We start from the raw sequence: 112,808 nt of genomic DNA on the forward strand, positions 1-112,808 counted from the left end.
GCTTGAAATTGGCCGCGCCATTGCGCGTGGCCAGGCGCCGGCCATGCGCATCCATGCGCGCATAGCCGAGTCCCAGCTCCAGCTGCGCCGTGCGGTCGCCGCCATGCGCGGCCAGCTCGCAGCACTGCCAGCCCTCGGCATCGCCGCCAGGCGCCAATGCCTGGGCGCAACGCGACAGCAACAGCACCTGCTGCGCGTCGAGGGCAATCGTGCGCGCCCCGGCGGCGGCCTGGCGCTGCAGCAGCTCGCGCGCCAGCGGCAAGCCTTGCGACAGGAAACCGGCATGGTTGCCCTGGCGCCAAGCCTGCTCCAGCCAGGCGTGCAGCGGCGCGTCGCCATCGAAAGCCCGCTCGCCAGCCACGCTGGTGGCCAGCGCGGGTGTTGCCGATGATTTTTCTTGTAGCGACAACAACCATTGCGCATCGGGCAAGCCGGCGCGTACGGCAGCGTCCAGCGCCACGCGCGCCTTGGCCCGCAAGGCTTCACCGTGACTGGCGGCGTTGCCCAGCACCAGTTGCGCCAGGACCAGGCCCGCCTGCACCAGGCCCGCATCGAACGCTTGCGCGTAATACGGGATCAGCGCCTTGGCTGCCGGTTGCGCCACTTCGAAAGGCACGTGGGTGCCAATCAGCCGGCACGCTTCCTCGCTATCCTCCTGAGCCGCCCGCGCCAGCCAGTGCAAGGCCGTCGGCAGGCTTTGCGGCACACCCTGTCCAAACAGATACACCCGTCCCAACGCCAGTTGGCAAGCCACATCGCCAGCACGTGCGCCCTTGATCAATCCTAATGTTTCGCGATTTGCCATCGATTCTCGATATTGAGTCAATGATTCTAATAATAGTGAGTCGTCTCCAGGCCCATCAATGCAGGCCGCCCCTTAGTGTAACGTCCTTGTGTCGTAAATCCGCCAAAGCGACCGCAAGAACTTGATTCAACGCAACAATCCCTCGGCCTGGACATGCCAAGATTGCAAGGCGCCGCTACGGTGGCGATGGGAGAACGTTGTCCATCGGCACAGGACTGGCAGAAATCGCGCGTTACAAAAATACAACAGGGGCATGCAGTTATGCCGCTTTTCACCAATCTTTTCACGCATATTTGACCAATCCCGCACGTCTTGCGCGCCGACGAATTAAGGTTCATTCATCGAAACGCGACAGTCAGCGCATTTCAATCTGCTCGGATCTCGGACGGAACTCACTTTTAAATAGGGAAGAAGACATGAAAAAATCACTCGTTGCCCTCGCACTCTTCGGCGCCTTTGCCGCAACCGCACAAGCGCAGTCGTCCGTCCAAATCTACGGCACGATCGATGCAGGCCTGGGCAAAGCGACTGGTTCGACCACCGCTGTCACGAAGCGCGACAACAACAAACTGGGCTTCAAGGGTACGGAAGATCTGGGCAATGGCTTGAAAGCTATTTTCCAACTGGAAATTCGCTATGAGTCCGACACGGGCACCATTGAAAACACGTCGGGCAACAACTCGCGTCCACTCTTCCAGGGTCAAAGCCGCGTCGGCCTGCAAGGCGACTTCGGTACCGTACGCCTGGGCCGTGGCCTGACCGCATACCAGGAAGTGAGCACCTCGTTCGAACCATGGTCGGGCATGCCTACGCAAGCCGGTTTTCAGACCGATCTGACCGTCGCCGGCTACACCAGCGATCCGCTGAGCCCTACAGGCAACTCGCGTAACCGCTTCTCGAACGCCGTGTTCTACAACTCACCAGTGTTCAATGGCTTCCAGCTCAACGCCACCGTTGCTGCCAAGGAAGCTAATAACAACAGCGCCGTGCCAGCGCGTGCGCCGGGCAACTCGGTAACATTTGCTTCGGGCAATCGTGCCGTGGCAGCCAACGTGGCGCCGACATCGACCCCGTACTCGATCTCCGCAACGTACACCTCGACTGGATTTGCCGCCATGGCTGCCTACGAGCGCAATGGCTTGCAAGCCAAGCTGTGGTCGGTTGCCGCCTCGGTCAATCCTATTCCTGAGCTGAAAGTCATGCTGTCGATCCAGCACCAGAAAGATGATGACTTCAAAATCATCAATACCGGCACCAAATCGTGGGTACTGGGCGCCAACTACGACGTTGGCCCAGGCAAGATCCGCGCCGGTTATGGCCAGAAAACGCCCGATGGCGTCGTCAAAACCAAGCAAGCATCGCTGGGCTATGACTACAATCTGTCGAAGCGCACCTACGTATATGCAGATATCTCGAACAAAAAAGCCGCTGTTGCTGACAGCATCAACTACAACGTTGCGAAAAGCATCAACTACGTCGGCATCGGCGTACATCACAACTTCTAATGGCATCGCGCGTCTCCCGCTACGGGTGACGTGACTCGCCAGACGGAGCAAGGCGGCATGGGCAACCATGCCGCTTTTTTCATGGGCGCGCGCTTTTGCTCCATATTGCGGCGCACTCTCGGTTAGAATCAAGTGTTCATCCTTCTCTCTTCTGACACTATCAATGACCGCCACACTCGATTCCAGCACCGTCGCCCAGTACTTGAGCGAGCATCCGACCTTCTTCGAAGAGCATACCGCGCTGCTCGGCGAGGTCAAGCTGAGCAGCCCGCTGACGGGACGCACCATCTCGCTGCAGGAGCGGCAGATGGAAGTGATGCGCGACAAGTACAAGGCGCTCGAGCTGCGCATGTCCAAGCTGAGCCGTGTGGCCGAGGAAAATGGCGATATCGCCAGCAAGTTCCACGGCTGGAACCAGGCCATGCTGCAAGTGCGCAACGATGCGGACATGCCGCGCGTGCTGGTCGATGCCTTGCAAAGCAATTTCGACGTGCCCTACGTCAGCCTGCGCCTGTGGCAAGTGCTGCCGGAACACGCTGACGGCTGGTTCACGGAAGATGTGACGGCCGACGTGCGCATGTTCGCCAACAGCCTGCAAACGCCGTACTGCGGCAGCAACCGCGATTTCGAAGCCGTGCACTGGTTACAAGCTGACAAGATCGAATCGACCGTCATGATCGCCGTGCGCGCCCCGAACACCACGGGCACCTTCGGCTTGCTGGTGCTGGGCTCGCCCGACAGCGAACGGTTTACCTCGAGCATGGGCACGGATTTTCTCGTGCATATCGGCGCCACGGCCGGCGCCGCCCTGGCCGCGCTGCGCGCCGGCACGCCTGCCTGAACCAGCCATGCATGAGGCGCGCGACAAGGCCGAGTGGCTGGGCGCCTACCTGGCGCAGCTGGCCACGCAACGCAAGCTGTCGCCGCATACGCTGGACGCCTACGGGCGCGACTTGCGCGCCCTGCTGGAACTGAGCGGCAATACGCCTTGGACGGCGCTGGCCCACAATGAAGTGCGCCGCTACACGGCCAAGCTGCATGCCGGCGGCCTGGACCCGCGCTCGATCGCCCGCAAGCTGTCGTCGTGGCGCGGCTTTTTCAACTGGCTCAGCGGCGAGACCAAGCTCGACGCCAATCCCGTCGACGGCATCCGCGCCCCCAAACGGGCCAAGACCTTGCCCAAAGCCTTGTCGGTGGACGACGCCGTGCGCCTCGTGGCGCCCGCGCAACACCAGCAAGGCGCCGCCGAGCCGGAGCAACTGTGCAACCGCGCCATGTTCGAGCTGCTGTATTCAAGCGGCTTGCGCGTGTCCGAACTGACCAGCCTGGACACCCATTACTGCAAGGCCGAGAACGGCCGGGAGGCCTCGCTGGGCTGGCTCGACATGGCCAGCTTCGAAGTCATCGTCACAGGCAAGGGCAACAAGATGCGCAAGGTGCCGGTCGGCAAGGCGGCCCTCGTGGCCCTGACGGCCTGGCTGGCCGTGCGCCCGCCGGCAAGCGATGGCAGCGCTGCCTTGTTTTTAAGCACGCGCGGCACGCGCATCTCGCCGCGCGTGCTGCAGCTGCGCCTGAAGGCGCACGCGCTGGCGACCGACATTCCCGCGAATGTGCACCCGCACGTGCTGCGCCACTCGTTCGCTTCGCATGTGCTGCAATCGTCGGGCGACTTGCGTGCCGTGCAGGAAATGCTGGGCCATTCCAGCATCACCTCGACCCAGGTCTACACGGCCCTCGATTTTCAGCATCTCGCGCACGTATACGACCAGGCGCACCCGCGCGCCAAGGTCAAGTAGGCCGCGCCCCTTGGCCAGCCTGATCCATATCAAGCGGATCGGCGCGCATTTGCAAGCTTTTGCAAAATTCCGGCATAATCGTCCGCATTCTTCCGCTTGCGCGGCGGCACCACCGATTACAGCATAGGCATCCTTCATGGCACTGATTCCAACCACCATCCTCACCGGCTTCCTGGGCGCAGGCAAAACCACCTTGCTCAACCGCATACTGCAGGAAGACCACGGCATGCGCATCGCCGTGATCGAAAACGAGTTTGGCCAGGAAAACATCGACAATGAAATCCTGGTGCAGGATAGCAACGAGCACATCATCGAGATGAACAACGGCTGCATCTGCTGCACCGTGCGCGGCGACCTGATCGTGGGCTTGACGGAACTGGCGCGCAAGCGCGACGCCGGCCTGCTGGCGTTCGACCGCGTCGTCATTGAAACGACGGGCCTGGCCAATCCGGGCCCCGTGGCGCAGACCTTCTTTGTCGACGAAGAAGTGGGTAGCCACTACATGCTCGACGCCATCATCACGGTGGTCGATGCGCGTCATGCGATGAAGCAACTCGATGAATACGAGGAAGCCCAGCGGCAAGTGGGCTTTGCCGACAAGCTGCTGCTGTCGAAAACCGATCTCGTCAGTGAAGAAGACGTGGCCGCCCTGACGCGCCGCCTGAAACGCATCAATCCGCGCGCGCCCGTCGCCAAGGTCGATTTCGGCCGCGCGCCGCTGGCCGAAGTGCTCGACATCCGCGGTTTCAACCTGAATGAAAAACTGGAACTGGACCCGGATTTCCTGGAGACAGAGACGGCGCACGTACATGACCATGACAAGGCGCATGAGCACGCGCATGAGCACAGCGACGCCTGCGCCACCGATTGCGGCCATGCCGACCACCACCATGCGCAGCACAGTGACGACATCGCCGCCTTTGTTTTCAAGAGCACGCAACCGTTCGACAGCGCCAAGCTCGACGAGTTCCTTGGCGGCCTGGTGCAAGTGTATGGCCCGCGCATGCTGCGCTACAAGGGCGTACTGCTGATGCAGGGCGCCGAACGCAAGGTGGTCTTCCAGGGCGTGCACCAGCTGATGGGCAGCGACCTGGGCGCCAAATGGGGAGAAAACGAAGTGCGCGGCAGCAAAATGGTATTTATTGGCAAGAATCTACCAAAAGACATTTTTATTCGCGGACTCGAACAATGTTTGGTATAAACTAGCCGGGTTTTGCAAAGTATCCTTTGCAAAGCAGAAACATAAGGGAAAGTTAAGCACGCTTTCCCGCTGCCCGACACCCATCTTGCTGGCATAAACCAACAAGTAGCCGTCCCTGATCGGCTAGTCAACAAATCGGGATGGCAATATAAGGCAAAGCGTGCCAAAATCAGCGACGAAAACGGCCCATGTCGTTCGCCTGTCATAAAATGCTGGCAAACTGCCGCTGGCCGCATGCCAGGCATGCAACCGATCCACCCAACACGCCTGTTGACGCGCGCATAGCGCGACTGGCATAGAGCGGTAAAAAGTTATCAACATGGCACCATGGCCGGCCGGTAGTCCTGGCTTTCGCCGGCAAGCCAAGGTCGCACGCAGTACAGCGGGACAGCAATGCCAAGCGGAACCTGTACAGTTGCTCGGTATCGCCGCATCAACTGATCAATTTGAAAACTCTGTCGTATCGAAGGTAAGCGAAGTTATGACCAAAACTAATAAATCGACCCCGGCCGCCAACCAAGACATCCCTCTCATCAGCGAAGACCAAATTCGCGCCATGAGCGAAGATGACTACATGAATCCGGCACAACTGGCATTCTTCAAGGCGCGCCTGCAGCAGCTCGAAAAAGACCTGCTGAAAAACGCCGGCGAAACCACGGAACACTTGCGTGAAACCGTGCTCGTACCGGACCCTGCCGACCGCGCCACCATCGAGGAAGAGCATGCGCTGGAACTGCGCACGCGCGACCGCGAGCGCAAATTGCTGAAGAAAGTGCAGCAATCGATCGCCAGCATCGACGCCGGCGACTATGGCTGGTGCGAAGAAACGGGCGAGCCTATCGGCATCCCGCGCCTGATCGCCCGTCCGACCGCCACGCTGTCGCTGGAAGCCCAGCAACGGCGCGAACTGAAGCAAAAACTCTACGGCGACTGATCGCCCTCCCCTGACGCGGCCGCCCCGGCAGCCGCGTGACAGCGATAAAAAAGCATGTAACCTTCGGTTGCGTGCTTTTTTTTCGTCCCGCGCCGACTACACTGAAGCAGGCACTGCCGCTTGCAATTGCCTTTTCCATCCCCACTTTTGAGCCATGGGCGCGCAATCGCATGGCCTTGCACGCATCGGCACGAATTTTTTGAGGTCACTATGGAACAATTTCACGGCACCACCATCCTCTGCGTCCGGCGCGGCAAGCAAGTCGCCCTGGGCGGCGACGGCCAGGTCACGCTCGGCAACATCGTCATGAAGGGCACGGCCCGCAAAGTGCGTAAGTTGTATCAGGGCAAGGTCCTGGTCGGCTTTGCCGGCGGCACCGCCGACGCTTTTACCCTGCTCGACCGATTTGAAGGCAAACTGGAAAAACACCAGGGCAATCTGCTGCGCGCCTCCGTCGAACTGGCCAAGGACTGGCGCACCGACCGCGTGCTGCGCCGCCTGGAAGCGATGCTGCTGGTGGCCGACAGCGAGTCGACCATGGTCATCACGGGCAATGGCGACGTGCTGGAACCGGAAGACGGCATCGGCGCCATCGGCTCGGGCGGCACCTACGCCCAGTCGGCCGCCAAGGCGCTGCAGGAAAACACGGATTTGTCGCCGGCCGACGTGGTCAGGAAATCGCTGACCATCGCCGCGGAACTCTGCATCTACACGAATATGTCCCACATCATCGAAACCCTCGACTAAGCGTCCCCGAGAAAACGCCCATGGCTGCGTTGCCTGGCCTGGGCGTACAAAAAGGTACTGCCTGCGGCCAAGCGCCTTGCCCTGAACGTTTTTCGGGCACTCTACGCAAAAGAAAGATAGAAAGCCAACTATGATCATGAACATGACCCCGTCGGAAATCGTCACCGAACTCGACAAGCACGTGGTGGGCCAGGCCAAGGCCAAGCGCGCCGTCGCCATCGCCCTGCGCAACCGCTGGCGCCGCCAGCAGGTGGCCGAGCCCCTGCGCCATGAAATCACGCCAAAAAATATCCTCATGATCGGCCCCACGGGCGTCGGCAAGACGGAAATCGCGCGCCGCCTGGCCAAGCTGGCCGAGGCGCCGTTCATCAAGATCGAGGCGACCAAATTTACCGAAGTCGGTTATGTGGGCCGCGACGTCGACACCATCATCCGCGACCTGATCGACATCGGCATCAAGCAGACGCGCGCGCTGGAAATGAAGAAGGTGCGCGCCCGCGCCGAAGATGCGGCCGAAGACCGCGTGATCGACATTCTCGTGCCGCCGGCGCGCGACTTCGGCTTCACGCCGAATACGCCAGCGGCCGTGGACAGCGGCAGCGGCGACAGCACGCGCCAGACCTTCCGCAAGCGACTGCGCCAGGGCGAGCTCGATGACAAGGAAATCGAGATCGAACTGGCCGAGGCAGGCCCGCAGATGGAAATCATGGCGCCGCCGGGCATGGAGGAAATGACGGAGCAGATCAAGTCCATGTTCTCGGGCGTGGGCGGGCAGCGCAAGAAGGCGCGCAAGGTCAAGATCAAGGAAGCCTTGAAACTGCTGGTCGAGGAAGAAGCGGCCAAGCTGCTCAACGAAGATGAGCTGAAGCAGAAGGCCATCCAGAACGTCGAGCAAAACGGCATCGTTTTCCTCGACGAAATCGACAAGATCGCCTCGCGCTCGGAATCGGGCGGCGCCGACGTCTCGCGCGCGGGCGTGCAGCGCGACCTGCTGCCGCTGGTCGAGGGCACGACCGTCAACACCAAGTACGGCATGATCCGCACGGACCACATCCTGTTCATCGCTTCGGGCGCGTTCCACCTGTCGAAGCCGTCGGACCTGATCCCGGAACTGCAGGGGCGCTTCCCCATCCGCGTGGAACTGGAATCGCTGTCGATTGCGGACTTCGAGCGCATTCTCACCAGCACCGACGCCTGTCTGACGATGCAGTACGAAGCCTTGCTGGCGACGGAAAACCTGACCTTGAAATTCGCGCCGGAAGGCATCACGCGCCTGGCGGAAATCGCCTATTCGGTCAATGAGCGCACGGAAAACATCGGCGCGCGCCGGCTGCACACGGTGATGGAAAAACTGCTGGAAGAAGTGTCGTTTACGGCCAGCGAAGGCAGCAGCAGCACGGAAAACCTGCTGGTGATCGATGCGGCCTACGTCAACGAACGCCTGGAAGCGCTGTCGGTCAACGAGGACCTGTCGCGCTACGTGCTGTAATCAAGGAGGGACCGATGGCAAACAAGGCCTTGGCGACGCGGCAGAAAATGCAGTTCCGCGTCGAACCCTCGCAGAAACCGCGCAACCCCGTCACCACGGCCGCCCTGCAGCGCACCGCCGGCGCGCACGTGAAGACCGTGTCAGGCCAGCGCCAGCAGGAAAAACGCCTGCTGGCGAAATTGCTGTTGAAAGTTGACGTCAAAGACTGATCTGGAAAGGTCCATGGCAAGGCGCATGGACGAAGACAGTATGAGTAATACGGCGAGGCCGTGCAACGCCGCCATGGGCATTTCAGGCCGCCCGCGGACACCCCGTTCCGGGGCGTCCGCCATCAGGCCACTGTGTGCCGCAGCATCATCCCCTTAGAAACGATAGGACGCGCCCAGCGAAAACATGTCGACCTTGGTCGTTTGCTTGCTGCTGTATTTGACCGGCACGCGGTCCCAGTCGAGGTGCAGCGACCAGTTCTTGTTCAGCGCATACGCCGCGCCGATGCCGTAAGTCAGGCCGATCTTGTCCTTCTTGTCCGAACCGCCGCCCAGATAATCGACCTTGCCCTGCGTGTACGCCGCGCCGGCGCGCCCGCTCAGGGTAAAGGCGTCGAACTGGTAGCCGAGCACGCCCTGGATGCCAAGGCCCGTGAACTTGCCGCGGCCAGCGCGCTTGCCGGCGTCCGTATCGAAGCCGGACTTGACCTCGCCACCCATGTACCCCACCAGTTCAATCGAAGGCACGGCCACGCCGCCCTGAAACGGCAACGCGTCGAAACTGTAACCCACGTAGGCCTTGCCATTGCGCTTGCTGCTTTTGTCGCAATCGCTTTGCCCGGCGATGCAATCGAGGCCTGTGCTGGCGCGAAAGCCATAGCTGGCACCCGCATAGAAGGGACCCGGTGCAGGTTCGGCGGCGGCGGCGTGCAAGGGAGCGATGGTGGCCAGCGCCAGCAGCGCTGCGGGGAAACGGAAGGATGGGAACATGGATAACCTCTACAAGTGAATGGATTGCCTGGTTGTAGCGCGCTGCGCGAGCCACAAGCGGGAGTGTCATCTTTTTTGCCGTAAAGTACTATCTCCTTGTGCAAAGTGCCATTCAAGGCTACATTCGGTACCGCCACCCGCTACCAAACTTACCAAAAAGGATATTCCGTGAGTTCACCTGAACTGGTTTTGCGCGTGCTGCGCACGCAACTGCGCGCCGCCGGCATCACATACAAGGTATTGGCCGAACGCATCGGCATGAGCGAGTCGAGCGTCAAGCGCATGTTTGGCCAACACGACATGTCGCTGTCGCGCCTGGCCCTGATCTGCAAAGCATCGGGCATCGCCATGGAAGACGTGCTGCGCGGCGCGGCCGACATCACGCCGCATGCCGACACGCTCACCCTGGTGCAGGAAAAGTCGCTGGTGGCGCATCCGCGCCTGCTGCTGGTGGCGATCTGCTGCCTCGGCCACTGGAGCCTGGAGCAGGTGGTAGAAACGTATGCGCTGACGCAGGCCGAATGCATCGGCTGCCTGGCCGAACTGGACCGGTTGGGTTTGATCGAACTTAAGCCGCTGAACCGTTACAGCCTGCGCGTCTCGAACGCCTTCCACTGGCTGGCCGACGGGCCGGTGCAGCAGTACTTCCGCGAATATGTGGTGGCCGATTATTTCAGCGGGCATTTCGACGGCGCCGGCGAGACCCTGATGTGCATCCCGGCGCGCCTGTCGCTGTCGAGCGCGCAGGAGCTGGTACAGAAGATCCGCCAGCTGGCCGAGGAACTGGCGCGCCTGCACCAGAACGACCGGCGCCTGGCTCCAGTCGAGCGCGATGGCTTTACCCTGCTGCTGGGCTTTCGCTCATGGGAATTTGCCGCCTTCACGGCCCTGCGCCGCAGCACGGCCCCCGCCGCGCCGGGCACTCCTTACCAGACCGGTCCCAGGAACAGGTAGAACGTACTCTCGCCGCCCTTCGATGCGCCCGAGGCCACGTACACGGGACCGAAGCGCGTATCGACGGAGATGAAGGCGCTGCTGGCCTGCGTGAACTTGCTGGCCTTCCAGCGCTCGCTTGGATCGAAGCCGCCGCCCATCTCCAGCGAAAAGCCGGCCCGCACGGCGCCGCCCAGGGTGCTGGGCAGCGAACCGATGCGACGCGCCATCACGAAGCGCGCCAGGGCGATGCTGCGCCCGCTCACGGATTCGAAATCGGTGCCGGACAGGCGCAGGAAACCGCCCAGGCTGAGCGGCGCCTCGCCGCGCTGCGCGCGCGCCCATTCGCCATACACGTGGCCGGCCCAGTTGCCACGCCCAAACGCCTTCAATGCCGACAGCGAGGAACGGCCCAGCGCCGCTTCGCCCGAACCCGTGGTCGAGGCGCGCGTCCAGGTGGCGTCGAGCAGCGCGCCGCGCGTGGGGAAGCCGGGCGAATCGAGCGTATCGACGCGGAACTGGACGAACTGGGTGGTGCCCAGCGCACGCGACTCGGGCTGCGTGGGATCGGCCGGTATCGCCAGCTTGCCCCTGATCTCCGTGCGCGTGACGCCGAACTGCAGATCGCCCCAGGTGCCGAACTCGCGCCCCAGCACCAGCGCCGCCGTCTGGCCGTTGTACGTCAGGCGGGCGCTGCGCCGGCCCTTGTCGAAGACGTCCATCGCCGACGAGGTGTACTGCAGCTGCGGCGCGATGTACCACGGATTGCCGGCGCCCAGCGGCTGCCAGAACTGCACGCCATAGCCGCGCGCATTGCCGATCTGCGCCGTACTGCGCAATTCGCCGCCCCAGCTGTTCAGGTTCGAGCGCACGTGCAGCAGCTTCAGGGCGAAGCTGTTGCTGTCCCTGAAATCGCTGGACAGCTCCAGGCCCACGCGCAGGCGGTTGCTGGCCCACGGCGCCTCGACCGCCTTGATGCTCACGGCGCGCTGCTCGCCCGCATCGACCACTTCCGTCTCCACGCGCGCCACGTCGCCGCGGCCATACAGCCTGGCCGCCGCCTTGAGCACATCTTCCTGGCTGACCGACTGTCCTTCGACCAGGCCCGATTGCGCCTGCAGGATGCGCGGGTTGATGTCGCCTTCGCTCTCCACGGCCAGGCGCGTGAGCGGCAGGGCCACGTCCAGCAGGGCCGGCGCGGCCAGGCGCAGCTGTTCGCGCGCCGCATACTGTTCCGGCGACAGCGCCAGCGGCGCCAGGCGGGCGGCCAGCGCCTGCGCCGCCTGTTCGCCGGCGCGCATGGCGCGCGCATAGTTTTCAAAGTCAAGGAAACTCACGCCCGTCAAATCCGGCGCCACCAGGATATCCTGCGGCTGCAGCTCCTTGAGCGAGCGCTGCACGTTCTGCTCCGTGAGGATCTGCAGCATCTGCTGCGCCACGCCGATGGCGCTGCCCAGCTCTTTTTCCGGCGCCAGCGGCGTGCCCACGTTGACGGCGATGATGATGTCGGCGCCCATGGCGCGCGCCATGTCGACGGGCAGGTTGCGCACCAGCCCCCCATCGACCACCAGGCGGTTGTTCACGCGCACGGGAGCAAACACGCCAGGCACGGCCAGCGAGGCGCGCATCGACAGGAACAGGGGCGTATCGACCAGTTCCACCAGCTCGCCATTGACCAGGTCCGACGCCACCGAGCGGAAGGGCAGCGGCAGCTGGCTGGCGGGACGGTCGCGCATGCCGGCCGGCAGCAGCCGGTTCAAGGCCATTTCCAGGGCTGCATTGCTGGCCGCCGCCGGCGGCGTGGAAATACCGTTGCGGCTGGTGCCGAACTCGATGCGCGACGGCAGCAATAAATCTTCCTCGCGGCGGCGGAACGCCAGTTCGTCGCGCGGCGGCCGGTCGGCCACCACGCGCGCCCAGTTGGTCTCGCGCGCCATCTTTTCCAGGTCCGCCACGGAAGCGCCGGCCGCATACGCGCCGCCCACCACGCCGCCCATGCTGGTGCCCACGACCATGTCGATCGGCACGTGCAGCTCCTGCAGCACTTTCAGTACGCCGATATGCGCGAGGCCGCGCGCGCCGCCGCCCGACAGCACGAGGGCGATGCGCGGACGCGCCGGCGCGGCAACGGCCAGGGCGGGAGCGGAGGAAGCGGCGGCAGCGGGAACATCAGCGGCGGCGCCGGCTTGCGGCAAGACGCACAGCGCCGCCACGCAGCCCGCCAGGACGGCACGGATCGAGAACATGAAGACTCCTGTCGCGATGGCGGCATGACGCCATCGGCAAAATACGATAAGAACAGCGTGAATTAGCGTTAATTCGACGGCGGCGTACTGGTGGTCACCTGCGGCGGTGCGGGCATGACGGTCGCCGGACGCTGCTGTTCCATCGGCAGCGGCGGCGGCACCAGGTTCGTTGCCGGGGCCGGGGCCGGGGCCGGGGCCGGCGCGGGGGCGGCGGACACGGGGGCCGGCAAGGCCAGCGCCTTGTCGTCGGCCACCAGGTCGATGCGTTTGCTTACGCCGCCATCGCGCAGCAGCACGTGGCGCGCATGCACTTCCAGCACCGTCACGCCGGGCACCACCTCGGCGCCTTCCGGCAAGGCCACGGACGGCTTGCCATCGGTCGAGATGATGGCCACGCTGCCGCGGCCATTGCCGGCGGCGACCACGCCTTTGAGCTGATAATTGCTGGCCGTGGCCACGCTGACCTGGCCGCCGAACAGCGAGGCGCCCGCCTCCACGCTGGCATCCTGCACCACCGGCACGGCCGGCGGATTGATGGGGCGCTGCGGCGCCTTGAACAGCTGCATGGCCCAGTAGGCCAGCGACACCGACAGCGCCACGACGGCGAGCAAACTTGTAACTTGAGGCAAACGCTTCATGGCTTCCTTGGTTTTCTTATCTGACGAGCTGATTGATTTCGATAATCGGCATCAGCACGGCCAGCACGATCAGCAGCACCACCACGCCCATGGCCAGGATCAGGGCCGGTTCCAGCAGGCCGGCAATGGTGAGCGTGCGGCGTTCCAGGTCCTGCTCCTGCGCGCTGGCCGCGCGTTCCAGCATGGCCGGCAGCTCGCCCGTGATTTCGCCCGCGCGTATCATGTGGATCAGCATGGGCGGAAAATGCTTTTGCGCCGACAGCGCGCGCGCCAGGCTCACGCCTTCGCGCACGGCGCCGCTGGCGTCAGCCACCAGTTCCTGCATCGCCACGTTGGTCAAGGTGTCGCGGCTGGTGTCGAGCGCGCGCAGGATCGGCACGCCGGACCCCGTGGTGATGGCCAGCGTGCTGGCAAAGCGCGCCGTATTCAGGCTGCGTTCGAACTTGCCGTACAAAGGCGCCGTCAGCAGCCAGGTATGCCAGCGCCGCTTCAATGCCGGCTGCTGCAGCGCGCGGCGCCAGGCGAACCAGGCGCCGGCGAGGGCAATCGCCACGACGATGCCGTAGTTGCGCACAAAGTCCGACAGCGCCAGCATGATCACGGTGAGCATGGGCAGCTTTTGCTTGGTGTTGGCGAACACGGAGACGATCTGCGGCACCACGTAGGTGAGCAGGAAAATGACGATGGAAAACGCCACCACCGTGACGATGGCGGGATAGGTAAACGCCAGCTTGACCTTCTGCACCAGCGCATTGCGCCGTTCGATGTAGTCGGCCAGGCGCGAGAGCACGCGCGACAAATGGCCGATCTGCTCGCCCGACGCCACCAGCGCCCGGTAAATTTCCGCGAAGTCGCGCGGATGGCGCGCCAGCACGTCGGAAAACGCGGCCCCGCCGATGACTTCGGAGCGGATCGAGGCGATCAGGTCGCGCAGATACGGCCGCTCGGCCTGTTCCAGCAGCGCGGAAAAGGCCTGCTCCAGCGGCAGGCCCGCTTCGAGCAAACTGGCCAGCTGGCGCGTAAACAGGGCCAGTTCGGTGCTGGACAGGCGCTCGCCGAAGCCGCGCCGCCTGGTCACGCCGGCGGCGTCGACCTGCGCGGCGATCGGTTCGACGGCCAGCGGCACCAGGCCTTGCACGCGCAGCTCGGCGCGCGCGGAACGGGGACTGTCGGCATTGAGCACGCCCTTGCGGGTGGCGCCTTGCGCGTCGACGGCTTCATAGCGGAATGCGGGCATGGTGGCGGGCCTAGTCTTTGGTCACGCGCAGCAATTCGGCCTGCGTGGTGGTGCCGTCGCGCAGCCAGCGTTCGCCATCCTCGCGCATGCTCGTCATGCCGTCCTGCAGGGCCACGGCGCGCACTTCCGCTTCCGAAGCGCGGTTGTGGATCTGCGCGCGGATCTGCTCCGTCGTGCGCAGCAATTCATACACGCCCACGCGGCCCTGGTAGCCCGTCTGGCCGCAATGTTCGCAGCCAACCGCCTGCCAGTATTGACCATCGAAGGTCTTGCACGAACCGCACAACTTGCGCACCAGCCGCTGCGCCAGCACGCCGAGCAAAGACGAGGACAGCAGGAACGGTTCGATGCCCATGTCGAGCAAACGCGTGACGGCCGCCGACGCGTCGTTCGTGTGCAGGGTCGCCAGCACCAGGTGGCCCGTGAGCGACGCCTGCACGGCGATCTGCGCCGTTTCCAGGTCGCGGATCTCGCCGATCATGATCACGTCGGGATCCTGCCGCAAAATCGCCCGCAGCGCCTTGGCAAAGGTCATGTCGATGCGCGGATTGACTTGCGTCTGGCCCACGCCGGCCAGGTCGTACTCGATCGGGTCTTCCACCGTCAGGATATTCGTCGTCGTGGCGTTGAGCATCGACAGCGCCGCATACAAGGTCGTCGTCTTGCCCGAGCCGGTGGGGCCCGTGACGAGCACGATGCCGTGCGGCTGCGTGATCAGGCCATCGAACTGCGCCAGCATGGGCGCGCTCATGCCCAGGTGCTGCAGATCGAGGCGGCCCGCTTCCTTGTCCAGCAAGCGCAATACGGCCCGTTCGCCATGCCCCGTGGGCAGGGTCGAGACGCGCACGTCGACGGGCTTGCCGCCCACGCGCAGGGTGATGCGGCCGTCCTGCGGCAGGCGTTTTTCCGCGATGTCGAGCTGCGCCATGATCTTGATGCGCGAGATCAGCGAACCGTGGATGGCTTTGCGGGGACGCACCACGTCGCGCAGGCTGCCGTCGATGCGAAAGCGCACGACGGAGGTCTGCTCGAACGGCTCGATATGGATATCGGACGCGCCTTCGCGCAGCGCCTGCGTGAGCAAAGCATTGATCATGCGGATGACTGGCGCGTCGTCGGACGATTCGAGCAAATCCTCGATGGCCGGCACGTCCTGCAGCAGCTTGGTCAGATCGAGGTCGGCGTCGAATTCATCGGCCATCTGCGAGGCGTCGCCGCCGCCGCCCGCGTAGGCGCCGGCAATGGCCGCATCAAGCTCGCCGCGCGGCAGCACCGTCAATTGAATCTGGCCGAAACGGCGCGACACTTCGGCAATGGCCGCCGGCGCCGTCGATGCGGCCACCAGTACCTCGACGGGAGCGCCGTCCTGCGCGCCGGGCCGGGCCAGCAGGCCGAAATCGCGCGCGTAGGCGTAGGGAAGCAGATTGCTCATGACTGCCCCATCACTTCTGCTGCTGCGGCTGCGGCTGCTGCTGGTATTGCTGCAGCAGCGGCTGCGGCGGCGTGGCCGCGTTGGCCGGTGCGCCTGGCGGCGGCGTCGGCGCTGGCGGCACGGGACGCGTCACCATGTTGCCGCCCACAGGCTGGCCATTCTGCAGGGCCGGCAGCACCGGCGTACCGAGGTCTTTCAGCATCAGGTTGCCCGTGGCCGGCACGGCGGCCGTCTCGGCCGAGCGCATGTAGTCGTAGCGGTCGGCCGCCAGGCTGCCGCTCTGCTCCTTGTTGCGCACGATGACGGGGCGCAGGAAGATCATCAGATTGGTTTTCTTGCGCTCGCGCGTCTGGTACTTGAACAGGTTGCCCAGCACGGGAATGTCGCCCAGGCCGCGCACCTTCTCGGCATTGTCGCCCGTGCTGTCCTCGATCAGGCCGCCCAAGACGATGATCTGGCCATCGTCGGCCAGCACATTGTTTTCGATCACGCGGTTGTTGATGGTGATGCCGCTGACGGCCGTCGACGTGGACTTGTCCACGCTCGACGTCTCGTGATAGATGCCCAGCTTGATCGTGCCGCCTTCGGAAATCTGCGGACGCACCTTCAGGGTCAGGCCCACTTCCTTGCGGTCGATGGTCTGGAAGGGATTCGTGTTGGTGCCGGCCGTGCTCGTGTACTGGCCCGTCAGAATAGGCACGTTCTGGCCCACCTTGATGGTCGCCAGCTCGTTGTCCAGGGTAATCAAGTTCGGCGTCGACAGGATGTTGGCGTTGCCGTCCGATTCCAGCGCATGCGCCACGGCGCCCAGGCCCAGCGCGCCGTTGATCTGCTTGAAGATGCCCAGGGTCAGGCCGCCCGTCGGCAAGACCTTGCCGCCGCCCGTGGCGATGGCGCCGATGTTGTTGGTGGTGCCCGAAGCGAACGACTGCAGCGCGCCCACGCGGTAGTTGCTGGTGCTGTCGCCGGAAAGCCCCAGCCACTGCACGCCGAATTCGGAGGCCTTGGCCGACGTCACTTCGACGATCAGCGCCTCGATGTAGACCTGGGCGCGGCGCACGTCGAGCTGGTCGATCACCGCGCGCAGGTTGCGGTAGACGGCTTCGTTGCAGGTCAGGATCAGGGTGTTGGTGGAAGCGTCGGCCTGGATGAAACCGGCCGCCCCGCCCGAGGACAGCTGCTGCGGCCCGTTGCTCAGCGATGCGCCGCCCGTGGTGCCGCTTTGCGTATTGCCGCCCAGGCCAGTGCTGTTCATGCCGCTGTTGTTCTGGTTGATCTGATTGTTCGTATTCTGGTTGCCGACGCCCTGCTGCGCCGTGGCGGCCGTGCCGTCCGACGTCACCACCGAGCGCAGGGTCTGCGCCAGCTTGGTGGCGTCCGCATTTTTGAGGTACACCACGTGCACATTGCCCAGTTGCGTGGTGGGCTGGTCCAGCTTCGAGATCAGCGACTTGGCCAGGTTGGCGCGCGCCGCCGACGGCGCGCGCAGCACCAGCGAATTGGTGCGCGGGTCGGCCAGCACGGAGACCTTGCCTGCGTCTGCCCCTGCGGCGGCGCCCGCATTCCCGCCTTCCATCAGTTTATTCACCATCGAGGCCAGGTCGGACGCGATGGCATAGCGCACGGGGATCACGTCCAGATCCGTCGAGGCGGGCACGTCGAGCGCGGCGATGATCTTCGCCAGGCGCTTGAGGTTATCCGCGTAATCGGTGATCACCAGCGAGTTGTTCCCCGGGTTGGCGTTGATCGTGTTGTTCGGCGAAATCAGGGGGCGCAGCACGGCCAGCAGGTTGGCCGACGATTCGTAGTTCAGGTAAAACACCTGGGTGGCGATCTGGTCGCCCTTCACCTGGCTGCTGCCATTGCCCACCTGGGTCGGCACCGATTGCAGCTTGGCGTCCGCTTCCGGCACCACCTTCGCATAGCCGTCGCCGGAGACCACGGCATAGCCCTGCAGGCGCAAGGCGGAGGCCAGCAGCCCGAAGGCCTGCGACTTGCTGATCGACTTTTCCGACACCAGGGTGATCGTGCCCTTGACGCGCGGGTCGATGACGAAATTGATGTTGGTGTAATGGCCCACCGCCTTGATCACCGATTCGATGTCGGCGCCGACGAAATTGAGCGCCGCCTCATCGCCGGGCGCGGCCCAGACGGGCGCCGGCATGCCGGCCACGGAACAGCACAGCAAGGCGGCGGCCGACAGGCGGCGCAGCGAGAAGGTGGAGGTAATTGGGCTCACGGATGGTTTTTTCATTGTCTGAACTCTAAGGCGATGATGTTTTTTTCGCTATTGCTACGGCGCTGTCCCAGCAAATTCAACAAACTCGCCAAGGTCTCTTCATATCCTGCTGCGGCCTGGGCCTGGCCGGAAAACTGCATGCGCCCCTGTTGCAGGCTGCCGCTGCCGTCAAGCAGCAGCGGTCCCTTGATGGAGCGCAGTGTCAACGTCGCCTGCTGCCCCTGCCAATCGAAATCGAGTTCGTAGCTGCCCAGCGGACGCAGGGACGACAGGCGCGACGCCATGTCCGTCATCTGCAGGGTGGTACGGCCGATGGCGGAAAACTGCCGCTGCTCCAGGGCCAGCTGCAAGGTGCTCCACGACAGGCGCATGCTGCCCGTCGGCGCCACGGTATTCAACGGCGCACCGAGACCGCCGAGGCCGTCGGCCGGCAGCAGCAGGGCCGCCGGGCTGACTTGCCAATGCGACCACGAGCCGCGCAGGTTCACCGGCTGCGACAGCGCCTGCGGGTTCTGCAGTTCCACGTCCGCCGATCCCCACAGCACCGAGGGCGAAATGCGCCAGCTGAAACGCCCCGGCAGCAGGGGCGTCACGGCGCCGTTCGCGCTGGCCGCCCCGCCGATAAAGGCCGAGCCGCGCCACAGGGTACCTTGCGCGTCGCCCAAGGTCAAACGTCCGCCCGTCTGCTTTTCCACAATGCCCGCCACCCAGCCGGCCGGGAAAAACACCAGCAGGGTGACGCAGACGCTGACGATGATGGCCAGCAGCCAGCCAAGCAGGCGCATCATCGCGCCGCGCCCGGACTCTGGTGCAGGGTCAGGCTGGCGTCGACCAGGCCCGCCTTGCCCTGCGCCGTGATCTTCGCTTCCTGCACGGCGATGCGGCCTTCGCGGCGCAAGCCGTCGAGCCACAGCATGACGCTGGCGAACGGCACGCCGTTCAACTGCACGCGCGCGTACTCTCCCGTCAGCGACAGCGATTGCGGCGCCAGGCCGCGCGCCTTGAGCGAGGCGTCGAGGCTTTCGCGGCTCATGCTTGCCACCTGCACGGGCGCCTGGCGCGCCAGTTCGCCCGCTTCACGCGCCAGCGCCTGCAGCTGGGCCGCGTTCTGGCGCAGCTCGGGCAAGCTCTTTTGCAAGGCGATGCGGCCGTTCCAGGCCGGCTCGAAAAACACGGCGTAGACGAGGGCCAGCCCCGCCACCACGCCGCCGATGCTCAAGAGCTTGCGCTCCTGCTGCGTGCGCTCGGCCCAGAAGGCCTGCACGGCCTGCTGCCGCCCTATCCACGCGGCGCGCGCCTTGTTCACTGCTGCACTCATGCTTTTGCTCCCGTGGCCGGCGTGATCTTCCACACGCCAGGCGCCGTTTCATTCAAGGCCAGCTTGCGCGCGGCCAGGCCGTCGCGCACCTGTGCCTGGGCGCTGGCGTCGACCATGTCCGGCTTCAGCTTGACGATCAGGCTGCGCTCGCGGTATTCCAGCGAGGCCACCACGCCGCGCCCGGCCAAGCCGCCCAGCGCCTCGCCCAGGGCCGCGCTCATGCTGGTGAAGTCATCCATGCTTGCCTGCCCGCTTTGCAGGCGGGCGGCGGCGATATTGCGCCGCATCTGCTCCGCTTCCAGTCCATACACGGGCGCTTCGTTCGGATACGCGGCCTTGAAGGTTTGCTGCATCGAGGTGCGCACGGTGGCCGCCTCGCGCTTCAAACGCATCCATTCGATATTCATGCCGGCCAGGTTGACGACCACGGCCAGCAGCGCCAGACGGATGGGCCAGCGCCAGCGGCGCCACTCGGTGGCCGATCCCGTCGCCGTGCCCAGCGCGCCGGCCAGGTCCAGCCCCGCGCCCTTGGCGCCGGCGATCCAGTGCGCCCAGTGGTCGGGCGCCACCGTCACGCCATCCATGCCGGCGGCCAACTGTTGATACTGCGCCAGCTCGGCCTGCGCCACGTACACCGTCAGGGGCACATCGCCGGCAAACGCGCGCGTCGTCAGCAGCGCCTGCTGCGGCTGGGCAGGCAAGACCAGGCCCAGCCCCTCTTGCGGCGCCTGGCGCAAGGCCAGTTCCAGACCGTCGCCGCTGGCCTGCAGGGCGGCCGTCACGCTACCCGGCTGCAAGGGCAGGCACAGCTGCGACGGCAGCAGCGCCACCTTGCGCGCACCCTGCGCCAGCAAGGCTTGCACGAGTACCTCGGCCCAGGCGCGCTGCGCCACGGCCACCGTGCGCATGCCGGCAGCGTCGGGCGCACCGGCGGCCAGCAGGCAATCCTGGGCGTCGCCGAGGATGTGTTCTTCCACCAGGCCCGGCAAGGCCGCGCGCAGGCGGGCGCCGGCCAGCGGCGGGGTTTTCAGGCGCAGCAGGGTCACGTCGGCCGCCGCCAGCAGCAGCACCACCTGCTTCGCGCCAGCGATCAGCTGGCCCAGACTGCGCAGCGGCGCGCTGCCCTGCTGCAGCAAGGCGCCGCCGTCGCCGGCCAGCATGAAGGAGCAGGCAGGCGCGCTGTCGGTGGACGCCTTGGCCGGGTGACGGATATACAATATTGTCAAAGTGACTCGCTTTCAGCTGTTAATTTTCCCGCAGCCAGACCAGGCTGGTGGTGCGCTGCGGATCCGTTTTACGATTGACGAGCGCCACGGCATCGAGGGCGGCGCGGTCCAGCCGCACGCGGATGACGGTGAGGAAGTAGCGGCTCTTCACGTCCAGCTCGACGCCCTCAATCACACTGCCATTGATATTATTCTTGAAGTTTGCAAAATCGACAAACTTTTTACGCGGATTGCTCAAGGTCAGCGCGCTGGCTTCGGACAGCGACAGCATCGTCACGGCCGCCAGCACCTCGGCCGGCGCCGTATTCACATTCACGGGCGTGATTTCCGGCAGCACGATGATGAAATCGCGCAGCTTTTCGATGATTTGCGGCGTATAGCCGGGCACGGCCAGCAAGTCCTCGACTTGCGTGAACGCCACCGGTTCGCTGCTGCCGCCCGTGGCGGCGGGGGCGGCGGGCGTTTTGCCATCGCTGCCGGCGGCGCGCGGTTTCGGCCGCGCGCGCAGCACGGCATCGGCCGTCGCCTGCGCCAGGGAACTATCGAGCTGCAGGTTGGACAGCAGCCGCTGGTAGGCCTGCACGTAGGGCTGGCTGACGATGCCCGTGGCGGTGGCCAGGTTGGTGATATTGAAACGCGCCTGCGCATCGAGCGCGCGGCCCGAGACGGTGGCGTCGAATTTTTCCGTGTCGACCTTTTCGCGGTCCACGTAATCGTCGAGCCGCGCTTCCTCGATGGGCGTGGCCCACACGCCATCGAGCGCCGTCAGCATGGGATTGTCCTGGCGCAGCCAGAAGCGCGCGAAGTCGACCATGCCGCGCATGGCCCACTGCGTCTGCAGGCGCAGGCGCTGGTTTTCCATCGAGCGCACCTGCACCTGCTGCTGCCAGAACAGGCTGGCGACGACGGTGATGGCCAGCGCCGTCAGCAGCAGGGCCGTGATGACGGCCACGCCGCGCTGGCGAGCAGGAAAGGAAAAACGCTTCATCCCGGTCCCAGTAAAAAGACTTTGGACAGGCCCGCGTCCTGGCCCGGCATCTGCAAGGTCACTTCCAGGCCCGGCACTTGCGTGGAGATGGTGGCGCCCGCCGTCAGCACGTTCCAGGCGCCGTTGCTCCAGCCGCGCATGACCATGCTGTCGACGCCGCGCATCAGCGTCACGTCGGCGCTGGAGGTATCGGTATCGTCGCGCGCCGCCTGCCACAGGGTGTCGAGCACGGCCAGGTCGCGCGTGCCGTTCGACTCGCGCCGCGTCAGCACGCCGCCGCGCAGGCGATAAGTGACCACTTGCAACTGCTGCGGCTCCTGCTCCGACGCGGCCAGGCGCACCAGGGTCAGGCGGTCGTTTTCCGCTGTCAGGTTGACGCGGCCATTGAGCAGGTTGTTGTTCTGGCCGGCGCCGGCCAGGTGGTCGCAATCGCTCTGCATCTGGGCAAACGCCAGCTGCATGCCACGCGCCTGCTCGAGCTGGCTGGTCAGCACTTCGCGCGAGCGCATGATGCTGTCCAGGCCGCGCCAGCCCAGCACGGCGACCATGGCCAGGATGCCGATCGCCACGAGCAGCTCGATCAGGGTGAAACCACCAGCGGGGACAGGGCGGCGCGCCATCAGTCGTTGAAGGCCAACAAAACCAGGCGCACGATGCGCCGGGCCGGATATTGCACGTCATACACGTTGACGCGCACTTGCCGGATGCGGGGATTCGGCGTGGCCACCACTTCCTCTTCACAGATCAGCTTTAGGTCGCCCTGCGGGCAGTCGACCGTGCGCTTGCCCGTCTGCGGGAAGGTCTTTGCCAGGCGCAAGCGCACCAGGTGGTTTTCCGCCGACCAGGTGGCCATCATGGCGCTGCGCAAGCCGTCGCTGTTCTGCGTCAGGCTGCCGACGGCGCGCAAGGACGCGCCCAGGGCCGTGCCGACGATGACGAGGGCGACGAGGACTTCCAGCAAAGTGAAGCCGCGCTGGCGGCGAAACGAGCGCCGCATCATTGCTCGACCGTGAAGTGGCCGATGCCGTCGGCGCGGATGGCCACGCTGCGCTCGCCGCTGGCCAGGGTCAGCACGAAGGGCTTGTCGACCGGTTCACGGCCGAAAATGATGCGCAGCGGCTGGGCCACGCTGTTCGACGGCTGCACGCTGAGCAGCATGGGCGTGTTGGCAAACGCGCGCTCGCGCAGCAAATCGTCCTGCGTCACGGGTTGCCACAGCTTTTCATTGAGGACCAGGAAACGGTATTGATTGTCGTCCGCCTCGAACGCCACTTGTCGGCTGCGCACGATGGCTTCATCGCGCGCCAGCTGCAGCAGCAGGGCGATGCGCTCGGCTTCCTTTTGCAGCGCCTGCTGGCCATTCGGCATGGCGTTCAGCGACACCAGGCCCAGAGTGACGCCGATGATGACCATCACCACCAGCAGCTCGATCAGCGTGAAGCCGCTGGCGCGTGGCCGGGGCAGTGCGCGACCGGTGCTCATGGCAGGCATGCAATGGAAAACTTACAGTTCCCAGGAACCGATATCGGCATCGTCACCGCTGCCGCCAGGCTGCCCGTCGGCGCCCAGCGAGATCAGGTCGACTTCGCCCTTCACGCCCGGCGACAGATACTGGTATGGGTTGCCCCATGGATCTTTCGGCATCTTTTCCAGGTAGCCGCCCGCCTTCCAGCCGTTCGCGGCCGGTCCCGTGGTCGGTTTTTCGATCAGCGCCTGCAAGCCTTGCTCGGTGGTCGGGTAGCGCTGGTTATCCAGGCGATACAGTTTCAAGGCTTGCATCACGGTGGCGATGTCGACCTTCGCCGCCGCCACTTTCGACTCGCCCGTGCGGGCGATCAGCTTGGGCACCACCAGCGACGCGAGGATGCCCATGATCACCACCACGACCATGATTTCGATCAAAGTAAAGCCGCGCGCGCGGCGCTGGCGTATCGGATGGTTTGCTGCGTTTTGCATAAGAAAGGGAGAAGAAGGTGAGTAATGAGAGCAGAGTATAAAGCGGAAATATGACAAAGCCTGTCATATGGGGAAAAATTTGTGCGGGGGCCTGTCAGGCCGGCAAGACCACTTTGCCGCAAACGGCGCAGCCGGGGTCGCGCGCGACGCGCATGCTGCTCCATTCCATGTGCAAACCGTCGAGCAGCAGCAGCCTCCCGGCCAAGGATTCCCCCGCGCCCATGATCAGCTTTAAGGCCTCGGCCGCCTGCATGGCGCCCACCACGCCCACCAGCGGCGCGAACACGCCCATGGTCGAGCACGCCTCGTCCGTGAACTGCTGCTCCTGTGGAAACAGGCAGGAATAGCAGGGCTGGGTGCCCGTGCGCGGGTCGAACACGCTCACTTGCCCGTCGAAACGGATCACGGCGCCCGACACCAGCGGCACCCCGGCCGCCACGCAGGCGCGGTTGACGGCGTGGCGCGTGGCGAAGTTGTCGGTGCAGTCGAGCACCACCGTTGCCGACAAGACCAGTTCGTCCAGGCGCGCGCCGTCGAGACGCTCCTGCAAGGCGATGATGTCGATCTCGGGATTGATGCCGGTCAAGGTTTCGCGCGCCGACAGCACTTTCGGCTGGCCCACGCGCGCCGTGGTGTGGGCGATCTGGCGCTGCAGATTGGTCAGATCGACCGTGTCGTCATCGACCAGGGTCAGCTTGCCGACGCCGCTGGCGGCCAGATACATGGCCGCCGGGGAGCCGAGCCCGCCCGCACCGATCACCAGCACATGCGCGTCGAGCAAGGCTTGCTGGCCTTCGATGCCGATCTGGTCCAGCAGGATATGGCGCGAATAGCGCAGCAGTTGAGCGTCGTTCATGGCGGCGACTACGGTTTTTGCACAGGAATCTTCTTGTCTTCGGCCTTGATGTCGGAAGCGATTTCCGGCTTGGCGCCGATCTTCTCCACCTTGGCATCGGCCTTGGCCAGCTGCACCGGCAAGCCCTGGAAGTGGTTCAAGGCTTGCTGCAGCTGGAAATCGTCCTTGGCGCCGTATTCGAGCGGCTTGCGCTTTTTCGCCGTGGCAATCAGGCGCTGCTCTTCTTCCAGCTGATCCTGCATGCCTTCCATGGTCGGCTTGGCCGCTTCCGGCTTGCCATCGTTGCTGCTCAGATGTTTTTCCAGGTCCGCCTCGCGCACGCGCAGGCTGTTCCAGCCGTCGCCCTCGGCCGTTTCATCGACCAGCAAGTCGGGCACGATGCCGCGCGCCTGGATGGCGCGGCCTTTCGGCGTGTAGTAGCGGGCCGTCGTCAGCTTGACGGCCGTGTCGGCCGTGATCTGGCGCAAGGTTTGCACGGAGCCCTTGCCGAACGTCTGCGTGCCGATGACGGTGGCGCGCTGGTAATCCTGCAGGGCGCCGGCGACGATTTCCGAGGCGGACGCGGAACCGGCATTGACCAGCACCACCAGCGGCACGGTTTTCAGCGCGGCCGGCAGCTTGGCCAGCGGATCGGCCTTGGCGCCCGGCGGCGCATAGAATTCGCGGCGGCCATAAAACACCTGTTTCGACTCGGGCAACTGACCCTTGGTCGAGACGATCACGGAGTTACCCGGAAGGAATGCGGTCGCCACGCCGATGGCGCCCGGCACGACGCCACCGGGATCGTTGCGCAAGTCCAGCACCAGGCCCTTGAGCTTGGGGTCTTGCGCATACAGCGCGTTGATCTTTTTGACCATGTCCTCGACGGTCGGTTCCTGGAACTGGGCGATGCGCAGCCAGGCGTAACCAGGCGCGACCATCTTGGCCTTCACGCTTTGCACGCGGATTTCCTCGCGCACGATGGGGAAGACCAGCGGCTTGCTTTCGCCCTTGCGCGACATCGTCAGCACCAGCTTGGTGCCCGGCTGGCCGCGCATCTTCTTGATGACTTCTTCCAGCTGCAAGCCTTTCAGCGGGATGTTGTCGAGGCGGGTGATCAAATCGCCCGCCAGGATGCCGGCCTTGGCGGCCGGGCTGTCCTCGATGGGCGAGACGACTTTCACGTAGCCGTCTTCCATGCTCACTTCGATGCCGATGCCGACAAACTTGCCCTGCACACTTTCGCGCATTTCCTTGAAGGCATTTTTATCCAGGTAGACGGAATGCGGGTCCAGCGACGAGACCATGCCGGAGATGGCTTCCGTCAGGAGTTTCTTGTCTTCCACCTTCTCGACGTAATCGGTCTTGATCAGGCCGAAGACGTCGGACAGCTGGCGCAGCTCGTCGAGCGGCAGCGGGGCATTCGTGATTTTCTGCGCCACGGCCGGGAACTGCAGCGACATGCCGATGCCGGCCAGGACGCCCAGACCGATCAGGCCGATACTTTTGACTTTGATACCCATGTATTCTTCGCAATCTACAAATTCGCTGCCGCAGCAATGGTGGGAACTTAAAACTTCACCCAGGTGGCGGGATCGAAGGCGCGGCCCTGATGACGCAATTCAAAGTATAGCCCTGATTCCTCGTTGCCGCCGCTGTTGCCCGCGCTGGCGATGGCGTCGCCGCCCTTGACGGCGTCGCCCACCCGTTTCAGCAAGGATTGGTTATTGCCATAAATACTCATGTACTGGCCGCCATGGTCGACGATGATCAAATTGCCGAAACCGCGCAGCCAGTCGGAAAACACCACGCGCCCGCCGGCGATGGCGTGGATCTCGCTGCCTTCGCCCGTGCGGATGAACACGCCCTTCCAGCTGGGACCGTCACCGCGCTTGCTGCCGAAGCGGGCGGCGATCTTGCCCGCCACGGGCGCGCGCAGCTGACCTTTCAGGCTGGCAAAGGCGCCGGCCGGCGCGGCCGGGCCCAGGCTCGGGCGTTCCGGCTCCGGTTCCGGCTTCGGTTCCGGCTTCGGCGCCACCTTGGCCACTTGCGGCGGCTCGTCGTCGTCGATCGGTTCCAGCTTCACGGGCGGCGGTGGCGGCGTCTGCGGCTTGATCTTGCCCGATTTGTTTTGTTGTTCTTTCGCCAGGCGTTCTCGTTCGGCCTGCGCCTGAGCGGCCTTGGCGCGCGCGGCCAGCTGGCGTTCGCGCTTTTCCGCCGCGATCCTGGCGTCGGCGGCCGCTTTCGCGGCGGCCCGTTGCTCGGCCAGCAATTCCTGGCGCTTTTTCTCGGCGGCGGCCTGCTCTTCGATCAGTTTCGCCAGCTTGTCGACCAGGTTGCCCATGCGCTGTTCGTCGCGCTCGACATTGCCCACTTCCTTGCGCTGCGCCACCAGGCGCTGCGACAAGCTCGTCAGCAAGGCGGCGCGGCGCGCCTTCTCCTGCACCAGCAAGGCCTTCTGGTCGCGCTCTTCCTGCGCGATTTCTTCCAGTTCATCCTTGGCGTTCTGCACGTCCGCCTGGTTTTTCTCCACGGCCAGCAAGTTGGCGCGCAAGGCTTCCAGCAGGCGCGCCTGTGCCTGCGACACATAGGCCATCAATTGCAAGTCGCGGTTGATGCGGTTGGGGTTGTCGCCCGACAAGAGCAGCTTGATGCGGTCTTCGTTGCCGGCGACATATTGTTCACGCAGCAACTTTGACAGCTGCGTCTTCTGTTTCTCGACGGTGGCCGTCAATTGCTGGTGCTCCTGCCCCAGCGCATTGAGTTTCACGCCCGTCGCGCTTTGTTCCTGCGCCAGGTCGCGCAAGGCGCGGTTGGCGTTGGAAATGGCCTCTTCCGACTCGGCCAGGGTATCGGCCGCGTCATCCTTGGCGCTTTCCGTGCGGCTGATGTCGCGCTTGAGCGCCGTCAGCTTTTGTTGCAATCCAGCACGTTGTGCTTCCGCGGCCGCCTTCTGCTTGCTGCGTTCGGTGGGCTTGGCACCCTGTGCGGCACCACTCGAGAAGAGCAGCGCTGCGCACAGCATGGCGCCGGCGCGCCACGCCGGCAGGGGTCGTTCAGCAGAGGGGGCGATCGCTGTGCCGCGGAAGAAAGACAACAAGTTACTTGGCCTTCCCTTGGTTCGCCACGGCTGCTTGCGCTGCCGCAATCGCTGCCGGGTCGCCCAGGTAGTAATGACGGATCGGTTTCAGGTCGGCGTCCAGTTCATACACGAGCGGCTGGCCGTTCGGGATGTTCAGGCCGACGATGTCGCTGTCGCTGATGCCATCGAGCATCTTGATCAGCGCGCGCAGGCTGTTGCCGTGGGCCGAAATGATGATTTTCTTGCCGGCGCGGATGGCCGGGGCGATTTCTTCATCCCAGGCCGGCATCACGCGCGCCACGGTGTCTTTCAGGCATTCGGTCAGCGGAATCGACGCTTTCGGCAAGCCGGCGTAGCGCGGATCGTTGAACGAGGCGCGCTCGTCGTCTTCCGCCAGCGGCGGCGGCGGCGTGTCGTAGCTGCGGCGCCATACCAGCACTTGCTCGTCGCCATACTTGGCAGCTGTCTCGCCCTTGTCCAGGCCTTGCAGGGCGCCGTAGTGGCGCTCGTTCAAGCGCCAGTCGTTCTTGATCGGCAGATACATCATGTCCATCTCGTCGAGCGCCAGCCACAGGGTGCGAATGGCGCGCTTCAGGACGGAAGTGTAGGCCACGTCGAACGTAAAACCTTCCTGCTTGAGGATCTGGCCGGCGGCCTTGGCTTCGTTGATGCCCTTTTCCGTCAGATCGACGTCGGTCCAGCCGGTGAAGCGGTTATCGAGGTTCCAGGTGGACTCGCCGTGACGCATGAAAACGATTTTGTACATAGTTCTATCTTCTCAAGGGGTTCAAATCAAAAAAGCAAAACGTAAAAAGACCTCGTCCAGCTTCTATTTTATAATGCGCGGATTGACTTAAACCATTGGACCCTACGTGAAATTCATTATCGACCACATTTTTCTGTTTGCCATCGTCATTATTTCCGGCGGCGCCCTCCTCTGGCCACTGCTGTCGATGCGCGGCAAGCGCGCGACCGTGCTGGAAGTCACGCAACTGATCAACCGTGGCAAGACCATCATCGTCGACGTGCGCAGCCCGGAAGAATTCGCCACGGGCCACTTGCCTGACGCCAAAAATATTCCGCTGCCGGAACTGGCAAAACGCCTGGGCGAGCTGGAAAAATTCAAAACGCGCCCCATTGTAGTGGTTTGCCAGAAAGGTTCGCGTTCGGCAACCGCCGTCGGCCTGCTGGGCAAAGCCGGTTTCGCTGAGGCAACGAGCCTGGAAGGCGGCCTCGACGAATGGAAAAAGCAGGGTTTGCCATTGAAAACCCTGTCGCTGGCGAAGTAAGCCGGCATTTAACTAGAAGGAATCATCATGACCGTCCCCGTAATTGTGTATAGCACCGCCGTGTGCCCGTATTGCGTGCGCGCCGAGCGCCTGTTGGAAGCCAAGGGCGTGGCCGTGCAAAAGATCCGCGTCGACCTCGACCCGGAAGAGCGCATCAAGATGATGGAACGCACGGGCCGCCGCACCGTGCCGCAGATCTATGTGGGCGATACCCACGTGGGTGGATTCGACGATTTGTATGCGCTCGATCAAGCTGGCAAGCTCGACCCCTTGTTAAATGGCACGGCAGCCTGATATAAAGCGGGTTCGAGAAATTGCTTGGTTTTTTGTCGTATTGTTTTGATACAATTGCCCTCGCACCTGATCTGGCCGCGCCTACCCGGCGCGGTTTGAATACCGCAAGCACCATATTTGAACGGTGTGCCGTTCTTGTCCTTTACAACGAAAGCGTTCCATGTCTGACGAAAACCTGCAACCAGTCTTCCAAATCCAACGCGTCTACCTGAAAGACATGTCGCTGGAACAACCAAATTCCCCAGCTATTTTCCTGGAACAAGAAGCGCCAGCGATCGAAGTGGCACTGGACGTGGGCGCTGCACCTCTGGCCGACGGTATCTTCGAAGCCACCGTGACCATCACCGTGACCGCCAAAGTCGGCGATAAAGTCGCTTTCCTGGTCGAAGGCAAGCAAGCCGGTATCTTCGAAGCACGCAATATTCCTGCCGATCAACTCGATCCACTGCTGGGAATCGGCTGCCCGAACATCATCTACCCTTACCTGCGCGCCAACATCGCCGACGTGATCACCCGTGCCGGCTTCCCGCCAGTGCACCTGGCCGAGATCAACTTCGAAGTGTTCTACCAACAACGTCTGCAAGCTATTGCTGACGCCGCTGCAGCAGCGCCCGCAGCTAGCGAAACGCACTAAGAACATCTCACCAAACCTGCTGCGCGGCGCGCCTTGCGGCCTGCGAGGCTCGCTGTGCTCTAGCACAGCTGCGCTTCTCGGCCACAATGCACTGCCGCTCGCGGCGGTTTTGTGAGTGTTCTATACTGCAGGTAAGAAACGGCGGCCTGGCCGCCGTGTTTCGTTAAGGTTCAAAAATATCATGTTGAAAAGTGCGCTCTTGAGCAAGTTCCGCTGGATGGCCGGCGCCGTGCTGCTGCTGGCGACCGCCGCCAGCCACGCCGTCGATTTCAAAACGGTGGGCGCCGCTCCCGTGATCCTGTACGACGCGCCATCCTCCAAGGGCGGCAAGCTGTACGTGGCGCCGCGCGGCATGCCGCTGGAAGTCGTGCTCAGCTACGGCGACTGGGTCAAGGTGCGCGACGCCAGCGGCGAAATGGCCTGGACGGAAGCCAAGGGCCTGTCGGCCAAGCGCAACGTCGTGGCGCGCGCCGCGAACCTCAAGGTGCGCGCCAGCCCCGACGACACCGCCTCCGCCATCATCCTCGTCGACAAGGGCGTGCTGCTGGAAATGAGCGAGCAAGCGAGCTCCGGCTGGGTCAAGGTGCGCCACAAGGATGGCCAGAGCGGCTACGTCAAGACCAGCGAAGTGTGGGGCCTGTAAGCCCCGCCCTGCGCACCGGGCGACCGGCCCGGGCGCCGCACCCGTTTCTTCCGCCCCACTGAGGTTGCATGCAAGTTTCTCCAGATACATCTCCCGCCGCCAAGGCCCTGCCCCGCAAGATCACCATCCTCGGCGCCGGCGCCTGGGGCACGGCCGTGGCCATGGCCCTGGCCGGCCGCCACGACGTGCTGCTGTGGGGCCGCAACGGCGAGGCCATGGCCGCCATGGCCGCCAGCGGTGAAAACAGTTATTTGCCGGGCTTCCCTTTGCCGCCGCAGCTGCGCATCAGCGCCGATTTCGACGCCGCCGTCGCGCATGCCAGCGGCGAACTGGGCCTCCTGATCGCCGCCTGCCCCGTGGCAGGCTTGCGCCCCATGCTGCAGCAACTGAAAAACAAGGCCATCGGCAACCTGGTGTGGCTGTGCAAAGGCTTTGAAGGCGGCACGGGCCTGCTGCCGCACCAGATCGTGCGGGAAGTGCTGGGAGATGCCATCCCCGGCGGCGCCCTGTCCGGCCCCTCGTTTGCGCAGGAAGTGGCGCGCGGCTTGCCGTGCGCGCTGACCATCGCCTCGCACAGCGCGCCATTGCGCGGCGCCGTCGTCTCGGCCTTGCATGGCGGCACCATCCGCGTGTATGCGAGCGAAGACCTGGTGGGCGTGGAAGTGGGCGGCGCCGTGAAGAACGTGCTGGCCATTGCCACCGGCGTGGCAGACGGCCTGGGCCTGGGCTTGAATGCGCGCGCCGCGCTGATCACGCGTGGCCTGGCGGAAATCACGCGCCTGGGCACGGCCCTGGGTGGCCAGACGGAAACGTTCATGGGACTGACGGGCATGGGCGACTTGATTCTGACGTGCACGGGCGACCTGTCGCGCAACCGCAGGGTCGGCCTGGGCCTGGCGCAAGGCAAGGCGCTGGAGACCATCGTGGCCGAACTCGGTCACGTGGCCGAAGGCGTGCCCTGCGCCAAGGCTGTGCGCGAACTGGCGCGCCGCATGGGCGTCGACATGCCGATCACCAATGCGGTGGCGGGCGTGCTGTTCGACGGGGATTTGCCGCACGTGATGGTGCAGCAGCTGCTGTCGCGCGATCCGCGCGCCGAGGCGGCTTGACAGGAAAAACCTAGCGCCCCGCCTTGTGCATGAGTATAGTCAGCAGCAATAAGCTGTCTTCGCGCGCTTCCAGGGCGTGCGCCTGGCCGCCCAGCAGGTACAGCACCTGCCCCGGCCCCAGCAGGTGCACGCCGCCATGCGCCTGCACCGCCACCTGCCCTTGCAGGCATAGCAGGGTGATCTCGCCGAGCACATGATGCTCGGGCATGGTCTTGCCCTTGGGCATGCACATGCGGATCAATTCCAGTTCGTCCGTCCTGGCCAGCGCGATGGCGGAAAACTGCGACAGGTCGTCGCCGTCCCTGCGCAGCACCTCGATCACCTGTCCTGAACTTGCGTGCTCCAGTGCCATCATGTGCTCCTTCGGCAATTACTCGGTGACTTCCTCCGGCTCTTTCGCGCCGCGCATCCATTCCACCAGTGGCCATGCATCCTTCAAGCCTTCCGCCAGGGTCGGCAGCAGTTTCTCGGGTTCGTTCACGGGCAGCGGCACTTCGGTCCAGACAAAAAAGCTTTTCAGCTTGATGAATTCGATATGTTCGGCGTCCGCCTCGAAGCCCTTGGGCGGGCGCTGCAGCTTGCCCTCGTTCTGGATGGTGCCGAAACGTGCCTTCAAGCGCTTATTTTTCAGCACTTTGGAAAAACCTGGCGCGTCGTTGACCATGTGTTCGCGCAGCGCCTTCAGGCGGCCTGGCGGCGGCATGTATTCGCCGGCGCCGAACAGCAGATTGCCCTGGCCATCGATCTGCAGATAATACGTGGGACCGCCCGCCTTGCTGGGACGGCGCATGTCGTTTGGCGCGATGGCGGCCGAAAAACGCGTCTTGTACGGGCTCTTGTCGTGCGCGAAACGCACGTCGCGGTTGATGCGGAACAAGGCCTTCTTCGGATTGCAGTATTTCACGGCCGGGTCGAACTTGCCGAGTTCAGCAATGAGTGCAGTCACCAGCGCCAGGAATTCCTCACGCAGGATGTCGTAGCGAGGCTTGTTCATGACAAACCAGGGACGGTTGTTGTTGTCGCTCAGTTCACGTAAAAATTGGGTCAAGTCACGTACATGCATGTGTCAAATTCCGATCAGCAACTATTTGGAAAGCTCTTTCGGGATGGGGCGCTTGCCCACCATCACGTCGAATGCCGCTTCGCGATTCTTGCGCAGCACCGTCATTTTAGCTTTTTCACCGGGCGGCAGTTGGGCGATCAGGTTGAGCATTTCCGTCGTGTCGCCCACGGCCTTGCCTTGCACCGTCAGCAGGATGTCGCCGGGTACGATGCCCGCCTTGTCGGCCGGGCCGTTGCGCACCACGCCGGCGATGATGGCGCCGCTGGTGCGCTGCAGGTTGAAGCTTTGCGCCAGCTCGGGTGTGATGTCCTGCGTTTCCACGCCGATCCAGCCGCGCACCACGTGGCCATCCTTGATGATGGCTTCCATCACTGTCTTGGCCGTCGAAACGGGAATGGCGAAACCGATGCCGACGGAACCGCCGCTTTGCGAGTAAATCGCCGTATTGATGCCGATCAGATTGCCGCGCGTATCGACCAGGGCGCCGCCCGAGTTGCCGAAGTTAATCGCCGCATCCGTCTGGATGAAGTTTTCAAAGCTGTTGATGTGCAGGTTGTTGCGGCCCAGGGCGGAGATGATGCCCATGGTCACCGTCTGGCCCACGCCGAACGGATTGCCGATGGCCAGCACCACGTCACCCACGCGCGCCAGTTCCGACTGGCCCAGCACGATGACGGGCAGCTTGTCGAGGTTGATCTTGATGACGGCCAGGTCCGTTTCCGGGTCCAGGCCCACCACCTTGGCGGGCGCCTTGCGGCCGTCGGTGAGCACCACTTCGATTTCGTCGGCGCCTTCGACCACATGGTTGTTGGTCAGCACATAGCCTTCATGGCTGACGATCACGCCCGAGCCGAGGCTGTTTTTCAAGTCCTCGTCATCCTCGCCGTCCGGGTCGCGGTCGCCGAAGAAACGTTTAAAGAAGGGATCGCGCGCCAGCGGATGGGCGCCGCGCTTGGGCACTTGCAGGGTGAGGATGTTGACGACGGCGGGCATGGCGCGCGCCGCCGCGTCGCGGTAGGAACCGGGCGCCAGGCTGCTCGACGCCGTTTCCACCACGGGCACCGGTTTCGCGGGAGAGCCCAGCTGCTGTACCCGGCTCGCCGGGCGCAGCGCGCCGTACACAAAGTACAGCGCCAACGCGATCGTCACGGTTTGCGCAAACAATAACCAGAATCGTCGCATACAGTTCTCTGCCCAGGTCAGCCGGCCGGTGCCGGAACGACTTATTTTGCCAGATCGTTGCTATTCTGTCCGTTCTTCTGCAGGGAGTCGCGGATTTCACGCAGCAGCACGATGTCTTCCGGCGTGGCCGGTGCCGGTGCCGGCGCGACCGGTTCGCTGCGGCGGGCCTTGTTCATCAGGCGCACCATCTGGAAGATGATAAAGGCAAGAATGATGAAATTGAGCAGAATGGTCAGGAAGTTACCGTAAGCCAGCACGGCGCCCGCCTTTTTCGCTTCCACCAGGGTCATCGTCGTGGCCTGGCCATTCAGGGGCAGATAGTAATTGGCGAAATCGAGGCCGCCAAAAATGCGGCCGATGGGCGGCATGATCACGTCTTGCACCAAGGAATCGACAATCTTGCCGAAGGCGCCGCCGATAATGACACCGACCGCCAGATCGACGACGTTGCCTTTCATTGCAAATTCTTTAAATTCCTTCATCATTGCCATGAATTTCTCCTTCGGATAGATATAAAAACATGCCGATCATACTATTGATTCCTGGGGATGCCAACTTGTGGTTGCCGGCAGGACCAATTCGTGCACAGCCGCGCGCATCTAGTTCGAAAGAACTAGCCACCTCCTGCAAAAGTATATAAATTATGGTACAAGCAACGTTTTTGTTTTATTCGTTGTTTGCTTCACTTATAATTTGCGGTTGCCAGAAGTGGCTTTTTCACTTCCGGATAATCAACAAGAAACTGGCACGGGCTGCGCCATAGTCCGAAGTTCCGCAGGGATGTTGCCACTTTACCGTACAAAGATGCGGGTTGCGGCAATCAGTGGGATAGAGCTTCGGCGACGGGTTTTTCGCGGCTGCCACTCATAATAAAGATTCGCATTTTGACTGATTGGGGTTTGCATGAGTAACGAAAAGCAGGTCGATTCAGGCCGTCGCGGCTTGCTCGTCGCCACGTGCGCGGCGGGCAGTGTAGTTGGATTGGCAACCGCGGGAGCCTTGGTAAGCACCTTCCAGCCGTCGGAGCGCGCGAAAGCGGCTGGCGCGCCGGTCGAAGTAGACATCACCACCTTGCAACCCGGCGAAATGCGCACCGTCGAATGGCGCGGCAAGCCGGTCTGGATCCTCAAGCGCACGCCGGAAATGGTCGCGTCGCTGAAAAAGACCGACGGCAAAGTCGCCGACGCCAATTCCCAGCGCAATCCCGCCGAATTCACGCCTGAATACTGCATGAACGAATGGCGCTCGATCAAGCCTGAAATTCTCGTCGCCGTCGGCATCTGCACCCACCTGGGCTGCTCCCCTTCCTCGAAATTTGCCCCCGGCCCGCAACCGTCGCTGCCCGATGACTGGGAAGGCGGCTTCCTGTGCCCTTGCCACGGCTCCACCTTCGACATGGCAGGCCGCGTGTTCAAGAACAAGCCGGCGCCGGACAACCTGCAAGTGCCGCGCCATATGTACCTGAGCGACACCAAATTGCTGATAGGTAAAGACGAGAAAGGCGAGGCTTGATCATGGCTGCTTTCAAAGAAACGAAATTCCCGGCAGACGCTCCCGTCGCCGAAAAAGCGCTGGGCTGGGTCGATGACCGCTTTCCCCTGACCAAGCTGTGGAACGACCAATGGGGCAAGTACTACGCCCCGAAAAACTTCAACTTCTGGTACATCTTCGGCTCGCTGGCCATGCTGGTGCTGGTGCTGCAGATCGTCACCGGCATCTTCCTGACCATGCACTACAAACCGGATGCGGCCCTGGCCTTCAATTCCGTCGAGTACATCATGCGCGAAGTACCGTGGGGCTGGCTGGTGCGCTACATGCACTCGACGGGCGCCTCGGCCTTCTTCATCATCGTCTACCTGCACATGACGCGCGGCCTGCTGTACGGCTCGTACCGCAAGCCACGTGAGCTGATCTGGCTGTTCGGTTTCGCCATCTTCCTGTGCCTGATGGCCGAAGCGTTCTTCGGCTACCTGCTGCCATGGGGCCAGATGTCGTACTGGGGCGCGCAAGTGATCGTCAACCTGTTCGGCGCCATCCCGTTCATCGGCCCTGACCTGTCGTTGTGGATCCGCGGCGACTACGTCGTTTCCGACGCCACCCTGAACCGCTTCTTCGCCTTCCACGTGATCGCCATCCCGCTGGTACTGCTGGGCTTGGTCGCAGCGCACTTGATCGCCCTGCATGAAGTCGGCTCGAGCAATCCGGACGGCATCGAAGTGAAGGAAAACCTGGGCGCCGATGGCCACCCGGTCGATTCGATCCCTTCGCATCCTTACTACACCGTGCATGACCTGTTCGGCGTATCGATCTTCCTCGTCATTTTCAGCGCCGTCGTCTTCTTCGCGCCGGAAATGGGCGGTTACTTCCTGGAATACAACAACTTCCTGCCGGGCGACTCGCTGAAGACCCCGCTGCACATCGCGCCAACCTGGTACTTCACGCCGTTCTACTCGGTGCTGCGCGCCACCACGGCCGACTTCATGTACGTGCTGATGGGCGCCGTGGCCGCCTACGTGGTGTTCATCTGGCTCAAGTCGCGGCTGTCGACGACGGTCAAGTCCATGATCGCCGGCATCGCCATCGTCGCCATCATCGGCATGCTGCCGCAGGTGCTTGATGCGAAATTCTGGGGCGTGGTGTTCTTCGGCGGTTCCGTCGTGATCCTGGCCTTCCTGCCATGGCTCGACCATTCGCCCGTGAAGTCGATCCGCTACCGTCCGACCTGGCACAAATACATCTATGCCATCTTCGGCCTGTCGTTCCTGATCCTCGGCTACCTCGGTACCCAGCCGCCAACGGACTTCAGAACCATCGTGTCGCAAGTGTGCACCCTGATTTACTTCAGCTTCTTCCTGCTGATGCCATGGTGGAGTGCCATGGGCAAGTTCAAGACCGTGCCGTCGCGTGTGACGTTTCACCCGCACTAAGCCGCTCTCACGCCACGCTCAAAGGACATACATCATATGAAGATTGCAAAAAAACTGCTCGCCATCCTGGCACTCGTGCCTGCCATGGCTCTCGCCAGCGAAGGCACCTTTCCGCTGGACAAGGCGCCTGACCGCCAGACCAACATGGCGGCGCTGCAACATGGCGCCAAATTGTTCGTCAATTATTGCTTGAATTGCCACGCCGCCGTGTCGATGCGCTACAACCGCCTGCGCGACCTGGGCTTGACGGAAGACCAGATCAAGCAGAATCTGCTGTTCTCCAGCGATAAAGTCGGCGACCTGATGACGACGAGCCTGGCGCCGCAAGACGCCAAGGCTTTCTTTGGCGTCGTACCGCCCGATTTGTCGGTAATTTCGCGCGCGAAATCATCTTCCGCTGGCACAGGCGGCGACTACCTGTATACTTACCTGCGTACGTTCTATAAAGACGACACTCGTCCGACCGGCTGGAACAACATGGTCGTGCCGAATGTTGCCATGCCGCATGTATTATGGGAATTGCAAGGTGTCCAGACTGCCAAGTTCGTGGAAGAGAACGATCCGCACGAAGCTGGCAAGAAGATCCACAAATTTACCGGCTTCGAGCAGGTCAAGCCAGGTACGTTGAACAAGATCGAGTATGACAATGCGGTAGCCGACCTGGTCGGCTACATGGAGTGGATGGCCGAACCGGCACAGCAGACACGCAAGCGCCTGGGCGTGTGGGTGCTGCTGTTCCTGTCGGTCTTTGCTCTGCTGGCATGGCGCCTTAACGCGTCGTTCTGGAAGGAAGTCAAATAAGTGAGGCGCCGGCCATAGGCCGGTTTATGCCTGTTTCTGCGTTGTCCGCATGAGTGGACAAGCGACCTGGGGTGAGCCGTTCGCGGCTTCACCCCCTTTGTTTCTAAGGAACTATAAAAAATGATGGTTCTCTATTCGGGTACAACCTGCCCATTTTCGCAACGCTGCCGCCTGGTCCTGTTTGAAAAAGGCATGGACTTCGAAGTGCGCGACGTCGACCTGTTCAACAAACCGGAAGACATTTCGACCATGAATCCGTATGGCCAGGTGCCCATCCTGGTCGAGCGCGAACTGATCCTGTATGAATCGAACATCATCAACGAATACATCGATGAGCGCTTCCCGCATCCGCAGCTGATGCCGGCCGATCCGCTGATGCGCGCCCGCGCGCGCCTGATGCTGTTCAATTTCGAAAAAGAACTGTTCGTGCACGTGCACGTGCTGGAAAGCGAACGCGCCAAGAGCAACGACAAGGCCCACGACAAGGCACGCGCGGAAATCCGCGACCGCCTGACGACCCTGGCGCCGCTGTTCCTGAAAAACAAGTACATGCTGGGCGACGAATTCTCGATGCTCGACGTGGCTGTCGCGCCGCTGCTGTGGCGCCTGGACCATTACGGCATCGAACTGTCGAAGACGGCTGCACCGCTGATGAAATACGCCGAACGCATCTTCTCGCGTCCTGCGTACATCGAAGCGCTGACGCCTTCCGAAAAGGTCATGCGCCGCTAAGATATTCCCATAAAGCTACTGCGCAGCCCGCTCTTGACCTGGCGTTACTCGCCGTACTTCAGTACGGCTGCGTTACTGAGGCCTATATCGGGCTTGCTCGCTACGCTTTCTGGGGCATCTTGGGCCAGCTGTCATTCTTGGTTCTTGTATTGATAGTTGTCCCATCGTTTCATTGAACTACCGGTGCGCCCGCCTCATGCCTGACGGCGGGCGCTCCCGCCTCACCATGCCTACCATGTCTGAAATCTCAACCAAACCTTATATGCTGCGCGCCATCTACGAGTGGTGCACCGACAGCGGCTACACGCCTTATCTTGCGGTCAAAGTTGATTCGCGCACCACGGTACCGATGGAATACGTGAAAAAGGGCGAAATCGTGCTCAACATCAGCTTCGGCGCCACCAGCGGCCTGAAGATGGACAACGACGCCATCCGCTTCCACGCCCGCTTCGGCGGCGTCTCGCGCGAAATCTACGTGCCGGTCGACAACGTGATGGCCATCTACGCCAACGAAAACGGCCAGGGCATGGCCTTCGAGCCCGTGCTGGGCAACGATGACCCGGACGCGCAACCGACGGACAGCCCCGCTTCCGCCGACGTGCCGCCGCCAGTGCTCGCCCCCGCCGCCAGCGCCCCGACCCTGTCGTCCGTGCCGACCGGCTCCCCCGAACAACGCGACAACGCCACGCCCGGCGACGACGAGCCGCCAAAAAAAGGCGGCCGTCCGACCCTGACACGCATTAAATAGCGTATAATTCGCAACGCGCAGTTTTTGCCGACTTAGCTCATTTGGTAGAGCAGTTGATTTGTAATCATCAGGTGGCCAGTTCGAAACCGGCAGTCGGCACCAGAATTCAGTAGTAAATCAAAGGGTTACCCGCTTCGGCTGGTAGCCCTTTTTTCTTTTCCCCCGCCTGCAGGACACTCCCGCAACCATTGAGACGCATTGCTGCACCGCGCAATGACGGCCAGCGCGTTTAGGCGCACTATGGGTACTTGCCAGCGAAGAACAAACTTTCGATGCCTGGCTTTCCTACCTGGGGAAACATCATGTCCGCACACACTTACAAATTGATCGAGCTGGTCGGCACGTCGACCGAGAGCAGCGATCAGGCGATACGCGATGCCATTGCCAAGGCGGCGCTGACGGTCAAGCATATGGACTGGTATGAAGTGACCGAGTCGCGCGGGCATATCGTCGACGGCAAGGTGGCGCACTTCCAGGTCACGCTGAAGGTCGGCTTCCGGCTCGAATAAAGGTATCGAGTAAAGGTATCGAGTAAAGCAAGCGGCGCGCTCAGCGCCGCCCGGCCGCTCCCCGGCTCTCCAGCCACTCCCGGCCGCCGTTGTCCAGCGCGGTCTCAATCACCTTGTCCGGCAAGCTGTAGACGGTCGCCCAGCTGGCGCGGCCGTCCTGCGTGTTGGCGGGAAAGCTGTGCGTTTCGATGGGCCAGTGGTATTTGCGCTTCAGCGCTTTCACGATGGCGGCCAGCGAGACGCGGCCTTGCAGCGGCTCGGCGCCGGACTGGTCGCGGTTCGACAGCAGCACGGCCAGGACCTGGCCGCGGCCCGTGCGTGCGCCGGGGAAGGTGGGGGTTTTGTTTGCCATGGCCTATTTTACCGGGCAATGATCGGACGAGAGGCGATGTGCCGCACCTTTGATCTGGCACAAGCCTGACGGCGGTTTTGCGGCCACGATAGGCGTTTCGCCAGGCGTGCCGGCGCCCCTCCGGCAGCCTGGGCTAGCGACAAGGGGCACAGGAGAACATCATGCACAGCCTGAACATCCACGCCATGCAATGGCAGCCCGTCGCCGATATTTCCGCCGTCCATCCGCTGCTGCCCGAGGACCTGGCCTGCTTTCGCGAACTGCGCGACGTGCTGCAGCGCTATGGCGCGCTCGACCGCTTCGGCATTTCCCTGATCCACCGCCATTTCGACATCGCCGATGACGAGGAGCTGATGGAATACACGGACGTCGAGCAACGCACGCTGACGGTGAAACCTGTCAAGAAAAGCGACATCGACTGGCAGCACACGACGATTACCAACTGGAAATTGACGGAAGGCGAGGAAGTGGCGCGCATCGGTTGCGGTTGCGCCCGTAATTCCGGTGGCCATCTGGGCTATCACCGGGGTACCTGAAAGCGGCGTCGGCCTTTCTTACACTTTGCTTCCACCGGCTCAGTCCGCTTTACGCAAGCACTTGATTCCATGTGATTTTTTTGTGTGGCACGCAAGCTGCTTATCACTGTCTACGAGATGAATTCAGACAAGTCATTCTGGATTCTTTCGCCCCCGGATTTCCCGAGACTGACTACGATAAGAGGCTGCGATGAACGTCGATCACACACGAAACAAGACCCTGGGTTGGCTGGGCGCACTGGCGGCGGCAAGTCTGCTGGCCAGCGGTCAGGCGCAGGCAGGTGCCTACGGCCTGGCCGTCAACGAATTGAACAATTTCCGCATCACCACCAGCGCCGGCGCGCTGTCGCTGGCTGGCGCCAACCGCAATGCCAGCGACAGCGCCTTTTTCCAAGGCGGCGTGGCCGTCAATCCGCGCGCCGTCAATACGGGCCCGGCTGCCAACGCCGATGTGCTGCAAGTATGTTCGGGCGGCGGCTGCAGCGGCTTGCCGCAAAATCACTACGGCCCCAGCCCCAGTTCCACTCTGGAGTTCGCCCGCGGCGATGCGCACGCCTTCGGCAACATGCTCAACGGCACCGGCTCCACCGTGAGCGCCGTGGCGGAAGCACAGCGCAACACGGTGGGCGCCGCCACATCGACGGCCGGCGACACGCTGACCGGCTCCGTCAACCTGACCCTGTCGAGCGCCGGCTTCATCACCTTCAGCTTCATGGGACGGCGCGACCTGCGCACCAGCGTGACGACCATGGGCGACAAGTCGAACGTGTCGATCATGGATATCTTCAATATCTCGTGCAATGCCGCCAGCCCCGCCGGCTGCCTGTCGCATGCGAACGCCGACGGCGTGATCTTCCAGTTCGCCCCCGATGGCGACGCCAGCAATGGCAGCGACATCAACGGCAACCATACGGTCGGCAGCCTGGACCCATTCAGCCTGAACATGACGGCCGGCACCAACGACCCCGCCACCTCGCGCGCCTTCACGAATGGCTTCGCGATGTTTTCCCTGACCTCGAATTTCGCCCTGCCGGCCGGCAGCTACACCCTGAACTTTTCCAAGTCCACGCGCACCGACATCGTCGTCATCGATCCGCCGCTTGCGGTACCGGAGCCGGGCACCCTGTTCCTGCTGGGCACGGGATTGGCCGCCATCGCTTTTACGCGGCGCCGCCAGCCGAAATAATCAGCAGCATGAAAAACACGCGGCGCCCGCAAAAGGCGCCGCGTTTTTTTATGCCAGCCGATGCGTGTTAACCGAGCCGTGCCAGCGCCTGGCGCGCCAGCTGCAATTGCTGCAGATAATAGCGGTGCAGCATGGCAGGGTCGCTCAGGTCGCGCCCCAGTACCAGGCGCAGCTCACTGGCGGGACAGTCGGCGGCCTGGGTCGGCACCTGAGTCTGCACCTGCGTTCCCAGCTGGCGGGCCAGCTGGCGCGCCGCCTGTTCCTGCGCGGGCCGGTATTCGACGCGCGTGCGCGCCACCTGGAAGCTGGCTTCATTGGCCAGGCGCACCACCTGCACGGGCGCACCGGCCAGGCTGCGCGCCAGCGCGGCGGCCAGGCCAGGCACGCCGTTGCCGTTGACAATTTCCAGACGCGGAAGCGGTGCGCCAGCCGCAGGCGCAGGCGCCGCCGGCGTCAATGGGCCAGCGGGCAGGCTGCGCACCGCCGCCGGCACGCGCCGCAGGCGGGCCATGCCATCGCTCTGCGTGATTTCCACGCGCGCCATGGCGGGTGCCTCCGGCACAGGCGCGGGCACACCCTGCGGCGCCGCCTCGCCGCGCAACAAGGCCAGATCGCGCCGCACATCGTGTTCCTGCAAGCTGGCCGCCTGGCGCAGCATGACGGCGGCGCGCTCATGCTGTCCCAGCCGTTCCAGTACCTGCGCCAGGTGCTGCCAGGCCAGCGCGTTGAGCGGATCGAGCAGACACGCCTGTTCCAGCACCGGCAAGGCTTGCGCGTCGCGTCCGCTTAAATAATAGGCGTGGCCGAGATTGCTGAACAGATAGGCCTGCTGCGGCTGGCGCGTGCCCGCCTCCTGCGTCAAGGCCAGCCAATGGGCGATCGCCGCATCATGCTCGCCCCGCTGCGCGTGCAGTACGGCCAGTCCGTTGCGCGCGTTCACGTGGCGCGGCGCATGGCGCAGGGCTTGCTCATAGGCCGCTTGCGCCGCAGGCAGGTCGCCCCGCTCGACATGCTGGCGTCCCGCCGCATAGGCGGCATCGGCGTCAGGCCACTGCGGAGCCGGTGCATGGGCCAGCTGCGTGGTACAGGCGGCCAGGCCCAGACAGGCGCAGGCGGCGGCCAGGCGGGATATCGTCAAGCGCATGGTGACTCCTTTCAGCGGCTGGCCATGGCCGGCACGAGCACGCGATAGACTTCGATCACGGCCGGCCCCATCAGCACCAGCATCAGGGTGGGAAAGACGCAAAAAATCAGCGGGAACAGCAGTTTTAACGCGATCTTCGCCGCCGCCTCCTCGGCCAGCAGGCTGCGCTTGCCGCGCAGGTTTTCCGAATGCACGCGCAGCGAATCGCCCATGCTCGTGCCGAAGCGTTCCGACTGGATCAGCATGGCGACCAGGGTATCGACGTCTTCCACGCCGCTGCGCAAGGCCAGGTTGCGCAGCGCCTTTTCCTTGGAAAAGCCGGCGCGCATTTCCATCAGCACCAGCTGCAATTCCTGCGCCAGCACCACGCTTTTGATGTGGATCTCGCCCGACACCTTTACCAGCGCGCGCTCCAGGCTCAGGCCCGCTTCCACGCACACAGTCAGCAAGTCGAGCGCATCGGGGATGTTTTCGAAAATGTCGCGCTGGCGCCGCTTGGCCGTGCTGGCCAGCACCAGGTTGGGCAGGTAATAGCCGACGGTGGCGCTGACGCACAGCAGCAGCAACAGCACGCTGCGCAGCTGCGCCGCCATGGCGCTGGCCGCATACAGGCCCAGCACGGTGGGAAACAGCAGGGCCAGCACGCTTTTCGCCGCAAAGTACAGGGCCGGCGCGCTCGCCTGGCGCCAGCCCGCGTTCATGAAGCGCGTACGCAGCGGCGAGCGTTCCCAGCCCTCTTCCGGCAGCGACAGCTTGCTGAACGGCTGCGCCACGCGCGCCACGCGTTCCACCCAGCCATTTTCCACCGCCGCCTCGCTGGCGGCCGACGCCGTGGCGCCGAACAGACGCTGGCGCAAGGCGCCTGGGAAGAAAATCAGCCACGCCAGCAGGGCCAGCGCCACCACCACGGCAAAGACGATCAACAGGAACAGCAGTTGCGGGCCGGTCATGGCGTTTTCTCCACGTTATATGCGGATGCGGATCACATTGCGCATCCAGACCACGCCCAGCGCCACCATGCCGGCCGCGTACCACAGCAGTTTGATGCCGCTGGGATCGGTCCACAGCAGGCGGATGTATTGCGGGTTGACCAGCGCCATGACGCCGATCATCACCACCGGCATCAGCCCCAGCACCCAGGCCGACATGCGCCCCTCGGCCGACAGCACGCGCACCTGTCCCAGCAACTTCAAGCGGGCGCGGATGATGCGCGCGATGCTGACCAGCACCTCGGCCAGGTTTCCGCCCGATTCGCGCTGCACCAGCACGGCGATGACGAGGTAGCGCAAGTCCGTCAGCGGAATGCGCGCGGCCAGGTTTTGCAGCGCCTCGTTCATCGGCACGCCGTAATTGATCTCTTCGTGCGCCATCTTGAATTCGCCGCTGATCGGCTCATTGAGTTCATCGCCCACCATCTGCAGCACGTTCGAAAACGAATGCCCGGCGCGCAGCGCGCGGGCCAGGAAATCGGCCGCTTCCGGCAGTTGCGCCTCGATCTTTTTCAGCCGTGCCGCGCGCGCGCGCAGCACGAACAAACACGGTGCGCTCACGGCGCCGGACAGCAGCAGCAAGGCGCCGGGCCAGGGCATCGACCAGGCCGCCAACAGCAGCAAGGCCGCCAGCAACAGGGCGCCGGTGCCGCCCAGGAATTGCGCCACCGACCACGACAAGCCCGATTGCAGCAGCAGGTGGTCGAGCTTTGCGGCCTGCGGCGCGCGCCGCAGCAGGCGCTCCAGGCCGGGCGAACGCGCATAGCGGCGCTGCTTGAGAATGGAGACCCGCTCGCCGCCCCCCTCGCCGCGCGCCGCCATCAGCCGCAGGCGCCGGTTGATGCGCCGCGCCGCGCCGCCATGCGTGCCCGACCACCACAGCCAGGCGCCTTCCACCATCAGAATGCACGCGGCGAACAGCAGCACGGCAAAGCCGTAGAAGACCAGGTCCATGATTCCTCCCCCTTACTCATAAATTCGATCCGGGTCGAACACCGTGTCCGGCACCGGCGCGCCGAACATGCGCAGGCGCTCCGTAAAGCGGGGCCGCACGCCCGTGGCGCAGAAATGGCCTTGCACCTTGCCGTCCGCATCGACGCCCGTCTGCTCGAAGCGGAAGATTTCATGCATGGCGATGATGTCGCCTTCCATCCCCGTCACTTCCTGCAGGCTGACCAGCTTGCGCGCGCCATCGGTCAGGCGCGACACTTGCATCACCACCGTCACGGCAGAACAGATCTGCTGGCGCGTGGCGCGCGGCGTCAGGTTCACGTTGGCCATGCCGACCATGTTTTCCAGCCGCGCCAGGGCATCGCGCGCCGTGTTCGAGTGGATGGTCGCCAGCGAACCTTCATGGCCCGTGTTCATCGCCTGCAGCATGTCGAGCGCCTCGGCGCCGCGCACCTCGCCCAGGATGATGCGGTCGGGACGCATGCGCAGCGCATTGCGCACCAGCGCGCGCTGGCTCACTTCGCCCTTGCCTTCGATATTCGGCGGGCGCGTTTCCAGGCGCACCACGTGCGGCTGGCGCAGCGCCAGTTCGGCCGCATCCTCGATGGTGACGATGCGCTCGCTGCCGGGAATGAAGCCGGACAGCACGTTGAGCAGGGTCGTCTTGCCGCTGCCCGTGCCGCCCGAGATCAGGATATTGACCTTCGCCTGCCCCAGCGCCTGCAGCACCTGCACCATGGGCGGCGTCAGGCTTTTGTAGTCGAGCAGGTTGGCGATCGTCAAAGGCTGCACGGCAAAGCGCCGGATGGATAAAATCGGGCCGTCGACGGCCAGCGGCGGAATGATGGCATTGACCCGGGAGCCGTCCGGCAGGCGCGCGTCGACCATCGGGCTCGATTCATCGACGCGCCGTCCCACGCGCGAGACGATCTTTTCGATGATCTTCATCAGGTGCGCATTGTCGTGGAAGGTCACGTCCGTCAGCTGCAGCCGCCCGCCCCGCTCCACATACACCTTGTCGCAGGTATTGACGAGGATATCGGACACGCTGGCATCGGCCAGCAAGGGTTCGAGCGGACCAAAGCCCAGCATCTCGTGCTGGATGTCGAGCACCAGGCTATGCCGCTCATGCTGGTTCAGCACGATGCGCTCTTCCTCGATCACGCGCTGCACCAGCAGCGCCAGCTCATGCTTGAACTGCTCGGCCGTCAGGCGTTTCAGGCGTTCCAGGTCGATACGGTCGAGTATCGTCTGGTGCATGGTTTTTTTCAGTTCCTGGTAGGCGTGCAGCGCCAGCGCGCCTTGTCCATTGCTGGCGGGGCGCACCGTTTCATTTGCCGCCAGGCGTTCGCGTAAAGTCATCTCGGCTCCCATGATGGCTCCCGGCGGGAGCCTTGACATCGATTGCTGTGCTAAGCCTCGCTGCGGCTGAACAGGCGGTCGAACAGGCCGCGGCTTTCCGTCACGCGGCGCGCCGTCACCAGTTCCACCAGTTCGGCCAAGCTGCGCGCCACGGCGCTGGTGCGCGACAGCTGCAGCAGCGGAATGCCCTGGTTGACGGAATCGGTGGCGGCGATGTAATCGTTGGGCACCGTGTGCACCACTTCCGCGCCCAGCGCCTGCTCCAGGTCCGCCAGGCGCAATCGCCCGCCCTTCTCGTAACGGTTGACGATCAGGCGCAGGCGCTCGCCCGGATAGCCGAGCGAACGGAAAATGTCGAGCAGGCGCCGCCCGTCGCGGATGTCGGGCAAGGCCAGCTGCAGCACCGGATAGATGGCGTCGGCGTTGTCGAGCGCGCGCAGCGACAGCGCGTCGATCTGGCGCCCCACGTCGAGCACGATGTAGTCGTAGTGCTGGCGCGCCACGGCCAGGATGCGGTCCATGTGCTCGGGCTGCATGTCGACCTTGTGCGCGGGGTCGTCGGCCGCCGCCAGCACGCCGAAATTCGGCGTCACGTGCACCAGGCACGAGGCGAGGAAGGCGCCGTCCATGCGCGCGATCTGGGCGCAGATGTCGGACAGCGTCATCGCCGGCTTCTGGTCCGAGACATACAGGGTGGCGTCGCCGAACTGGCCGTGCAGGTCGATCAGCAGCACCTTGCAGCCGGCCAGGCTGGCCAGCGCGTAGGAAAAATTCGTCGATAAAAAGGTGGCGCCGCTGCCGCCCTTGCACGAGATGAAGGCGAGGACTTTGCCGTCGCGCATCTGCGTCACGCCGGCCTGGATATCGACCCTGTCCATCGCTTCGTGAAAGGCCTTGTGCACCAGCGGCAGCTGCAGCACTTCGCGCATGCCGGCGCGCATGGCGCGGATGAGCACATCCTGCTGCTGTCCGCGCGTGAGCAGCATCAGCACCGCCAACGGATACTGGCGCGCCAGGCGCTCGAGCAGGTCGGCTTCATCGGCATCGATACCGCTGGCGTCGACGATCACCAGTTCCGGCGCTTCCGGCAGCATGCGCTCGACGGCGTCGCGCAGGCCGCTGCGCCGTTCCAGCAGCCGCAGCACGGGCATGCGGGCCGCCCCCTGCGCGGCAATTTCATCGTGCAAGCCGGCGTCGCGGCTAATCATCAAGGCTTTCATCGCACTTCCTCGCTTCTTTCAGGTCTACACATTCGGCTGCGCCGCCAAGTGGCGCTCAAGGACAAAAACCGGGATTGTCCGGATAACCCAGCGACTCGGCCACCGCCACGGTGGCGCCGCTGGGCAGGCGCACGGCGCCTGCGCCCGAGGGAAACATCACGCCCAGCAGCGGCAGGATGGGCCGGTACGGCACGCTCTCGCAGCGCGCGCCATCGCCTGGCAGGCACAGGCGCGCGCGCACGAAACGGATGCAGCTGGCGCCATACGGATCGTCCAGGCAATTGATGCGGTTACGCTGCGGACAACCGGGCATCACCGTCACCGGCAATACCGCCAGCGCGGTGCCGCCGCTGGACTGCGACAGGTAATCGATGCGCACATACGCGTCGCTGATGCCGCCGCCCAGCGGCAGCACGCCAGGCGCGGCGCGCAGCACGGCTTGCGCGCGCACGGCCTGCAACGCACTTGCATTGCTGAAATCGGTAACGGCGGCGCCGCGCGCGGCACGCCGGGTAATCTCGTGCACCATATTCCATAGATACACGGCGCGCGCCACTTCCAGCATGGCGAACAGGAAGAGAAAGAACAACAGCGCCAGCATGGCGAACTCGACGGCGAAGACGCCGCCCTGGCGCTGCCGGCGGGGGCGCAGGTTAATTAACATAGCGCAATGTCGCATTGGCGCGCAGCGGGATCGGCGCCAGCTGCGGCAGCCACTTGCGGGTCAGTTCGGGCAGGAAATCCACGGGCATGTCGACGGACAACTTGATGCGCACCTGCAGCGGCGCCGCCGCATAGGTGCCGCAGCTGTAAGAATCGTCGGCATACACGCATTCCACGCTGATCAGGTATGGCTGCATGGCCGGCCAGCTTTCCGCCATGGCATCGACCACCATCTGCCGGGCAAACACGGCACCCTGATTCGCCGTGTCGCCCCTGGCCATCTGCGACAGCGGCATGGTGGCCAGGTAGCGCGCCGCATCGTGCGTACTTTTTTGCAGGGCCGTGTACACCAGCAGCGCGCGGCCGAACAGCAGCACGAAGGGCAGCAGCGCCATGAAAAACAGCAGGATCAGCGCCAGCTCGATGGCGGCGACACCGTCCTGGCGGCGTCGCGCGCGGCAGGGCGGCCTCATTGCAGCAGCTCCGCAGGGCCCGCCAGCGCGCCCTCGGCCACGAGGCCGTCAAATTCGGCGCTCAACACGCCATTGCTGGCCGGCGCCGTCATGAAGAAGCGGCCGATGCCCCGCACCTGCGCCAGCACGTCGCTGCCGGCCGGCACAGGGCAGGCCAGCAGGGCAATATGCAGCAGACGCCGCTGCGCCACGCCCGTATTGCCGGTCGGCGCCGTCTGGTAAGCCAGCGTCTGGTATGGCGGCGTGGAAGGATAGCCGGGCTTGGCGGCCGGCGCGGCAGGCACGGCCGGATACAGCTTGGCCCAGTCGCTGGTGGCAAACGGCACGTAGCCGCCGGCCGGCTTCACACTGCTGTACCTGACCGCCTTGGCAAACGACCACAGCGGGCCGTAACTGCCAACGGCTGGCGGCGTCGCGTTCGACTCCGGATCGGCCACGGACAGCAGCGGATTGCCCGTGCTCAGGGCACTCGGCGCGTCGGGCGTGTTCGTCATCCACCAGTTCGTGGCCGTATTCGGATAGGCGCGGATATTCGTGTCGGGCGGCGCCGTGACGGGATGACAGCCGCTGCCCGCATGCAGGTTGAAGCGCGCGTTGAAGGCCGGCCACAAGGCGGCGGGAAACGGCCGGTGCACATGCACTTGCGCGCTGCCGATGCGCGGATACAGCACCGTGCCGCTGCACACAAACGGCAGCACGCTGGACTCGCCGACCTGCAGCGACGAGCCCACCACACCGGGCTGGCCCAGGGGATTGAGCACGAAATGTTCGGCCGCCGGGCCGTGCGGATTGAGTTTCAACAGGTTATACGCCACGCCGCGGCGAAAACCATATTCCAGCAGCTCGACGGCCGGCAGCAGCGCCGCATTCGTGCGCGGGCTGGCCGCGCTGGCCGACAGCGCGCACACGGCCAGCGGCGTCAGGTTCAGGCTGGTACGTCCGGCCACGGCGCGCGCCCCCGTGTCCAGGGTGCGCAGCGCCGGCGACAAGGCGCCCAGGAACGCCGTCGCCACCCGCCCCAGCGACGGTGCATTGGCCTGCGTATCGACGCGCACGAACAGCGCCGTGGCGGCGTCGGGCACGGCGCCCGCCGCATGCCATTCGCTGGCGGGCGCGCCGGGCGCGCTGGCGAAGCGGATGCTGGCGTCCGACAGGATCGCGCCCTGCATGCGGCGCCGCCACGCGCTCTTGTCGGCCGCACTGTGCTTGGCCTTGTCCACGGCAATGAGCAAGCCTTCGGGCGTGCCTACCAGTTCCGTCGCCGCCGCCAGCGCCGCGTTGTCGGCCAGGTTCTGCAATTCCGTCTTGCGGCCGATGACCTGTCCCACGTCGAGCGCCAGGCCGATAAAGCCCAGCACCAGGATAAGCAGGATGGAAAAGGCGATCAGCATCGCCCCGCGCTCGCGCTGGCGTCTATTTGCCATTGGCGCCTCCCAGCATGAACTGCACCGGCTGCGGCGCCTGGCCGTTCGGCTCGGCGAACGAGGCGCGGTAGCGCTGCATGACGGCATGCGCGCTGGGGCCGTCAAGCCCGTCGGCAGGCTGGCGATTGTCCGCGCTGGCCGGATCGCGCACCTGCTGCGCCATGGCCAGGCGCACGGCGGCGCCGAAGCGCGAGTCCAGCTGCGGCGTGCTGCTGCCGTGCGCGCAGGCTGCCAGCTGCAGCGCCAGGGTCAGCGCGGCCAGGCGCCGCAGCCATATCAGGAGCGAATTCGGCATGGCGTGTCTCCCCGTCTCATTTCAACTCGAAGCCGTTGGCCGCGCGCGGTGGCGGCGCGGACGGCGGCGCTGGCGGCAAGGCGGCTTCCATCTTGCCGCGCAACATCAAGTCCGTGCGCGAAGGCGGCGCCAGCTGCGCCGTCGGCAGCACGGCGTCGGCCGGCAAGGGTTTCACCAGGTGCGCGGTAATGACGAACAGCAATTCCGTGCGGTCATGCTGGAAGTCCGTGCTGCGAAACAGCGCGCCGAGGATAGGCAGTTCGCTCAGCCACGGCACGCCCGCGATGTTGCTCACCTGGTTGTTCTTGATCAAGCCGCCGATGGCATAGCTCTGGCCGTCATACAGCTGCACCGTGGTCGAGGCGCGCCGCGTGGTGATGACAGGCAAAATAGAACGTCCGCTGACGCCGGCGGCGGAAATGCCCACGCCTTCGCGCGACAGTTCCGACACTTCCGGCGCCACCTTCAAATTGATGCGCCCGCCCGACAGCACGGTCGGCGTAAATCGCAGACCGACGCCATACTCGCGCTCTTCCAGCGTGATCTTGTTGTTGTCCTGGCCGACGGGAATGAATATCTTGCCGCCCGCCAGAAAACTGCCCTCCTGTCCGCTGATCGCCATCACCGTCGGCTCGGCCAGGATGCGTACCAGGCCATCCTGTTTCTGCGCCTCGATGGTCAGCTTCTGGCCGTTCGACTTGCGCACGTCGAGCGAGCCGTTGGCCGTGCCGCTCAAGAAATTCGACAGCAAGGTAGTGGCCCAGCTGCCGGAAGCGAAGCGCAGGGTGGCGCCCACTTCCAGCCGTTCCAGCAGCGACTTCGACACTTCGGCGATCTGCACGGCCAGCATCACCTGCTGCGGCGCGCTGACGTCGAGCATATTGATGACGCGGCTGTTCGCGCTGCCCGCGCCGCCGGGTGCAGCGGCCGTGGCCGCCATCGGCAAGGCGGTGCCATCGGCTGGCTTGGGCAGCGCCAGCGGTGCGGTGGCGCGGCGCACATACGCGTGCGCCAGCTCGGTGGCGCGCAGCACGGCGCCCGCATCCTGCACCGTGCCCGACAGCACCAGGGTATCGGCCACGGCCGTCACGCGGATGGCTTTTTCTTCCGGCATCAGGGCCGCCAGGGTCGTTTGCAGGCCGGACGGGTCCATGCTGACGCTGACGTTCACCACGCTGCACACGCCGCTCCTGCCCTGGATGATCATATTGGTGCTGCCCACGTCGACACCGACCAGATACAAGGTGTCGGGTGCAACCAGCATGGCTTGCAGCATGGCCGGATTACCGACGCTGCGGGCCAGCACCGCCTCGGGCAGGCGCAGCATGCTCGACTTGCCCACCTGCAGCTGCAAGTTGCCGGGCGTCGCCGCTTCGCCGCCGCAGCGGGGGCCAGGATCGGCTGCCGCGCCGGCAAGCGGCAACAGCAGGCAGCACAGTGTCAGCAGGGCGCGGTTCATGAGCGTGTCCATGGTTGATCAAGGCAGCTAAAAACATTCGCGCGACTGGCGCGTCCCATCGATGACGCCGCTGCACTGGCGCTGCGGCTCCGGCGGCGCCTTGGCCACGCGCACGGGACGCGGCGCCACGGCGGGCACGGGCACGGCGGCAGGCAAGGGCGCGGGCTCGGCCTCGTGCGGCCCGCCCAGCAGGGTCAGCTTGGTGGCGCCCGCCGTCACGCCCGGCTGCGGGTCGACCTGGTTGCGCAGCACCAGCGACAGGCTGCCCACGCTGCGCGCCAGGTCCAGGTTTTCCGCCTGTTCCGGCGTCACTTCCAGGGTCACCGCATTGACCACGCGCGGCTTGGTCTCGTCGCGTCCCACTTCCTGCGCCACGGCCAGCACCAGGATGCGCTCGAGCACGATCTTGGATATATTGCGGCTTTGCGGAAACGCGCGGTCGCCGGCATCCTGCTGGGTACTGACGATGATGTCGACATAGTTGCCCGGCAAGGCGAAGCCGGCCACGCCGATCACGTCGTTGACGCGCACGGTGATGGCGCGCCGCCCTTCCGTGATGAGGGCCGACAGGCCGCCCAGGGTGCCGGCGGGCGCCAGCTTGGCTTCGCTCAGCGGCTCGCCGCGCAGCACGCTGGTTTTCAGCACCCGTCCCGCCAGTTTGGCCGGGTCTTGCAGCGCGCCCTGCGGCAAGCTTTCCGCCGGCCACTCGGCCAGGCGCAGCATCTCGGGCGTCAGGCGCTGGCCCAGGTTGACATCGCTGGCGGCGACGACGATCTTGCCCTTGCCGGCCGGCGTCTGGCGCAGCAGCCAGTGCGAGGCCAGCAGCACGGCCAGCAGACCCAGCACCACAGCCAGGCCCATCATCAGGAGGGCGCGCCGGTTTTTCATGCGATACGCTCGCACAGGCTGGCGGCCGGCATGTCGCAACTGGCAAACAGGCTGCTCCAGGCCTGCTCCAGGGCGGCCACCGTCAGGCGCGCGTCGCAACCGGCAAAGCCGGCGAAGTCCGCTATGCGCGCCAGCAATTCCTGCGGATAACTGGCCAGCAAGGGCCGTCCCTGCGCGCCATGCAGCTGCAGCAAATGGTTCAGGGCCAGCTCGTCGATGGCCATGCCGGCCAGCCGGCATTGCTGGCGGAACAGGGCCCGATAGGCGCTCTCGCTCAGCGGCCCCACCTGCACTTTGTAGCCGATGCGGCGCAGCAAGGCAGGGTCGAACAGTTCGCCCGGCGGCACGTTCGTGGCCAGCACGAGGGCGTTGTCGAACGGCACGCTGATCTGCACGCCGCCTGGCAGACCGAGCTGGTCGCTGCCGCGCGCCAGCGGCTGCATCAGCCGCGTCAGCAGCTCCTGCGCGCCCAGGCGCTGGCGGCCCAGGTCGTCGATGATCAGCATGCCGTTGTTGGCGCGCACATGCGGCGGCGCCTGGTAGCAGCCGCCGCTGGCGTCATGGCGCAGCTCCAGCATGCCGGCGTCGAGCTCGGCGCCTACGTGGATCACGGGACGCTGGCACAGCACCCAGCGAATGTCCGTGCTGCGCCGCTCCAGCGCCTGGCGCGCATGGCTGACGTGCTGCGGCGCGGGCGGCAGGTGCTGGGCCGGATCGTACAGCTGGATGATGTCCTGGCCGACGACGATGGCGTACGGCACGGCGACCAGCCCGTGCAGCAATTGTCCCAGTTGCAGCGCCAGGGTCGACTTGCCGCTGCCGGGCGGACCGTACAGCAGCAGCGAGCGCCCCGAATGCAGGGCCGCGCCCACCACGTCGAGCATGCCCGGCCCCGCATGGGCGCCGCCCAGCACGGCGGCCAGGTCATCGCTGCCGACGCGCTGTTCCTGCGCCAGCCACGACTGGCGCGCCACCATGGCGCGATACGCTTCCAGGGTGACGGGGGCGGCGCCGATATACGCGCAGCGCTCAAGGAAAGCGCCGGCGCGCTGCTTGCCGGCGCCCGTCAACTGGTACTGCACGTCGATATCGGATTCACCGCGCCAGGCCACTTCGGCCATCTGCTCCGTCACCATGAAATCGAGCACTTCGCGCAAGACATTGATCGACAGACGCAAGCGCGTCGTCAGCGCGGACAGATGCGTCTTGCCGCTCACAAACATCAGCTTGGCGATCAGTTCGACGACCAGCGGCCGCTCCAGTCCCGTTTCGCGCAAGCTCTTCGGCTGCGGCGGCAAGGGCGGCATCAGGTTTGCGTCGGCAGGGCGCGGAACGCTGTCGGTGCTCATGGAATAGTCGACCTCGGTCATGCTGCGTCTCCTAGCCGGTTAAGACTGCATTGAACAGAATTCATTCTAGCGAGCGGGCACTGGCGCCCATTGATTCAGAGCAATGAATGCCAATCAGAAATAATGCTGCCCTTGCACCACCAGGCAGCCCAGGGCAATGGCCAGTCCGTACGGCATGTTGCCCACGCTGGCACCGCTGCCCAGTGCGTTTGGCGCCAGGGGAATGCCGGCCATGCGCGCGATCATCGGCCACAGCAGCTGGCGCAGATTACCGAGACAGGCGCGCCACTTGCCTTGCCAGGTGATCATCAGCACGGCCATCACGCCGCCCAGGACAAACGTGGCGAAACAGATCTGCAGCACGGGCCAGGGACCGGCAAAGGCGCCCACCATGGCGATCAGCTTGACGTCGCCGGCGGCCATGCCGCGCAGCACATATAAAGGCAGGAAGAGGAAGAAACCCGTCGCCATGCCGCCCAGCCACAACGGCAGCACGTTTTGCGGCCACAACCACAGGTGCAAGGCCAGGGCGGCGAGGATGCCGGACAACACGACACCATTCGGTATCTTGCGGCGGATCAAATCGCTGACGGCGGCCCCCGTCACGAAGCACAGCAACAGCAGGTCGCACAAGGCAGTTGCAGGCATGGCATCCCTCCGAAAAAAAACCCGCCGCCGGCCGGCCAGCGGCGGGCACCCGCTTAGGGCGTCAACACCAGGTTCGACGAAATGTCGGTGAGGACGGCCAGCAAGTTGGTCTTGATCAGCAAGAATCCGGCCGTGATGGCGGTGGCCATCAAGGCCGCAATCAGGCCGTATTCGATTGCCGTAATGCCATCCTCATCCTTGACAAACTGCTGTACTGCCGACAGGAAGGTATGCATGACAAGCTCCCAAAAGTGAATCACAAGTCCCTGGCGCAATCGGGTGTGAAACATTGCCCTTTCCTGCTAATATGTTTCCTGCCGTAAATTTCTGCGCCATTGCATTGACTATAAAGCGTCCACGTTTTGGCAAATTGACGCGCCACAAGTTTCCATATGGAAATTATCAAACCCTGTTGACATGGCGGCTGATGCACGCAAATGTTGTGATCAGGATTGAAAGCCTTCGTCAGGGCAAGTTTTTTGCAATGACGTGCATGAATCTCATGTATTTACATGAAATATTGCATACGTTAATTGCCTATTAGGCAAAAAGACATTATCCTGCTTAGCTCTTCTTTGGAAAGGCCTCTCGCCCGGCGGTACAGAGCGTCATGCCACCAAATAAATCTTGGCTTCTTGTAGACGGACGCGAACATGCTCTTGCTTGATGCAATGCTGCTATGACGACACTTGTGTGACTACTTTCCAGAGAACGACAATGGATTCCCTACTGAAACACATGGTGGACATGACCGGGCACCGCGACCACACGATGCTCGACATCTCCGTGATCTCGGCGGTCCAGGAACTCGCTGCCGCGTCGCAGACCCGTGTGCTGGCCCTGACCACCGTGCGTGGCCAGGTGTTCGTGCGGTCGCGGGCCATCATCGTGGCGGGCAGCGTGGCCCGCATGGAAGACAATCCCGATCCGTCGCTGCCGGGCGAACCGCTGTCCGACTACCCGGCGCTGGCCGCCTGCATCAAGCGCCATGAAGCGAGCGCCGATACCCTGTGCGCCGACGGCCGCCACCTGCTGTGGCTGCCCATCTGGATCGGCGATCAGGTCACCACCTGCCTGGAAATCACCAACCCCACGCCGTACACGGGCGCCACCATCCAGGTGATCGGCGGCATCGTCAGCGTGTACCGCAATTTCCAGAACCTGCTCGACTACAGCGAACGCGATTCGCTCACCGGCCTGTTGAACCGCAAGACCTTCGACGACCAGCTGGCGAAGATCCTGCACAGCCGCGGCGAACCGGAGGCGGACAAGCCGCGTCCCGCCGATGAAGAGCGGCGCCACCATACGGACACGGAACGGCAATGGCTGGCCGTGATCGACGTCGATCATTTCAAACTGGTCAACGATAAGTTTGGCCACCTGTATGGCGATGAAGTGCTGATCCTGATCGCCAACCAGCTGCAATCGTCGTTCCGCTCGCAAGACCGCATCTTCCGCTTCGGCGGCGAGGAATTCGTCGTGCTGCTGCGCTCGATCACCCTGGAAAATGCGCAGAAAATCATCGACCGCTTCCGCACCAACGTCGAGGCGCACGACTTCCCGCAAGTGGGCAGAGTGACCGTCAGCGTCGGCTTCGTCAGCATCAACGCCTACGAGGCGCCCGTCATCATCCTCGGCCGCGCCGACCAGGCCTTGTATTACGCCAAGAGCCATGGCCGCAACCTGGCTTGCCATTACGATGAGCTGGTAGCGAAAGGCCTGTTAACGACCATCGCCTCGAACGATACGGCAGAGTTCTTCTAGGCATCCGCCAGCGATAAAAAGCGCATGGGATCGACCTGCCACTTGGCCGCCGACTCATGGCCGACGATCTTGTCGGCGCCGCCAAAACCGAAGCCGCGCGACAAGTCCACCGTTTCCGGCTTGATGTAGGTCTTGCTCTTCGTACTGAAAAACACATTCACTTTCGGCGCCAGCAGATTGCTTTCGTGCGCCTCGACGACGACGGCCAGGCGGCCCGATTCCAGCATCACCATGGTGCCCACCGGATAGATGCCCACGCAGCGCATGAAATCCTGCGCGAACACGGGGTTGAAATGGAATTTGCTCCACTCATAAATCTTGCGCAGGGCTTCGGCGGCGGGAATACCCTTGTGATAGCTGCGGTCCGACGTCAGCGCGTCGTACACGTCGACAATGGCGGCCATCTGCGCCAGCTCGCTGATGGCGTCGCCGGCCAGCTGGTCCGGATAGCCGCTGCCGTCGCGCCGCTCGTGGTGGTGCAAGGCGATGTCAAGCGGAATGGCGCCCAGCTCGGGCGACTGCAGCAGGATCTCGTAGCCGTCGCGCGGATGGCGCTTGATCAGGGCAAATTCCTCGGATGTGAGGGGCCCCGGCTTGTTCAGCACGCTGTCGGGCACCAGCGCCTTGCCCGTGTCGTGCAGCAAGCCACCGAGGCCGGCCTGGTGCGTGGTGGCCGCATCGATGCCACGCGAGCGGCAAAACGCCACCAGCAGCGCGCACACGCTGACGGAATGCAGGAAGGTGTAATCATCCTTGGTCTTGATGCGCAACAAGCCGACGAGGGCGCCGGGATTGCGCAGGATCGATTCGGTAATATCTTGCACCGTGTGCTGCACGCGGTCGAGCTCGACCGCCTTGCCCAGGCGCACGTCGGCCATCACCGTGCGCACCAGGCTCGCGGCCTGGCGCCGCACCTGCGCGGCGCGCGCCAGTTCCATGCCCAGCGACACGCGCGTGACCACCTGCGGCGCTGCGGCGATCTGCACCAGTTCGCGCTCGGTCTCGGCACGCGCCTGCGCCACAGTGGGCGCCTCCTGCACGTCGAGGCCCTTGCCGCTGTCGATCACCACGTCGTGGATGCCGGCCTGCACGATCTTGCGGATTTCATCATCGCTGCGCAACAGAAAACGGTTGCGCACGAACGGATGCGTCATCCAGTCGCAGCTGAGGTCATGAATGTACATGCCCACTTTTAATTGAGACGAATCAACTTTCTTGAGCATGCGGTCATCCCACAAATACGCGGCTGGAGCACCGAAGGCGCTAGAATGAGTATAACAAAATTGTTATTCTGCTGGCCGCGTTCGGCGCTGCGGCGCAACATCCGGTTTTTTCCGCTCAACGCACCGCTACTGGGACCCATGGAACTGCGCCAATTACGCTACTTTGTCGCCATCGTCGACCACGGCTCGCTGTCGCGCGCGGCCCTGATCCTGCACGTGGCGCAGCCGGCGCTGACGCAGCAGCTGCGCCAGCTGGAAGAGGAACTGGGTGTGCAGCTGCTGCACCGCTCGGCCCAGGGCGTGCTCAGCACGGATGCGGGCAAGGTGTTTTACGAACATGCGCAAGCGATCCTGAAACAGGTGGCCGACGCCCGCTCGGCCGTCACGCAAAGCGCCACGCGGCCGTCCGGCAATGTCACCCTGGGCTTGCCGCACAGTATCTCCGGCGCGCTGGCCCTGCCCCTGCTGCTGGCCGCGCGCGAACGCTATCCCGAGATCACCCTGCAGCTGACGGAAGAAATCACGGGCAACCTCAATGAACAGCTCAAATCGGGCCGCATCAACCTGGCCGTGCTGTTCGACGATGGCCAGCTGACGCCGTTTTCCTGCTGCCCGCTGGTGGAGGAAGAGATGCGTTTCATCTGCCGCAGCGATTCGCCCTTCGCGCCCCCGGGCACCGCGCTGTCGTTCCCGCAGGCATTGAGCGCCACCCTGATCCTGCCGGGCCTGCAGCATGGCGTGCGCCCGCGCATCGACAGCCGCGCCCGCGAACTGGGCCTCGAGACGGCGAACGTGATCGAGATCAACTCGATCGCCATCCTGAAATCGGCCATCTTGGCCGGCATGGGCGCCACCATCCTGCCCGCCGCGCCCCTGCTGGCCGAACTCGACAGCGGCGCCATGCGCAGCTTTGCCATCCACAGCCCCGTCCTGTCGCGCACGGTGGCCCTGTGCGCCTCGAAAAACATTCCCCTCACCAATGCAGGCAACGCCGTGAAAAACCTCGTGCTGCAAGTGGCCGCCGAGCTGTGCGGCAGCGGGCGCTGGGTGGGGGCGAAGGTGCTGTAGCAGCCATTATTTTTCCAACAATAATTTCCCAAAAGAAATAAAATGATGGTCTTATTCATTTCACCATCATCACCATGTCCTTGTTTTCTACCTCCTTGCGCCGCCTGGCGGCAGGCGCCGCCCTGCTGCTACTGATGCAGGGCGCCCAAGCCGCCCGCCCTCAATCCGAATTTCCCTTGCGCGAAGTGCTGCTCAGCGATGTTGCGCAGCCCATCGAAAGAAAAGAGGTCGAGGTGGTGGTATTTATTGCGCCGGAAAGTTGCACGCCCAAGACCCATGAAAGTACCTGGGGCACCATCGTCTCGTCGGACAACACCTCCCTGTTCAAAAGCTGGGCTTGCCGTGCCTATATCGACGCTGCCAAGGATCCGAAAGAAGAATTCGCCTTCGTCCCCATGCCGCCCGTGTTCAAACAGCCATCCATCCTCGATACCGTGCAGGGACTGCCTGCCAGCACGACGGGACGGCGCTACGTGGCTCTGGTGGACTGGAAATATGCCGATACCACGCTAGGAAAATGCAATAGCTTTGGCTGCTACTCCAGCCTCGTCATGCTCATTGAAACGGTGGTATACGACCGGGTTGCAGCCAAACCGATCTGGCATTCCATCGAAACGACACGCGCCGCGATGAAGGGACTCAGCTACGATGTCAAAGAGGCAAATCGTATAGGGCCACTACACGTTGCCATTACGCTGAACGCGATCATTGAGCGCAAAACCGTGCAACAAGCCGAGGAACAAGGCATGCGCCGTACGACCGCCCTCGAGCCATCGAATGTGCCAGGACAGGCGGGCACGGCACTCAACAAAAAAGCCAATCTGATCTTCTTTAACCGCATGCCGCAAGAAACAGTGGATAGCGAGAAATTCGACAGTGGCAGGAAATTCTATGATATCCAGTCCAGCCATCTGCAGGGCCGCGCGAAAAAAACCTCTTACTATAATGACTCCAAGACCCATGTGGCGCTGGAACTGCCGCCGGGCACGTACGAAATCGCCTTCTACAAAGACCGCAAGACCTTCGATATCAAGGAAAATGGGGCTCCCGTCTACCTGAGCTTTGATAACGGTATCTTCAGCACCATCAGTATCAATGAACTCAGTCCACAAAAAGCCCTGGAACTGACGCAAGACTCGCTCAATGCCCTGCTGCCCGAGTTGACGCCCGTCGCCTATCCCTTGCGCGCGCGCAAGCTGCAATGGACACAGCCCTAAGCGTGCACGGCAGACACGGCCTGTCTTGCGGCGCAAGGCGGGCCATCATTTTTTCTTATACCCCCATCGGCAAAGCGTATTTGCCCCCTCTCCTGACTCGTTCTACACTGACCACATTAACTATTTTAAATTTAAAATAGTTATGTGCCGCCCACACGCGGCCGTCCCGTCTGCACAGCGCGCGCCTTACCGGGCGCGTCCCTTGTTCAGCCGTTATCTGAAACACCCTTTTGGAGACAGCCATGTCCGTGACCACGGAAAACGGCTCCGCAGCGTTCGCTAGAAACGCCGGTGCCGCGCCATCTACGCCCCCCGACACTTCCCGTTTGACCACCGTCAGCCTCGACGACAAATACACGGCCACTTCCGGCGCCATCTTCCTGTCCGGCATCCAGGCCCTCGTGCGCCTGCCCATGATGCAGCGCCTGCGCGACCAGGCTGCGGGCCTCAACACGGCCGGTTTCATTTCCGGCTACCGCGGTTCGCCCCTGGGCGGCCTCGACGAAAACCTGTGGAAAGCCAAGAAACAGCTGGAAGCGCACCACGTGCAGTTCGTGCCCGGCGTCAACGAAGACCTGGCCGCCACGGCCGTCTGGGGGTCGCAGCAGGTCGACCTGATCGGCCCGGCCAAGTACGACGGCGTGTTCGCCATGTGGTACGGCAAGGGCCCGGGCGTGGACCGCTGCGGCGATGTCTTCAAGCACATGAATCATGCGGGCACCTCCAAACTGGGCGGCGTGCTGCTGGTGGCCGGCGACGACCATGGCGCGTATTCGTCGACCCTGCCGCACCAGTCCGACCATTTGTTCTCCGCCTCGATGATCCCCGTCCTGTATCCATGCAATGTGCAGGAATACCTGGACCTGGGCATCCACGGCTGGGCCATGTCGCGCTTTTCCGGCTGCACGGTGGCTTTCAAGGCCCTGGCCGACACGGTCGAATCGTCGGCCTCCATCGACGCCGATCCTTTCCGCGTGGAAGTCAAGATTCCGCAGGACTTCGTCATGCCCGAAGGCGGCCTGAACGCGCGCCTGTCGAGCATCCCGCTGGGCCAGCAGGCGCGCAACCAGGAAGCGCTGATGCAGGACTACAAGATCTATGCGGCACTGGCCTACGCGCGCGAAAACAAGCTCAACCACACCACGATCGACAGCCCGAACGCCAAGCTGGGCATCATCGCTTCCGGCAAATCCTACCTGGATGTGCTCGAAGCGCTGGAAGAGCTGGGCATCGACGAGCAGATGGCGGCCGAGGTCGGCATGCGCCTGTTCAAGGTGGCCATGCCGTGGCCGCTGGAACCGGACAGCGTGCGCGAATTCGCGCAAGGCCTCGATGAAATTCTCGTGGTCGAAGAGAAGCGGCAAATCGTCGAATACCAGCTCAAGGAACAGCTGTACAACTGGCGCGACGACGTGCGTCCGCGCGTGATCGGCAAGTTCGATGAAAAGGGCGAATGGGTGGCGCCGCGCGGCGAATGGCTGCTGACCTCGAAGGCGGATTTTTCCGTCTCGCAAGTGGCTAGAGTCATCGCCAGCCGCATCGCGCGCCTGATTTCCGACCCCGTCACCTGCGACCTGATCAAGGCGAGACTGAGCTTCCTCGACGCCAAGGATGCGGTCCTGAAAAAGGCCGTGAACACGCCGTTCCGCCCCGCCTTCTACTGCTCGGGCTGCCCGCACAATACCTCGACCAAGGTGCCCGACGGCAGCCTGGCCCTGGCCGGCATCGGTTGCCACGTGATGGCCACCTCGATCTACCCGGAAATGAACAAGCTGACCACGCACATGGGCGGCGAAGGCGCGCCGTGGATCGGCCAAGCCGCATTCTCCGAATTGCCGCACGTGTTCCAGAACCTGGGTGACGGCACCTACTTCCATTCCGGCTACCTGGCCATCCGCGCCGCGCAGGCGGCCAAAGTGAATATCACCTACAAGATACTGTACAACGACGCCGTCGCCATGACGGGCGGCCAGCCCGTGGACGGCCTGATCACCGTGCCGATGATGGCGCAGCAGGTGGCGGCCGAAGGCATCGCCCGCATCGCGCTGGTCACGGAAGATTTATCACGCTACAGCGACCGCAGCAACCTGCCCGCCCACCTGACCTTGCACGACCGCAAGGACATGGACGCCGTGCAGCGCGAATTGCGCGAGGTGCCAGGCGTGTCCGTGCTGATCTACGACCAGACCTGTGCCGCGGAGAAACGCCGGCGCAGGAAAAAGGGCGAATATCCGGAGGTGGCCAAACGCATGGTCATCAACGACGCCGTCTGCGAAGGCTGCGGCGACTGCGGCGTGCAGTCGAACTGCGTGTCGATCTTGCCGAAAGAGACGGAATTTGGCCGCAAGCGCACCATCGACCAATCCTCGTGCAACAAGGATTACTCGTGCGCCAAGGGTTTCTGCCCCAGCTTCGTCACCGTCGAAGGCGGCAACCTGAAGAAAACCAAGACGGGCGCGGGCAAGGCGGGCGAGACGGACAACTTCGGCCCTCTGCCGGAACCGGTCCTGCCCGGCTGCGACGCACCGTACAATATCCTCATCAACGGCATCGGCGGCACGGGCGTCATCACCGTGGGCGCCCTGATGGGCATGGCGGCCCACCTGGAAGGCAAGGGCGCGTCCGTGCTGGACATGACGGGCATGTCGCAAAAGAACGGTTCCGTCACTTCGCACGTGAAGATCGCCAAGTCCCCCGCGCACATCCGCGCCCAGCGCATCGCCACGGGCGAAGCGGACCTGATTCTGGGCTGCGACATGCTGACGGCCGGCGCGCAGGATGCCGTGTCGAAAATGCGCCCGGGCCGCAGCCTGGCCGTCGTCAACCTGCACGAACAGCCGCCGGGCACGTTTGCGCAGAATGCCGACTGGCAGTATCCGACGGCGGAAGTGCGCCAGCTGATCGAAGAATCCGTGGGTGGCGCGGACGCGGCCGACTTCATCGACGCCACAAAATTAGCCACCGCACTGATGGGCGACTCGATCGCCGCCAACCTGTTCATGCTCGGCTACGCCTGGCAAAAGGGCCGCATTCCCTTGACGGAAGCGGCCTTGCTGCGCGCCATCGAACTGAACGGCGTGGGCATCGAGTCGAACAAGAAGAGTTTCCTGTGGGGCCGCCGCGCCGCCGTCGACGTGCGCCGCGTCACGCAGATCGCCACGCCGTCGCAAGCGATCATCGTGCAGCTGCCGCAAAGCCTCGACAGCGTCATCAAGAAGCGTGTGGAGTTCCTCACTGCATATCAAAATGCCGCATATGCGGATGGTTACTTGACCCTGGTCAAACAGGTGCGCGACCGCGAAAACACCCTGGGACTGGGCCAGAAACTGTCGACGGCTGTCGCCAAGAGCTACTTCAAATTGCTGGCCTACAAGGACGAGTATGAAGTGGCGCGCCTGTACACGGACGGCCGTTTCGTGGAGCAATTGCAGCAGCAGTTCGAGGGCAACTTCTCCGTGAAATTCAACCTGGCGCCACCGCTGTTCGCGAAAAAAGATGCGAAAGGCCACCTGGTGAAAGCGGAGTTCGGCTCCTGGATGTGGCGCGCCTTCAAGCTGCTGGCGAAAGCCAAGGGGCTGCGCGGCGGCACCTTCGACGTCTTCGGTTATACGGCAGAGCGCAAGATGGAACGGGCGCTGATCGTCGAATACCGCGAATTGCTGGCGAGCATGCTGGTCAACCTGACGGCGGACAACCTGGCCACCTGCGTGGAACTGGCATCGCTACCCGAGAAAATCCGCGGCTTCGGCCACGTCAAGGAAGCGGCCGTCACCACGTACCGCAAGGATAAGGCGAGATTGCTGGCGGTGCTGGCGGATGGAAGCAAGCACGCGGCGTAAGCTGGCCAGCTGGGCTTGAAATGACAACGCAGAGCCGAGGCTCTGCGTTTTTTTATCCTGGACAGCGCCCCACCGTCGCCCCCGGCAACAGCACCGGTTGCCAGATTTCCTGCAGCCGTTCCGGCGGTGTGCCGGCCAGCAAGGATTGCAGCATTTCCACCATCTTGGCGCCGGCGCGGCGCAGGTCGGGCTGGTCAATGGTGGTGACGTTGATGCCGATCAAGGTATCTTCCACATTGCCCCAGACGATGACGGAAATCTCTTTGCCAATCTCGATACCCGCATCCATCAGCGCGCGCACCACGCCCACGCCGGACAGGTGGTTGTCGACGATGACGGCCGTCGGGCGCGGCGAGCAAGCCAGCAATTGCTGCATGGCCTGGTAGCCGCTGCGGCGATCAAAAGTATTGTCGAGCAGATAGCGCGGGTCGGCTTGCAAGCCCGCCTGCGCCATGCAGCGGATAAAGCTTTCCTTGCGCTCGAAAGCGAAGTGCAGATCGAGCGGCGCACTCAGCAAGGCGATGCGCTGGTGGCCATGGGCCACCAGGAAAGACACGGCCAGGTCGATGCCCGTGTCGTTGTCGTAGTCAAAATACGCGTACGGCGCGTCGATGCGCGTGCGGCCATTCGCGACAAAGGGAAAACCCACCTTCGTCAGGTAGGCGATACGCTCGTCAACCACCTTGGTGCGGCCCACCACCAGGCCATCGACCTGGCGCCCGCGCACCATGGTTTCATAGGACGGCTGCTCATTCTGCGGCGACACGGGGGCGATGATCAGACTCATCTTCGACGCTTCGACGGCGTCGGACATGCCATTGACCACGGAAAGAAAAACGCTGTCGCCCAGATCGCTGGGCAGCAGGGGATAGATCATGCCGAGCACATTCGTGCGGCCGACCGCCAGGCTGCGCGCAAGGGGGTTGGGCCGGTAGCCGACTTTCTTGGCGGCGGCGAGGACGATTTCACGGGTGCGGGAATTGACTTCCGGATAGCCGTTCAACGCCCTGCTGACTGTCGTTTTCGACATGCCGAGGGCAATTGCGAGGCTCTTGAGATTCATGTTAACTACCTGTCTGTATGGCAAAAGAAACCAACTCTGACCGTCCATTATAGCCCAGAGCGCCAAACAGGCTGTGCATTCGCGTGCACAAATATGGTATAAAAACAACAATATATTGACTATCTAAAAAATAACATTTTAACTGTAACGACTTTCTCCCTCTCCGCACAGCAGCATCGCCGATGGCACAGAAACAATGAACAGAATCGATAGCATGTGCTCACTTCCCTTCCTTTCGGCATGCCGCTTCCGCAACACAGGGCGCACACAATAGCATTATCAAGAAAACATAATTTACTGGAACTGTGCGAGAATTTGTCCTACTCTTGATTCAGGTAAAGGTTACTGCTTGGCATGTTGCGACTGGCGCAGCACATCGGCCCGGGTGGTCCCCTTGCCTGCACGCCTGGACATACTCTCAAAGGTGAACAATGTGGTCACGCTAAGCTCCGTCAACAACTTGCAAGCCTCGCTGGCCACGGCGCAACGCCGGGTCGAACAAGGCCAGAACCAGGTGCAGCGCGACAGCGAACAGCTGGCGCAAAGCCGCCAGTTGCTGGCGCGGGAACAGGAATCGTTGAGCCAGACGCAGCGCAGCAGCCAGCAGGCGCAGGCCGATGCCCAGCCCGCCATCAAGGCGCCGCAGCTGGACCAGGCGATCAAGGTGGCCGTGCCGCCACAAGCGGCCCCCGCCGCACCAAAAAGCACGCCCCAGCTGAATGGCTATGGCCAGACCCTGGGACGTTTGATCGACGTGACGGCGTAAATTTACTGGCTCATTTCTTCTTCCAGCATCGCCAGCCACCACTTCTCCCCCTTCTTCGGCTGCGCCAGGTCGACCGCCTCGCCCATCTGCGGCGTGGCCAGGTGCACGCCCTGCTTCGCCGCCAGTCCCGTGATGCGATCGAACGGTTCGTGCCACGCGTGGAGACCCAGGTCGAACGTGCCGTTATGCACGGGCATGAGCCACTTGCCGCGCAAGTCCAGGTGCGCTTGCAGGGTTTCCTCCGGCTGCATGTGCACGTCCGGCCACAGCTTGTCGTAGGCGCCCGTCTCGATCATGGTCACGTCGAACGGGCCGTACTTGTCGCCGATCTGCCTGAAACCGTCGAAATAGCCGGAGTCGCCGCTGAAAAACACGCGCACGTCCGGTGCGTCGATGACCCACGAGGCCCACAGGGTTTGATTGCTGTCAAACAAGCCGCGTCCCGAGAAATGCTGCGACGGCGTCGCCACCAATTTCACGCCAGCAATGGTCGTGCCTTGCCACCAGTCGAATTGCCGCACCTTGGCCGCCGGCACGCCCCATTCGACCAAGGTGTCGCCCACGCCCAGCGGCGCGACAAAGTGTTCGGTCTTGGCGGCCAGTTGCAGCACGGCCGCATAGTCAAGGTGGTCGTAATGGTTATGCGACAGAATAACGGCCTTGATCGGCGGCAAGTCGGCGATGCTGATGGGCGGCTGGTGGAAACGCTTCGGCCCTGCCCACTGCACCGGCGAGGCGCGCTCGGAAAACACGGGGTCGGTGAGGAAGAATTCACCATTGAGCTTCAGCAACAGGGTCGAATGGCCGAGGCGAAACAGGCTGTTGTCGGGCGCGGCCAGCAGCTGCGCCCGGGTCAGGGCGTGCACGGGCACGGCCGCAGCCGGCACCGTGCTGTCAGGCTTATCAAAGAGAAATGTCCACATCAGCTTGAGCGTTGCCGCCGTGCCCAGCTTGTGCATTGGCACGGGATTGCGGAACTTGCCTTCGAGGCGTTGCGGTGATTCGGTCGGCGCGACGGGCGCGGCGCGCAAGGTGCAAGAACTCATGATGATCAGAACTCCCAAGAATAAGATGCGGTACATATGCAGCCCGGTCAATGAAATACAAGGATTAAATTACACTACACAGTGTAGTTCCTATTTCTGGCAAAGTAAACCAGGAGGTGTAAAATATTGTTTTCAAAGGAGATTTCCCGCCATGGCTTCACCGCAACGCCTCACCGACCGCAAGCGCGTCGCCATCGTCGATGCCGCCATCGCCGAGTTTCGCGAGCACGGTTTTGATGCGACCAGCATGGACAGGATCGCCGCCACGGCCGCCGTTTCCAAGCGTACCGTGTACAACCATTTCCCCAGCAAGGACGAGCTGTTCGCGGAAATCCTGCAGCGCATGTGGGAAAGCAGCATGGCCCAGCCTGCCGTGCCCTATGTGGCCGACCAGCCGCTGCGCCCGCAGGTGCTGGCCCTGGTCGAGCAGAAAATGGACTTGCTGTGCGACCCGGCCTTCATCGACCTGGCGCGCGTGATCTTTGGCGAAACCATCCACTCGCCCGAGCGCGCGCAAGCGATGGTGACGCGCCTGAATGAAAAGGAAACGGGCCTGAATATCTGGATCCGCGCGGCGCAGCAGGACGGGCGCATCAAGGCGGGCGAGACGCTGGAAGTGGCGCACCTCTTGATGTCGCCACTGAAGACGTTTGCCTTCTGGCCGCAGATCACCCTCGGTGAACCGCTACTGAGCCCGGCACGCCGGCGCGAAGTGACGGAACTGGCCGTCGATATCTTCCTGTGCTACTACGGCGTGACAAAACAGACGGCATAAACGGGCGGCAAGTGGGCAGAGATGGTCTGCCAATGCTCGCCCTCGTCGCCGGAATACCAGGCGCCGCCCGTGGTCGACGCCATCAATAAACTGCGCCCATCGTCGGCCAGCGCCAGCCCGTGGCGGTAGACGAGGTCGTAGCAATGCTGCTGCGGCAAGCCCGCGCGCAATACCTCAAACGTTTTCCCGCCGTCGCGCGTGCGCGTCACGGCCAGCGCGCCATCCAAAGGAATGCGCAGCACGTCCGCCTGCGCGGGCACGAACCAGGCCGTGTCGCCATCGCGCGGATGCACGGCCACGGCAAAGCCGAAATGCGACACCGGCGCCGTCGTCACTTCCTGCCAGTGCCAGCCAGCATCTTCCGAACGCCAGATGCCGTTATGGTGCTGGCACCACAGCGCGTCGGGCGTGCCGGCGCTGCGCACGATGCGGTGCGGGTCTTGCACGGCTTCGTTTTCATCGAGTTCGGGCGGCATGTAGTCGGCGCGCATGCCCGTCGCGCTCAAAGCCCAGCTGGCGCCGCCATCAGCCGTTTGCCAGACGCCGCCGCAGGACACGCCCACCAGCACTTTGCTGCTGTCGCGCGGGTCGACGCAGATGCTGTGGATGCCGGGCACGTCGTAGCCGCCGCCAAACCACTGCGCCCGCTGCGGCGCGTTCCACAGGGATTCCACCAGCTGCCAGCTGTCGCCGCGGTCGCTTGAGCGGAACAGGCCGCCAGGCAAGGTGCCCGCCCACAGCACGCCGGGCTGGTCCGCGCCGCCGGCCGCCAGCGACCAGATCTGCCGCAAGGTCCAGTCCACGCTATCGCTGCTGTCTTCCGGCTTCGCGGGATAGGCGGGCACGGCGACTTCCTGCCAGGCGCTGGCGCCCGCGTCGAGTCGGTGCAGCTTGGCGCCGAAATGGCCCAGGTTCAGGGCCGCGTACACGGCGCCGTCGCGGCCGTCGTGCAGCAGCATGGAGACGGGGTCGCCGGCAAACTGCACCAGCGTCAGCTGCCAGGCGCCGGCCGCATCGACATCGAAGCGGAACAGCCCCTTGCGGGTGCCGAGATACGCGCGCTGCGCCATGCCTGGTCCCATGATTAACCTCCAGAAAGTGCCTGCAAGATATACACCTGGCTGTCGGGCCGCAAGACGTCGTCCAGCACGCGCCGCTCGCGGCAGCGGGCGCCGTCGATGAAGATCACCACATTGGGACGCAGCGCACCCTGCTCGTCGAGCACGTAGCCGCGCAGGCGCGGCTGCTGGACAAACGCACTGTCCAGGGCGGCGCGCAGGCGTGGCGCGGCCACGTCCAGCGTGGGGACGTCGACGAAACGCGCCAGTTGTTGGGTAAAATGCAAGTGCGCCATGCTGCCTTCGACGTCATCGGCCTGGACTCATTCTAGTCCGCTTTGCCGGCGATACAATGGCGCATGGCCTAAAATAGGGCCGCGCACACAAGGAGGCCAGGCATGACGATTACCCCGGAAGAACTAGCGGTGCTGATGCAGGAAGTGGAGGTGGCCGATCCCATCGATTTTGCCGACCTGCCCTTCAACGAGCAGGAATTGCGCGGCCTGATCGCCAACCACCTGTGCGAGATGGCCGACGCCATGGAAAGTTTCAGCCCGGAAGACCGCAACCTGGCCTTGCTGGCCGTGGCGGCCAAGCTGGTGCTGGAAAACCTGGTGCTGCACGTGCAGCTGCTGCGCCGCCACGGCTTGCCCGTGAGCGACAGCGTGGACGCGCTGCTGCAGCGGCTCAAGAACCCGGGCCGGTCCTGAGCGCTGCATGGCGGCGACTGGCTACTGCAGGTTGATCGCCGTCAGATAATTGACGATGCCCGCATCGGCGCCAGGTGTAGAACGGATATACAGTACGCCATTGCGCGACAGCGCCAGGGTGCCGCCCAGGCGATACGTCCATGCCAGCTGGCGGCTGGACAGATTGAGCGCATACGTGTGCTTCTCGCCTGCGACGAACAGCAGGTTATTGGTCACGATCAAGTCACCACCGAACGCTTCCTCGCCCACGCTGGCCAGCGGCCAGGTCCATAACACGGCGCCATCGCTGACGTTGCGCGCCTCGAGCACCCGGCCGCTATCGTTGCCCACATAAATCACGCCGCGCGCCACCACCGGCTGCGTGGTGAAGCGCCCGTTGGCCGTCCAGCGCACGGCGCGGCTGGCCGTATCGACCAGGGTCAGGCTGTTGTCGGCCGACTTGCCCGGATACGGCCGCTGGTTCAGCAGCAGCACGGTATTGTCATCGACCAGCACGGGGGCCTGGCGCAAGGCGCTCTTGTTCAAGCCGCCAAGCACCTGGCCTGGCACGGCCACGCTGAAACGCCGCGTACCATCGCCGATATTGAAGGCCGTCAAGGTGCCGGCCGCATGGCTGTAGACCGTGCCCGCATTGACGGCCGGCGTCCATTCATCGACATTGCCCAGTTTGGGCAAATCGAGGCTGCTGGACCAGCGGTTCTGGCCCGTCGTGGCATCCAGGCTGATCACATCATTGTTTCCACCGAGATATGCGTTCCCTGCGAACAAGGTCGGCGCCGTCAGTGGCGACGTGGAAATCATCTGTCCCATGGTATTGGGCTGCTTGACCGTTGCCAGCCTGGCGCCGGTCAAGGCGTCGAAGGTATGGGCATCGCTGATTCCCGCCATCACCAGGCGATTCCCGGACACGCCTGGCGCCCCCAGCGTGCCGGGCAGTTTCAGCTCCGTTTGCCACGCGGCCGCACCGTCCGTTTCCGACAGGGCCGACAGCTTGTAGGTGTAGATGTATTTGAATTTCTCACCGGCATCTGCCACCGAAACTTCTTCATTGAAATACACGAGGCCATTCGCCGTGACCAGTGGACTGAGCCTGCTGCCGGAAATGCCGTCGGCGCCCTTCCACGACCAGCGGCGTGTAAATTTGGCGGTATCGAGCGTCACCGGCACAAAACCCGTATGCGCCGCATTGCCGTTGCTGCCTTCCCAGTCCCCGCCGGACAACTCGCGCAGCGGCGACAGGTTTCCCTTCAGGCCGACGACCGTGATGCTGTAGCTGGCCGTGCGGGGCTGGTAATTCGGCGTGCCGGGAAAAGGATTGACGAAGACGGAAAAATCGACGCTGCCCGTGTACGTGCCTTCCGCCAGGCCAGGCATGACGGCAAAATCCATCAGCCATGACCCGTCGGCCTGCTTGATGGGTTTCGCCCGTTGGAATACCTTGCGGCCGCCTGCCGCCGGCGTTTCCTCCCACAGGGGACGCTGATCCACCACATTGGAATACAGCATGACGGTCGCCTGCACCTTGTCGCAGGTTTCGCCAGGCTGCTGCGTGCAATTGAGATTGACTTGCGACAAGGTCATCGCCTGTTCCGGCTTTTCTCCCGTACCGCCGCAAGCGGATACGGACAAGACACCCAGCGCGGCCAACGGCCATGCAACGGCCCGCAGCCGCGCTCTGAAGAAGTGATTCATTCAAGATCCATGTTGAGGTTTCATTTCCTCCCCAATGGAGGTGTGCTGGAAACCTGGACTGAATGTTATAGCATGAGAAACATTGTTAAAATCTAACAGATACTCACAGCAATGCTTTACTTGCGCACGGCCCGCGCCTGCACGGTAAGGTCGCTTTCGGCCACGGCCACGCAGGGCAGGATGTAGCCATCGAGCCGTTCATCGGGGCTGATGCCGGGCCAGTCCACCGTGTAGCGGATCTTTCCTTCGGGCATGTGACAGATGCACGTGCGGCAAGTGCCGTTGCGGCAGGAACTGAGCAGGCGGATGCCGGCCAGCTCGGCGGCGGCCAGCAGCGTCGTGCCCGCGTCGGCCGGGAATTGCCAGCCTTGCGGGACGATGGTGACGGTAAAGGTGGGAATGGTAAGGGGCGCGCTCATGCGCCCAGTTTAACAGTCCGCCAGGGTGGTCCAGCTAGCGCCCTGCGCATGGCTGCGCAGCACGGCCTCGGCAAAGGCCAGGCCCGCCACGCCATCGGTAACAGTCGGCAGCCAGCGCGCCGCTTCCGGTATCGGCGTCCCCGCTTGCAGGGCCCGGATATGCAAGGCCGCATCCAGGTACAGCTGGGCGAACGCTTCCAGATAACCCTCTGGATGGCCGGCCGGCACGCGCGTGGCGTGGCGCGCGGCGGCGCTGTCGACCCGTCCCGGGCGCAGCAGCTGGCGGTTGCCGCCCTGCGGCGTACACCACAGTGCATTCGGTTGTTCCTGATCGAAGTCCAGCTGCGCCTTGCTGCCGAACAGGCGCAAGCGCACCGTGTTTTCACACCCCGTCGCCACCTGGCTGGCCCACAAGGTGCCCTTGGCTCCGTTGGCGTAGCGCAGCATCACCTGCACGTGGTCGTCCAGGGTGCGATGTGGAACGAAAGTCGACAGCTCCGCCAGCACGGATTGCGGCGTGAGGCCGCTGACGAACTGCGCCAGGTGGTAGGCGTGCAAGCCCACGTCGAGCAGGGTGCCGCCGGGCCCCGCCTTCTGCGGGTCGTTGTGCCAGTTGCACTCGTTCATGCCGCCAGCCGCGATGGCGTCGGCCAGCCAATCCTGCGAGTATTCCACCTGCACGAGGCGCAGCTCGCCGATCTCGCCCGCCTCGACCATGGCTTTCGCGTGGCGCAGCAGCGGGTAGCCGCTGTAGGTATGCGTGAGCGCAAACAGCAGATTCTTGCGCTGCGCCAGCGCCGCCAGCGCCTGTCCCTCCGCCAGAGATATTCCCAGCGGTTTGTCGCAGATCACGTGGATGCCCGCTTCCATGAACGCCGTGGCGACGGGCGCGTGCAAGTGATTCGGCGTGACGATGGCCACGGCCTCGATGCCGTCAGCGCGCGCGGCCTCCGCCTGGGCCATGGCGCGGTAATCGCTGTAGCAGCGGTCCGGCGCCAGGTGCAGCGCGGCGCCGCTGTCGCGCGCACGCTGCGGGTCGGATGACAGGGCGCCCGCCACCAGTTCGTACTGGTCGTCGATGCGCGCCGCGATGCGGTGCACGGCGCCGATGAACGCGCCCTGTCCGCCCCCTACCATGCCCAGTCGTATCCGTCGCTGCATGTTGTCTCCTTAATTCAAGCCTAGCAAGTGATGAATTTGATCCTGGTCCACCGCGCTGCCCGCGAAATCGTCGAACGCGTGCTGCGCCACGTGGATGATGTGCTCGCGGATGAAGCGCGCTCCTTCGGCCGCCCCGTCCTCCGGGTGTTTCAGACAGCATTCCCATTCCAGCACGGCCCAGCCGGGGAAGTCGTACTGCGCCATCTTGGAAAAGATCGCCTTGAAATCGATCTGCCCGTCGCCCAGCGAGCGGAAGCGCCCGGCCCGGTCCTGCCAGTCGCCATAGCCGCCATACACGCCCTGGCGCCCGTTCGGCCGGAATTCCGCGTCCTTGACGTGGAAGGCCTTGATGCGCGCATGATAGATGTCGATGAAGGCAAGATAGTCGAGCTGCTGCAGCACGAAGTGGCTGGGGTCGTACAGAATCGAGGCGCGCGGGTGGTCGTCGACGGCGGCCAGGAAACGCTCGAAGGTCACGCCGTCGTGCAAATCCTCGCCCGGGTGCAATTCATAGCAGACGTCCACGCCGGCCGCGTCGAACGCGTCGAGGATGGGCAGCCAGCGTTTGGCCAGTTCCGCGAACGCCGTTTCCACCAGGCCCGCCGGGCGCTGCGGCCACGGGTACAGATAGGGCCAGGCCAGCGCGCCGGAAAACGTCACGTGCGCCGTGAGACCCAGGCGCTGCGAGGCGGTGGCGGCCCACAGCAGCTGCTGCGTGGCCCAGGCCGTGCGGGCAGCGGGATCGCCGCGCACGTGCTCGGGCGCGAAGCCGTCGAACAGCGCATCGTAGGCGGGATGCACGGCGATCAGCTGGCCCTGCAAGTGCGTCGACAATTCCGTCACCTGCAAGCCGTGGCGCGCCAGCAGGGCTTTCACGTCGTCGCAATACTGCTGGCTGGCAGCCGCCTGCTCCAGGTCGAACAGGCGCGGCGCCGTGGGCAGCTGCAAGCCCTTGTAACCCAGGCCGGCCGCCCATTGCGCCAGGTGCTCGAGCGAGTCGAACGGCGGCGCGTCGCCGAGAAACTGGGCCAGGAAGATGGCCGGGCCCTGGATGGTTTTCATGGGTATCCTGTAAAAATTAACCCTTGAGGCAAAGTGCTGGGGTCGGACCCTCAGGGTCCGACCCCGGATTCTTGCCCTTCGGGTTATGACTTAAATCAAAAAGGCGAGTTCGGAAAGTAAAACTGCTTGGCGTTCTCGCGCGTGATCAGCACCGATGGGATGATGGTGTTGGCCGGCAATTTATCACCTTTCAGGCGCGCTTCCGTCGTCAGCTTGATGGCGTCGTACATGAACTTGGGCGAGTAGGACACGTCGGCGACGATCAGCGGGTCGGAGCCGTCCATGATCTTCTTCACGGCGCCCTTCGCGCCCGCGCCGCCGAACACTTGCTTGATGTCCGTGCGCTTGGCTTGCGCGATGGCCTTCTGCACGCCGATGGCCATGTCGTCATCGGCGGCCCAGACGGCGTCGATGTGCTTGAAGCGGGTCAGGTAATCCTGCATGACCTTGAAGGCGTCGTCGCGGTTCCAGTTGCCGTACTTGGCGTCGAGCACCTTGATCTCGGGATGGCCTTTCATGACGGCAGAAAACGCATCGTAGCGCTCGTTGTCCAAGGTGGTCGGCATGCCGCGCAGCACGACGATATTGCCCTTGCCATTCAAACTCTTCGCCAGGTATTCGGCCGGCAGCTTGCCGAAGGCCGTGTTGTCGCCCGCGATGTAGGCATCCTGCGATTGCGTGTTCGTCAAGCCACGGTCCACCACGGTCACGTACACGCCCTTGTTTTTCACTTGCGCCACGGGTTGCGTCAGCGAGGCCGATTCGATGGGGAAGATCACTAGGGTGTTGATCTTGTTCACCGTCAACATATCCTGTAACTGGTTCGCCTGCTCGGGCGCCGTGGCGGCCGTCTTGACGATGATTTTCAGCCCTGGATGGGCTTTTTCCAGCTCCGCCTTGGCCTGGTTGGCCCACCACACGATGCCCGAGGTAAAACTGTGCGTGGCCGTGGGGATGGCCACGCCGACCACCAATTTCTCTGCCGCCTGCGCCTGCCCCATCGGCAGCGCCCACGCCTGCATCACCAGCACTGCCATCCCTGCTACCCCTGCTACCCGTCTAAAGCTCTTCATGCTGCTCTCCTCCAAGGTTGTGGGCGCCCGGTGGCCGCCCTTTCAGAACGCCGCTGTGTTTTTATTTGCGGCCTCGCTGCAGGAAGGCGACGGCGATGATCACCACGCCTTGCACTGCGGCATTCAGGTAGACACTGATGATGCTGGTCAAATTCAGGATATTGCTGATCACAGACAAGAGAATGGCGCCGATCACGGTGCCGACGATGCGCCCTTCTCCCCCCTTCAGGGCCGTGCCGCCCACGACGACGGCGGCGATGGCTTCGAGTTCCCACAGCAAGCCCGTGGTCGGCGTGGCCGAGCCCAGGCGCGGCACGTACAGCACCGTGGCGATGCCCACGCACACGCCCAGCAGCATATAGGTGGCGATCTTGACTCTGTCGACGTTGATGGCCGCATAGCGCGCCACTTGCTCGTTGGAACCAATCGCCTGCACGTGGCGGCCGAACGTCGTGCGGTTGAGGATGATGGCGCCGGCCGCCGCGACGAACAGAAAGATCCAGATCGGGATCGGCGCGCCCAGTACGCTCGTGTAGTACACGGGGCTGTACAGCTCGGACAGGGTGGCATCCAGGGTCAGCGCGCCGCCGTCGGCCAGGTAAGTGAGCACGGCGCGGAAGATGCCCAGGGTGCCCAGGGTAACGATGAAGGGTTCGATGTTGCCCTTGCTGATCAGTAAGCCGTGCATCAGGCCGAATCCGGCGCCCAGGATCAAGGCCATGGCGATGCCCAGCACCAGCATGGTGATCGGCGCCAGCTCGCCGCCCGCGCCTTGCGCCAGCGCATTCATGAAATAAATCATGCAGCCGGCGATCAGGGCCGCCATGGAGCCGACGGACAGATCGATGCCGCCGGAAATAATGACGAAGGTCATGCCGACGGCGATGATGCCAATAAAAGCCGTGCGCGTGAGCACGTTCATCAGGTTGTCCACGGTGGCGAAGTCGCCATTGAGCAAGGTGCCCGCGATGCACAGAGATAACAGGCCCAGCACGGGGCCAAAGCCCTTGATGCGCGCGCCCAGTCTGGCGATGCTGGCGCCCGGGGCGCCGGTGGAGACAGTGGTGTCAGTGCGTGCCGGTTGCATGGGCAATCAACTCCTCTTCGGTCAGGTGGTCAGCAGACAGGGTGGCTTGCAAGGTGCCGGCGCGCATCACGGCGACCCGGTGGCACAGGCCGATCAATTCGATCAATTCGGATGAAATCACGATCACGGCGCGCCCTTCGGCGGCCAAGCGGTGGATCAAAAAGTAAATGTCGCGCTTGGCGCCCACGTCCACGCCGCGGCTCGGTTCATCGAGCACGACGACGCGCGGGTCCGAATGCAGGTATTTCGCCAGCGCCAGCTTTTGCTGGTTGCCGCCCGACAGCATGCGCGCGCGGCTGTCCAGGTCGCCCGTGCGGATATTGAAGTCCAGCACCGCCTTGGCCAGCGCCGCTTTCTCGCCTGCCACGTCGAGCCACGGCCGCGCATAGCGCTCCATCGTCATCATGGTGAGGTTTTCGCGCAAGCCCAGGTTCACATGCAAGCCTTTTCCCTTGCGGTCTTCGCTCAGATACGTCATGCCGTGCTGCATGGCCTGCTTTGGCGTGCGGATATCCACCGGCTGGCCGTTGAGATGGATCAATCCCGCGCTGCGCGGACGCAAGCCCAGCAGCGCTTCGAACGATTCCGTGCGCCCCGCGCCCACCAGGCCAGCAAAGCCCAGCACTTCGCCGGCGCGCACCTCGAAGGACAAGTCCCTGGACCAACCCGGCACCGTCAGCCCCTCGACTTTCAGCAACACAGGAGCTTCTTTCGCCAGCGCCGCTTTCGCCGGGAACATGTCGGACAATTCGCGCCCCACCATCAGGTTCGCCATCTGCTGGCGCGTGAGGCTGGCCGTCGGCTCGCGCGTGACGAAACGCCCGTCGCGCATGACGATGACCTCGTCCGTGTTGCGTTCCACTTCGTCGAGCTTGTGGGAAATGTAGAGAATCGTCACGCCGTCCGCCTTCAGCTGGGCCATGACGGCGAACAAACGCTGGGTTTCCGACGACGTCAGGGTGGCAGTCGGCTCATCCATGATCAAAAAGCGGGCGCGGCGCGACAGGGCCTTGGCGATTTCCACCAGCTGTTTCTCGGCAACGATGAGGTCGCGGATTTTGCTGTCCGGCGACACGTCCAGCCCCACCTGTTTCAGGTAGCGCGACGCTTCCTCGCGCATCGCGGCCTCGTCCAGCAGCCAGCCACGCGTCTGCTCGTGGCCGAGGAACATGTTTTGCGCCACCGTCAGGTGCTCGGCCAGGTTGAATTCCTGGTGGATCAGCACGATTCCGGCGGACTCCGCCGCGCGCGAGCTGGCGAAATGCCGGGGCTGGCCATCGATCAGCAACTGCCCTTCGCTCACGCTCTCGTAGCCGGCGAGGATTTTCATCAGGGTCGACTTGCCGGCGCCGTTTTCGCCCAGCAAGCCATACACGCGCCCCGGCACCAGGGTAAAACTGACGCCATGCAGGACGCGCACGGGCCCGAAATCCTTGCAGACCCCCTCGAAACCGACGGCAACGCTCACTATGCACTCCCTCGCAAAATCAAATGATGGTCGAGCAGCACGCCCGGCACCTGCGCCGCCGGGTCCGCCAAGCGCTGCAGCAACAGTCGCGCCGCCGTCTCGCCCAGTTCGCGCATCGGCTGCGCGATGGTGGTCAAACCCGGGTCGATCTGCGCGGCGATGGCGATATCGTCGAAGCCGATCACGGCCACATCCTCGGGCACGCGTTTTTTCAGCTGGCGCAGCGCGCTCAAGACGCCGATGGCCAGGGTGTCGGAGACGGCAAAGATAGCCGTCGGTGCATCGGGCTGCGCCATCATGCGCAACGTGGCGGCCGTGCCCGCTTCATAGTCGAGGCATTGCACCGTGTGCACCCACTGCGGCTGCACGGGCAAGCCGGCGGCGGCCAGGGTGTCCAGATAGCCTTGCTGGCGTTGCCGCGCGTACAGATAGCGTTCATCCGAGTTGATCAGGCCGATGCGCGTATGGCCGCGCGCCAGCAGATGCGCGACGGCGTCGGAGGCGGCGCGGTGGTTGTCGATGCCGACATAGGGCACGGCCACGGCGGGGTCGAATTCGCAGCACGCCACCCACGGCAGGCTGACGGATTCATGCGACAGGGCGTGCTGCACCGTGTCCGGGTCGAGGCAGATGGCGCCGTCGGCGCGGTGCATGCGCAGCAAGTCGAAATAGGAACGCTCGCGGCCCGCGTCGGCGCCCGTGTCGCACAGCAATACAAAGTAGCCGTGTTCGCGCGCCACCGTATCGATACCGCGCACGATCTGCGCATAGAAGGGGTTTCCCACGTCGGGCACCATGGTCAGCAGCATGCGGCTCTCGGCCGTGCGCAGGCTGCGTGCCAGGTGGTTCATGCGGTAGCCGAGCGCGGCCACGGACGCGAGCACCTTGGCGCGCGTGGGCGCCCGCACGCCTGCCTGCTCGTTCATCACGCGCGACACGGTGGCCACCGACACGCCCGCATGCGCGGCGACAGCGCTGATGGAGACGGTTTCTGGCGGCAAGGAGGCTGGAACGGCTGGCGGCATGGGGCTTTTCACATAAATGTAATCGATTACATTTATAGGCCAGTACGCCGCCTGATGCAAACATTATCGATGCTGCAATGCGGGAAAATGGACCGTGCAAGCCGCCGGCAATAGGCATTTGCCGGGGCTGGGCGGGCCAGTGTTGCGTGGCAAAATGGCTTATCAGGGAGAAATGGGCACCGACAATATCCGCTCGGTACCCAAGCCATGACCCAACGACATGGATCCGTGGCGACTTGCCTGGATCCGTTGAGCCGTGGAGACTTACCAGTCCTTGTCGCCAGCCTCTGCAGCGGCATTTTTGGCAGCCGCAGGTGCATTACGCTTCGCTTCGGCTTTCACCGGCGCCACCGCAGGCTCCGGCTTGACGATGGTTTTCTCCGCAGGTGCCGCTTCCCGCACCTGCAGCGCGCCAGCCGCGATGCCGTCGAGCTTGATCTTGACGTTTTCCAGGACGCCATACGACAGCTTCGGCGTCACGCGCTCGATACGTACCTCGCAGCACAGTTTTTCCATATTGCCCAGTGACTGGCCGGTCTGCGGATCCTTGATCTCCTTGCCTTGCTGATACACACGATAGCGGCCGTTTTCCACCACGGCGTTGCCGCCCTGGCTCAACACAACGTTGTCGCCATCGCGCTCGACGATGGAAATGGGGAAAGTGCGCAGCAGGATAGCCTCGGTCGCCTGTTTGACGATCGCTGTTTGCATGTTCTGCAGCGTCTGGCTCTCATTGAAGTTACTGCCCAGAGTCGTGGCGGCAATCGCTGGCGGTTCGCCGCGCAGGGTGGTCGATTGCAGGATCTGCCGCGTAGCCAGATTGATCATGCGTTGCGAGACCGACCAGGCACCGGCATAGGATACCAGTTCGCGGTCCGAGGTCTGCAGCTTGCGTGCATGACGCTGGTAAGCGAATTCATTGACCACGCCGACCCACACCAGATCCGCGCTCAGCGCCTGTCCCAGCTTGGCAAGGTCGCTACTCGGGGAATTCCCTGAAGTAATCATATTCAATTCATCCTGCAACTCGCCCTCGAACTGGCGATCCAGCACGGTAAAGCGGCCCGTTTGCGACAAGGCATCAATGATCTGCTGGCGTATTGGCGCGAGCACGTCCTGCGCCGGCACCGCGCGCCCGCCAATGTTGAAGCTGGCTTGCTCGCTGCGCAACGGCGCCACGACGATCTTGATCTTGCCGCTATCGGCTGGCGCCTTGAACTTGGCAATGCGCGCTTCGATCTCCACCTTGTACAGACCGCCCTTGGAAAACGGCGATGCCACATCGACCACCTTGAACGAGGACACCACGCCCTTCGATTGACTGATGATCTGCTCGGCAAAGGCCTGACCCTGCATGGTCGCCTTCATGCTGGCGCTACCTGAACCGGCCGTCGAATCGACATCGAGCGTTGCCGTCACCTGCTCAAACATGCTCGCATTGCTTGAACTGGCTTGCACCGTAGCGCCATTGACTTGCATGATGGCCAGCTTGAGCGCGTCATTGAGCGCGGCACCGGGCGAAATGCCGCTGCCAGTTGCCGTCGTAGTGACTTGTTCGACCTGTCCGACGTCAGGTGTCTGCGTCAGATTAGGTGCGCTTGACGCAACAGGCGGCTGCGCAGCTTTCTCGCCGCAAGCAGCCAGGCCCAAGGCAATACTCAGCAGTATGGCTGGCATACCGGATTTCATTGTGATCTTCATAGGCAATTCCATTGTCCCAAAAAAAAAGGGCGAACCAGTCGCCCTGCTATCTTTCCTGCTCCGTTTTTGAATTACAGCAATGCAGTAGCGTCGCTGGCTTCCTTTGGCAGCGGAATATTATTGTTCTTGGCAAAATCGATCGCCACTTTCAAAGTACTGCCGACGGCCTTGATCGACGACGGCAGGTTTTGCGCGATAAACAGGGCCGAATTGGCCGATGCGCCCAGGGCGGTGACCGATGGCTTGAAGCTGCCGACATCCTTGCTCATGCCGACGTACTGGATCACGCCTTTCGACAGATCGATCAAGCCTTCGGTGAAGCGCTGCTTGCTCGCATCATCCATGGCTACTTTCTTGCCCTTCATTTGCTCTTCCAGCAGTTTGCTGTTTTCGCTTTGCATCTTGCTCGCACCCTGCAGGCTATCCTTGGTGGCGCCTTCGGTCAGGTTCTGCGCTTCCAGGGCGGCCTTGTCCGACTGTTCCTTCAAACCAAACGCGGCCAGCATGGTCGCATCGGCTTTCATGACGCTTTGCGTGCCGCCGACATATTTCTTGACGATCTGCTCGGCTGTCACCCCTTTGCCGCCGCCCAGCGCACCGGACAGGCTACCGAATTGAGCCGATGCCAGGCTCGAAACTGCCAACAGGGTCGCACCCAACAATGCGGAAATACGGATATGCTTCATGACTTGCCTTTTTATAAAAAGAATGGGAAACAGTCGAGGAAATGGAAGATGCGGGCGTTCGACCTGCCGCCCGCACCGGTATGTCAATACACGCCAGCAGCGCTCAAGCGGCTGATAATTTCCTTTGCCGCCAGTGCGGAAGCGTCCTTCAAGGCCTTGGTCTGGGCTGTCGCATTGTCCGCACCGAGGCCAAAATACTGTACCGGTGGCACGGCCGCCACTTCACGTGGCAATGCGCTACGCAAATCGAGTACGCGGCCGGTGACCGATACCACGACGCGCTGCAAGCCGGTCGCTTCATCGGTCGCGGCAGGATTGACGTCAAAGGTGGCTAATGCCAGCAAGGGCACATTCGCCTTGCGCAAGGCGGCAACGATGGAGCGCAAGGTCGCGGGCGCCAAATCATTGCCTTTGGAAAAATCTTTATTCACGGATGGAATGTCCTTGTCACCGAGTACGAACTCAGGATCGGCGACCAGGTACCCCGCTTGCGAAAACACGCTCGTCACGGCCGTCTTCTGGTTGGCCAGAGAAAACACGCGGTAATCGGTTTCATCTGCCTTGCGCACGGTGCTGCCGCCCGTTTCGACCTTGATAGTCTGCTTGAGGGCAACGTTTTCATTCCGGCGCACGGTGGCACTGGTGGCGATGGCCCCGCCGCTCAGCGATTCGCCTTCGCGGCCATTCACGCTGCCAGTCGTTTTCGCGCTGCCGTCAAGGGTCAACTCGGCACGCTTGACGACACGCTCATCAAATGCCTTGACGCTGGCCACTTCGCGGCCGACAAAAACATATACCATCTGCGATTTTTCCCCGTTCGATACCCGACCGGTGGCACTGGCGCCTTTCAGGGTATTTCTCAGTTTCGCCACATTGAGTTCAGCACGCACTGCCACCGAATATTTACGCAGGCTGGTCTGATCCTGCTCATTCAGGACTACAGTACTGAGCAAGAATTTATCCAGATTGGCTTCAATTTTTCCCTGGATCGCTTCAAAGTTTTCCGATTCCGCTTCGCCGCTTTCAGCGAAATAGCGTTCTATCGCCGCCATTTGCGCCTTTTGATAAGCCATTTCCTTGTCGGCATCCGTCAACACGGCGGCATACTTCACCGTCGCCGCGCCTTTTATTTGAATAACCTGGGAAAAGCAAGAGCCTGCCAGAAACAAACCCAGGAAAAACAACATCAATTTTTTCATCTATTTACTCGCCTTTAGTATTACCCGAGTTGCCTCGAGTTGCTTCCCAATATCCTTGGCTCCTGCCGCGGTTTGTATCCATTTCATGTCGCCGCCTTCAAACGCGGCGGTCAGCTTTAAAAACAAACCACGCAAGGCATCCTGATAGGCGGCAAAATCGTCGGAGCCGATGCGGCCGACAGGAACAATTGCTGTTTCGCCATTTTTCAAGTCTGTATTCAGAAAATCGGAATTGAGCAACGGTTCAGAAAACTGAACGTGCGCATATGCACCGTAAACATACGATATAGCGACAGCCGTTTCCGCCGTTTTAATTTTGGCGAACTTATTCAGTGCGATATCAAAAACATAATCACCCTCACCTACTTTCAGATCGACATCATCACCATTCTCGAGTCGCAGCGACATGCGTCCCAAAGCATCACCCGCCTTGGTAGGCAATAGCGGTATGCCGGCCTTGGCGGACAGCACCGAAGCAAAAGCATCGACCACCATGCTTTCCATGAGTTGTGGCTGAGTGCGAAGTACCTCAGGCATGGCCGCCAACGCTTCAGGCGCCACCTTGGCACGCCGGATCTGGATCGTACGCTGGCCTGGCGTCGGCAAGGTCGCGTGCGACAGGCGTTCCAGATATTGCGTCACCAGGCCCTTGCCTTCCTCCTTTAACAACAACTGTTCGATGAATCCGCTGATACGTGCCGCATCGGGCGCACTCGACGTGGCATCAAACAAGGCGGCATTGACGGGATAGCTGCGCACCACGGTCTTACTCTTGTAATCAAATATCAGGGCATCGCCACGTAAATTGACAAAGGTTTTGTAATAACTGCCAAAATTTTCCGTCAATACCGTTTCACCGGTCAGTACCAGCACCGTAATCAATGCCTGATCACTTTTTCTGAGATTGACGAGAGAGGAAGATGGCAACAGGCTGAAGGCAGGATTGACCACCTGGCCACTCCGATCGTGAATAATACGCGAAAGGTTCTGGCCTGAATGTTCAGCACGCAGGCGCCTATATACTTGATGGGAATATGGAAAACGCACGCCGGCCGTGGCGGAATCACCGGAAAATGCAAATCCGGCTACCGCTATATCAGCGGCAGAGGCTGGGAACGCAAGCAGGAAAAAAATCAGTTGAAATGACAGAACTGCAGATATCTTGGATTTCGACCACACGAACCAACCTCTATTGCCTCATGGAAATAGCATAAATTGTAACTTATTTCGCATCAAGCAATCAAAAGTATTTTTTCAGTTTATTACGTTTGTTGTAAATTTCGATGTTCCGTGATGTACTAAGAGTAAGCCAGAGCACATCTCTGGCTATTTTTTTGAAAGCAGTGCCATAACTAGCCACACCGCCTTCCATCAATTTCTCATCATCGCGCAAAACGTTTCCGGATTGCCGTCAAGAATGACGCCGCTGGGCCAGCGGTGGCTGCGCTGCTGGGCGCGCAACAGCGAGGCGGCCAGGGCCGAGTCGCCGTCGACGGCATACACGAAGACGGGCATGTTCAGGCTGGCCGCATCGGCCAGCAGATTCGGATTGGCGTCCAGGCTGCGCGCATCCACGTGCACGCCCGTGGGCATGCCGATCTGCTGCTGCACGCGCTGCAGCCACGGCTTGTCCAGCTTGGGCGGGCGGGCGTTTCTCGCGATATAGCGGCTGACCCGGTTGGCCCCGGCCGCCTGCGCATTGCGCGCGTCAAACACGAGCAGACCCAGGTAGCCCTGCGGATCGGCGCGGCGCGCGCAAGCGAGGTTGTTCGGCACACCCGAGGTCAAAAACCAGTTGCCGTGCTTGATGTTCGCGCGCAATTGCCCCACCAGGGTGGCGATCGGCGCGCACGACGGCACGACATCCTTGATTTCCGCATTCAGGGTCTTGGCCGGGAATGCGGTGGCCAGGTCGGCCACATCGCTGACAAAGGGCGGCGTTTCCGGCGTGGCCACGCCACGGTTCTTCATGCTGGCGGCGCGCCAGTCGTCGGCCGTCAATTGTTTCACCGTGCGGGGCGATCCCGTGTCGACGACCCGGCCCGTGAGCAGGTCGTGGTGCACCACCCAGCTGCCGTCACCGAGCAGCTGCAAATCCGTCTCGACGCCGTCCCAGGTGCCGAAATACGTGTTGCGCAGCGCGCTCAGCGAGTTTTCCGGCGCATTGCCGGCGCCACGGTGGGCATGCACCTTCATGCCCAGGCAGTCGGCCAGCACGGCCGTGCTGGCCATGCACAGCAGCAAGGCCAGGGCGGCCGCCTTATTTCTCTTTCGGGTGATAACCATATTCGAGTCCCTGCAAAATATTGATGCGGATCGCTTCGTTGACGGGGTAGCTGTAGCCCTGCCCCACCGCCACGACGTGCGTGATATTGGCCAGCAAGCCCTTGCCGGCGATTTGCCAGCGCGTGCTGTCGCCGTCGGCCTGGCGGTTCCAGTCCAGCATTTGGCGGAACAGCTCGCTCTTCGTGACATTGTTGTCCGACAGGGTAAACATACCCCAGGTGCCCAGGAAGGCGCCGGCCAGCACGCCCGTGGCGATCCAGGCGGAACGGCGGCTCAGCTGGCCATCGGCGCCCGCCTGCTCGCCCCGGCGCGCCGCCAGCACCAGCAAGCCCACCGTGGCGATCAGGTACAGCAGCTTCGAGAAGTGGCCGATGGCGCCCAAGAGCGAGAAGAACAGGGCGACGGGCGGCACGATGGCTGCGCGCGCCGCTTCCTTGCCCTCAGCATAGTACTTGCCGCCCACCTCGAAGTCGCTGCGGCTGGCACGGTACTCCACCAGCTTTTCCGCCGTCTGGCGCGCGGCGAACTGGTCGAACAAGCGGCTGAATTCGGCCGGGCTCGCATACGCGTCCTGCACCACGGCGCCCTTGGGCAGGCGCAAGCCCTTGCTCGCTTCGCTGCCGTCGCCGCCGTCCGGCCCGTCGCGCAGCACGGCCTGGATGCCGGGACGCGCCACGAAGGCGGGGAAGGACAAGCCCGGCGGAATGCGGTCGCCCTTGATATTCAAGCCCTTGCCGGCCGCTTCCGACGCATAGCGGCGCTTGACGGCGGCGCGGAAGCTCAATTGATCGGCCGGATGCCAGTTGGCCGCCACGGGCACTTTCTTGCGCACATTGTTGACCACGGCCGCCTTGCGCCGCGCCGGCACGGAATGCGGCTGCCAGCCGTGGCGCGACAGGCTTTGCCGGTAATCGTTCCACGCCGATTCCTGCTGCTGGCGCAAGCCCGCATCGTCGTCGGGAATGATACCCGAATACAATTTCCACTTATCGTGCACCTCGCCAATCGCCTGCTGGTACTTCTCATAGTAACCGGCCGCGCCGCCGGCGATCTTGCGGACGTTGAAATTGATCAACTGTTCCTTGGCCGGCTCCATGCGCTCGTCGAGATGACCGACCGAGACGGCCAGGAACGGGAACAGCGCGAGGAAGGCCTTGCCTTCGGGCTTGGCGAACAAGGTGGCATCATCGACCAGGCCCTGCAATTGCAGGCTGCCGCCCACCAGCGAGCGCTGCATCAGGGTGGTGTTGAAGGCCAGGCGGCGAAATTGCGCATCGCGCGTTTCCACCAGCACCGTGACCGTGGTCTTCAAAATACCGAACACGACCGCGGCCGTGGCGACGCAGCAGAAGATGATCTTTTTCCAGCCGGGGCCGCTGCCATTGTTCTTCAGCCGGCGGCGCCACATCAGCTGCAGCACCACCAGCGCGGCGGCGATGCCCGACAGGCTGCGGCCATAGAATTCCACGCCTTCCACGTCGTGCGGCTTGACGTCGCCGCCCACCACGTCGAGCAAACGGGCATTGAAGCCCAGCTCGAAGCACAGGTACATAATCGTCAGGACGATCAGGATCAGGGTCTGCCGGATTTGCAGACTGCGCAAGCTCGCGGCCATCTTATTTCCTCAAATCGATGACGACGGGCTTGATCTCTTCAGCCTGGAAGATCATCGGCGCGGCAGGGGCAGCCGCCGCGCTGCGCGCTGCAGGCAGGCTGATGGCGGCGGGCGCCGCCTTGGCCTGGCTTTCCTGGCGGCGCGGCTTGGCGCTGGCGCGGCTGCCCGCTTTCGGCGCGGCGGCAGGGGCCGATGCCGGGGCCGGAGGAGCCGGGATCACGCGCCCGCTGCCGTCGCCAGCCGGCAAAGTCGTCATGACGGGACCCGTGGCGCGCAAGCCGTCATCGGCAAACGGCTGCGCGCGCGTATCGACGCCGGGCGGCACGGCCACGCTGGCGTTGAGCAGGCGGTTGTCCGTGTAGATCATGCGCGACAGACGGTTGTAGTTGGGGAAGTCGATATTGAGCGATTTCGCATCGGCCGCCAGCTCCACGCGGGGACGGTCCTTGCAATTGCCGACCGTCCACTGCAACACGTCCGTGCCCTGGAAAGCCAGCACTTCATAGCGGTAGGCGCAGCCGCGCTCCTGGGTTTCCACGATCACCACGGTGCGCTCGCCCACGTTTTCCACGCGCGCCACGCGGGCCGTCATCGCATTGGCCAGCGGCACGACGCGAAACGCCTGCGACAGCTTGATCGAATACTTGCCCTGCGGATCCTTGCGCAAGGTGCCTTCCGTGCCGTCGCGCAAGCGGAAGGTGGACAGCGGCGTGCCGAACAGCTCGGCCGTATCGAGGCCCATCATGACGCCGCCACGGCCATTCGGCGTCATGGCGCAGCCCGTCAACAGGACGCCGGCGGCCACACCCATGGCCAATTTGCGCCAGTGCGCGGATGCAAAATTCTTATACATTGTCATGCTCGATAACTTTCTCTTATTTCAGGATTCAGGGATTGATGACGGCCAGCGGATTGCCGGGGCCTGGTGGCGGCAAGACTTTCTGGCGGTTGCGCGACAGCACGGTGAAGGCGCCCAGGGTGTCCGGTCCGGCGACGATTTCCAGCTGCTCGCGCTGCAGCCATGCGCGGATCTCCGCCTCCGTCGCCTCGGCGCGGAACAGCACGCGGAAGCGCACGCCCGTCTCGACGCCGCTGCCGCCGTTGCGGAATTCCGCATTGCCGACGACTGCCTGATCTTTCGGCAGGAACAGCCACGCCGATTGCACCACCATCATGCTGGCGGCCACGGCCGTGACAATTTTCAGCCAGCGGTTCGCATTGGCCGCCTTGACTGGCGTCAACTGTGGCGCGGCGGCATCGGCCGGGGCGATCTGCAACTGCTGCAGCCCCTGGCGCAGCAATTGCCGGTACGCCACGCGGCCATCCTTGCCCAGTTCGCTAGACAGCGGCGTGCCCGTCAGCGCATAGCCGTCGCCAGGCAAGGCCACACGGGCGATCACGCCCGGCGCCGCTGGGGCGCCGTTCGCGCGGCCAGGCGTTTCCAGCCAACGCGCCGCCTGCAGGCGCTCCTGGCTGAACACGCCCAGGCAGGCGCCCAGGTCCGTCACGGCCAGGATCACGGGCATGTCGCACAACACCAGGCCCGCGCGCGGGTCGGCGGGCGCGTCGCGCTCCTCGACCACGAGGCCGCAGGCATCCGCATACGCGGTGTCGGGCGTGACCAGCCAGCCGCGCCAGCGCTGCCGCGCGCTGTCCCAGGCATCGAGCAGCACGGCGCCAAAGCCGGGACAGCGCGCCAGCAGGTGGATCTGTCCGCCCGCGATGGGCCGCGCGGCTAGCGGCGCCGCGTCGCTGCGGCGCGCAAAGCGTTCCATCAAGTGCTCCGGCACGGCAATGCCGCGCCAGTCGGGGGTCTCGCCTGCCACGTCCGACGCCAGCAATTCGGCGGAAGACGGGGGCGACGGCAGGCGCGCGGCAACGATGGCCAGCGAGGGCGTCAATGCAGTCATGCCGGTGGCCTTTCATCAGGGTTCGGTTGGGTGGACGCGGGGTCCATGTGCAGGGATAACGCGGCCACGCACAAGATATCCAAAACTATTTGCGCCGCCTGCATGTCGCGCGCGGTCAGCGCATCGCCCACGCGCAGCTTGAGCAGGGTCAAGACCCAGCTGCCGAGCAAGGTGGCGCGGTGGGCCGGCTCGACGATCTGCCGTCCCGCGCTGGCGGGATCGCCCTTCTGCCGGTGCACGAGGCCTAATTTTCCGCCGTGGTAATGCGCGGAAGCGATCTGTTCTGCCAGTTCCTTGACGGGCATGCCGCCGCAGCCGCAATGGCGCAGCAACAAGATCAAATCGCGGGGCAAGGTGGCGATGAACACGTCGGCCGCTTCGCGCACTTGCTGCGGCGTGAGCCGGTAGTCGCGCAGCGGCGCGGCATAGGCGTCGGGCGCCTGCAAGTCGCAGCCCTCCTGCGCATAGGCATCTTCATCATCGCGCTGCTTGCGCAGCTGGTCGATGATGAAGCGCTTGAAGTACAGGTACAAGGCACCGACGTGGTGGGGCGCGGCGTCACTGTCGCCGTGCAAGACTTTCTCAATGAAAAACTGGTGGCGCAAGTCGGCCAGCGAATCGCCGAGTGAGGCCGCTTCGCGCGGGCGGCACGGCGTCAGCGCGGCGATGACGCGCTGGTAAAACTCGCCCAGTTCGCCTTGTGTCAGCCGCTGGCGGCGCGTCCAGAAGTCATGAATGCGTTCAAATTGTTCCGATTGCACAGCCGGTCCGATCGTGTGTTGGGCGGCACGCGCCACTGGCCGGCGGCGATGCGCACCGTGCGCTGGCCAGACAAGAGAAACTTGTCAGTAAGGTAAAATGCATTTAAGCAATTTTCTCATATCACAGTAAAAATCGCTAACTTTTGTTACTTTCACGACAATCCCCGAGACCCTGATGCAACGCCTGATTCCCCTGTTTTTCAGCCTGTTCTTTTTAATGCTCAGCAACGCCGCACACGCCGCCGCGCCAGCGGCTCCCGGCAAGCGCATCGCCCTCGTGATCGGCAATGCGGCCTATCCGCAGCCGTTGCTCAACCCCGTGAACGATGCGCGCGCCATGGCCGAGCGCCTGCGCCGCCTGGGCTTTGAAGTGCTGTTGCGCACGGATATCAATGCGGCGCAGCTGCAAAAGGCGTCAGCCGAGTTTTCCACGCTGGCGCGCGGCGCCGATATCGCCCTCGTGTTTTACGCGGGCCACGGCGCGCAGGCGGGCGAAGCCAATTATGTGTTGCCGCTGGGCGCGAACATGAATGCGCTCAGCGCCGCGGCCATCGCCGCGCAGGGCGTGTCCGTGTCCAGCCTGGCGGGCGATCTGCAGCGCACGGGCGCGCGCGGCGCCGTGCTGATCCTCGACGCTTGCCGGCAGGAATATACGCGCGGCGGCGCCGTGATGGTGCCCGGCGGCGGCAATGCGGCCAGCCACGGCTTTGCCGACACGCAAGCGCCACGCGGCGTGGTGATCGCTTATTCGGCGGGACCGGGCGCCCTGGCGCGTGATTTCTGGTCGCCCGATTCGCGCAACAGCCCGTATACCAGCGCCCTGCTCGACGCGCTCGACGCCCCGGGTCTGCCGATGAGCGATGTGTTTTCGCAAGTGGCGGCCCGGGTGGCGGCCATGACGCACGACGTGCAAAAACCACGCGTATCGTTCGGCGAAACGTCGGCGCGCCTGGTGCTGAACATGGGCAGCGGCAAGGGCGTCAGCCCACCGTCGCCGGGCGTGCTGGCATCGGGCAACAACGGCATGCGCGCGCCTGCCCCAGCGGTGGAAAAGCCGGCCGCGCCGGGCGCCAAAGTGTGGCCCGGCAATGTGCTGCAAGACATCAACTATGAAATCCGCATGCAGATCGCGGCCCGCCCGTTTCCCCGCCAGCAGCTGGAAAAGCGCGCGCGCGGCGGCGATCTGGTGGCGCAGACGGCCCTCGGCTATGGCATCGGCGGCGGCGACGCGGGTGTGAAACAACCGAAGGCGGGCATGCAGTGGCTGGAAAACGCGGCCGCCAAGGATTTCCCGATTGCCCAGACCTATCTGGCGGAATTACTGATGGTCAAGGGCGACCCGGCGTCGCTGAAACGGGCGGGCGTGCTGCTGGACGCCGCCTCGCAAGCCGGCTACAGCCCCGCCCACGCCTACAAATTCGACCTGGCGCGGCGCACGGGCGCGCCGCCGCAGGATGCGGCACGGCATTTGCAGGACGCCTTCATGGGCTTGATGAAGGATTACCAGGGCGCCGCCAAAGACCTGATGCAGCCGCCCAAAAAATAATTTCAAATAATTTTAGATTTCCCTGAACTGCCCCCGTTATCCGTGGGTACATGCAATACAGCATGACAGTGACCAGGGAAATCTTATGCACACATCCAGCCCGGCAGCAACCATTACCACCGGCCAACGGGGCCGCATCCTCGCCTACCAGCCGAGCGGACAGGGTTCCGTCAGCGTAGCCGGCATTCAACATGCCTTCGACGTCGCCACGCACTGGCGCTCGGACGTGGCGCCCGCCATCAACGCCGTCGTCGACGTGCGCTTCGACGACGCTGGCGGCCTCGCCACCGTCACGGCCATTCCCGCCCAGCAACTGGCGCAGGAAGACATGGCCGGCGCCGCCAAGCTGGCGCGCGACAAGGGCCAGCAACTGTGGGGCAAGGCCGTGTCCGCCCTGGGCATCCAGGTGCTGGCCAGCCTGGGTGTGCTGATCGCCGGCGCCTTCATCTTCAACACCATCGGCATCCGCCTGTTCGCCTCCGTGTCACGCACGTATTGGCAACTGCTGGGCCTGTCCGCGGACAGCCTGGAAAGCTTTGCCCGCGATGGCGGCGGCGGTTTTACCTCGGCACAATGCTTCTTCCTGCTGACCATTGCCGCCTGCTGCGCCACCATGGCCAGCAGCCACCCGAAAGCGGCGCTGGGCAAGTGCGCGCCGCTGCTGTTCATCGTCATCCACAGCAGCTTGCTGTTCTTCAAGATCAAGGGCGCCGTCAGCGACGCGGGCAACGCCATGGGCGGCATCATGGGCAGCCGCGCGGCCCGCATGGCCGAGCAGATGGCCAGCGAAATGCTGGGCCAGGTCTGGCAAGGGCTCTCGTTCGGCATCGGCTTTTACCTGGTGCTGGCATCTTCCATCGTCCTGGCCGCTTACGGCCTTGGCGAATACAAACGCAAAACCGTCGGCTAAGTCACCTCACACATTCACTGAAGGAAATATCATGCAACGTACCCTCCCCGCCCTGCTCGCCATCACCGTGCTCCTGTCCGCCTGCGGCAAGAACGACACCGCCACATCGGCCGCCTCCGCCCCCGTCGCCGCGAATGTCGCCGAGCTGGCCGCCAAGGCGCAAGTAAAGGCGGCGGCCGCCAGCCTGCCGCAAGCGGACCCGGCCACGCCAGCGGCCAGCTATGTCGACATCACGAGCGGCAACCAGTTGATGTACAGCTACATCGCCCTGTCCGGCGTGCCGCCCGACTATGCGGCCGTGGCGCAGCGTGTCTCGCGCGAATATGCGGGCAGCAACGACGCCTTCCGCAAGCAGGAAGTGCTCGACGCGCTGAAACCGCAGATCGACGCCAAGGTCAATGAAGCCAAGACGAAACGCTACCTGCGCTACCAGATCAACGGCCAGGGCGCGCTGTCGCCGTACGTCATGGACAAGGCCGCCTTCCCCGCCAAGTTCGCCGAAGCGGGCACGTATTACTACATGTACGACAATGGCGACTACAAGCTGGCCTTCACGAATGGCGACGGTTATTCCTTGCTGAAAGTGGACCAGGACGCGGCGCGTAAGATCGAGGCGGCGCGCAGCGGCTACAAGGATTTCGCCATCGTCGTGTACGCCTACGCGCAGGAAGCGGACATGGCCAGCAACCAGGTCAAGGCGCAAATCGTCAAGGTGGCGATCAAGCTGAACGGGCAGGAAATTCCCGTCAACCAGGCGCAGTAGAACGGGCTCGGTTACACTGTTCGCCACATTGCATCGGGATCGACACATGGGCGAACAGACACTGGCGGAACAACAGCTGGCCAAGGGCCGGCAACTGCAGCGGCAAGGCAAGCTGATCGAGGCGATCAACGCCTACCAGGCGGCCTTCAAACAGGACCCGGCCCTGGCCGAAGCGCAGCATTTCCAGGGCCTGGCGATGCTGGAGCTGGGCCAGGGTGCCCTCGGCCTGGGCCTGTTAAAACTGTCGCTCAGGCAGCAGCCGGAGAACCCTCTGTTCCACTACAACCTCGGCAACGTGCTGCGCGGTACGGACAGCGAAGCGGCGCTGGCCAGCTACGCCACGGCGGCGCGGCTGGCGCCGCACGAACACGATTTCGCCATCAGCCATGCCGAATTGCTGATGGGAAAACAGCGGCTGATGGAGACCATCGCCGAACTGGAACGGGCCCACGCCCTGCGCCCGCAGCGCTGGCAAACCCTGCAAGGCCTGGCCGAACTGTATTACCGCACGGGACAGCGGGATCTGGCGCTGGCCCGCTATGCGCAAGCGCTGGCGCTGCACCCGGCGCTGGCGCAGACGTGCCGCATCGGCTTTGCCAGCCCGCAAGCGGAACATCCCGAAACGTTGACGACGCTCAATGTCGCGGACACCCTGCACGATTTTATCCGCGAAACGGACCTGCACATCGTCGACGACTTCCTGCCCGACCCGGCCGCCTGGCGCGCCCAGGCGTTGGCCTTGCCGTTCGAACAGCAGCGCTATGCGGGACAGAATTATCCGGGCAGCCAGACGGCGGGCCAGCCCAGCCAGCCCATCATGGAGCGCATCGCCACGGCACTGGGCCGCCCCATCCGTTTTATTTCACCCGACAATGGCTCGTATCGCCTCAGCTATGCGGACGCGACGGCGCGCACGGATATCCACGTGGACAATGAGACGGGCAACAATTTCAATTTCTATGCGGGCGTGCTGTACCTGAACCCGCCCGAGCAGTGCCAGGGCGGCACCACGTTCTGGCGCCACCAGCCCAGCGGCTGGTACCGGAGACTGCCCGAGGCGGACGTGAAGGCGGGCGGCTACGCCAGCTTCAAGGACTTCCAGAAGCGCTGGCTGCCGAACAGCAAAGTGCAGAAATTCAACGACTTACAAGAACAGCGCGACAGTTGGCAAGCCTTGCTGGAAGTGCCGATGCGCCACAACCGCCTGATCGTCTACAAGGGCCACTACTTTCACTCGATCAGCAATGTGTTTGGCGATACGCCGGAAAATGGCCGGCTGGTGCAGCTGTTCTTCTTTGAAGTGCCGGAATGAACGCAAGGGGCAATTGTCGGATTACGCGTTCCGCCAATCCGACCTACGCATGCATGTGAACGGTAGGTCGGATTAGCGCGCAAGCGCGTAATCCGACACAACCACCGCCTCGGGTCAATACATGTCGGCAGCAGTCGCCCGTACTGCCTTGAGCAGCATATCCGCCCCCGGCGACAACAGATGATCCTGCTGGCGGATGATGCCGAACGCATCCATCTTGCACGGCAGTTCGATGGGCAGAATGCTCAGCACGTTCAACGATTCGTAGTAGTGCGCCACTTCCGTCGGCATCACGTGCAGGGAATCCGTCTGCTGCAGCAGGGACGTGATCAAGAGCAAGGCGGTCGTGTCGACCACGTCGACGGGCGGCTCCAGGCTGGCGCGGCGGAACATCATGTCGAAGCGGTGGCGCAGGATGCTGCCTTGCGGCGGCAGAATCCACGGCTGGGCCGCCAGGTCCTTCAGTTGCAGATTCTTGCGCGACAGCAGCGGGTGGCCATTGCGCGCCACGGCGCTGGCCGGCTCTTCCGTCAATTCCTCGTAGATGAGGCCGGCGCTGCTTTCCTTTTCCAGGATGCGGCCGATCATGAAGTCCAGGGTGCCGTGCTGCAGCATGTCCATCAAGGTATTGCTGTGCTCCAGGTGCACGCCGATGCGCATCAGCGGCGCCTGCTGCTTGATGCGGGCAATCGCGCGCGGCAGCAAGGCCATGGCCGGCGTCATGATGACGCCCACTTCCACCTGGCCCGTCAGGCCTGATTTGAGCGCGACGATGTCGTCATGCGCCAGCGACAGACTCGTCAGCGCCATGCGCGCGTGGCGTATCATCGTTTCACCGTAGATGGTCGGCTCCATGCCGCGCGGCAACCTGTCGAACAGGCGCACGTCCAGCATCTCTTCCAGGTCTTTGATTTGCTTGGACGCGGCCGGCTGCGTCATGTGCAATTCTTCCGCCGCGCGGTGGATGTTGCGCTGCTCGTCAAGGGCGATCAACAACAGCAATTGCCGCGTCTTCAGGCGGGCTCGCAAGAACCAGTTGGGGTTGAGGGTATCCATGAATAAATCATATCATGATCGATATCAGTTTCTGGCTGATATCGATATTACAGATATCGGTTTGTCTCCTTTTTTACAATTCAAAAAACAAGAGCAAAGGCTGGGGTCAGACCCAACGGGTCCGACCCCGGTACTAACTTGCCTTGCAGGCGACGCTCGGGTTGGCAGCCGGGCCAGCCGTTTGCTGGATGAATTCGATCGTGCCGTCCGGCTTGTATTTCAGCTCTTCCACGGCGACGGAACGCCGGTATTCCCCACCGCCCGGCAACTTGTCGTTGTGATAGAAAATGTAGGACTTGCCGTTGAACTCGATGATGGCCTGGTGGATGGTTTTCACGACGGCATTCTTGTCCATGATGGTGCCGCGAAAATGCCACGGCCCCGCCGGCGTCGGGCCCGTCGAGTACGCCGTTTCTTCGGGGAAGTTGCGCGAGTACGACAGGTAATACGTGCCCGCATGCTTGTGCATGTACGCCGCTTCCGTGAACGCATCCATGCCGAAGGTCAGAATCGGGCCATCGAGCTCCGTCATGTTGGCGTTGAGCTTGGCGTACTTCAAGACCGTGTTGCCCCAGTAAATGTATGCCTGGCCATCCGTATCGATGAAGACGGCCGGGTCGATGTCGTCCCACGGGATCGCCGTCTGCTGCGTCATGTCGTTCGTGATCAGGGCGCTGCCGCGCGCGTCGACGAACGGTCCCGTCGGGCTGTCGGACACGGCCACGCCGATGGCCTTGCCGGGAATGGTCTTGTGGTCGACGGTCGAATAGAAATAGTATTTGCCGCCGCGCTTGACGATGTCGCCGGCCCACGCATCCCTGCCGGCCCAGGCGAAGGTGGAAAAGCGCACGGGCGAGCCGTGATCCGTCCAGTTCGCCATGTCGCACGAGGAATACACGCGCCACTCGTTCATGCGGTAATCCGTATCCGTGGCGCTCGCCTCATCGTGGCCGACGTACAAATACACGCGGCCATTGTCGACCAGCGCGGCCGGGTCGCCCGTGTAGATGTTTTTCACGATGGGGTTGGCCGCCTGCGCGCCCAGGGCCATGCAGGCGAGCGCCGCCGCCATGCCGATGGTGGCGGCAAGTTTATTCTTGTGAAACATGCTATTAACTCCCGTTGGTATTTTTCTGGCCCATGGCCATCAGTCTTTGCACGACGCAAAAGACGAACAGCAGGCCGCCGATGACGATCTTGGTCCACCACGAGCTGAGCGTGCCGTCGAAGGCGATCAGGGTCTGGATGGTGCCCAGCACCAGCACGCCCGACAGGGCGCCCGCCACGTAGCCGTAGCCGCCGCTGAGCAGAGTGCCGCCGATGACGACGGCGGCAATCGCGTCCAGTTCCGTGCCTTGCGCATGCAAGCCATAGCCGGACAGCATGTAGAACGAAAACAGCACGCCGCCGAGCGACGCGCAAAAGCCGCTGAAGGCGTAGATCAGGACCTTGGTGCGGCCCACGGGCAAACCCATCATCAGGGCCGACTGTTCATTGCCGCCGATCGCATACACGGCGCGGCCGAATGGCGTGGCGTGCGCCAGCCAGATGGCCAGCAGCAGGGTCAGCACGGCGATCACGACGCCGGGCGAGACGAAGCCGCCGAGGAAGCCCAGCTGGGTTTGCGACATGGCGACAAACAGCGGATCGGCTATGGTGATGGAGTTGATGCTGATCAAATAGCACAGTCCCCGCGCCAAAAACATGCCGGCCAGGGTGACGATGAAGGGCTGCAATTTGAAATAATGGATCAGCGCGCCCATGCCGGCGCCAAACACGGTGCCCAGCGCCAGCACGGTGGCGATCACCAAGAGCGGGGGCCAGTGCGCCACGTTGAGCAGCCAGGCGGCGATCATGGTCGACAGGGCCAGCACGGAACCGACGGACAGGTCGATGCCGCCGGAAACGATGACGAAGGTCATGCCGACGGCGATCACCAGCAAAAAGGCGTTATCGATCAACAGGTTAAAGATCACTTGCGTCGACAGCAGGCCCGGATAGGCGGCGCCGCCCAGGCCCAGCATCACCACCAGCAGCAAGACCGTGACGAGCGAAGTGAAATACGGGGTGTGCAGCAAACCCTTCATGCTTTTCTCCGATGCAGCAATTGCTTGAATTCCGACGATTGCGACAGGCAGACGAGGAAGACGACGACCGACTTGACGACCATGTTCACTTCCGGCGGCACACCGAGCGAATAAATCGTGTAGGTCAGGGTCTGGATGATGAGCGCGCCGATCATGCTGCCGACCAGGCTGAACTTGCCGCCGGCCAGCGAGGTGCCGCCCAGGGTAACGGCCAGGATGGCGTCCAGTTCCAGCATCAGGCCCGCATTGTTCGCGTCGGCACTCTTGATGTTCGAGCTGATCATCAGCCCCGACAGGCCCGCACAGGCGGCGCAAAACACGTAGACGAAAAAGATCAGGGTCGCCGTCCTGATGCCGGCCAGGCGCGCGGCGACGGGGTTGATGCCGACGGCCTGGATGAACAGGCCCAGGGCCGTTTTCCGCATCAGCACGGCCGTGATGAGGAACACGGCCGCCACGAGGAACAGCGAGAACGGCAAGCCGAACAGGTAACCGCTGCCGATGAAGAAGAACGGTTGATAGTAGACGGTGACGATCTGCCCATCCGTAAGCAATTGCGCCAGGCCGCGCCCCGCCACCATCAGGATCAGGGTGGCGACGATGGGCTGCAAGCCCAGGCCCGCCACCAGCACGCCATTCCAGGCACCGCACAGCAGGGCCGCGCCCAGGGCGGCCGCCAGGGCCCAGCCCATGGGGATATTGCTCACGTAGGTCGGTACGCCATTGTCCATCACCATGGTGCCGCCGATCAGCATGGCCGCCACCGTGCCGGACAGGGCCACGACGGCGCCCACGGAAATGTCGATGCCGCGCGTGGCAATCACCAGGGTCATGCCCAGGGCCGCCAGCATCAAGGGCGCCGCGCGGTTGACGATATCGATCACGCTGCCGTACAGGTGGCCATCGCGGATTTCCAGATGGAAAAAGCCGGGGATGGCAAACAGATCGACCAGCAGCAGCAAGCACAGCGCGGCCAGGGGCCGGCTCAGGGGGTGGTGTAAAACGGTATGCACAATGGAAGAATCCGTGGTGGCAGCCGCCCGCGCCGCAGGGGCGGCGGGCGACGATGTGGTCATGCTCATGCTGTCTCTCCGGCAATCACTTGCAGCACGGAACTATCATCGAGCTCGCCGCGCGCATAGTCGCCGCAGGCCTTGCGGTCGCGCATGACCAGAATACGGTCGCTGCAGCGCAGCACTTCCGGCAATTCGGACGAAATGAACAGGATGGCCATGCCCTTGCGGCAGAGTTTGGCCACATAGCTCATGATTTCCTGCTTGGCGCGCACGTCGATGCCGCGCGTCGGCTCATCGAGAATCAGCATGGCGGGCGAGGTCACCAGCCAGCGCGCCAGCAAGGCTTTTTGCTGATTGCCGCCCGACAGGCTGCCGATGGGGGTTTCGATGCTGGCCGTCTTGATGCCCAGCGCTTTCACATATTCGTCGGCCAGCGCCTGCTGGCGCTTGAACGGGATGGCGCGCAGCAAGCCCGTGCGGGCCTGCAAGGCCAGGATGATGTTTTCGCGCACGGACAGCGACAAAATCGCGCCCTCGTGCTTGCGGTCTTCCGAGCAAAAGCCGATATCGCGGGCAATCGCGTCGCGCGGCACATTGAAGTGGCGCGGCTGGCCCTGCGTAGTGATCGTGCCCGAGTCAGCCTTGTCGGCGCCGAACAGCAATCGCGCCAGTTCCGTGCGGCCCGAACCGAGCAAACCGGCCAGGCCCAGCAATTCACCCTGGCGGATGTGGAAATCCATGGGCAGCAAGGCGCCCTTGCGGCCCAGTCCAGTGGCTTCCAGCACAGCCGGGCCGAAGCTGGCCGCGCCCGCTTCTTGCGCCAGGTCCAGCGCTTGTTCCTGCGTATCGGCCGCCACGCCGATCATTTTATTGACCAGCGCCAGGCGCGACAGTTCGCTGCACGCGTATTCGCCTTCGCGCTCGCCATTGCGCATGACGGTGATGCGGTCGGAAATGGCGTAGGTCTGGTCCAGGAAGTGGGTCACAAACAGGATCGCCATGCCCTGCTCGCGCAGGCGGCGCAGCACGGAAAACAGCAGATTGACTTCCGCCTCGTCCAGGCTGGACGTGGGTTCGTCGAGGATCAGCACGCGGGCCGAAATGTTCAGCGCGCGCGAGATGGCCACCATTTGCTGGATGGCCAAGGGAAAGCTGGACAATTGCGCCGTGACGTCGATATCGATCTGCAGCTGCTGCAGCAAGGCACGCGCCTGTTGCTGCATGCCACGCCAATCGATGCCGCCAAAGCGGCGCGGATAACGGCCGATAAAGATGTTTTCCGCCACCGACAGGTTCGGACACAGATTGACTTCCTGGTACACGGTGCTGATGCCGAGCGCCTGCGCGTCCGAGGTGGACGCGGGGGCGATGGGCTTGCCGTCAAACAAAATCTGGCCGCTGTCGGGCGTATAGACCCCCGTCAGCACCTTGATCAGGGTCGACTTCCCGGCGCCGTTCTGCCCCATCAAGGTGTGCACTTCACCCGGATACAGGCGCAGGGCAACGTCGCTGAGGGCTTTCACGCCGGGAAAGGACTTGCTGATGCCGCGCAACTCCAGCAAGGGAGCTGGCGCGGCAGTGTGATGCGCTTGCGTCTTCATCATGCGGCAAGCTTAGTACTTACGGTTCGGGAATTCCTTGGCGGCCACCTCGGCAGGGAACACGCCTTCCACCGTCGTGATGCGCGCGGGCACGGGCTTACCGGCCACCACGTCGCGGGCGATGGACATCAATTGCGGGCCCAGCAGCGGGCTGCACTCGACGGTGACGTTCAGCTTGCCGGCGATCATGGCCTCGAACGCGCCTTTGACGCCATCGATCGAGATGATGATGATGTCCTTGCCCGGCTTCATGCCCGCTTCCTCGATGGCCTGGATGGCGCCGATGGCCATGTCGTCATTGTGCGCATACAGCACGTTGATCTTCTTGCCTTCGGCCTTGAGGAACGCTTCCATCACTTCCTTGCCCTTGGCGCGCGTAAAGTCGCCCGTTTGCGAACGGATGATCTTGAGCTTGGGATTCTTGCCGATGACTTCCTGGAAGCCTTCCTTGCGGTCGATGGCCGGCGCGGAACCGACCGTGCCTTGCAGTTCGACGATGTTCAGGGTCGCATCCGGGGTTTTCTTGGCGTGCTCGAGCAGCCATTGACCGGCGCGGCGGCCCTCTTCCACGAAGTCGGAACCGATGAAGGTCACGTACAGCGACTTGTCGGCCACGTTGACGGCGCGGTCCGTCAGGATGACGGGAATCTTGGCGGCCTTGGCTTCGCGCAGCACCGTATCCCAGCCCGATTCCACGACCGGAGAGAAGGCGATCACGTCGACCTTTTGCGCGATGAACGAGCGCAGGGCCTTGACCTGGTTTTCCTGCTTTTGCTGTGCATCGGCAAATTTCAGGGTGACGCCGTCTTTCTTGGCCGCCTCCTTGATGGAGACGGTATTGGCGGTGCGCCATTCGCTTTCGGCGCCCACCTGCGAAAAGCCCATGACGAGGGGCTTGGCGGCAAACGCGGACGAGGTAGCGGACAATGCCAGCAGCATGGCGCTGGCGAGGAGGGTGCGGCGTGTCAATGTCATTCTTGTCTCCAGTTTTTTTTGGAATACCATCACAGCCGGATGCCGGATGGGCGGTTTTTTATGAACCCATGGTAGGAGAAAGCAACATAGCCATCCAATCAATTCTTTTTCGCTTGCGATACCGATTTACGTATCACCTGGCGCACATCCCCGCTCCCTCAGGGTGTGGCGGCCGGCAATTCGCGGCTCTGATAGCGGTTCAAATCGCGCGCATCGACTTGCGGCCAGCCCTCCTTGTCCCACGTCATGGGCAGGATCTTGAGCTTCTGCAAATAGTTGTCCGCCGTCTCGTAGGCGTGCAGCACCAGATAATTCTTGCCGTCAAACGTGTAAGCGCTGTTGTGGCCCAGGCCCCGCCAATCCTTGTCACCTTTCAAGACCACCGTGCCGCCGCCCTGCGCCATGTCGCGGCCATCCTTGTCCAGATACGGCCCCGTCACGCTGGTCGAACGGCCCACAGCCAGGTGATACGTGCTTTTTTCCTTCTGGCAGCATAAACCCCAGGAAACGAAGAGAAAGTAATCGTTGCCGCGCTGGAAGATGAACGGCGCCTCGATTTCCTCGGGTGCGGGCTTGAATTCGCCCGCCCGTGGCGGCAGCGGCGCGCGGCGCGCCAGCGAGTGCCACTCTTGCGGTTCCGCAATGGTTTTCCAGTCCGCGTTGAGTTTCACCAGCTTGATGCCGTTCCAGAACGAGCCGAAGGCCATCCACGGCGTGCCCTTGGCATCGGTGATGATGTTCGAATCGATGGCGTTCCACTCGTCGCGCTCGGGCACCGATTGCAGCAACATGCCCTGGTCGACCCAGCGGTAGTCGGGCGAACGGGGATTCAAGGTGGTGTTGACGGTCACGCCGATGCCCGAGGTATTCTTGCCGAAGCCGGACACCGAGTAATACAGGTAATATTTGCCGTCATGAAATTGCACGTCGGGCGCCCAGATATGGTCGTCGAACGATGGTGCGGCCGTCTTGGCCCAGGTCGGCTGGCCCGCGAAGACGCGCCCTTCCGGCTGCCAGTCGCGCATATTCTTCGAGCTGTAGAAAGTGATGCCGGGACCCGTGCTGTACAGATAATACGTGTCGCCTTCCTTGGCCATCACAGGGTCGTGCACGCTGACCTGGGCCGCCTGGACGGGGCTGAAAGCAAGCATGGCCACCATGGCCATCATTGTCGAAAATTGCATCGTGTTCTCCAATATGAACGGGCCAGCCCTTCATGCAGGCCGGCCCGATGAGTGACAAGTGGCGAAAAGCTTATTCGACGGCCACCACGACGACGGCCTTGGCGGGCACCGACACGGCCAGCTTGCCGCCCTGCGCCTGGGCATTGAACGCCACCGGCTGCACGGCTTGCGGTTGCGCAAAGCTGTTGACGGCATCCATCTTGCCGGCGGTCAGCACGCGGCCATGCACGGCCGTCACTTTTTGGCCCGCCAGCGCCACGCTCACGTCGACGGCCTTGTGCGGGTTCGTGTTGACCAGCGACAGATACACCTTGCCATCCTTGGCGCGCGCGGCCGAGGCGCTCACTTCCGGAATGCTGACCTTGCCCAGGCTGTACTTGCCATTGCCGCTGATGGCAACCGGCAAGGTCGTGGCATCCTGGAACGGCACGTACATTTCAAACGCGTGATACGTGGGCGTGAGGAAATACTTGTCCTTGTCCGTGATGATCATCGCCTGCAGCACGTTGACCATTTGCGCGATATTCGTCATGCGCACGCGGTCCGCATGGGCGTGGAAAATATTGAAGTTCAGGGCGGCGACGAGGGCGTCGCGCAAGCTGTTTTGCTGGAACAGGAAACCCGTGTTGGTGCCCGGTTCCACGTCGTACCAGGTGCCCCATTCATCGACGTACAAGCCGGTCTTTTTCGAGGGATCGTTCTTGTCGATGGCGGCGAGATTGTTCTTGATCAAGCTATCGATGCGCAGGGTGCGGCTCAGGGTGGAAATCCACTCGTTTTCGCCAAAACCCGTGGCCGCGCCCTTCTTTTCCCATACGCCGGTCGGCACCGTGTAGTAGTGGAAACTGATGGCGTCCATCATGTTCGGCTTGATTTCGCGGCTCAGGGTGCCCGACCAGCTGGTGTCGTCGTCATTGCCGCCGCTGGCGATGAATTTCGGGCGCGCGCTTTCCGGCGTCTTCATGAAGGTGTGATAGTGCTTGTACAGGTCGGCATAGTATTGCGGACGCATATTGCCGCCGCAACCCCAGGCTTCATTGCCGATGCCAAAGTAATCGACTTTATACGGCTGGGCGCGGCCATTCTTGCGGCGCAGTTCGGCCAGGGTGGACTTGCTGTCCGAGGTCATGTATTCGAGCCACTCGGACATTTCCTGCGGCGTGCCGGAACCAAGGTTGCCGTTGATATAGGTCTGTGCGCCCAGCAACTCGGCCAGGTCGAAGAATTCATGCGTGCCGACGGCGTTCGACTCTTCCACGCCGCCCCAGTTGGTGTTGACCTTGGTCGGACGCTTCTCGCGCGCGCCGATGCCATCCTTCCAGTGGTACTCATCGGCAAAGCAGCCGCCCGGCCAGCGCACCAGCGGTACGTGCAACTGTTTCAGCGCGCCCAGCACGTCATTGCGCCAGCCCTTGGTGTTCGGGATCGACGATTCCGGCCCCACCCACATGCCTTCGTAAATGCCCGTGCCCAGGTGTTCGGCAAACTGGCCGTAGATGTTCTTATTGATCACGGGGCCGGGCTTGGCCGCGTCGATGGTGACATTGACGGGCGCGGCAAAGGCGCTGCCGACGGCCATGGCCAGGCTGAGGGCCACGATGCTGGTGTTGATACATTTCATGCTGTCTCCTGTTTTTGAGTGAAAAGCAAGGGCCGGGTCAACCCCGGCGCAATCTGGATGTGGCGATGCCTCTCCGGCCGCGGGGTTGGGGCGGCAAGAGCGGTATTTCGAAAGAGGAAAGATTTGGCAGGCTGCAACTCTGCGGCCGACAAAACGCCCAGGGCTAGGCGCAGGGTCGCAGACAGTACGCTAGTACGGCAAGACCCTGCAACAACGCCCTGAACGTTTTGTCAAACCCAGCCGGCGTCGACGATGAATTCTTGGGAGGAGCACATCGCGCCGTCATCGGAAGCAAGGAACAGCACCATGGCGGCGATGTCCTGCGGCATCAGCTTGCTTGGCAAGCATTGGCTTTTCTTGATTTCCACTTCCGCCGCCTCGTCGACCCACAGGTCGATCTGGCGCTGCGTCATGACCCAGCCGGGCGTGACCGTGTTGACGCGGATATTGTGCGCGCCATAATCGCGCGCCAGGCCCCGCGTGAGGCCCACGACGGCCGCCTTGGTGGTGGCATACACGGGGTAGCCGCCCGACTTCATGTGCCACGAGATCGAACTGACGTTGATGATGGAGCCGCCGCCCTTGCGCTTCATGCCCTCGAACACGGCCTGGCACGTGAAGAACATGGGACGTTGATTGATCGCAATGCGCTCGTTCCAGTATTCCAGGGTGACGTCCTGCGCCTGATGGCGCTGGTCGTTGGCCGCATTGTTGACGAGAATATCGAAGTCGCCCAGCTTCCCGGCCAGTTCGGCCATGACGGCTTGCAGGGAGGGGATATCCGTGATGTCGCAATGGCGGAACAGGGGCGCCGTCAGGCCCGCTTCGGCCAGGCGGCGGCACAGGGCCTCGCTCGCTTCCACGGCGATATCGACAAACGCCACCACGGCGCCCTGGGCGGCAAATTCCGCCACCAGGGATTCGCCGATGCCGCTGCCGCCGCCCGTGATGAACACGCGCTTGCCCTGCAAGCTGCCATATTTCGCCAATTGCTTCATCTTGTCTCCACCTGTTTATTTTTTATATGCAACTTACAACAGCAACAAACCGCAATCGCGTGCGGCTCGCCGTGTTGTTATTCCTTACCCAGCACGCCATCCTTGCGGCGCCAGATCCCCAGCGGATTATCGTCGCGCAGCGACTCCGGCAGCAAGTCCTGCAGCAGGTTCTGGTAGGACACGGGACGCAGGAAGCGGTTGATGGCCGCCGTGCCCACGGACGTGCTGCGGCCGTCCGACGTGGCCGGGAACGGGCCGCCGTGCACCATGGCCGTCGACACTTCCACACCGGTCGGGAAACCGTTGGCCAGGATGCGGCCCACGCGGCGTTCCAGCACGGGCAGCAGGCGGCGAGCATTGTCCAGGTCGCCCGCATCCATCTGCAGGGTGGCCGTCAGCTGGCCTTCCAGGCTTTCCGTGATGGCAATCAATTGCTCGATGTCGCGGCACGCCACCAGCAAGGAAGCCGGGCCGAAGACTTCATCGCGCAAATCGTGCCTGGCCAGGAAGGCCTCGCCCGAGGTGACGAACAGGGCGGCGGCGCCCTTGCCCTCTTCTCCCGTGTTCTGCACCAGCGGCGTCACATCCGCGTGCTGCGCCAGCGCGGCGACGCCCCTGGCATAGCTGTTGGCGATGCCCGCCGTCAGCATGGTGGCGGCCGGGGCCGGCGCCAGCGCGTCGGCGGCGGCCCCGGCAAAGGCCGTGAAGTCAGGGCCTTCCAAGCCCAGCACGAGGCCGGGATTGGTGCAGAACTGACCAACGCCCATCGTCAGCGAAGCGGCAAAACCGCTGGCGATCGCCGCGCCACGGGCAGCCAAGGCTTGCGGCAGCACAAACACGGGGTTGATGCTGCTCATTTCCGCATACACGGGGATCGGCTGCGGACGTTCCGCCGCCACCTTCATCAGGGCGATACCGCCCGAACGCGAACCCGTAAAGCCGACGGCCTGGATGGCCGGATGGGCGACCAGCGCCTGGCCGATGCCATTGCCCGTGCCCGTCAACAGGGCGAATACGCCGGCCGGCAGCTTGCAGATGGCAATCGCCTTGACGATGGCGCGCGCCACCAGTTCGGACGTGCCCGGATGGGCCGAATGGGCTTTCAGGACGACAGGGCAGCCGGCAGCCAAGGCCGAGGCCGTATCGCCGCCCGCCACGGAGAAGGCCAGCGGGAAGTTACTGGCCGCAAACACGGCGACGGGACCCAGGCCGATCATGCGCAAACGCAAGTCAGGACGCGGCGGCACGCGGTCGGGCAAAGCCGAATCGATGCGCGCATCGGTCCACGATCCTTCGCGCAGCAAGCCGGCGAACAATTTCAATTGACCGACCGTACGGCCGCGTTCGCCTTCCAGGCGCGCGCGCGGCAAGCCGCTTTCCGTCATGGCGCGCACGATCAGCTCGTCGCCCAGTTCGCCGATTTGCGCGGCGATGGTGTCCAGGAAATCGGCGCGCTGCGCGTCGCTGGTGGCGCGGAAGGGGTCGAATGCGGCTTGCGCCAGGCGGCAGGCTTCGTCGATTTGCGCTACGTCCACCATGTGGAAGGCGGGCGCGATGTGTGCGCGCGCGGCCGGGTCCCACGCTTCGAAGGAGCCGCCATTGCCCTTGACGGCGACGCCGCCGATCAATGCATCACCGGTGATATGGAAACTCATAATGTGCTCACTTTCGCAAATTCGGTTGGGAAGACGTCGAGGCGGTTGCGCAGGGCAGGGCCAAAGGCCGGCGCCTCGATTTCAAAGGTTTCGCCCGGCGCCACGCTCACGCCATCGGCAAAGCTCAGGGTGGCCGTGCCGAAGAAATGCACGTGCACGTCGCCCGGGCGCTTGAACAGCGGATACTTGAAGTGATGGTGTTCGAGGTTGGCGATCGTGTGCGACATATTGTCTTCGCCGCTGACGAAGGCCTTTTCCCAGCGCACCTTGCCGGCCGCATCGAGCACGCGCGAGGCGCCGGCGATGTGCGCGGGCAATTCGCCCACCAGCAGGGCCGGGCCCACGCTGCAGACGCGCAGCTTCGAGTGGGCCAGGTACAGGTAGTTCTGGCGCTCCGTCACGTGATCCGAGAATTCATTGCCGATGGCATAGCCGACCCGGTAGGGCTGGCCGTCGTCGCCGATCACGTACAGGCCGGCGATTTCCGGCTCTTCGCCGCCATCGAGGGCAAAATCCGGCATGCGCAGCGGCTGGCCGCCGGCGCGCACGATGGAGCCGTCGCCCTTGTAAAACCATTCGGGCTGGGCGCCGGCCGTGCCGTCAGCGGGCTTGCCGCCTTCCACGCCCAGGCGGAACATTTTCATGGAGTCACTCAGCGACTCGGCGTCGCCGCCGATCTTCTTGTGCATGGCGTCGCGCGCACCGGCGCTGCCCAGGTGGGTCAGGCCCGTGCCCGTCACGTAGCAGTGCGCTTCGTCGGCGTGATCGAGCGGCGGCAGCACGCGTCCGGCGGCGGCCACGTCCGCATACGCATGCGTGGTATTGCCGACGGTGGCGTTCACCAGTTCCGCCAGATTGATACGCTTGCGGATGGCGTCTTGCGCCAGCGCATACGTCGTGTTGTAGCCTTCGATGACGCGGATCTGGTCGTCTTGCAGCAGGCCGACGAGGCGGCCGCCGTGTTCATTCGTAAATTGCAGCAACAGCATAATTGTCTCCGCTTAATGTGAGTGGCGCGGCACGGCGGAACCGCGATTGCCGACCAGGAAGTCGAAATCGCAGCCTTCGTCGGCCTGCAACACGTGTTCGATGTACAGCTGCTGGTAGCCGCTCTTCGGTCCGGGCGCGCTGCCCAGTTCGCGGGCCGCCAGGCGCTCGGCGATTTCCGCGTCGCTGATGTCGATGTTCAGGCTGCCGGCGTGGCAATCGAGGGCGATCATGTCGCCATCTTTCACAATGCCCAGCGGGCCGCCCGCCATGGCTTCCGGCGCCACGTGCAGCACGACGGTGCCATAGGCCGTGCCGCTCATGCGCGCATCCGAGATGCGCACCATGTCGGTGATGCCTTGCGCCAGCAGTTTCGGCGGCAAGCCCATGTTGCCCACTTCGGCCATGCCCGGATAACCTTTCGGGCCGCAGTTCTTCATCACCAGCACGGAGTTCGCATCGACGTCCAGATCCGGATCGAGGATGCGCGATTTGTAATGTTCAAAGTCTTCGAAGACGACGGCCTTGCCCCGGTGCTGCATCAGATGCGGCGAGGCGGCCGACGGTTTCAGCACGGCGCCGCGTGGCGCCAGGTTGCCGCGCAACACGCAGATGCCGCCATCGGCCAGCAATGGATTGTCCAGGGTGCGCACCACTTCATCGTTGTAGATCGGCGCTTCGACGCAGTTGTCCCAGATCGACTTGCCGTTGACGGTCAGCGCATTCTTGTGCGGCAGCAAATCGCCCTCGCCCAGGCGGCGTATCACGGCCGGCAAGCCGCCCGCGTAGTAAAACTCTTCCATCAGGAAACGGCCCGACGGCAGCAGGTCGACGATGGTCGGCGTGCCCCGGCCCACCTTGGTCCAGTCTTCCAGTTCCAGCGGCACGCCGATGCGTCCGGCAATCGCCTTCAGGTGGATCACGGCATTGGTCGAGCCGCCGATGGCCGCGTTGACCTTGATGGCGTTTTCAAACGCCTCGCGCGTCAGCACTTTCGACAGGCGCAGGTCTTCATGCACCATTTCAACGATGCGGATGCCCGACATGTGGGCCAGCACGTAGCGGCGCGAATCGACGGCGGGAATGGCCGCGTTGTGCGGCAAGGACGTGCCCAGCGCTTCGGCCATGCTGGCCATCGTCGAGGCCGTGCCCATGGTGTTGCAGGTGCCGGCCGAGCGCGACATGCCCGATTCGGCCGACATGAACTGGTGCAGGGTGATCGATCCCGCCTTCATCTGTTCGTGCAGCTGCCACACGGCCGTGCCGGAACCGATGTCCTTGCCGTTCAGCTTGCCGTTCAGCATGGGGCCGCCGCTGACGACGATGGTGGGAATGTCGACGCTGGCCGCGCCCATCAGCAATGCCGGCGTCGTCTTGTCGCAGCCGACCAGCAGCACGACGGCGTCCATCGGGTTGCCGCGGATCGATTCTTCCACGTCCATCGAGGCCAGGTTGCGCGTCAGCATGGCTGTCGGGCGCAGATTCGATTCGCCGTTCGAAAAGACGGGAAATTCCACGGGGAAACCACCCGCTTCCAGGATACCGCGCTTGACGTGCTCGGCCAGCTGGCGGAAATGCGCGTTGCAGGGGGTCAGTTCGGACCAGGTATTGCAGATGCCGATGATGGGCTTGCCGTGAAATTCGTGGTCAGGTATGCCCTGGTTTTTCATCCAGCTGCGGTACATGAAGCCGTTCTTGTCCTGCGAGCCGAACCACTCGGCCGAGCGCAGGGCTACCTTCTTTTTTGTCTCAGACATGCCATTCTCCTGGTTGTGCCATGCCGGATCTAATGTCGTCGGCCCGGGCAGCGATGTTGGGATACTAAAGAATCCTGCCATGCCTTTCCAATCAATTTTTAATGCGTTCCGATATCGAAAACGATATCGCCATGCGCCAATGAAAACGCCCTGCGGGCACGTGGCGGCAGGGCGTGGAAAGTATTTGGGGTCTGATCCGCCGGGTCAGACCCCTGGGAGCTGCGACGATTATTCTGCGGAAAACCGATAGACCGTTTCCGTCTGATACACCTCGCCCGGACGCAAAATAGTGTTCGGGAAATGCGATTGGTTCGGCGAATCCGGGAAATGCTGGGTTTCCAGGCATAGCGCGCCGCGATAAGGAATGGGGCCCTGCTTGCCATGCTGGCTGCCGTCGAGGAAATTACCCGAGTAGAACTGGATGCCCGGCTCCTGCGTGTACACCTGCATCACCCGCCCCGATTGCGGCTCGCGCACGGTAGCGGCCAGGCTGAGCAACTGACCGGGCTGTTGATTCAGCACGAAGTTATGGTCATAGCCGCGGCCGATGCGGAGCTGTTCATGCGGCAAGGCGATGCTGTCGCCGATGACGGTGCTCTGGCGCAAGTCGAACGGCGTGCCGGTCACGTCCGCCAGTTCGCCCGTGGGGATGGACCCCGCATCGACAGGCAGGTAGCGGTCCGCGTTGATCGCCACCTCGTGGCCGAGGATGGTGCCCTGCCCCGCCAGGTTGAAATAACTGTGGTTGGTCAGGTTGATCGGCGTGGCCTGGTCCGTCACGGCATGGTAGCGCAGGCTCAGCGCATTATCGTTGTCCAGTTCATAGGTCAGCGTGACGTCGAGCTTGCCCGGGTAGCCATCTTCGCCGTGCGGGCTGCTGCGCGTGAACGTGACGCCTACCGCGTCATCTTTCGTGAACGGCGCGGCCTGCCACATCACCTGGTGAAAGCCCTGATTGCCGCCATGCAAGTGATTCGGTGCATTGTTGACGGCCAGCTGGTAATCCTTGCCGTCGAGAGTAAAACGTCCCTCGGCGATGCGGTTGCCGAAGCGGCCGATGACGGCGCCCAGGAAAGCGCTGTTGGCCAGGTAGGGCTCGAGGTGCCCGAAACCGAGCACCACGTCGGCAAAGGCACCATTGCGGTCCGGCACGTGGATTGCGCTGATGATGGCGCCAAAGTCGAGCACCTTGACTTGCATACCCTGGCGGTTCGTCAGGGTAAACACGCTCACCTGCTGGCCGTCGGGCAGGATGCCGAACGGCGCTTGCGTCACTGAAACAGAATCAACTGGGGTCATGGCGTCGGGTCCAGGTTTTACAGGGTCGATGAGCGGCCAAACACGGGCATGCCTTGCGCATCCCAGCGCAGCGGCTTCACAAAGGTATGGCGGTCCGGGTTCCACAGCGGGTCGCCGACGATTTCCGTGTAGGTGCGGGCATGGTACACCAGCAACACGCCGTCGCCATCGGCGGCCGTCGTAAAGCTGTTGTGGCCGGGGCCGTAGATGCCATGCTCGTAGCAGGTGGCAAATACGGGCTCAGGCGACTTCGTCCACGAGAACGGGTCGAGCAGGTCGGCGGACGCGTCGGCCCACAGCAAGCCCATCGCATAGTTTTCATCGGTGGCGCTGGCCGAATAACTGATGAAGATCTTGCCATTGCGTTTCAGCACGGATGGTCCCTCGTTGACCCAGAAGCCGCGAATTTCCCAGTCGAATTCCGGTTTGCTCAGCATCACGGGCGGGCCGGCCAGCTGCCACGGCGTGGCCATCGGCGCGATGTACAGGTTGGAATTGCCCTCGATGGCGACATCCTTCTGCGCCCACAGGTAGTACAGCACGCCGTCGTGCTCGAACGTGGTGGCGTCCAGGCAGAAGGTGTCGATGCCCGTGTCGATCTGCCCCATGAATTCCCACTCGCCTTCGAGCGGGTTGGCGTTCGTATTGCGGATCGCATACATGCGGTGCTGGAACAATTTGTCTTTGATCTCGCGGCTGGGCGCGGCGGCGAAGTACACATACCAGGCGCCCTGGTTGAAGTGCAATTCCGGCGCCCACACCAGCTCGCTGTACGGCCCCGTTTCCGGCTTGTGCCACACGTCGACGGTGGGCGCATCGGCCAGGCCGGCGATGCTGTCCGCGCGGCGCAGTTCGATGCGGTCGTACTGGGGCACGGAGGCCGTAAAGTAATAATAACCGTCGCTGTGGCGGTAAATGTGCGGGTCGGCACGTTGTTCGATCAGCGGTTTCAGTACTTCAACCATAAGCACTCCAAATTATTTCATTAGATAAAATTAGTTTGCCTTACAACACCTGAGAAAACCGTAGCGAGCGGAAGGGAGAGGTGGCTAAGAAGCGCAACCGTACTCTAGTACGGTGAGCATCGCAGGCCGCCTATACCGACGCGCAGTAGGTTAGCTCAGGTGTCCTCATGCGGCGACGTAGCCGCGCTTGTGCATCTCTACCTTGACACCCGTGTAATAGCTGTCGCTGATGCGGTACTTGAACATCAGCAAGCCCATCAGCAAGTGGAAAAAGCCGGGGATGATCGACAGCATCAGGGCGATGCCGTTCAGGGCGAATTGCGTCTGCTCGTGGTTGGGCTGGTAGTCGAAATACGCGAGCAGCACGCCCACCAGGCCGCCCGCCACCGCCATGCCCGCCTTCTGGCAGACGGAAATGCCGCCGAAGGCGAAGCCGGAGACGCGCTTGCCCGTCTTGACTTGACCGTAATCGATGGTTTCCGCGATGGCCGACCAGAACACGGGCGCGTGCAAGTCCACGACAAAGGAGAGCAGGAAATACAGGGCGAAGGCCAGCACGGTATCGCTCGGCTTCACGAAGAAATAGATCGCCAGGCTGATCAGTGCGACGCCGATCTGCGTGTAGCGGAACAGCTTGACCTTGCAATAGAACTTGGTGATCCAGGTCGAGGCGATCATGGCCAGGATGGCGGCCACCACGCCCGTGGTCAAAAAGGCGGCCACCGTTTCCGTGCTGCCGCCCAGATAGTATTTCGCGTAATAAATGGCGACGGAGCCGCGCACCACATAGCCGATGGTGCCCGTGACGCACACGCCGCACAGTACCAGCCACTGGTCATTGCGCAGCAGCACTTTCAATTGGGCCAGCAACGATTGCTTTTCCACCACGTGCACCACGCGCTCGGTGGTGGAGAAATAGCAGAACAGGAACAGGGCCACGCCCATCACGGCCATCACGGCCATGGCCGCCTGATAGCCGACGGCCGGATTGCCGCCGCCCCAGCGCTGCGACAGGATGGGCACGACGATGGTCACCATGAAGGCGCCGATCTTGGCGAAGAACAGGCGGTAGCCATTGGCCGACAGGCGGTCCTGCGGGTCGCTGGTCAGGCCGCTGATCAGGGAAATGTAGGGGATGCCCACGCCGGCCGTCATGATGGTCATCAGGATATACGTCGAATATGCCCAGATCAGCTTGGCGTCATACTGCCATTCGGGCGTGCTGAAAACGAAGAAGACGCTGACGCCATACGGCACGGCCAGCCACAGCAGATACGGGCGGTAGCGGCCCGAGGCAAAGCTGTAGCGGTCGGTGATCTGGCCCATGACCAGGTCGGCGATGGCGCCGATGACTTTCACGGCCACGAACAGCAGGGCCAGGTCCGTGGTTTTCAAGCCATAGATATCGGTATAGAAAAAGGTAATGATCAACATCATCGACGAGATGACGACATTGAGCGCCATGTCGCCGGCGCCGAAGCCGACCTTTTCAACGGTGGATAATTTTTGCGTCTCCATGCTTTCCGTCCATTCTTTTGATGATGAATCGTGCGTGACTGTCCAACTGACACGGGCGCTGCCGGCCGAAACCATGGCAACGCCCTTGATTTTTTACTGTGCGATCAACTTACATCTTCCAGCGCAGCGATAACCCTACCGTGCGGTCATAGCGCCGCGTATCGCGCGCATACACGCCCGGCTCGTTCCAGTAATCCTTGAACTTGGTGTCGAGCAAGTTATTCCCATCGAGGGTTACCGTGAACTGTTCGTTGATCTTGTACGACAGCGATCCGTCGAGCTGGGCCGTCGGCGCCACTTTCAAGTCCAGGCCGGGGCCGCCCTGGTTGTAGCTGTCGATGAATTTCGAGCGCCAGTTGTAGGCCAGGCGGCCCGACCACGCATCTTTTTCGTACAGCAGCACCAGGTTGTAGGCATAGCGCGACACGCCCGTGATGGCATGGCTGCCCGTCTCGTCGTCGGTGGTACCGCTCATGTAGGTGCCGTTCGCCTGCAGGCCCAGGCCGCTCAGGATGCCGGGCAAGCCGTCATAAAACTGCTGGTAGCCGATTTCCAGGCCTTGCAGCTTGCCGGCAGCCGTGTTGTACGGGCGGTCCACGTCGTAGGTCTTGCCACCGATGGTTTCGCTGGCAATGCGTTGCTGGATATAGCCGTCGAACTTGTGGTGGAACACGGTGGCCGTCACGGAACCGGCCGGCGCGAAATACCATTCCAGCGCGGCATCGACATTGTCGCCCGTCACCGGTTTCAAGTTCGGATTGCCGCCCGCCCCCGTCGCCTTCACCGTTTCCGTCGAGTTGACCAGGGCCACGCCCGGGTTCAGCTGGGAAAAGCCGGGGCGGCTGATGGTGCGGCCCGCGGCGAAGCGGCCGACCAGGTCCGGGCGCAGCTTGATTTTCAGGGCCACGCTCGGCAGCACGTCGGTGCTGGCCGTGTCGCTGATGACGGGCGTGTACACGCCATCCTCGGAAGTATTGCCTTGCAGGCTTTGCTCCGTGCGCACGACGCGCACGCCGACGGTGCCGTCGACGGGGTAGGCGCCCAGTTTAAAAGCGATCTTCGCCTTGGTGTAGATGGAATACGTCTTTTCCGTGTCCTTGAAGAACGAGCCCGGGTCCATGGCGCGCGCCGCGCTGCTGCCCGTGACGGCTTGGCGGATGGTGCCCGTGTTATTGAGCAGGAAGCTGGCGCATGGCGTGTACCACTGCTTCAAGCCATAGTCGGGACCGCCGCTGGACATCGGTTCCGACAGGCAATTGAGGCCGGGAATCGACGTCACGCTCTGGCGGCCAAACGGAAACGCGGCGCCGGACACGTCCGGTGCTTCCGCATTGCCTTCGAAACTCTTGATCGATTCGGCTTCGCGTTTCACGCCGCGCACCCCGACGCTGATTTCCTTGAAGATGCCGCCGGCACCCGGCGTGTACGCC

General features: G+C 63.3%; 109 protein-coding genes, 1 tRNA gene and 1 pseudogene (2 of these 111 cut by a window edge). 35 read left to right on the forward strand and 76 right to left on the reverse strand.

Translation table 11 applies throughout. The features are described from left to right. A protein-coding gene (locus ACQ4W4_RS15325) for a tetratricopeptide repeat protein (protein WP_436542726.1) crosses the window boundary here: on the reverse strand, positions 1–805 show its 5' portion. Its footprint begins 698 nt before the window's first position; the window shows 805 of its 1,503 coding nt (coding positions 1–805); it begins with the start codon at positions 803–805; its stop codon lies beyond the left edge, outside the window. Positions 806–1,221: 416 nt separating this feature from the next. Here ACQ4W4_RS15325 and ACQ4W4_RS15330 point away from each other — a divergent pair, with 416 nt between their 5' ends. The 9 genes and pseudogenes from ACQ4W4_RS15330 (at position 1,222) to ACQ4W4_RS15370 (ending at position 8,686) form a co-directional block, all read left to right on the forward strand. Beyond that, complete coding sequence (locus tag ACQ4W4_RS15330) at positions 1,222–2,310, forward strand: porin (RefSeq protein ID WP_495542792.1); 1,089 nt, start codon at positions 1,222–1,224, stop codon at positions 2,308–2,310. A 163-nt stretch (positions 2,311–2,473) separates the two neighbouring features. Next, positions 2,474–3,151 carry a DUF484 family protein gene (locus ACQ4W4_RS15335; protein ID WP_436542728.1) on the forward strand — a complete coding sequence of 226 codons (678 nt, stop codon included), beginning with the start codon at positions 2,474–2,476 and terminating at the stop codon, positions 3,149–3,151. Between the two features lie 7 nt (positions 3,152–3,158). After that, a pseudogene (locus tag ACQ4W4_RS15340) lies at positions 3,159–3,410 on the forward strand (site-specific integrase); the annotation flags it as partial. 75 nt (positions 3,411–3,485) lie between these two features. Beyond that, positions 3,486–4,106, forward strand: a complete 621-nt coding sequence (locus ACQ4W4_RS15345; protein ID WP_436543005.1) for a tyrosine-type recombinase/integrase — start codon at positions 3,486–3,488, stop codon at positions 4,104–4,106. A gap of 136 nt (positions 4,107–4,242) precedes the next feature. Next, the gene (locus ACQ4W4_RS15350; RefSeq protein ID WP_436542729.1) at positions 4,243–5,307 is read left to right on the forward strand and encodes a CobW family GTP-binding protein; all 1,065 of its coding nucleotides are present in this window, start codon (positions 4,243–4,245) and stop codon (positions 5,305–5,307) included. 481 nt (positions 5,308–5,788) lie between these two features. After that, positions 5,789–6,241, forward strand: coding sequence for an RNA polymerase-binding protein DksA (gene dksA, locus ACQ4W4_RS15355; protein WP_034753066.1), 453 nt, complete (start codon positions 5,789–5,791; stop codon positions 6,239–6,241). Positions 6,242–6,451: 210 nt separating this feature from the next. Then, positions 6,452–6,988 carry an ATP-dependent protease subunit HslV gene (gene hslV / locus ACQ4W4_RS15360; protein ID WP_436542730.1) on the forward strand — a complete coding sequence of 179 codons (537 nt, stop codon included), beginning with the start codon at positions 6,452–6,454 and terminating at the stop codon, positions 6,986–6,988. 136 nt (positions 6,989–7,124) lie between these two features. Continuing rightward, complete coding sequence (gene hslU / locus ACQ4W4_RS15365; RefSeq protein WP_436542731.1) at positions 7,125–8,477, forward strand: ATP-dependent protease ATPase subunit HslU; 1,353 nt, start codon at positions 7,125–7,127, stop codon at positions 8,475–8,477. Positions 8,478–8,491: 14 nt separating this feature from the next. Next, positions 8,492–8,686, forward strand: a complete 195-nt coding sequence (locus tag ACQ4W4_RS15370; protein ID WP_436542732.1) for a hypothetical protein — start codon at positions 8,492–8,494, stop codon at positions 8,684–8,686. A 153-nt stretch (positions 8,687–8,839) separates the two neighbouring features. Here the strand turns inward: ACQ4W4_RS15370 and ACQ4W4_RS15375 are convergent, their stop codons facing one another. Next, positions 8,840–9,454, reverse strand: coding sequence for an outer membrane protein (locus ACQ4W4_RS15375; RefSeq protein WP_436542733.1), 615 nt, complete (start codon positions 9,452–9,454; stop codon positions 8,840–8,842). A gap of 168 nt (positions 9,455–9,622) precedes the next feature. Between ACQ4W4_RS15375 and ACQ4W4_RS15380 the strand changes: the two genes are divergently transcribed. Next, positions 9,623–10,408, forward strand: coding sequence for a helix-turn-helix domain-containing protein (locus tag ACQ4W4_RS15380; RefSeq protein WP_436542734.1), 786 nt, complete (start codon positions 9,623–9,625; stop codon positions 10,406–10,408). On the opposite strand, the gene ACQ4W4_RS15385 is transcribed toward ACQ4W4_RS15380, so the two are convergent. From ACQ4W4_RS15385 to gpmA, 17 genes are all read right to left on the reverse strand, one after another. Then, a complete protein-coding gene (locus ACQ4W4_RS15385; protein ID WP_436542735.1) occupies positions 10,381–12,633 on the reverse strand; it encodes a patatin-like phospholipase family protein in 2,253 nt (750 codons plus the stop codon). The two genes, ACQ4W4_RS15380 and ACQ4W4_RS15385, sit on opposite strands and share 28 nt — an antisense overlap. 68 nt (positions 12,634–12,701) lie before the next feature. After that, on the reverse strand, positions 12,702–13,271 hold the full coding sequence (locus tag ACQ4W4_RS15390) for a type II secretion system protein N (protein ID WP_436542736.1): 570 nt from the start codon (positions 13,269–13,271) through the stop codon (positions 12,702–12,704). A 16-nt stretch (positions 13,272–13,287) separates the two neighbouring features. Continuing rightward, entirely contained in the window at positions 13,288–14,508 is a 1,221-nt protein-coding gene (gspF, locus tag ACQ4W4_RS15395; protein WP_099408038.1) for a type II secretion system inner membrane protein GspF, read from the reverse strand. Between the two features lie 10 nt (positions 14,509–14,518). Next, positions 14,519–15,940, reverse strand: coding sequence for a type II secretion system ATPase GspE (gene gspE, locus ACQ4W4_RS15400; RefSeq protein WP_436542737.1), 1,422 nt, complete (start codon positions 15,938–15,940; stop codon positions 14,519–14,521). A 10-nt stretch (positions 15,941–15,950) separates the two neighbouring features. Next, on the reverse strand, positions 15,951–18,194 hold the full coding sequence (gene gspD / locus ACQ4W4_RS15405; RefSeq protein WP_436542738.1) for a type II secretion system secretin GspD: 2,244 nt from the start codon (positions 18,192–18,194) through the stop codon (positions 15,951–15,953). Next, positions 18,191–18,967 (reverse strand): type II secretion system protein N, encoded by a 777-nt coding sequence (locus ACQ4W4_RS15410; protein ID WP_436542739.1) that lies wholly within the window; start codon positions 18,965–18,967, stop codon positions 18,191–18,193. Before ACQ4W4_RS15410 ends, gspD begins: the two co-directional genes overlap by 4 nt. After that, positions 18,964–19,497 carry a type II secretion system protein M gene (locus ACQ4W4_RS15415; protein ID WP_436542740.1) on the reverse strand — a complete coding sequence of 178 codons (534 nt, stop codon included), beginning with the start codon at positions 19,495–19,497 and terminating at the stop codon, positions 18,964–18,966. Before ACQ4W4_RS15415 ends, ACQ4W4_RS15410 begins: the two co-directional genes overlap by 4 nt. Next, positions 19,494–20,723 (reverse strand): type II secretion system protein GspL, encoded by a 1,230-nt coding sequence (gene gspL / locus ACQ4W4_RS15420; protein ID WP_436542741.1) that lies wholly within the window; start codon positions 20,721–20,723, stop codon positions 19,494–19,496. Before gspL ends, ACQ4W4_RS15415 begins: the two co-directional genes overlap by 4 nt. A 19-nt stretch (positions 20,724–20,742) precedes the next feature. Further along, on the reverse strand, positions 20,743–21,711 hold the full coding sequence (gene gspK, locus ACQ4W4_RS15425) for a type II secretion system minor pseudopilin GspK (RefSeq protein WP_436542742.1): 969 nt from the start codon (positions 21,709–21,711) through the stop codon (positions 20,743–20,745). Next, positions 21,708–22,331: a PulJ/GspJ family protein gene (locus ACQ4W4_RS15430; protein WP_436542743.1), complete on the reverse strand. Its 624-nt coding sequence runs from the start codon at positions 22,329–22,331 to the stop codon at positions 21,708–21,710. Before ACQ4W4_RS15430 ends, gspK begins: the two co-directional genes overlap by 4 nt. Continuing rightward, on the reverse strand, positions 22,331–22,708 hold the full coding sequence (gene gspI, locus ACQ4W4_RS15435) for a type II secretion system minor pseudopilin GspI (protein ID WP_436542744.1): 378 nt from the start codon (positions 22,706–22,708) through the stop codon (positions 22,331–22,333). Before gspI ends, ACQ4W4_RS15430 begins: the two co-directional genes overlap by 1 nt. Further along, a complete protein-coding gene (locus ACQ4W4_RS15440; protein ID WP_436542745.1) occupies positions 22,708–23,202 on the reverse strand; it encodes a GspH/FimT family pseudopilin in 495 nt (164 codons plus the stop codon). The genes gspI and ACQ4W4_RS15440 overlap by 1 nt, the downstream gene beginning before the upstream one ends. 12 nt (positions 23,203–23,214) lie before the next feature. After that, positions 23,215–23,667 (reverse strand): type II secretion system major pseudopilin GspG, encoded by a 453-nt coding sequence (gene gspG / locus ACQ4W4_RS15445; RefSeq protein WP_070220887.1) that lies wholly within the window; start codon positions 23,665–23,667, stop codon positions 23,215–23,217. Positions 23,668–23,761: 94 nt separating this feature from the next. Beyond that, positions 23,762–24,523 carry a HesA/MoeB/ThiF family protein gene (locus ACQ4W4_RS15450; RefSeq protein ID WP_436542746.1) on the reverse strand — a complete coding sequence of 254 codons (762 nt, stop codon included), beginning with the start codon at positions 24,521–24,523 and terminating at the stop codon, positions 23,762–23,764. Positions 24,524–24,531: 8 nt separating this feature from the next. Then, entirely contained in the window at positions 24,532–26,025 is a 1,494-nt protein-coding gene (locus ACQ4W4_RS15455; RefSeq protein WP_436542747.1) for a S41 family peptidase, read from the reverse strand. Between the two features lie 47 nt (positions 26,026–26,072). Then, complete coding sequence (locus ACQ4W4_RS15460; protein ID WP_436543006.1) at positions 26,073–27,527, reverse strand: murein hydrolase activator EnvC family protein; 1,455 nt, start codon at positions 27,525–27,527, stop codon at positions 26,073–26,075. 76 nt (positions 27,528–27,603) lie between these two features. Next, a complete protein-coding gene (gene gpmA / locus ACQ4W4_RS15465; RefSeq protein WP_436542748.1) occupies positions 27,604–28,350 on the reverse strand; it encodes a 2,3-diphosphoglycerate-dependent phosphoglycerate mutase in 747 nt (248 codons plus the stop codon). Between the two features lie 106 nt (positions 28,351–28,456). Between gpmA and ACQ4W4_RS15470 the strand changes: the two genes are divergently transcribed. The 5 genes from ACQ4W4_RS15470 to ACQ4W4_RS15490 all read left to right on the forward strand — a co-directional run bounded on the left by ACQ4W4_RS15470 (position 28,457) and on the right by ACQ4W4_RS15490 (position 31,553). Continuing rightward, the gene (locus tag ACQ4W4_RS15470) at positions 28,457–28,873 is read left to right on the forward strand and encodes a rhodanese-like domain-containing protein (RefSeq protein WP_092798635.1); all 417 of its coding nucleotides are present in this window, start codon (positions 28,457–28,459) and stop codon (positions 28,871–28,873) included. A 27-nt stretch (positions 28,874–28,900) separates the two neighbouring features. Continuing rightward, a complete protein-coding gene (gene grxC, locus ACQ4W4_RS15475; RefSeq protein ID WP_070220900.1) occupies positions 28,901–29,167 on the forward strand; it encodes a glutaredoxin 3 in 267 nt (88 codons plus the stop codon). A gap of 160 nt (positions 29,168–29,327) precedes the next feature. Continuing rightward, positions 29,328–29,801 carry a protein-export chaperone SecB gene (gene secB / locus ACQ4W4_RS15480; RefSeq protein ID WP_010394167.1) on the forward strand — a complete coding sequence of 158 codons (474 nt, stop codon included), beginning with the start codon at positions 29,328–29,330 and terminating at the stop codon, positions 29,799–29,801. A gap of 181 nt (positions 29,802–29,982) precedes the next feature. After that, on the forward strand, positions 29,983–30,444 hold the full coding sequence (locus ACQ4W4_RS15485; protein ID WP_436542749.1) for an SH3 domain-containing protein: 462 nt from the start codon (positions 29,983–29,985) through the stop codon (positions 30,442–30,444). Between the two features lie 68 nt (positions 30,445–30,512). Next, positions 30,513–31,553 (forward strand): NAD(P)H-dependent glycerol-3-phosphate dehydrogenase, encoded by a 1,041-nt coding sequence (locus ACQ4W4_RS15490; RefSeq protein ID WP_436542750.1) that lies wholly within the window; start codon positions 30,513–30,515, stop codon positions 31,551–31,553. 10 nt (positions 31,554–31,563) lie between these two features. Here the strand turns inward: ACQ4W4_RS15490 and ACQ4W4_RS15495 are convergent, their stop codons facing one another. The 4 genes from ACQ4W4_RS15495 to mscL are packed head-to-tail and all read right to left on the reverse strand — an operon-like array spanning position 31,564 to position 34,289. Next, positions 31,564–31,908 carry a cupin domain-containing protein gene (locus tag ACQ4W4_RS15495; RefSeq protein ID WP_436542751.1) on the reverse strand — a complete coding sequence of 115 codons (345 nt, stop codon included), beginning with the start codon at positions 31,906–31,908 and terminating at the stop codon, positions 31,564–31,566. Positions 31,909–31,923: 15 nt separating this feature from the next. Continuing rightward, a complete protein-coding gene (locus ACQ4W4_RS15500) occupies positions 31,924–32,616 on the reverse strand; it encodes a DUF2461 domain-containing protein (RefSeq protein WP_436542752.1) in 693 nt (230 codons plus the stop codon). A 21-nt stretch (positions 32,617–32,637) separates the two neighbouring features. Beyond that, positions 32,638–33,798 (reverse strand): Do family serine endopeptidase, encoded by a 1,161-nt coding sequence (locus ACQ4W4_RS15505; protein ID WP_436542753.1) that lies wholly within the window; start codon positions 33,796–33,798, stop codon positions 32,638–32,640. A gap of 41 nt (positions 33,799–33,839) precedes the next feature. Further along, entirely contained in the window at positions 33,840–34,289 is a 450-nt protein-coding gene (gene mscL, locus ACQ4W4_RS15510; protein WP_070280021.1) for a large conductance mechanosensitive channel protein MscL, read from the reverse strand. A 412-nt stretch (positions 34,290–34,701) separates the two neighbouring features. Between mscL and petA the strand changes: the two genes are divergently transcribed. The 7 genes from petA (at position 34,702) to ACQ4W4_RS15545 (ending at position 39,515) form a co-directional block, all read left to right on the forward strand. Continuing rightward, on the forward strand, positions 34,702–35,310 hold the full coding sequence (gene petA / locus ACQ4W4_RS15515) for a ubiquinol-cytochrome c reductase iron-sulfur subunit (RefSeq protein ID WP_070289471.1): 609 nt from the start codon (positions 34,702–34,704) through the stop codon (positions 35,308–35,310). A 2-nt stretch (positions 35,311–35,312) separates the two neighbouring features. After that, positions 35,313–36,725 carry a cytochrome b gene (locus tag ACQ4W4_RS15520; protein ID WP_436542754.1) on the forward strand — a complete coding sequence of 471 codons (1,413 nt, stop codon included), beginning with the start codon at positions 35,313–35,315 and terminating at the stop codon, positions 36,723–36,725. A gap of 36 nt (positions 36,726–36,761) precedes the next feature. Next, the gene (locus ACQ4W4_RS15525; RefSeq protein WP_436542755.1) at positions 36,762–37,526 is read left to right on the forward strand and encodes a cytochrome c1; all 765 of its coding nucleotides are present in this window, start codon (positions 36,762–36,764) and stop codon (positions 37,524–37,526) included. A 120-nt stretch (positions 37,527–37,646) separates the two neighbouring features. Next, the gene (locus ACQ4W4_RS15530) at positions 37,647–38,258 is read left to right on the forward strand and encodes a glutathione S-transferase N-terminal domain-containing protein (RefSeq protein WP_010394154.1); all 612 of its coding nucleotides are present in this window, start codon (positions 37,647–37,649) and stop codon (positions 38,256–38,258) included. Positions 38,259–38,493: 235 nt separating this feature from the next. Further along, positions 38,494–39,006, forward strand: a complete 513-nt coding sequence (locus tag ACQ4W4_RS15535; RefSeq protein ID WP_436542756.1) for a ClpXP protease specificity-enhancing factor — start codon at positions 38,494–38,496, stop codon at positions 39,004–39,006. A gap of 26 nt (positions 39,007–39,032) precedes the next feature. Beyond that, positions 39,033–39,108, forward strand: a tRNA-Thr gene (locus ACQ4W4_RS15540). A gap of 200 nt (positions 39,109–39,308) precedes the next feature. Continuing rightward, entirely contained in the window at positions 39,309–39,515 is a 207-nt protein-coding gene (locus ACQ4W4_RS15545; RefSeq protein WP_034753599.1) for a dodecin, read from the forward strand. A 40-nt stretch (positions 39,516–39,555) separates the two neighbouring features. On the opposite strand, the gene ACQ4W4_RS15550 is transcribed toward ACQ4W4_RS15545, so the two are convergent. Then, positions 39,556–39,867 carry a hypothetical protein gene (locus ACQ4W4_RS15550; RefSeq protein ID WP_436542757.1) on the reverse strand — a complete coding sequence of 104 codons (312 nt, stop codon included), beginning with the start codon at positions 39,865–39,867 and terminating at the stop codon, positions 39,556–39,558. A gap of 161 nt (positions 39,868–40,028) precedes the next feature. On the opposite strand from ACQ4W4_RS15550, the gene ACQ4W4_RS15555 reads away from it, so the two are divergent. Together ACQ4W4_RS15555 and ACQ4W4_RS15560 are read left to right on the forward strand one after the other, a co-directional pair. Beyond that, entirely contained in the window at positions 40,029–40,403 is a 375-nt protein-coding gene (locus ACQ4W4_RS15555) for a hypothetical protein (protein WP_436542758.1), read from the forward strand. A 190-nt stretch (positions 40,404–40,593) separates the two neighbouring features. Then, positions 40,594–41,589 (forward strand): EDSAP-1 family PEP-CTERM protein, encoded by a 996-nt coding sequence (locus ACQ4W4_RS15560; protein WP_436542759.1) that lies wholly within the window; start codon positions 40,594–40,596, stop codon positions 41,587–41,589. A gap of 67 nt (positions 41,590–41,656) precedes the next feature. On the opposite strand, the gene ACQ4W4_RS15565 is transcribed toward ACQ4W4_RS15560, so the two are convergent. The 14 genes from ACQ4W4_RS15565 to ACQ4W4_RS15630 all read right to left on the reverse strand — a co-directional run bounded on the left by ACQ4W4_RS15565 (position 41,657) and on the right by ACQ4W4_RS15630 (position 54,690). After that, entirely contained in the window at positions 41,657–42,733 is a 1,077-nt protein-coding gene (locus ACQ4W4_RS15565) for a LytR C-terminal domain-containing protein (protein ID WP_436542760.1), read from the reverse strand. Between the two features lie 11 nt (positions 42,734–42,744). Further along, positions 42,745–43,683 carry a type II secretion system F family protein gene (locus tag ACQ4W4_RS15570; RefSeq protein WP_436542761.1) on the reverse strand — a complete coding sequence of 313 codons (939 nt, stop codon included), beginning with the start codon at positions 43,681–43,683 and terminating at the stop codon, positions 42,745–42,747. 15 nt (positions 43,684–43,698) lie between these two features. Continuing rightward, positions 43,699–44,676: a type II secretion system F family protein gene (locus ACQ4W4_RS15575; protein ID WP_436542762.1), complete on the reverse strand. Its 978-nt coding sequence runs from the start codon at positions 44,674–44,676 to the stop codon at positions 43,699–43,701. 12 nt (positions 44,677–44,688) lie between these two features. Then, the gene (locus tag ACQ4W4_RS15580) at positions 44,689–46,035 is read right to left on the reverse strand and encodes a TadA family conjugal transfer-associated ATPase (RefSeq protein WP_436542763.1); all 1,347 of its coding nucleotides are present in this window, start codon (positions 46,033–46,035) and stop codon (positions 44,689–44,691) included. A 50-nt stretch (positions 46,036–46,085) separates the two neighbouring features. Further along, positions 46,086–47,255, reverse strand: a complete 1,170-nt coding sequence (locus ACQ4W4_RS15585; RefSeq protein ID WP_436542764.1) for a CpaE/TadZ family protein — start codon at positions 47,253–47,255, stop codon at positions 46,086–46,088. 55 nt (positions 47,256–47,310) lie between these two features. Then, positions 47,311–47,919, reverse strand: a complete 609-nt coding sequence (locus ACQ4W4_RS15590) for a TadE/TadG family type IV pilus assembly protein (protein ID WP_436542765.1) — start codon at positions 47,917–47,919, stop codon at positions 47,311–47,313. Continuing rightward, positions 47,909–48,391: a TadE/TadG family type IV pilus assembly protein gene (locus ACQ4W4_RS15595; protein ID WP_436542766.1), complete on the reverse strand. Its 483-nt coding sequence runs from the start codon at positions 48,389–48,391 to the stop codon at positions 47,909–47,911. The genes ACQ4W4_RS15590 and ACQ4W4_RS15595 overlap by 11 nt, the downstream gene beginning before the upstream one ends. Then, positions 48,388–49,815 (reverse strand): pilus assembly protein TadG-related protein, encoded by a 1,428-nt coding sequence (locus ACQ4W4_RS15600; protein ID WP_436542767.1) that lies wholly within the window; start codon positions 49,813–49,815, stop codon positions 48,388–48,390. Before ACQ4W4_RS15600 ends, ACQ4W4_RS15595 begins: the two co-directional genes overlap by 4 nt. Next, a complete protein-coding gene (locus ACQ4W4_RS15605) occupies positions 49,805–50,110 on the reverse strand; it encodes a hypothetical protein (RefSeq protein ID WP_436542768.1) in 306 nt (101 codons plus the stop codon). Before ACQ4W4_RS15605 ends, ACQ4W4_RS15600 begins: the two co-directional genes overlap by 11 nt. A 16-nt stretch (positions 50,111–50,126) precedes the next feature. Beyond that, the gene (locus ACQ4W4_RS15610; RefSeq protein ID WP_436542769.1) at positions 50,127–51,581 is read right to left on the reverse strand and encodes a type II and III secretion system protein family protein; all 1,455 of its coding nucleotides are present in this window, start codon (positions 51,579–51,581) and stop codon (positions 50,127–50,129) included. Positions 51,582–51,596: 15 nt separating this feature from the next. After that, positions 51,597–52,457, reverse strand: a complete 861-nt coding sequence (cpaB, locus tag ACQ4W4_RS15615; protein WP_436542770.1) for a Flp pilus assembly protein CpaB — start codon at positions 52,455–52,457, stop codon at positions 51,597–51,599. Then, positions 52,454–53,827, reverse strand: coding sequence for an ATP-binding protein (locus ACQ4W4_RS15620; RefSeq protein ID WP_436542771.1), 1,374 nt, complete (start codon positions 53,825–53,827; stop codon positions 52,454–52,456). The genes cpaB and ACQ4W4_RS15620 overlap by 4 nt, the downstream gene beginning before the upstream one ends. A 93-nt stretch (positions 53,828–53,920) precedes the next feature. Further along, positions 53,921–54,454, reverse strand: a complete 534-nt coding sequence (locus ACQ4W4_RS15625) for an A24 family peptidase (RefSeq protein WP_436542772.1) — start codon at positions 54,452–54,454, stop codon at positions 53,921–53,923. 53 nt (positions 54,455–54,507) lie between these two features. Continuing rightward, a complete protein-coding gene (locus ACQ4W4_RS15630) occupies positions 54,508–54,690 on the reverse strand; it encodes a Flp family type IVb pilin (RefSeq protein WP_034752975.1) in 183 nt (60 codons plus the stop codon). Between the two features lie 481 nt (positions 54,691–55,171). On the opposite strand from ACQ4W4_RS15630, the gene ACQ4W4_RS15635 reads away from it, so the two are divergent. After that, on the forward strand, positions 55,172–56,218 hold the full coding sequence (locus ACQ4W4_RS15635) for a GGDEF domain-containing protein (protein WP_436542773.1): 1,047 nt from the start codon (positions 55,172–55,174) through the stop codon (positions 56,216–56,218). Here ACQ4W4_RS15635 and ACQ4W4_RS15640 read toward each other — a convergent pair. Then, entirely contained in the window at positions 56,215–57,441 is a 1,227-nt protein-coding gene (locus tag ACQ4W4_RS15640) for an HD-GYP domain-containing protein (protein ID WP_436542774.1), read from the reverse strand. The two genes, ACQ4W4_RS15635 and ACQ4W4_RS15640, sit on opposite strands and share 4 nt — an antisense overlap. 138 nt (positions 57,442–57,579) lie before the next feature. Between ACQ4W4_RS15640 and ACQ4W4_RS15645 the strand changes: the two genes are divergently transcribed. The 3 genes from ACQ4W4_RS15645 to ACQ4W4_RS15655 all read left to right on the forward strand — a co-directional run bounded on the left by ACQ4W4_RS15645 (position 57,580) and on the right by ACQ4W4_RS15655 (position 63,565). Next, the gene (locus ACQ4W4_RS15645; RefSeq protein WP_436542775.1) at positions 57,580–58,509 is read left to right on the forward strand and encodes a LysR substrate-binding domain-containing protein; all 930 of its coding nucleotides are present in this window, start codon (positions 57,580–57,582) and stop codon (positions 58,507–58,509) included. A gap of 74 nt (positions 58,510–58,583) precedes the next feature. Then, entirely contained in the window at positions 58,584–59,726 is a 1,143-nt protein-coding gene (locus ACQ4W4_RS15650) for a hypothetical protein (protein ID WP_436542776.1), read from the forward strand. A gap of 242 nt (positions 59,727–59,968) precedes the next feature. Then, a complete protein-coding gene (locus ACQ4W4_RS15655; RefSeq protein WP_436542777.1) occupies positions 59,969–63,565 on the forward strand; it encodes an indolepyruvate ferredoxin oxidoreductase family protein in 3,597 nt (1,198 codons plus the stop codon). A gap of 52 nt (positions 63,566–63,617) precedes the next feature. Here the strand turns inward: ACQ4W4_RS15655 and ACQ4W4_RS15660 are convergent, their stop codons facing one another. Then, entirely contained in the window at positions 63,618–64,628 is a 1,011-nt protein-coding gene (locus tag ACQ4W4_RS15660; RefSeq protein WP_436542778.1) for a substrate-binding domain-containing protein, read from the reverse strand. 433 nt (positions 64,629–65,061) lie between these two features. Here ACQ4W4_RS15660 and ACQ4W4_RS15665 point away from each other — a divergent pair, with 433 nt between their 5' ends. Then, entirely contained in the window at positions 65,062–65,394 is a 333-nt protein-coding gene (locus ACQ4W4_RS15665; protein ID WP_436542779.1) for a hypothetical protein, read from the forward strand. Between the two features lie 2 nt (positions 65,395–65,396). Here ACQ4W4_RS15665 and ACQ4W4_RS15670 read toward each other — a convergent pair whose 3' ends face one another. After that, a complete protein-coding gene (locus ACQ4W4_RS15670; RefSeq protein WP_436542780.1) occupies positions 65,397–66,440 on the reverse strand; it encodes an MBL fold metallo-hydrolase in 1,044 nt (347 codons plus the stop codon). Between the two features lie 151 nt (positions 66,441–66,591). Between ACQ4W4_RS15670 and ACQ4W4_RS15675 the strand changes: the two genes are divergently transcribed. Next, positions 66,592–67,215 carry a TetR/AcrR family transcriptional regulator gene (locus ACQ4W4_RS15675; RefSeq protein ID WP_436542781.1) on the forward strand — a complete coding sequence of 208 codons (624 nt, stop codon included), beginning with the start codon at positions 66,592–66,594 and terminating at the stop codon, positions 67,213–67,215. Here the strand turns inward: ACQ4W4_RS15675 and ACQ4W4_RS15680 are convergent. Further along, the gene (locus ACQ4W4_RS15680; RefSeq protein ID WP_436543007.1) at positions 67,188–68,285 is read right to left on the reverse strand and encodes a WD40/YVTN/BNR-like repeat-containing protein; all 1,098 of its coding nucleotides are present in this window, start codon (positions 68,283–68,285) and stop codon (positions 67,188–67,190) included. The two genes, ACQ4W4_RS15675 and ACQ4W4_RS15680, sit on opposite strands and share 28 nt — an antisense overlap. Positions 68,286–68,299: 14 nt before the next feature. Continuing rightward, positions 68,300–68,569 carry a MoaD/ThiS family protein gene (locus ACQ4W4_RS15685; protein ID WP_436542782.1) on the reverse strand — a complete coding sequence of 90 codons (270 nt, stop codon included), beginning with the start codon at positions 68,567–68,569 and terminating at the stop codon, positions 68,300–68,302. A gap of 102 nt (positions 68,570–68,671) precedes the next feature. Here ACQ4W4_RS15685 and ACQ4W4_RS15690 point away from each other — a divergent pair, with 102 nt between their 5' ends. Continuing rightward, positions 68,672–68,983 (forward strand): hypothetical protein, encoded by a 312-nt coding sequence (locus ACQ4W4_RS15690; protein WP_436542783.1) that lies wholly within the window; start codon positions 68,672–68,674, stop codon positions 68,981–68,983. 21 nt (positions 68,984–69,004) lie between these two features. On the opposite strand, the gene ACQ4W4_RS15695 is transcribed toward ACQ4W4_RS15690, so the two are convergent. The 17 genes from ACQ4W4_RS15695 to ACQ4W4_RS15775 form a co-directional block, all read right to left on the reverse strand. Continuing rightward, positions 69,005–70,675 (reverse strand): outer membrane protein assembly factor BamB family protein, encoded by a 1,671-nt coding sequence (locus ACQ4W4_RS15695; protein ID WP_436542784.1) that lies wholly within the window; start codon positions 70,673–70,675, stop codon positions 69,005–69,007. 116 nt (positions 70,676–70,791) lie between these two features. Next, on the reverse strand, positions 70,792–71,094 hold the full coding sequence (locus tag ACQ4W4_RS15700; RefSeq protein WP_436497964.1) for a 2Fe-2S iron-sulfur cluster-binding protein: 303 nt from the start codon (positions 71,092–71,094) through the stop codon (positions 70,792–70,794). Positions 71,095–71,103: 9 nt separating this feature from the next. After that, the gene (locus tag ACQ4W4_RS15705; RefSeq protein WP_436542785.1) at positions 71,104–72,255 is read right to left on the reverse strand and encodes a Gfo/Idh/MocA family protein; all 1,152 of its coding nucleotides are present in this window, start codon (positions 72,253–72,255) and stop codon (positions 71,104–71,106) included. A 9-nt stretch (positions 72,256–72,264) separates the two neighbouring features. Then, the gene (locus ACQ4W4_RS15710; protein WP_436542786.1) at positions 72,265–73,317 is read right to left on the reverse strand and encodes a sugar phosphate isomerase/epimerase family protein; all 1,053 of its coding nucleotides are present in this window, start codon (positions 73,315–73,317) and stop codon (positions 72,265–72,267) included. Positions 73,318–73,412: 95 nt separating this feature from the next. Next, positions 73,413–74,354, reverse strand: coding sequence for a substrate-binding domain-containing protein (locus ACQ4W4_RS15715; RefSeq protein ID WP_436543008.1), 942 nt, complete (start codon positions 74,352–74,354; stop codon positions 73,413–73,415). Positions 74,355–74,451: 97 nt separating this feature from the next. After that, entirely contained in the window at positions 74,452–75,477 is a 1,026-nt protein-coding gene (locus ACQ4W4_RS15720; RefSeq protein WP_436542787.1) for an ABC transporter permease, read from the reverse strand. Further along, positions 75,458–76,945 (reverse strand): sugar ABC transporter ATP-binding protein, encoded by a 1,488-nt coding sequence (locus tag ACQ4W4_RS15725; protein WP_436542788.1) that lies wholly within the window; start codon positions 76,943–76,945, stop codon positions 75,458–75,460. The genes ACQ4W4_RS15720 and ACQ4W4_RS15725 overlap by 20 nt, the downstream gene beginning before the upstream one ends. Beyond that, a complete protein-coding gene (locus ACQ4W4_RS15730; RefSeq protein WP_436542789.1) occupies positions 76,945–77,970 on the reverse strand; it encodes a LacI family DNA-binding transcriptional regulator in 1,026 nt (341 codons plus the stop codon). The genes ACQ4W4_RS15725 and ACQ4W4_RS15730 overlap by 1 nt, the downstream gene beginning before the upstream one ends. Before the next feature lie 264 nt (positions 77,971–78,234). Next, on the reverse strand, positions 78,235–79,647 hold the full coding sequence (locus ACQ4W4_RS15735) for a CsgG/HfaB family protein (RefSeq protein ID WP_436542790.1): 1,413 nt from the start codon (positions 79,645–79,647) through the stop codon (positions 78,235–78,237). Between the two features lie 95 nt (positions 79,648–79,742). Next, positions 79,743–80,357 carry a hypothetical protein gene (locus tag ACQ4W4_RS15740; protein WP_436542791.1) on the reverse strand — a complete coding sequence of 205 codons (615 nt, stop codon included), beginning with the start codon at positions 80,355–80,357 and terminating at the stop codon, positions 79,743–79,745. Positions 80,358–80,440: 83 nt separating this feature from the next. Beyond that, positions 80,441–81,556, reverse strand: a complete 1,116-nt coding sequence (locus tag ACQ4W4_RS15745; protein ID WP_436542792.1) for a hypothetical protein — start codon at positions 81,554–81,556, stop codon at positions 80,441–80,443. Next, on the reverse strand, positions 81,557–82,735 hold the full coding sequence (locus tag ACQ4W4_RS15750; protein ID WP_436542793.1) for a hypothetical protein: 1,179 nt from the start codon (positions 82,733–82,735) through the stop codon (positions 81,557–81,559). A gap of 192 nt (positions 82,736–82,927) precedes the next feature. After that, positions 82,928–83,842, reverse strand: coding sequence for a glycerophosphodiester phosphodiesterase (locus ACQ4W4_RS15755; RefSeq protein ID WP_436542794.1), 915 nt, complete (start codon positions 83,840–83,842; stop codon positions 82,928–82,930). After that, positions 83,817–85,457: a hypothetical protein gene (locus ACQ4W4_RS15760; protein WP_436542795.1), complete on the reverse strand. Its 1,641-nt coding sequence runs from the start codon at positions 85,455–85,457 to the stop codon at positions 83,817–83,819. The genes ACQ4W4_RS15755 and ACQ4W4_RS15760 overlap by 26 nt, the downstream gene beginning before the upstream one ends. 1 nt (position 85,458) lies before the next feature. Next, positions 85,459–86,268 (reverse strand): hypothetical protein, encoded by an 810-nt coding sequence (locus ACQ4W4_RS15765; protein WP_436542796.1) that lies wholly within the window; start codon positions 86,266–86,268, stop codon positions 85,459–85,461. 76 nt (positions 86,269–86,344) lie between these two features. Next, positions 86,345–87,367 carry a hypothetical protein gene (locus ACQ4W4_RS15770; protein WP_436542797.1) on the reverse strand — a complete coding sequence of 341 codons (1,023 nt, stop codon included), beginning with the start codon at positions 87,365–87,367 and terminating at the stop codon, positions 86,345–86,347. After that, positions 87,364–88,128, reverse strand: coding sequence for a hypothetical protein (locus tag ACQ4W4_RS15775; protein ID WP_436542798.1), 765 nt, complete (start codon positions 88,126–88,128; stop codon positions 87,364–87,366). Before ACQ4W4_RS15775 ends, ACQ4W4_RS15770 begins: the two co-directional genes overlap by 4 nt. A 175-nt stretch (positions 88,129–88,303) precedes the next feature. Between ACQ4W4_RS15775 and ACQ4W4_RS15780 the strand changes: the two genes are divergently transcribed. The 4 genes from ACQ4W4_RS15780 to ACQ4W4_RS15795 all read left to right on the forward strand — a co-directional run bounded on the left by ACQ4W4_RS15780 (position 88,304) and on the right by ACQ4W4_RS15795 (position 92,659). Then, positions 88,304–89,674 (forward strand): caspase family protein, encoded by a 1,371-nt coding sequence (locus ACQ4W4_RS15780; protein ID WP_436542799.1) that lies wholly within the window; start codon positions 88,304–88,306, stop codon positions 89,672–89,674. A gap of 85 nt (positions 89,675–89,759) precedes the next feature. Then, positions 89,760–90,584, forward strand: coding sequence for a hypothetical protein (locus tag ACQ4W4_RS15785; protein WP_436542800.1), 825 nt, complete (start codon positions 89,760–89,762; stop codon positions 90,582–90,584). A 31-nt stretch (positions 90,585–90,615) separates the two neighbouring features. After that, positions 90,616–91,347 (forward strand): hypothetical protein, encoded by a 732-nt coding sequence (locus ACQ4W4_RS15790; RefSeq protein ID WP_436542801.1) that lies wholly within the window; start codon positions 90,616–90,618, stop codon positions 91,345–91,347. 46 nt (positions 91,348–91,393) lie between these two features. Then, positions 91,394–92,659, forward strand: coding sequence for a DUF6445 family protein (locus tag ACQ4W4_RS15795; RefSeq protein WP_436542802.1), 1,266 nt, complete (start codon positions 91,394–91,396; stop codon positions 92,657–92,659). Positions 92,660–92,773: 114 nt separating this feature from the next. Here ACQ4W4_RS15795 and ACQ4W4_RS15800 read toward each other — a convergent pair whose 3' ends face one another. From ACQ4W4_RS15800 to ACQ4W4_RS15875, 16 genes are all read right to left on the reverse strand, one after another. Next, entirely contained in the window at positions 92,774–93,715 is a 942-nt protein-coding gene (locus ACQ4W4_RS15800; protein ID WP_070219038.1) for a LysR family transcriptional regulator, read from the reverse strand. 133 nt (positions 93,716–93,848) lie between these two features. Further along, entirely contained in the window at positions 93,849–94,823 is a 975-nt protein-coding gene (locus tag ACQ4W4_RS15805; protein WP_436542803.1) for a glycoside hydrolase family 43 protein, read from the reverse strand. 4 nt (positions 94,824–94,827) lie between these two features. Continuing rightward, the gene (gene yjfF, locus ACQ4W4_RS15810; protein ID WP_436542804.1) at positions 94,828–95,802 is read right to left on the reverse strand and encodes a galactofuranose ABC transporter, permease protein YjfF; all 975 of its coding nucleotides are present in this window, start codon (positions 95,800–95,802) and stop codon (positions 94,828–94,830) included. Further along, positions 95,799–96,884, reverse strand: coding sequence for an ABC transporter permease (locus tag ACQ4W4_RS15815; RefSeq protein ID WP_436542805.1), 1,086 nt, complete (start codon positions 96,882–96,884; stop codon positions 95,799–95,801). The genes yjfF and ACQ4W4_RS15815 overlap by 4 nt, the downstream gene beginning before the upstream one ends. Further along, complete coding sequence (locus ACQ4W4_RS15820; protein ID WP_436542806.1) at positions 96,881–98,422, reverse strand: sugar ABC transporter ATP-binding protein; 1,542 nt, start codon at positions 98,420–98,422, stop codon at positions 96,881–96,883. Before ACQ4W4_RS15820 ends, ACQ4W4_RS15815 begins: the two co-directional genes overlap by 4 nt. Before the next feature lie 9 nt (positions 98,423–98,431). Beyond that, positions 98,432–99,394: an ABC transporter substrate-binding protein gene (locus ACQ4W4_RS15825; protein ID WP_436542807.1), complete on the reverse strand. Its 963-nt coding sequence runs from the start codon at positions 99,392–99,394 to the stop codon at positions 98,432–98,434. 158 nt (positions 99,395–99,552) lie between these two features. Continuing rightward, positions 99,553–100,578: an arabinan endo-1,5-alpha-L-arabinosidase gene (locus tag ACQ4W4_RS15830; protein WP_436542808.1), complete on the reverse strand. Its 1,026-nt coding sequence runs from the start codon at positions 100,576–100,578 to the stop codon at positions 99,553–99,555. 70 nt (positions 100,579–100,648) lie between these two features. After that, positions 100,649–102,199: an alpha-N-arabinofuranosidase gene (locus ACQ4W4_RS15835; RefSeq protein ID WP_436542809.1), complete on the reverse strand. Its 1,551-nt coding sequence runs from the start codon at positions 102,197–102,199 to the stop codon at positions 100,649–100,651. 230 nt (positions 102,200–102,429) lie between these two features. After that, complete coding sequence (locus ACQ4W4_RS15840) at positions 102,430–103,197, reverse strand: SDR family NAD(P)-dependent oxidoreductase (RefSeq protein WP_436542810.1); 768 nt, start codon at positions 103,195–103,197, stop codon at positions 102,430–102,432. Between the two features lie 77 nt (positions 103,198–103,274). Beyond that, on the reverse strand, positions 103,275–104,852 hold the full coding sequence (locus tag ACQ4W4_RS15845; RefSeq protein ID WP_436542811.1) for an aldehyde dehydrogenase (NADP(+)): 1,578 nt from the start codon (positions 104,850–104,852) through the stop codon (positions 103,275–103,277). Next, entirely contained in the window at positions 104,849–105,841 is a 993-nt protein-coding gene (araD1, locus tag ACQ4W4_RS15850) for an AraD1 family protein (RefSeq protein ID WP_436542812.1), read from the reverse strand. The genes ACQ4W4_RS15845 and araD1 overlap by 4 nt, the downstream gene beginning before the upstream one ends. Before the next feature lie 12 nt (positions 105,842–105,853). After that, positions 105,854–107,596 (reverse strand): IlvD/Edd family dehydratase, encoded by a 1,743-nt coding sequence (locus ACQ4W4_RS15855; protein WP_436498014.1) that lies wholly within the window; start codon positions 107,594–107,596, stop codon positions 105,854–105,856. A gap of 228 nt (positions 107,597–107,824) precedes the next feature. After that, complete coding sequence (locus ACQ4W4_RS15860; protein WP_436542813.1) at positions 107,825–108,895, reverse strand: aldose epimerase family protein; 1,071 nt, start codon at positions 108,893–108,895, stop codon at positions 107,825–107,827. A 17-nt stretch (positions 108,896–108,912) separates the two neighbouring features. Beyond that, positions 108,913–109,860: a glycoside hydrolase family 43 protein gene (locus ACQ4W4_RS15865; protein WP_436542814.1), complete on the reverse strand. Its 948-nt coding sequence runs from the start codon at positions 109,858–109,860 to the stop codon at positions 108,913–108,915. 165 nt (positions 109,861–110,025) lie between these two features. Beyond that, positions 110,026–111,378: an MFS transporter gene (locus tag ACQ4W4_RS15870; protein WP_436542815.1), complete on the reverse strand. Its 1,353-nt coding sequence runs from the start codon at positions 111,376–111,378 to the stop codon at positions 110,026–110,028. Between the two features lie 109 nt (positions 111,379–111,487). Further along, positions 111,488–112,808 carry the 3' end of a TonB-dependent receptor gene (locus ACQ4W4_RS15875; RefSeq protein ID WP_436542816.1) on the reverse strand. It continues 1,337 nt past the right edge of the window, so 1,321 of the gene's 2,658 nt are visible here — the last part of the coding sequence; its start codon lies off the right edge, out of view; its stop codon occupies positions 111,488–111,490.

The organism is Janthinobacterium glycogeni (assembly GCF_051380725.1).
Lineage (GTDB): Bacteria > Pseudomonadota > Gammaproteobacteria > Burkholderiales > Burkholderiaceae_D > Janthinobacterium.

Bases quoted from the DNA above. Each gene is read 5' to 3' on its own strand.
- ACQ4W4_RS15495 (WP_436542751.1), bottom strand. From the start codon at position 31,908: ATGATGGCACTGGAGCACGCAAGTTCAGGACAGGTGATCGAGGTGCTG.
- ACQ4W4_RS15855 (WP_436498014.1), bottom strand. From the start codon at position 107,596: ATGTCTGAGACAAAAAAGAAGGTAGCCCTGCGCTCGGCCGAGTGGTTC.
- ACQ4W4_RS15635 (WP_436542773.1), top strand. From the start codon at position 55,172: ATGGATTCCCTACTGAAACACATGGTGGACATGACCGGGCACCGCGAC.
- ACQ4W4_RS15605 (WP_436542768.1), bottom strand. From the start codon at position 50,110: ATGCCGAATTCGCTCCTGATATGGCTGCGGCGCCTGGCCGCGCTGACC.
- secB (WP_010394167.1), top strand. From the start codon at position 29,328: ATGTCTGACGAAAACCTGCAACCAGTCTTCCAAATCCAACGCGTCTAC.
- ACQ4W4_RS15715 (WP_436543008.1), bottom strand. From the start codon at position 74,354: ATGGCAGTGCTGGTGATGCAGGCGTGGGCGCTGCCGATGGGGCAGGCG.
- ACQ4W4_RS15520 (WP_436542754.1), top strand. From the start codon at position 35,313: ATGGCTGCTTTCAAAGAAACGAAATTCCCGGCAGACGCTCCCGTCGCC.
- gspI (WP_436542744.1), bottom strand. From the start codon at position 22,708: ATGCGGCGCTCGTTTCGCCGCCAGCGCGGCTTCACTTTGCTGGAAGTC.
- ACQ4W4_RS15595 (WP_436542766.1), bottom strand. From the start codon at position 48,391: ATGAGGCCGCCCTGCCGCGCGCGACGCCGCCAGGACGGTGTCGCCGCC.
- ACQ4W4_RS15600 (WP_436542767.1), bottom strand. From the start codon at position 49,815: ATGGCAAATAGACGCCAGCGCGAGCGCGGGGCGATGCTGATCGCCTTT.
- ACQ4W4_RS15620 (WP_436542771.1), bottom strand. From the start codon at position 53,827: ATGACCGAGGTCGACTATTCCATGAGCACCGACAGCGTTCCGCGCCCT.
- petA (WP_070289471.1), top strand. From the start codon at position 34,702: ATGAGTAACGAAAAGCAGGTCGATTCAGGCCGTCGCGGCTTGCTCGTC.
- ACQ4W4_RS15545 (WP_034753599.1), top strand. From the start codon at position 39,309: ATGTCCGCACACACTTACAAATTGATCGAGCTGGTCGGCACGTCGACC.
- ACQ4W4_RS15680 (WP_436543007.1), bottom strand. From the start codon at position 68,285: ATGGCGCAGCGCGCGTATCTCGGCACCCGCAAGGGGCTGTTCCGCTTC.
- ACQ4W4_RS15570 (WP_436542761.1), bottom strand. From the start codon at position 43,683: ATGACCGGCCCGCAACTGCTGTTCCTGTTGATCGTCTTTGCCGTGGTG.
- ACQ4W4_RS15590 (WP_436542765.1), bottom strand. From the start codon at position 47,919: ATGTTAATTAACCTGCGCCCCCGCCGGCAGCGCCAGGGCGGCGTCTTC.
- ACQ4W4_RS15385 (WP_436542735.1), bottom strand. From the start codon at position 12,633: ATGTTCTCGATCCGTGCCGTCCTGGCGGGCTGCGTGGCGGCGCTGTGC.
- ACQ4W4_RS15800 (WP_070219038.1), bottom strand. From the start codon at position 93,715: ATGGATACCCTCAACCCCAACTGGTTCTTGCGAGCCCGCCTGAAGACG.
- ACQ4W4_RS15655 (WP_436542777.1), top strand. From the start codon at position 59,969: ATGTCCGTGACCACGGAAAACGGCTCCGCAGCGTTCGCTAGAAACGCC.
- ACQ4W4_RS15560 (WP_436542759.1), top strand. From the start codon at position 40,594: ATGAACGTCGATCACACACGAAACAAGACCCTGGGTTGGCTGGGCGCA.
- ACQ4W4_RS15575 (WP_436542762.1), bottom strand. From the start codon at position 44,676: ATGGACCTGGTCTTCTACGGCTTTGCCGTGCTGCTGTTCGCCGCGTGC.
- ACQ4W4_RS15410 (WP_436542739.1), bottom strand. From the start codon at position 18,967: ATGATGCGCCTGCTTGGCTGGCTGCTGGCCATCATCGTCAGCGTCTGC.
- ACQ4W4_RS15780 (WP_436542799.1), top strand. From the start codon at position 88,304: ATGCAACGCCTGATTCCCCTGTTTTTCAGCCTGTTCTTTTTAATGCTC.
- ACQ4W4_RS15700 (WP_436497964.1), bottom strand. From the start codon at position 71,094: ATGAGCGCGCCCCTTACCATTCCCACCTTTACCGTCACCATCGTCCCG.
- yjfF (WP_436542804.1), bottom strand. From the start codon at position 95,802: ATGAAGGGTTTGCTGCACACCCCGTATTTCACTTCGCTCGTCACGGTC.
- ACQ4W4_RS15450 (WP_436542746.1), bottom strand. From the start codon at position 24,523: ATGAACGACGCTCAACTGCTGCGCTATTCGCGCCATATCCTGCTGGAC.
- ACQ4W4_RS15660 (WP_436542778.1), bottom strand. From the start codon at position 64,628: ATGAATCTCAAGAGCCTCGCAATTGCCCTCGGCATGTCGAAAACGACA.
- ACQ4W4_RS15630 (WP_034752975.1), bottom strand. From the start codon at position 54,690: ATGCATACCTTCCTGTCGGCAGTACAGCAGTTTGTCAAGGATGAGGAT.
- ACQ4W4_RS15705 (WP_436542785.1), bottom strand. From the start codon at position 72,255: ATGCAGCGACGGATACGACTGGGCATGGTAGGGGGCGGACAGGGCGCG.
- ACQ4W4_RS15580 (WP_436542763.1), bottom strand. From the start codon at position 46,035: ATGACTTTACGCGAACGCCTGGCGGCAAATGAAACGGTGCGCCCCGCC.
- ACQ4W4_RS15685 (WP_436542782.1), bottom strand. From the start codon at position 68,569: ATGGCGCACTTGCATTTTACCCAACAACTGGCGCGTTTCGTCGACGTC.
- ACQ4W4_RS15610 (WP_436542769.1), bottom strand. From the start codon at position 51,581: ATGGACACGCTCATGAACCGCGCCCTGCTGACACTGTGCTGCCTGCTG.
- ACQ4W4_RS15550 (WP_436542757.1), bottom strand. From the start codon at position 39,867: ATGGCAAACAAAACCCCCACCTTCCCCGGCGCACGCACGGGCCGCGGC.
- ACQ4W4_RS15760 (WP_436542795.1), bottom strand. From the start codon at position 85,457: ATGGCCGCGAGCTTGCGCAGTCTGCAAATCCGGCAGACCCTGATCCTG.
- ACQ4W4_RS15740 (WP_436542791.1), bottom strand. From the start codon at position 80,357: ATGAAGCATATCCGTATTTCCGCATTGTTGGGTGCGACCCTGTTGGCA.
- ACQ4W4_RS15785 (WP_436542800.1), top strand. From the start codon at position 89,760: ATGCACACATCCAGCCCGGCAGCAACCATTACCACCGGCCAACGGGGC.
- ACQ4W4_RS15370 (WP_436542732.1), top strand. From the start codon at position 8,492: ATGGCAAACAAGGCCTTGGCGACGCGGCAGAAAATGCAGTTCCGCGTC.
- ACQ4W4_RS15795 (WP_436542802.1), top strand. From the start codon at position 91,394: ATGGGCGAACAGACACTGGCGGAACAACAGCTGGCCAAGGGCCGGCAA.
- ACQ4W4_RS15415 (WP_436542740.1), bottom strand. From the start codon at position 19,497: ATGAGTGCAGCAGTGAACAAGGCGCGCGCCGCGTGGATAGGGCGGCAG.
- ACQ4W4_RS15525 (WP_436542755.1), top strand. From the start codon at position 36,762: ATGAAGATTGCAAAAAAACTGCTCGCCATCCTGGCACTCGTGCCTGCC.
- ACQ4W4_RS15870 (WP_436542815.1), bottom strand. From the start codon at position 111,378: ATGGAGACGCAAAAATTATCCACCGTTGAAAAGGTCGGCTTCGGCGCC.
- hslV (WP_436542730.1), top strand. From the start codon at position 6,452: ATGGAACAATTTCACGGCACCACCATCCTCTGCGTCCGGCGCGGCAAG.
- ACQ4W4_RS15500 (WP_436542752.1), bottom strand. From the start codon at position 32,616: ATGCATGTACGTGACTTGACCCAATTTTTACGTGAACTGAGCGACAAC.
- ACQ4W4_RS15710 (WP_436542786.1), bottom strand. From the start codon at position 73,317: ATGAAAACCATCCAGGGCCCGGCCATCTTCCTGGCCCAGTTTCTCGGC.
- ACQ4W4_RS15815 (WP_436542805.1), bottom strand. From the start codon at position 96,884: ATGAGCATGACCACATCGTCGCCCGCCGCCCCTGCGGCGCGGGCGGCT.
- ACQ4W4_RS15820 (WP_436542806.1), bottom strand. From the start codon at position 98,422: ATGATGAAGACGCAAGCGCATCACACTGCCGCGCCAGCTCCCTTGCTG.
- ACQ4W4_RS15640 (WP_436542774.1), bottom strand. From the start codon at position 57,441: ATGCTCAAGAAAGTTGATTCGTCTCAATTAAAAGTGGGCATGTACATT.
- mscL (WP_070280021.1), bottom strand. From the start codon at position 34,289: ATGGCAATGATGAAGGAATTTAAAGAATTTGCAATGAAAGGCAACGTC.
- ACQ4W4_RS15770 (WP_436542797.1), bottom strand. From the start codon at position 87,367: ATGACTGCATTGACGCCCTCGCTGGCCATCGTTGCCGCGCGCCTGCCG.
- ACQ4W4_RS15755 (WP_436542794.1), bottom strand. From the start codon at position 83,842: ATGGTTATCACCCGAAAGAGAAATAAGGCGGCCGCCCTGGCCTTGCTG.
- ACQ4W4_RS15565 (WP_436542760.1), bottom strand. From the start codon at position 42,733: ATGCGCTTGACGATATCCCGCCTGGCCGCCGCCTGCGCCTGTCTGGGC.
- ACQ4W4_RS15555 (WP_436542758.1), top strand. From the start codon at position 40,029: ATGCACAGCCTGAACATCCACGCCATGCAATGGCAGCCCGTCGCCGAT.
- ACQ4W4_RS15455 (WP_436542747.1), bottom strand. From the start codon at position 26,025: ATGGGTATCAAAGTCAAAAGTATCGGCCTGATCGGTCTGGGCGTCCTG.
- ACQ4W4_RS15690 (WP_436542783.1), top strand. From the start codon at position 68,672: ATGACGATTACCCCGGAAGAACTAGCGGTGCTGATGCAGGAAGTGGAG.
- ACQ4W4_RS15825 (WP_436542807.1), bottom strand. From the start codon at position 99,394: ATGACATTGACACGCCGCACCCTCCTCGCCAGCGCCATGCTGCTGGCA.
- ACQ4W4_RS15490 (WP_436542750.1), top strand. From the start codon at position 30,513: ATGCAAGTTTCTCCAGATACATCTCCCGCCGCCAAGGCCCTGCCCCGC.
- gspD (WP_436542738.1), bottom strand. From the start codon at position 18,194: ATGAAAAAACCATCCGTGAGCCCAATTACCTCCACCTTCTCGCTGCGC.
- grxC (WP_070220900.1), top strand. From the start codon at position 28,901: ATGACCGTCCCCGTAATTGTGTATAGCACCGCCGTGTGCCCGTATTGC.
- ACQ4W4_RS15440 (WP_436542745.1), bottom strand. From the start codon at position 23,202: ATGCCTGCCATGAGCACCGGTCGCGCACTGCCCCGGCCACGCGCCAGC.
- ACQ4W4_RS15695 (WP_436542784.1), bottom strand. From the start codon at position 70,675: ATGAATCACTTCTTCAGAGCGCGGCTGCGGGCCGTTGCATGGCCGTTG.
- ACQ4W4_RS15670 (WP_436542780.1), bottom strand. From the start codon at position 66,440: ATGAGTTCTTGCACCTTGCGCGCCGCGCCCGTCGCGCCGACCGAATCA.
- ACQ4W4_RS15675 (WP_436542781.1), top strand. From the start codon at position 66,592: ATGGCTTCACCGCAACGCCTCACCGACCGCAAGCGCGTCGCCATCGTC.
- ACQ4W4_RS15645 (WP_436542775.1), top strand. From the start codon at position 57,580: ATGGAACTGCGCCAATTACGCTACTTTGTCGCCATCGTCGACCACGGC.
- ACQ4W4_RS15430 (WP_436542743.1), bottom strand. From the start codon at position 22,331: ATGGCGCGCCGCCCTGTCCCCGCTGGTGGTTTCACCCTGATCGAGCTG.
- ACQ4W4_RS15765 (WP_436542796.1), bottom strand. From the start codon at position 86,268: ATGGGTGTGGCCGCCGGCGTCCTGTTGACGGGCTGCGCCATGACGCCG.
- gspF (WP_099408038.1), bottom strand. From the start codon at position 14,508: ATGCCCGCATTCCGCTATGAAGCCGTCGACGCGCAAGGCGCCACCCGC.
- ACQ4W4_RS15830 (WP_436542808.1), bottom strand. From the start codon at position 100,578: ATGCAATTTTCGACAATGATGGCCATGGTGGCCATGCTTGCTTTCAGC.
- ACQ4W4_RS15730 (WP_436542789.1), bottom strand. From the start codon at position 77,970: ATGCCGCCAGCCGTTCCAGCCTCCTTGCCGCCAGAAACCGTCTCCATC.
- ACQ4W4_RS15375 (WP_436542733.1), bottom strand. From the start codon at position 9,454: ATGTTCCCATCCTTCCGTTTCCCCGCAGCGCTGCTGGCGCTGGCCACC.
- ACQ4W4_RS15805 (WP_436542803.1), bottom strand. From the start codon at position 94,823: ATGTTTCACAAGAATAAACTTGCCGCCACCATCGGCATGGCGGCGGCG.
- ACQ4W4_RS15390 (WP_436542736.1), bottom strand. From the start codon at position 13,271: ATGAAGCGTTTGCCTCAAGTTACAAGTTTGCTCGCCGTCGTGGCGCTG.
- ACQ4W4_RS15840 (WP_436542810.1), bottom strand. From the start codon at position 103,197: ATGAAGCAATTGGCGAAATATGGCAGCTTGCAGGGCAAGCGCGTGTTC.
- ACQ4W4_RS15835 (WP_436542809.1), bottom strand. From the start codon at position 102,199: ATGAAATGTATCAACACCAGCATCGTGGCCCTCAGCCTGGCCATGGCC.
- ACQ4W4_RS15650 (WP_436542776.1), top strand. From the start codon at position 58,584: ATGTCCTTGTTTTCTACCTCCTTGCGCCGCCTGGCGGCAGGCGCCGCC.
- ACQ4W4_RS15460 (WP_436543006.1), bottom strand. From the start codon at position 27,527: ATGCTGTGCGCAGCGCTGCTCTTCTCGAGTGGTGCCGCACAGGGTGCC.
- ACQ4W4_RS15720 (WP_436542787.1), bottom strand. From the start codon at position 75,477: ATGCAACCGGCACGCACTGACACCACTGTCTCCACCGGCGCCCCGGGC.
- ACQ4W4_RS15735 (WP_436542790.1), bottom strand. From the start codon at position 79,647: ATGCCAGCCATACTGCTGAGTATTGCCTTGGGCCTGGCTGCTTGCGGC.
- ACQ4W4_RS15585 (WP_436542764.1), bottom strand. From the start codon at position 47,255: ATGAAAGCCTTGATGATTAGCCGCGACGCCGGCTTGCACGATGAAATT.
- cpaB (WP_436542770.1), bottom strand. From the start codon at position 52,457: ATGAAAAACCGGCGCGCCCTCCTGATGATGGGCCTGGCTGTGGTGCTG.
- gspK (WP_436542742.1), bottom strand. From the start codon at position 21,711: ATGAAGCGTTTTTCCTTTCCTGCTCGCCAGCGCGGCGTGGCCGTCATC.
- ACQ4W4_RS15330 (WP_495542792.1), top strand. From the start codon at position 1,222: ATGAAAAAATCACTCGTTGCCCTCGCACTCTTCGGCGCCTTTGCCGCA.
- dksA (WP_034753066.1), top strand. From the start codon at position 5,789: ATGACCAAAACTAATAAATCGACCCCGGCCGCCAACCAAGACATCCCT.
- ACQ4W4_RS15625 (WP_436542772.1), bottom strand. From the start codon at position 54,454: ATGCCTGCAACTGCCTTGTGCGACCTGCTGTTGCTGTGCTTCGTGACG.
- ACQ4W4_RS15535 (WP_436542756.1), top strand. From the start codon at position 38,494: ATGTCTGAAATCTCAACCAAACCTTATATGCTGCGCGCCATCTACGAG.
- ACQ4W4_RS15860 (WP_436542813.1), bottom strand. From the start codon at position 108,895: ATGACCCCAGTTGATTCTGTTTCAGTGACGCAAGCGCCGTTCGGCATC.
- ACQ4W4_RS15845 (WP_436542811.1), bottom strand. From the start codon at position 104,852: ATGAGTTTCCATATCACCGGTGATGCATTGATCGGCGGCGTCGCCGTC.
- ACQ4W4_RS15350 (WP_436542729.1), top strand. From the start codon at position 4,243: ATGGCACTGATTCCAACCACCATCCTCACCGGCTTCCTGGGCGCAGGC.
- gpmA (WP_436542748.1), bottom strand. From the start codon at position 28,350: ATGTACAAAATCGTTTTCATGCGTCACGGCGAGTCCACCTGGAACCTC.
- ACQ4W4_RS15505 (WP_436542753.1), bottom strand. From the start codon at position 33,798: ATGCGACGATTCTGGTTATTGTTTGCGCAAACCGTGACGATCGCGTTG.
- hslU (WP_436542731.1), top strand. From the start codon at position 7,125: ATGAACATGACCCCGTCGGAAATCGTCACCGAACTCGACAAGCACGTG.
- ACQ4W4_RS15745 (WP_436542792.1), bottom strand. From the start codon at position 81,556: ATGAAAAAATTGATGTTGTTTTTCCTGGGTTTGTTTCTGGCAGGCTCT.
- gspG (WP_070220887.1), bottom strand. From the start codon at position 23,667: ATGCAAAACGCAGCAAACCATCCGATACGCCAGCGCCGCGCGCGCGGC.
- ACQ4W4_RS15530 (WP_010394154.1), top strand. From the start codon at position 37,647: ATGATGGTTCTCTATTCGGGTACAACCTGCCCATTTTCGCAACGCTGC.
- ACQ4W4_RS15790 (WP_436542801.1), top strand. From the start codon at position 90,616: ATGCAACGTACCCTCCCCGCCCTGCTCGCCATCACCGTGCTCCTGTCC.
- ACQ4W4_RS15865 (WP_436542814.1), bottom strand. From the start codon at position 109,860: ATGGTTGAAGTACTGAAACCGCTGATCGAACAACGTGCCGACCCGCAC.
- ACQ4W4_RS15485 (WP_436542749.1), top strand. From the start codon at position 29,983: ATGTTGAAAAGTGCGCTCTTGAGCAAGTTCCGCTGGATGGCCGGCGCC.
- ACQ4W4_RS15335 (WP_436542728.1), top strand. From the start codon at position 2,474: ATGACCGCCACACTCGATTCCAGCACCGTCGCCCAGTACTTGAGCGAG.
- araD1 (WP_436542812.1), bottom strand. From the start codon at position 105,841: ATGCTGTTGCTGCAATTTACGAATGAACACGGCGGCCGCCTCGTCGGC.
- gspE (WP_436542737.1), bottom strand. From the start codon at position 15,940: ATGAGCAATCTGCTTCCCTACGCCTACGCGCGCGATTTCGGCCTGCTG.